Origin of the sequence: Citrobacter tructae (assembly GCF_004684345.1) — a bacterium.
Lineage (GTDB): Bacteria > Pseudomonadota > Gammaproteobacteria > Enterobacterales > Enterobacteriaceae > Citrobacter > Citrobacter tructae.
Genome location: NZ_CP038469.1, coordinates 3,100,913 through 3,216,255 on the forward strand (window position 1 = coordinate 3,100,913; position 115,343 = coordinate 3,216,255).

89 protein-coding genes, 7 tRNA genes, 6 rRNA genes, 2 pseudogenes and 2 riboswitches (1 of these 106 cut by a window edge) are annotated in these 115,343 nt (G+C 53.0%); of the genes and pseudogenes, 44 read left to right on the top strand and 60 right to left on the bottom strand.

Going from position 1 to position 115,343, the window contains the following annotated elements:
- Positions 1-219 carry the end of a ketopantoate/pantoate/pantothenate transporter PanS gene (gene panS, locus E4Z61_RS15540; RefSeq protein WP_135323560.1) on the top strand. Its footprint begins 723 nt before the window's first position, so 219 of the gene's 942 nt are visible here — the last part of the coding sequence; its start codon lies beyond the left edge, outside the window; it ends in the stop codon at positions 217-219.
- 95 nt (positions 220-314) lie between these two features.
- Positions 315-587, top strand: a complete 273-nt coding sequence (locus E4Z61_RS15545; protein ID WP_135323561.1) for a YjbD family protein — start codon at positions 315-317, stop codon at positions 585-587.
- Here E4Z61_RS15545 and rluF read toward each other — a convergent pair.
- Positions 584-1,465 (bottom strand): 23S rRNA pseudouridine(2604) synthase RluF, encoded by an 882-nt coding sequence (gene rluF, locus E4Z61_RS15550; RefSeq protein WP_135323562.1) that lies wholly within the window; start codon positions 1,463-1,465, stop codon positions 584-586. The genes E4Z61_RS15545 and rluF overlap by 4 nt on opposite strands.
- A gap of 469 nt (positions 1,466-1,934) precedes the next feature.
- Between rluF and E4Z61_RS15555 the strand changes: the two genes are divergently transcribed.
- From E4Z61_RS15555 to pepE, 9 genes and pseudogenes are all read left to right on the top strand, one after another.
- A complete protein-coding gene (locus E4Z61_RS15555) occupies positions 1,935-2,888 on the top strand; it encodes a sugar-binding transcriptional regulator (protein WP_135323563.1) in 954 nt (317 codons plus the stop codon).
- 70 nt (positions 2,889-2,958) lie between these two features.
- Positions 2,959-3,765 carry an SDR family oxidoreductase gene (locus E4Z61_RS15560; protein ID WP_135323564.1) on the top strand — a complete coding sequence of 269 codons (807 nt, stop codon included), beginning with the start codon at positions 2,959-2,961 and terminating at the stop codon, positions 3,763-3,765.
- Positions 3,766-3,774: 9 nt separating this feature from the next.
- Positions 3,775-4,182 carry a mannose/fructose/sorbose PTS transporter subunit IIA gene (locus tag E4Z61_RS15565; RefSeq protein WP_135323565.1) on the top strand — a complete coding sequence of 136 codons (408 nt, stop codon included), beginning with the start codon at positions 3,775-3,777 and terminating at the stop codon, positions 4,180-4,182.
- Positions 4,182-4,676, top strand: coding sequence for a PTS sugar transporter subunit IIB (locus E4Z61_RS15570; protein WP_135323566.1), 495 nt, complete (start codon positions 4,182-4,184; stop codon positions 4,674-4,676). Before E4Z61_RS15565 ends, E4Z61_RS15570 begins: the two co-directional genes overlap by 1 nt.
- A 65-nt stretch (positions 4,677-4,741) precedes the next feature.
- The gene (locus E4Z61_RS15575; protein ID WP_135323567.1) at positions 4,742-5,539 is read left to right on the top strand and encodes a PTS mannose/fructose/sorbose transporter subunit IIC; all 798 of its coding nucleotides are present in this window, start codon (positions 4,742-4,744) and stop codon (positions 5,537-5,539) included.
- 11 nt (positions 5,540-5,550) lie between these two features.
- Positions 5,551-6,375, top strand: coding sequence for a PTS system mannose/fructose/sorbose family transporter subunit IID (locus tag E4Z61_RS15580; protein WP_135323568.1), 825 nt, complete (start codon positions 5,551-5,553; stop codon positions 6,373-6,375).
- Positions 6,376-6,427: 52 nt separating this feature from the next.
- Positions 6,428-7,648: an L-sorbose 1-phosphate reductase gene (gene sorE / locus E4Z61_RS15585; RefSeq protein WP_135323569.1), complete on the top strand. Its 1,221-nt coding sequence runs from the start codon at positions 6,428-6,430 to the stop codon at positions 7,646-7,648.
- Between the two features lies 1 nt (position 7,649).
- A pseudogene (locus tag E4Z61_RS15590) lies at positions 7,650-7,829 on the top strand (shikimate 5-dehydrogenase); the annotation flags it as partial.
- Between the two features lie 139 nt (positions 7,830-7,968).
- Positions 7,969-8,658 carry a dipeptidase PepE gene (gene pepE / locus E4Z61_RS15595; protein WP_016155430.1) on the top strand — a complete coding sequence of 230 codons (690 nt, stop codon included), beginning with the start codon at positions 7,969-7,971 and terminating at the stop codon, positions 8,656-8,658.
- 52 nt (positions 8,659-8,710) lie between these two features.
- Here the strand turns inward: pepE and E4Z61_RS15600 are convergent, their stop codons facing one another.
- Both E4Z61_RS15600 and metH read right to left on the bottom strand, forming a co-directional pair.
- Positions 8,711-10,342 carry a Na/Pi cotransporter family protein gene (locus E4Z61_RS15600; RefSeq protein ID WP_135323570.1) on the bottom strand — a complete coding sequence of 544 codons (1,632 nt, stop codon included), beginning with the start codon at positions 10,340-10,342 and terminating at the stop codon, positions 8,711-8,713.
- A gap of 112 nt (positions 10,343-10,454) precedes the next feature.
- Positions 10,455-14,138, bottom strand: a complete 3,684-nt coding sequence (gene metH, locus E4Z61_RS15605) for a methionine synthase (RefSeq protein ID WP_135323571.1) — start codon at positions 14,136-14,138, stop codon at positions 10,455-10,457.
- A 195-nt stretch (positions 14,139-14,333) separates the two neighbouring features.
- Here metH and iclR point away from each other — a divergent pair, with 195 nt between their 5' ends.
- Positions 14,334-15,158, top strand: a complete 825-nt coding sequence (iclR, locus tag E4Z61_RS15610; protein WP_135323572.1) for a glyoxylate bypass operon transcriptional repressor IclR — start codon at positions 14,334-14,336, stop codon at positions 15,156-15,158.
- Between the two features lie 37 nt (positions 15,159-15,195).
- On the opposite strand, the gene aceK is transcribed toward iclR, so the two are convergent.
- The 8 genes from aceK to E4Z61_RS15650 form a co-directional block, all read right to left on the bottom strand.
- Positions 15,196-16,923, bottom strand: a complete 1,728-nt coding sequence (gene aceK, locus E4Z61_RS15615; protein ID WP_135323573.1) for a bifunctional isocitrate dehydrogenase kinase/phosphatase — start codon at positions 16,921-16,923, stop codon at positions 15,196-15,198.
- Positions 16,924-17,030: 107 nt separating this feature from the next.
- Positions 17,031-18,335, bottom strand: a complete 1,305-nt coding sequence (gene aceA / locus E4Z61_RS15620; protein WP_135323574.1) for an isocitrate lyase — start codon at positions 18,333-18,335, stop codon at positions 17,031-17,033.
- 31 nt (positions 18,336-18,366) lie between these two features.
- Positions 18,367-19,968: a malate synthase A gene (gene aceB, locus E4Z61_RS15625; RefSeq protein ID WP_135323575.1), complete on the bottom strand. Its 1,602-nt coding sequence runs from the start codon at positions 19,966-19,968 to the stop codon at positions 18,367-18,369.
- Positions 19,969-20,236: 268 nt separating this feature from the next.
- Positions 20,237-21,166, bottom strand: a complete 930-nt coding sequence (gene metA / locus E4Z61_RS15630; RefSeq protein ID WP_135323576.1) for a homoserine O-acetyltransferase MetA — start codon at positions 21,164-21,166, stop codon at positions 20,237-20,239.
- 263 nt (positions 21,167-21,429) lie between these two features.
- Positions 21,430-21,545, bottom strand: a 5S ribosomal RNA gene (gene rrf, locus E4Z61_RS15635).
- Between the two features lie 92 nt (positions 21,546-21,637).
- Positions 21,638-24,547 (bottom strand): 23S ribosomal RNA (locus tag E4Z61_RS15640).
- A gap of 217 nt (positions 24,548-24,764) precedes the next feature.
- Positions 24,765-24,840: transfer RNA gene (locus E4Z61_RS15645), tRNA-Glu, on the bottom strand.
- A gap of 85 nt (positions 24,841-24,925) precedes the next feature.
- Positions 24,926-26,465 (bottom strand): 16S ribosomal RNA (locus E4Z61_RS15650).
- The 16S, 23S and 5S rRNA genes sit together here with 1 tRNA gene alongside, the layout of an rRNA operon.
- 622 nt (positions 26,466-27,087) lie before the next feature.
- Between E4Z61_RS15650 and purH the strand changes: the two genes are divergently transcribed.
- Entirely contained in the window at positions 27,088-28,677 is a 1,590-nt protein-coding gene (purH, locus tag E4Z61_RS15655) for a bifunctional phosphoribosylaminoimidazolecarboxamide formyltransferase/IMP cyclohydrolase (RefSeq protein WP_135323577.1), read from the top strand.
- 15 nt (positions 28,678-28,692) lie between these two features.
- Complete coding sequence (gene purD, locus E4Z61_RS15660) at positions 28,693-29,982, top strand: phosphoribosylamine--glycine ligase (RefSeq protein ID WP_135323578.1); 1,290 nt, start codon at positions 28,693-28,695, stop codon at positions 29,980-29,982.
- Here purD and zraR read toward each other — a convergent pair.
- On the bottom strand, positions 29,979-31,304 hold the full coding sequence (gene zraR, locus E4Z61_RS15665; protein ID WP_135323579.1) for a sigma-54-dependent response regulator transcription factor ZraR: 1,326 nt from the start codon (positions 31,302-31,304) through the stop codon (positions 29,979-29,981). The genes purD and zraR overlap by 4 nt on opposite strands.
- Positions 31,305-31,309: 5 nt before the next feature.
- Complete coding sequence (gene zraS / locus E4Z61_RS15670; RefSeq protein ID WP_135323580.1) at positions 31,310-32,695, bottom strand: two-component system sensor histidine kinase ZraS; 1,386 nt, start codon at positions 32,693-32,695, stop codon at positions 31,310-31,312.
- A 56-nt stretch (positions 32,696-32,751) separates the two neighbouring features.
- Here zraS and E4Z61_RS23885 point away from each other — a divergent pair, with 56 nt between their 5' ends.
- On the top strand, positions 32,752-32,889 hold the full coding sequence (locus tag E4Z61_RS23885; RefSeq protein ID WP_167817559.1) for a hypothetical protein: 138 nt from the start codon (positions 32,752-32,754) through the stop codon (positions 32,887-32,889).
- A gap of 69 nt (positions 32,890-32,958) precedes the next feature.
- The gene (zraP, locus tag E4Z61_RS15675; protein ID WP_135323581.1) at positions 32,959-33,402 is read left to right on the top strand and encodes a zinc resistance sensor/chaperone ZraP; all 444 of its coding nucleotides are present in this window, start codon (positions 32,959-32,961) and stop codon (positions 33,400-33,402) included.
- A gap of 37 nt (positions 33,403-33,439) precedes the next feature.
- Here the strand turns inward: zraP and E4Z61_RS15680 are convergent, their stop codons facing one another.
- The 6 genes from E4Z61_RS15680 to nudC form a co-directional block, all read right to left on the bottom strand.
- Positions 33,440-34,135, bottom strand: coding sequence for a DUF1481 domain-containing protein (locus E4Z61_RS15680; RefSeq protein WP_135324951.1), 696 nt, complete (start codon positions 34,133-34,135; stop codon positions 33,440-33,442).
- A gap of 11 nt (positions 34,136-34,146) precedes the next feature.
- Positions 34,147-34,419 (bottom strand): nucleoid-associated protein HU-alpha, encoded by a 273-nt coding sequence (gene hupA, locus E4Z61_RS15685; RefSeq protein ID WP_001044509.1) that lies wholly within the window; start codon positions 34,417-34,419, stop codon positions 34,147-34,149.
- Between the two features lie 186 nt (positions 34,420-34,605).
- The gene (locus E4Z61_RS15690; RefSeq protein WP_135323582.1) at positions 34,606-35,196 is read right to left on the bottom strand and encodes a YjaG family protein; all 591 of its coding nucleotides are present in this window, start codon (positions 35,194-35,196) and stop codon (positions 34,606-34,608) included.
- Between the two features lie 33 nt (positions 35,197-35,229).
- Positions 35,230-35,910, bottom strand: coding sequence for a deoxyribonuclease V (gene nfi / locus E4Z61_RS15695; protein ID WP_135323583.1), 681 nt, complete (start codon positions 35,908-35,910; stop codon positions 35,230-35,232).
- A gap of 9 nt (positions 35,911-35,919) precedes the next feature.
- Positions 35,920-36,984: a uroporphyrinogen decarboxylase gene (gene hemE, locus E4Z61_RS15700; protein WP_135323584.1), complete on the bottom strand. Its 1,065-nt coding sequence runs from the start codon at positions 36,982-36,984 to the stop codon at positions 35,920-35,922.
- Between the two features lie 40 nt (positions 36,985-37,024).
- Positions 37,025-37,798 (bottom strand): NAD(+) diphosphatase, encoded by a 774-nt coding sequence (nudC, locus tag E4Z61_RS15705; protein ID WP_135323585.1) that lies wholly within the window; start codon positions 37,796-37,798, stop codon positions 37,025-37,027.
- 97 nt (positions 37,799-37,895) lie between these two features.
- On the opposite strand from nudC, the gene rsd reads away from it, so the two are divergent.
- The 7 genes from rsd to thiH all read left to right on the top strand — a co-directional run bounded on the left by rsd (position 37,896) and on the right by thiH (position 43,999).
- Entirely contained in the window at positions 37,896-38,384 is a 489-nt protein-coding gene (rsd, locus tag E4Z61_RS15710) for a sigma D regulator (RefSeq protein ID WP_135323586.1), read from the top strand.
- A 49-nt stretch (positions 38,385-38,433) separates the two neighbouring features.
- Positions 38,434-38,543: riboswitch (TPP riboswitch) on the top strand.
- 88 nt (positions 38,544-38,631) lie between these two features.
- The gene (gene thiC / locus E4Z61_RS15715) at positions 38,632-40,530 is read left to right on the top strand and encodes a phosphomethylpyrimidine synthase ThiC (protein ID WP_135323587.1); all 1,899 of its coding nucleotides are present in this window, start codon (positions 38,632-38,634) and stop codon (positions 40,528-40,530) included.
- Positions 40,530-41,165 carry a thiamine phosphate synthase gene (thiE, locus tag E4Z61_RS15720; protein ID WP_135323588.1) on the top strand — a complete coding sequence of 212 codons (636 nt, stop codon included), beginning with the start codon at positions 40,530-40,532 and terminating at the stop codon, positions 41,163-41,165. The genes thiC and thiE overlap by 1 nt, the downstream gene beginning before the upstream one ends.
- Entirely contained in the window at positions 41,158-41,916 is a 759-nt protein-coding gene (gene thiF / locus E4Z61_RS15725; protein WP_135323589.1) for a thiazole biosynthesis adenylyltransferase ThiF, read from the top strand. Before thiE ends, thiF begins: the two co-directional genes overlap by 8 nt.
- Positions 41,897-42,097: a sulfur carrier protein ThiS gene (thiS, locus tag E4Z61_RS15730; RefSeq protein WP_135323590.1), complete on the top strand. Its 201-nt coding sequence runs from the start codon at positions 41,897-41,899 to the stop codon at positions 42,095-42,097. Before thiF ends, thiS begins: the two co-directional genes overlap by 20 nt.
- 1 nt (position 42,098) lies before the next feature.
- Positions 42,099-42,869, top strand: coding sequence for a thiazole synthase (gene thiG / locus E4Z61_RS15735; protein WP_135323591.1), 771 nt, complete (start codon positions 42,099-42,101; stop codon positions 42,867-42,869).
- A complete protein-coding gene (gene thiH / locus E4Z61_RS15740; protein ID WP_135323592.1) occupies positions 42,866-43,999 on the top strand; it encodes a 2-iminoacetate synthase ThiH in 1,134 nt (377 codons plus the stop codon). Before thiG ends, thiH begins: the two co-directional genes overlap by 4 nt.
- Positions 44,000-44,117: 118 nt before the next feature.
- On the opposite strand, the gene cspE is transcribed toward thiH, so the two are convergent.
- The 14 genes from cspE to E4Z61_RS15810 form a co-directional block, all read right to left on the bottom strand.
- Positions 44,118-44,330, bottom strand: coding sequence for a transcription antiterminator/RNA stability regulator CspE (gene cspE, locus E4Z61_RS15745; RefSeq protein ID WP_096758779.1), 213 nt, complete (start codon positions 44,328-44,330; stop codon positions 44,118-44,120).
- Between the two features lie 958 nt (positions 44,331-45,288).
- Positions 45,289-49,512 (bottom strand): DNA-directed RNA polymerase subunit beta', encoded by a 4,224-nt coding sequence (gene rpoC, locus E4Z61_RS15750; RefSeq protein ID WP_135323593.1) that lies wholly within the window; start codon positions 49,510-49,512, stop codon positions 45,289-45,291.
- 76 nt (positions 49,513-49,588) lie between these two features.
- Entirely contained in the window at positions 49,589-53,617 is a 4,029-nt protein-coding gene (rpoB, locus tag E4Z61_RS15755; protein WP_135323594.1) for a DNA-directed RNA polymerase subunit beta, read from the bottom strand.
- 320 nt (positions 53,618-53,937) lie between these two features.
- A complete protein-coding gene (gene rplL / locus E4Z61_RS15760; RefSeq protein WP_049842133.1) occupies positions 53,938-54,303 on the bottom strand; it encodes a 50S ribosomal protein L7/L12 in 366 nt (121 codons plus the stop codon).
- A 66-nt stretch (positions 54,304-54,369) separates the two neighbouring features.
- A complete protein-coding gene (gene rplJ, locus E4Z61_RS15765; protein WP_007704673.1) occupies positions 54,370-54,867 on the bottom strand; it encodes a 50S ribosomal protein L10 in 498 nt (165 codons plus the stop codon).
- Between the two features lie 414 nt (positions 54,868-55,281).
- A complete protein-coding gene (gene rplA, locus E4Z61_RS15770) occupies positions 55,282-55,989 on the bottom strand; it encodes a 50S ribosomal protein L1 (RefSeq protein WP_135323595.1) in 708 nt (235 codons plus the stop codon).
- A gap of 3 nt (positions 55,990-55,992) precedes the next feature.
- Complete coding sequence (gene rplK, locus E4Z61_RS15775) at positions 55,993-56,421, bottom strand: 50S ribosomal protein L11 (protein ID WP_004097640.1); 429 nt, start codon at positions 56,419-56,421, stop codon at positions 55,993-55,995.
- A gap of 155 nt (positions 56,422-56,576) precedes the next feature.
- Positions 56,577-57,122, bottom strand: a complete 546-nt coding sequence (gene nusG, locus E4Z61_RS15780) for a transcription termination/antitermination protein NusG (RefSeq protein ID WP_003033125.1) — start codon at positions 57,120-57,122, stop codon at positions 56,577-56,579.
- Position 57,123: 1 nt separating this feature from the next.
- Complete coding sequence (gene secE, locus E4Z61_RS15785) at positions 57,124-57,507, bottom strand: preprotein translocase subunit SecE (protein WP_135323596.1); 384 nt, start codon at positions 57,505-57,507, stop codon at positions 57,124-57,126.
- 229 nt (positions 57,508-57,736) lie between these two features.
- Entirely contained in the window at positions 57,737-58,921 is a 1,185-nt protein-coding gene (tuf, locus tag E4Z61_RS15790) for an elongation factor Tu (RefSeq protein ID WP_135323597.1), read from the bottom strand.
- Between the two features lie 118 nt (positions 58,922-59,039).
- Positions 59,040-59,115: transfer RNA gene (locus E4Z61_RS15795), tRNA-Thr, on the bottom strand.
- A 5-nt stretch (positions 59,116-59,120) separates the two neighbouring features.
- A tRNA-Gly gene (locus E4Z61_RS15800) sits at positions 59,121-59,195 on the bottom strand.
- Between the two features lie 114 nt (positions 59,196-59,309).
- Positions 59,310-59,394, bottom strand: a tRNA-Tyr gene (locus E4Z61_RS15805).
- 8 nt (positions 59,395-59,402) lie between these two features.
- Positions 59,403-59,478 (bottom strand) — tRNA-Thr (locus E4Z61_RS15810).
- Positions 59,479-59,497: 19 nt separating this feature from the next.
- On the opposite strand from E4Z61_RS15810, the pseudogene E4Z61_RS24165 reads away from it, so the two are divergent.
- Positions 59,498-59,578 (top strand): annotated as a pseudogene (locus E4Z61_RS24165) (hypothetical protein); the annotation flags it as partial.
- A 289-nt stretch (positions 59,579-59,867) separates the two neighbouring features.
- On the top strand, positions 59,868-60,818 hold the full coding sequence (gene coaA, locus E4Z61_RS15820) for a type I pantothenate kinase (protein WP_135324952.1): 951 nt from the start codon (positions 59,868-59,870) through the stop codon (positions 60,816-60,818).
- 32 nt (positions 60,819-60,850) lie between these two features.
- Here the strand turns inward: coaA and birA are convergent, their stop codons facing one another.
- From birA to btuB, 9 genes are all read right to left on the bottom strand, one after another.
- Positions 60,851-61,813: a bifunctional biotin--[acetyl-CoA-carboxylase] ligase/biotin operon repressor BirA gene (gene birA, locus E4Z61_RS15825; protein WP_135323599.1), complete on the bottom strand. Its 963-nt coding sequence runs from the start codon at positions 61,811-61,813 to the stop codon at positions 60,851-60,853.
- Complete coding sequence (gene murB, locus E4Z61_RS15830; protein ID WP_135323600.1) at positions 61,810-62,838, bottom strand: UDP-N-acetylmuramate dehydrogenase; 1,029 nt, start codon at positions 62,836-62,838, stop codon at positions 61,810-61,812. The genes birA and murB overlap by 4 nt, the downstream gene beginning before the upstream one ends.
- A gap of 164 nt (positions 62,839-63,002) precedes the next feature.
- Positions 63,003-63,118 (bottom strand): 5S ribosomal RNA (rrf, locus tag E4Z61_RS15835).
- 92 nt (positions 63,119-63,210) lie between these two features.
- Positions 63,211-66,120 (bottom strand): 23S ribosomal RNA (locus E4Z61_RS15840).
- A 206-nt stretch (positions 66,121-66,326) separates the two neighbouring features.
- A tRNA-Ala gene (locus tag E4Z61_RS15845) sits at positions 66,327-66,402 on the bottom strand.
- Between the two features lie 46 nt (positions 66,403-66,448).
- Positions 66,449-66,525 (bottom strand) — tRNA-Ile (locus tag E4Z61_RS15850).
- Between the two features lie 70 nt (positions 66,526-66,595).
- Positions 66,596-68,135, bottom strand: a 16S ribosomal RNA gene (locus E4Z61_RS15855).
- Between the two features lie 377 nt (positions 68,136-68,512).
- Positions 68,513-69,364, bottom strand: coding sequence for a glutamate racemase (murI, locus tag E4Z61_RS15865; protein ID WP_135323602.1), 852 nt, complete (start codon positions 69,362-69,364; stop codon positions 68,513-68,515).
- Positions 69,309-71,147 (bottom strand): TonB-dependent vitamin B12 receptor BtuB, encoded by a 1,839-nt coding sequence (btuB, locus tag E4Z61_RS15870; RefSeq protein ID WP_135323603.1) that lies wholly within the window; start codon positions 71,145-71,147, stop codon positions 69,309-69,311. Before btuB ends, murI begins: the two co-directional genes overlap by 56 nt.
- Before the next feature lie 65 nt (positions 71,148-71,212).
- A riboswitch (cobalamin riboswitch) is annotated at positions 71,213-71,408 on the bottom strand.
- Positions 71,409-71,523: 115 nt separating this feature from the next.
- Here btuB and trmA point away from each other — a divergent pair.
- Entirely contained in the window at positions 71,524-72,624 is a 1,101-nt protein-coding gene (gene trmA / locus E4Z61_RS15875; protein WP_135323604.1) for a tRNA (uridine(54)-C5)-methyltransferase TrmA, read from the top strand.
- 50 nt (positions 72,625-72,674) lie between these two features.
- On the opposite strand, the gene E4Z61_RS15880 is transcribed toward trmA, so the two are convergent.
- Both E4Z61_RS15880 and fabR read right to left on the bottom strand, forming a co-directional pair.
- The gene (locus tag E4Z61_RS15880; protein ID WP_003825114.1) at positions 72,675-73,034 is read right to left on the bottom strand and encodes a YijD family membrane protein; all 360 of its coding nucleotides are present in this window, start codon (positions 73,032-73,034) and stop codon (positions 72,675-72,677) included.
- Positions 73,035-73,049: 15 nt separating this feature from the next.
- Positions 73,050-73,685, bottom strand: a complete 636-nt coding sequence (fabR, locus tag E4Z61_RS15885) for an HTH-type transcriptional repressor FabR (RefSeq protein ID WP_003028862.1) — start codon at positions 73,683-73,685, stop codon at positions 73,050-73,052.
- Positions 73,686-73,876: 191 nt separating this feature from the next.
- Here fabR and sthA point away from each other — a divergent pair, with 191 nt between their 5' ends.
- Entirely contained in the window at positions 73,877-75,277 is a 1,401-nt protein-coding gene (gene sthA, locus E4Z61_RS15890; RefSeq protein WP_135323605.1) for a Si-specific NAD(P)(+) transhydrogenase, read from the top strand.
- On the opposite strand, the gene oxyR is transcribed toward sthA, so the two are convergent.
- The 4 genes from oxyR to argC form a co-directional block, all read right to left on the bottom strand.
- Positions 75,260-76,177, bottom strand: coding sequence for a DNA-binding transcriptional regulator OxyR (oxyR, locus tag E4Z61_RS15895; protein WP_135323606.1), 918 nt, complete (start codon positions 76,175-76,177; stop codon positions 75,260-75,262). The two genes, sthA and oxyR, sit on opposite strands and share 18 nt — an antisense overlap.
- Before the next feature lie 252 nt (positions 76,178-76,429).
- A complete protein-coding gene (gene argH / locus E4Z61_RS15905; RefSeq protein ID WP_135323607.1) occupies positions 76,430-77,803 on the bottom strand; it encodes an argininosuccinate lyase in 1,374 nt (457 codons plus the stop codon).
- Between the two features lie 67 nt (positions 77,804-77,870).
- Positions 77,871-78,647, bottom strand: coding sequence for an acetylglutamate kinase (argB, locus tag E4Z61_RS15910; RefSeq protein WP_135323608.1), 777 nt, complete (start codon positions 78,645-78,647; stop codon positions 77,871-77,873).
- Positions 78,648-78,654: 7 nt separating this feature from the next.
- Positions 78,655-79,659, bottom strand: a complete 1,005-nt coding sequence (gene argC, locus E4Z61_RS15915; protein WP_135323609.1) for an N-acetyl-gamma-glutamyl-phosphate reductase — start codon at positions 79,657-79,659, stop codon at positions 78,655-78,657.
- Positions 79,660-79,814: 155 nt separating this feature from the next.
- On the opposite strand from argC, the gene argE reads away from it, so the two are divergent.
- From argE to E4Z61_RS15935, 4 genes are all read left to right on the top strand, one after another.
- Positions 79,815-80,966: an acetylornithine deacetylase gene (gene argE / locus E4Z61_RS15920; RefSeq protein ID WP_135323610.1), complete on the top strand. Its 1,152-nt coding sequence runs from the start codon at positions 79,815-79,817 to the stop codon at positions 80,964-80,966.
- Positions 80,967-81,210: 244 nt separating this feature from the next.
- The gene (gene ppc, locus E4Z61_RS15925; protein WP_135323611.1) at positions 81,211-83,862 is read left to right on the top strand and encodes a phosphoenolpyruvate carboxylase; all 2,652 of its coding nucleotides are present in this window, start codon (positions 81,211-81,213) and stop codon (positions 83,860-83,862) included.
- 209 nt (positions 83,863-84,071) lie between these two features.
- Positions 84,072-85,805 carry a phosphoethanolamine transferase CptA gene (locus tag E4Z61_RS15930; protein WP_135323612.1) on the top strand — a complete coding sequence of 578 codons (1,734 nt, stop codon included), beginning with the start codon at positions 84,072-84,074 and terminating at the stop codon, positions 85,803-85,805.
- 85 nt (positions 85,806-85,890) lie between these two features.
- Entirely contained in the window at positions 85,891-86,751 is an 861-nt protein-coding gene (locus E4Z61_RS15935; RefSeq protein ID WP_135323613.1) for a helix-turn-helix transcriptional regulator, read from the top strand.
- Here E4Z61_RS15935 and E4Z61_RS15940 read toward each other — a convergent pair.
- From E4Z61_RS15940 to E4Z61_RS15960, 5 genes are read right to left on the bottom strand one after another with little or no spacing between them, the layout of a single operon-like run.
- Complete coding sequence (locus E4Z61_RS15940; RefSeq protein ID WP_135323614.1) at positions 86,738-87,094, bottom strand: PTS fructose-like transporter subunit IIB; 357 nt, start codon at positions 87,092-87,094, stop codon at positions 86,738-86,740. The genes E4Z61_RS15935 and E4Z61_RS15940 overlap by 14 nt on opposite strands.
- A 1-nt stretch (position 87,095) precedes the next feature.
- Positions 87,096-87,974 (bottom strand): [formate-C-acetyltransferase]-activating enzyme, encoded by an 879-nt coding sequence (locus E4Z61_RS15945; protein WP_135323615.1) that lies wholly within the window; start codon positions 87,972-87,974, stop codon positions 87,096-87,098.
- Positions 87,940-90,237, bottom strand: coding sequence for a formate C-acetyltransferase (locus E4Z61_RS15950; protein WP_135323616.1), 2,298 nt, complete (start codon positions 90,235-90,237; stop codon positions 87,940-87,942). Before E4Z61_RS15950 ends, E4Z61_RS15945 begins: the two co-directional genes overlap by 35 nt.
- A gap of 25 nt (positions 90,238-90,262) precedes the next feature.
- Positions 90,263-90,583 (bottom strand): PTS fructose-like transporter subunit IIB, encoded by a 321-nt coding sequence (locus E4Z61_RS15955; protein WP_135323617.1) that lies wholly within the window; start codon positions 90,581-90,583, stop codon positions 90,263-90,265.
- Between the two features lie 14 nt (positions 90,584-90,597).
- Positions 90,598-91,677, bottom strand: a complete 1,080-nt coding sequence (locus E4Z61_RS15960) for a PTS fructose transporter subunit EIIC (RefSeq protein WP_135323618.1) — start codon at positions 91,675-91,677, stop codon at positions 90,598-90,600.
- Positions 91,678-91,985: 308 nt separating this feature from the next.
- Here E4Z61_RS15960 and ptsP point away from each other — a divergent pair, with 308 nt between their 5' ends.
- The 3 genes from ptsP to gldA are packed head-to-tail and all read left to right on the top strand — an operon-like array spanning position 91,986 to position 96,277.
- Positions 91,986-94,487, top strand: a complete 2,502-nt coding sequence (gene ptsP, locus E4Z61_RS15965) for a phosphoenolpyruvate--protein phosphotransferase (RefSeq protein ID WP_135323619.1) — start codon at positions 91,986-91,988, stop codon at positions 94,485-94,487.
- Positions 94,488-94,499: 12 nt separating this feature from the next.
- A complete protein-coding gene (gene fsa, locus E4Z61_RS15970) occupies positions 94,500-95,162 on the top strand; it encodes a fructose-6-phosphate aldolase (protein ID WP_135323620.1) in 663 nt (220 codons plus the stop codon).
- 11 nt (positions 95,163-95,173) lie between these two features.
- On the top strand, positions 95,174-96,277 hold the full coding sequence (gene gldA / locus E4Z61_RS15975) for a bifunctional L-1,2-propanediol dehydrogenase/glycerol dehydrogenase (RefSeq protein ID WP_135323621.1): 1,104 nt from the start codon (positions 95,174-95,176) through the stop codon (positions 96,275-96,277).
- Positions 96,278-96,360: 83 nt separating this feature from the next.
- On the opposite strand, the gene katG is transcribed toward gldA, so the two are convergent.
- The 3 genes from katG to E4Z61_RS15995 form a co-directional block, all read right to left on the bottom strand.
- Positions 96,361-98,541, bottom strand: coding sequence for a catalase/peroxidase HPI (katG, locus tag E4Z61_RS15980; RefSeq protein ID WP_135323622.1), 2,181 nt, complete (start codon positions 98,539-98,541; stop codon positions 96,361-96,363).
- Positions 98,542-98,709: 168 nt separating this feature from the next.
- Positions 98,710-99,597: a methylenetetrahydrofolate reductase gene (gene metF, locus E4Z61_RS15985; protein ID WP_135323623.1), complete on the bottom strand. Its 888-nt coding sequence runs from the start codon at positions 99,595-99,597 to the stop codon at positions 98,710-98,712.
- A gap of 157 nt (positions 99,598-99,754) precedes the next feature.
- Positions 99,755-100,663 (bottom strand): LysR family transcriptional regulator, encoded by a 909-nt coding sequence (locus E4Z61_RS15995; protein WP_135323625.1) that lies wholly within the window; start codon positions 100,661-100,663, stop codon positions 99,755-99,757.
- 89 nt (positions 100,664-100,752) lie between these two features.
- On the opposite strand from E4Z61_RS15995, the gene E4Z61_RS16000 reads away from it, so the two are divergent.
- Positions 100,753-101,124: a carboxymuconolactone decarboxylase family protein gene (locus E4Z61_RS16000; RefSeq protein WP_135324953.1), complete on the top strand. Its 372-nt coding sequence runs from the start codon at positions 100,753-100,755 to the stop codon at positions 101,122-101,124.
- Between the two features lie 38 nt (positions 101,125-101,162).
- Here E4Z61_RS16000 and metL read toward each other — a convergent pair whose 3' ends face one another.
- Both metL and metB read right to left on the bottom strand, forming a co-directional pair.
- Positions 101,163-103,595, bottom strand: a complete 2,433-nt coding sequence (gene metL, locus E4Z61_RS16005; protein WP_135323626.1) for a bifunctional aspartate kinase/homoserine dehydrogenase II — start codon at positions 103,593-103,595, stop codon at positions 101,163-101,165.
- A gap of 2 nt (positions 103,596-103,597) precedes the next feature.
- Positions 103,598-104,758 (bottom strand): cystathionine gamma-synthase, encoded by a 1,161-nt coding sequence (gene metB, locus E4Z61_RS16010; RefSeq protein WP_135323627.1) that lies wholly within the window; start codon positions 104,756-104,758, stop codon positions 103,598-103,600.
- Positions 104,759-105,023: 265 nt separating this feature from the next.
- Here metB and metJ point away from each other — a divergent pair, with 265 nt between their 5' ends.
- Entirely contained in the window at positions 105,024-105,341 is a 318-nt protein-coding gene (metJ, locus tag E4Z61_RS16015) for a met regulon transcriptional regulator MetJ (protein WP_003862042.1), read from the top strand.
- A gap of 53 nt (positions 105,342-105,394) precedes the next feature.
- Here the strand turns inward: metJ and rpmE are convergent, their stop codons facing one another.
- A complete protein-coding gene (gene rpmE / locus E4Z61_RS16020) occupies positions 105,395-105,610 on the bottom strand; it encodes a 50S ribosomal protein L31 (RefSeq protein WP_096758811.1) in 216 nt (71 codons plus the stop codon).
- A gap of 204 nt (positions 105,611-105,814) precedes the next feature.
- Between rpmE and priA the strand changes: the two genes are divergently transcribed.
- The 8 genes from priA to E4Z61_RS16065 all read left to right on the top strand — a co-directional run bounded on the left by priA (position 105,815) and on the right by E4Z61_RS16065 (position 114,736).
- A complete protein-coding gene (gene priA, locus E4Z61_RS16025) occupies positions 105,815-108,013 on the top strand; it encodes a primosomal protein N' (protein WP_135323628.1) in 2,199 nt (732 codons plus the stop codon).
- A 156-nt stretch (positions 108,014-108,169) separates the two neighbouring features.
- Positions 108,170-109,195 carry a DNA-binding transcriptional regulator CytR gene (gene cytR, locus E4Z61_RS16030; protein ID WP_135323629.1) on the top strand — a complete coding sequence of 342 codons (1,026 nt, stop codon included), beginning with the start codon at positions 108,170-108,172 and terminating at the stop codon, positions 109,193-109,195.
- 93 nt (positions 109,196-109,288) lie between these two features.
- Complete coding sequence (gene ftsN, locus E4Z61_RS16040; RefSeq protein ID WP_135323631.1) at positions 109,289-110,263, top strand: cell division protein FtsN; 975 nt, start codon at positions 109,289-109,291, stop codon at positions 110,261-110,263.
- A gap of 91 nt (positions 110,264-110,354) precedes the next feature.
- Positions 110,355-110,885 carry an ATP-dependent protease subunit HslV gene (gene hslV / locus E4Z61_RS16045; RefSeq protein WP_003028805.1) on the top strand — a complete coding sequence of 177 codons (531 nt, stop codon included), beginning with the start codon at positions 110,355-110,357 and terminating at the stop codon, positions 110,883-110,885.
- Positions 110,886-110,894: 9 nt separating this feature from the next.
- A complete protein-coding gene (hslU, locus tag E4Z61_RS16050) occupies positions 110,895-112,226 on the top strand; it encodes an HslU--HslV peptidase ATPase subunit (protein WP_135323632.1) in 1,332 nt (443 codons plus the stop codon).
- Positions 112,227-112,293: 67 nt separating this feature from the next.
- Positions 112,294-113,223 (top strand): 1,4-dihydroxy-2-naphthoate polyprenyltransferase, encoded by a 930-nt coding sequence (gene menA, locus E4Z61_RS16055; protein ID WP_135323633.1) that lies wholly within the window; start codon positions 112,294-112,296, stop codon positions 113,221-113,223.
- A gap of 92 nt (positions 113,224-113,315) precedes the next feature.
- Positions 113,316-113,801 carry a ribonuclease E activity regulator RraA gene (rraA, locus tag E4Z61_RS16060; RefSeq protein ID WP_003028798.1) on the top strand — a complete coding sequence of 162 codons (486 nt, stop codon included), beginning with the start codon at positions 113,316-113,318 and terminating at the stop codon, positions 113,799-113,801.
- Between the two features lie 191 nt (positions 113,802-113,992).
- On the top strand, positions 113,993-114,736 hold the full coding sequence (locus E4Z61_RS16065) for an SDR family NAD(P)-dependent oxidoreductase (RefSeq protein ID WP_046493430.1): 744 nt from the start codon (positions 113,993-113,995) through the stop codon (positions 114,734-114,736).
- A 205-nt stretch (positions 114,737-114,941) separates the two neighbouring features.
- Here the strand turns inward: E4Z61_RS16065 and zapB are convergent, their stop codons facing one another.
- Complete coding sequence (gene zapB, locus E4Z61_RS16070) at positions 114,942-115,187, bottom strand: septal ring assembly protein ZapB (RefSeq protein ID WP_006686209.1); 246 nt, start codon at positions 115,185-115,187, stop codon at positions 114,942-114,944.
- Positions 115,188-115,343 lie beyond the last annotated feature (156 nt).

A 115,343-nucleotide genomic window follows, 5' to 3' on the forward strand; every position in this document is an offset into this window, starting at 1 on the left:
GGCTTTGATGAATCCACGTGCCGCACACTGGCGATTGAAGTCGGTATGCAGAATTCAGGGCTTGCCGCTGCACTGGGCAAAATCTACTTCGGTCCACTCGCCGCCCTGCCCGGTGCGCTGTTCTCCGTCTGGCATAACCTTTCAGGTTCGCTGCTGGCGGGTTACTGGTCCGGTAAGACGATTGTTGAGAAACCGCATCAGACGGTGAAAGAAAACTAAAAAAGTGCCGGGTGGTGCAAGCTTACCCGGCCAGCCCTATCAGATTGCACCACATTACCGTACACTGGAACCTCTGGCTAACTGAGGGCAACCGTATGGCACTCCCCCGCATTACCCAAAAAGAGATGACCGAGCGCGAACAGCGCGAACTGAAAACGCTGCTCGACCGTGCCCGTATTGCGCACGGTCGCCTGCTGACCAACGCAGAGACCAACAGCATTAAGAAAGAGTACATTGATAAGCTGATGCTGCAGCGTGAAGCCGAAGCCAAAAAAGCCCGCCAGCTAAAGAAAAAGCAGGCTTATAAACCCGATGCTGAAGCCTCGTTTTCCTGGTCAGCAAACACACCGACGCGCGGTCGGCGTTAACGTCCTTTCTTCTTACGCCCCGGCTGAGCAAAACGTTTACCGTTAGACGCCGGGCGCGCTTTCTCTTTCTCAGCAGATTTTTCGATTTTCACCACCGGGCGCTTAATGCCAGCGGTCGCTGCTTTTGGCTTCGCTTTCGCCTTTGGTTTGGCTTCTGAAGATGAGTTCTCAATCAGCTTAAACAGATCGATCAGTTCGTCATCCGTCAGATCACGCCATTCACCCAGCGGCAATCCGGACAAACCGATATTCATGATCCGCGTACGTTCAAGCTTGGTAACTTCATAGCCAAAGTGTTCGCACATCCGACGGATCTGACGGTTCAGTCCCTGGACCAGGGTGATACGAAATACAAACGGCGCTTCTTTCCTGACCTTACATTTCTTGGTGACAGTACCGAGAATGGGCACCCCCGCCCCCAACCCACGAATAAAGTCGTCGGTTACGGGTTTATCGACCGTCACCAGATACTCTTTTTCATGATCGTTTCCGGCACGCAGGATCTTATTCACCAGGTCGCCGTGGTTGGTGAGAAAGATCAGCCCCTGGGAATCTTTGTCCAGACGACCAATCGGGAACACGCGCTTGCTGTGGTTAACGAAATCAACGATGTTATCGCGCTCACCGTCTTCAGTGGTGCTGACAATACCGACAGGTTTGTTCAGCGCGATAAAAACCAGATCTTCCGCTTCACGCGGCTCAATCAACCGACCATTCACTTTCACAACGTCGCCAGGCATCACCTGATCGCCAATGGTGGCACGTTTGCCATTCAGGAAGACATTCCCTTGTTCGATAAAGCGATCCGCTTCGCGGCGCGAGCAGATTCCGCTTTCACTGATGTATTTATTTAATCGGATGGATGAGTCGGGCAGCATAATTTCTCCTGTATACACTTCATCCTTCAAGCTGTCTCTGCGTTGGCTGCCTTCACTCACCCAGGTCACATAGCAATCTATGCTCCCAGGGATTCGCTCCCTTGCCGCCTTGATACAACTTGAATGATTTTGTGTATTAAAAGCGAAATATACCCTACCTTGCGGGTGATAAAAAATAATCGTGTTCGAATGCCTGAGCGCTATTTGTGATCTGCCACACCTTTCGACACAAAAGTGTCGTTCATCCACGCCTGCAATTTTGTCTGCCGAAAATAAACAGAATCAACGCATTAGAACAAAAAGCACATATGTGCCGACAGCGCACTATCAGCACATCAAATGTGCAACACAATTCGCCAGTTCAGTGGGCTGAAATAAGTGAAAATAGCTTTGAGCTGTGGAACAGATGAGGTTATATCAGATCAAGAAAGCAATTTCGTGATTTGCACAAATGTGCAGGAGTCCAAAAATGGCGACGGAAAACAGCGATGATATCCGCCTGATCGTAAAAATAGCGCAGCTTTATTACGAACAGGATATGACACAAGCGCAAATCGCCCGCGAGCTGGGGATTTATCGCACCACGATCAGCCGTTTGCTAAAACGTGGCCGTGAGCAGGGTATCGTCACCATCGCCATTAATTACGACTACAACGAGAACCTGTGGCTGGAACAGCAGCTAAAACAAAAATATGGCCTGAAAGAGGCGGTCGTGGTCTCCTGCGACAGCGAGCAGGAAGACGAACAACTCAGCCTGATGGGCATACACGGCGCACAGTTACTGGAACGCTTGCTGGAACCCGGCGATATTATCGGTTTCTCATGGGGGCGCGCGGTTCGGGGCCTGGTCGAAGGGTTATCCCCGGCTAGCCAGTCACGCCAGCTGATCTGCGTGCCTATCATTGGCGGACCGTCCGGCAAGCTTGAAAGTCGCTACCACGTCAATACGCTAACCTACGGTGCAGCGGCAAAGCTCAAAGGGGAATCGCACCTGGCTGATTTTCCGGCGCTTCTTGAAAACCCGCTGATTCGTAACGGAATTATGCAGTCCCGGCATTTCAAGTCGATTTCCGCCTACTGGGATAATCTGGATATCGCACTGGTTGGAATTGGCTCTCCTGCGATACGTGACGGCGCCAACTGGCATGCGTTCTACGGCAGTGAAGAGAGTGATGATCTGCATGCTCGCCAGGTTGCCGGTGATATTTGCTCACGCTTCTACGATATCAACGGCGTGACGGTAGAGACCAATATGAGCGAAAAGACACTTTCCATCGAAACCAATAAATTAAAGCAGGCACGTTACTCCATCGGCATCGCCATGGGGGAAGAAAAACTGAGCGGAATTCTCGGTGCTTTACGCGGAAATTACATTAACTGTTTAGTCACCAACAGCCATACCGCTGAATTATTGTTGAAGTAAATATATTCAAATTAGTCCTGACGTAATTAATTTTATGCGGGAACCCCTTATCTAAAATCGGGAGTTTATTATGCAAACGTGGTTAAATCTGCAGGGCAAAGTCATTATTGTTACCGGTGGAGCATCCGGAATTGGTCTGGCAATAGTTGAAGAGTTATTAGCGCAAGGCGCTAATGTGCAAATGGCGGATATTCATGGTGGAGACGGTAAGTATGAAGGCCATACCGGATATCATTTCTGTCCGACGGATATTTCCAGCGCCAAAGAGGTTAATTATACCATTGCCGAGATTACCCAGCGCTGCGGACGTATTGACGGACTGGTGAATAACGCAGGCGTTAATTTCCCACGCCTGCTGGTCGATGAAAAAGCGCCCGCTGGACAATATGAACTCAACGAAGCGGCGTTCGAAAAAATGGTCAATATCAACCAAAAAGGTGTGTTCTTAATGTCGCAAGCGGCGGCACGCCAAATGGTGAAACAGCATAGCGGCGTGATTGTGAATGTCTCTTCAGAAAGTGGACTGGAAGGCTCAGAGGGCCAAAGTTGCTATGCCGCCACCAAAGCCGCATTGAATAGCTTTACCCGTTCCTGGTCAAAAGAGCTGGGCAAACACGGCATTCGTGTGGTTGGTATTGCACCTGGCATTCTGGAAAAAACAGGTCTGCGCACGCCGGAGTACGAGGAAGCGCTGGCCTGGACCCGCAACATTACCGTCGAGCAACTGCGCAAGGGTTATACCAAGAACTCGATCCCGATTGGTCGCTCAGGACGATTAAGCGAAGTCGCTGATTTTGTTTGTTATCTCCTCTCAGAACGCGCCAGTTATATCACCGGAGTAACCACTAACATTGCGGGCGGAAAAACGCGCGGCTAAGGAGGTTTTATGGTCAATGCAATCTTCTGCGCTCACGGCAATCTGGCCTGCGCCATGCTGGAATCGGTACAAATGGTCTACGGTGAGGCCAGCGTTGAAGCAGTGGAATTTCTCCCCGGTGAAAACGCCCACGACATCGTGGCAAAGCTTGAAAAGTTAGTGAGCATTCACACCGGTGGTGAGTGGCTGATAGCCGTCGATATACAGTGTGGTAGCCCGTGGAATGCCGCCGCGACGCTGGCGATGCGTAACCCAGCCATACGGGTCATTAGTGGATTGTCATTGCCGTTGGCGCTGGAATTGGTAGACAGCCAAAGCAGTATGAATGTGGATGAACTGTGCGAACACCTGACGACCATTGCTCAACAAACGTGCGTCGTCTGGAAGGCACTGGAAACGACCGAAGAGGATTTCTGATGAACATCACCCTAGCTCGTATTGACGATCGCCTGATCCACGGTCAGGTCACTACCGTCTGGTCGAAGGTAGCGAATGCCCAACGGATTATTATCTGCAATGACGACGTTTATCACGATGAAGTGCGTAGGACATTGTTACGCCAAGCCGCGCCACCAGGGATGAAGGTTAACGTGGTGAATATCGAAAAAGCGGTCGCCGTCTATCATAATCCACAATATAAGGATGAAACCGTTTTTTATTTATTTACCCGCCCACAGGATGCGTTAGCCATGGTCAAACAAGGGGTAAATATCGCCAATTTAAATATTGGTGGCATGGCCTGGCGACCAGGTAAAAAACAATTAACCAAAGCTGTCTCTTTAGATGATGACGACATTCATGCATTTCGTGAGTTAGATAAATTAGGCGTCACGCTGGATTTACGCGTCGTCGCATCAGATCCATCAGTTAATATACTTGAAAAAATAAAAGAAAAATTGTTTACAGAATAAATAAAAGCGCCTGTGTACTTATGCTTTAGCAGGCAGGGATGATCACATTCACAAGGTGACATATTATGGAAATAAGTACCCTACAAATTATCGCCATATTTATATTTTCCTGTATTGCCGGAATGGGCAGCGTGCTGGATGAGTTCCAGACCCACCGCCCACTCATCGCTTGTACCGTTATCGGCCTGATCCTCGGTGATTTAAAAACCGGGATTATGCTCGGCGGCACGCTGGAACTGATCGCGCTCGGCTGGATGAACGTCGGTGCAGCGCAGTCTCCCGATTCGGCACTCGCCAGTATTATTTCCGCCATTCTGGTTATCGTCGGCCAGCAGAGTATTGCCACGGGCATCGCTATCGCCCTTCCGGTAGCGGCAGCAGGCCAGGTACTGACAGTCTTTGCCCGTACCATCACCGTGATATTCCAGCATGCGGCGGATAAAGCCGCCGAAGACGCCCGCTTTCGCACCATCGACATGCTGCACGTTTCTGCATTAGGCGTGCAGGCATTGCGCGTCGCCATTCCTGCATTAATCGTCTCGCTGTTTGTCAGCGCCGATATGGTCAGCAATATGTTGAATGCCATCCCGGAATTCGTCACTCGTGGGCTGCAAATTGCCGGTGGTTTTATCGTGGTGGTCGGTTACGCCATGGTGCTACGCATGATGGGTGTGAAGTACCTAATGCCCTTCTTCTTCCTCGGTTTTATCGCCGGAGGGTATCTCGATTTGAGTCTGCTGGCTTTCGGTGGCGTGGGCACGATTATCGCGCTGATCTACATCCAGTTGAACCCACAGTGGCGTAAAGCCGAACCGCAGGCGCAAGCCGCCTCTTCTCAAGCCCTCGACCAGCTTGACGACTAACGGAACCCATCATGGAACAGAAAAAACTGACCAAATCCGACCTGTTTAGCATGTTTATTCGCTCCAACCTGCAACAGGCGTCATTCAACTTTGAACGCATTCATGGGCTGGGTTTTTGCTACGACATGATCCCTGCCATCAAGCGCCTGTATCCACTGAAAGAGGATCAGGTTGCCGCACTTAAACGCCACCTGGTGTTCTTCAATACCACCCCTGCCGTTTGCGGTCCGGTGATTGGCGTCACCGCCGCGATGGAAGAAGCGCGTGCAAATGGTGCGGAAATTGACGATGGCGCAATCAACGGCATCAAAGTCGGGCTGATGGGCCCGCTGGCCGGCGTCGGTGACCCACTGGTATGGGGAACGCTGCGCCCGATTACCGCTGCACTCGGCGCATCTTTAGCGCTCTCCGGCAACATTCTCGGCCCGTTGTTGTTCTTCTTTATTTTCAATGCAGTACGTCTGGCGATGAAGTGGTACGGATTACAGATTGGTTTTCGTAAAGGAGTCAACATCGTCAGCGATATGGGCGGCAATCTGCTGCAAAAGCTGACCGAGGGAGCCTCGATTCTCGGCCTGTTTGTGATGGGAGTACTGGTCACCAAATGGACCAGTATCAACGTGCCATTGGTGGTATCGCAAACGCCTGGCGCAGACGGCACCACCGTCACAATGACCGTGCAAAACATTCTCGACCAGCTCTGCCCCGGCCTGCTGGCGCTGGGTTTGACGCTGCTGATGGTGCGGTTGCTCAACAAGAAAATTAATCCGGTATGGCTGATCTTCGCCCTGTTTGCTCTGGGGATTATCGGTAACGCGCTGGGCTTCCTGTCCTGATTTTTCCGCCCCGGCGATGCCGGGGCTACTGTGCTAAATATGAGGTGGAACAATGAAAACAACAGCTTTACGCCTTTATGGCAATCGTGATCTGCGCCTGGAAACCTTCGACCTTCCTGAAATGCAAGACGATGAAATTCTTGCTTCCGTCGTAACCGACAGCTTGTGCCTCTCTTCCTGGAAAGAGGCGAATCAGGGGGAGAACCACAAAAAGGTACCGGACGATGTGGCGACCAACCCGATTATCATCGGCCATGAGTTCTGCGGCGATATTATTGCCGTGGGGAAAAAATGGCAGCATAAGTTTCAGCCCGGCCAGCGCTATGTGATTCAGGCCAACCTGCAACTGCCGGATCGCCCGGACTGCCCGGGATACTCCTTCCCCTGGGTGGGCGGTGAAGCCACGCACGTCGTTATTCCCAATGAGGTGATGGAGCAGGACTGCCTGTTGGCCTACGAAGGCGAAACCTATTTTGAAGGTTCGTTGGTTGAGCCGCTGTCCTGCGTAATTGGCGCATTCAATGCCAACTATCACCTGCAGGAAGGGACCTACAACCACACGATGGGCATTCGCCCACAGGGACGTACGTTAATCCTCGGCGGCACCGGACCGATGGGGCTGCTGGCAATCGACTACGCGCTGCATGGTCCGGTTAACCCGGCACTATTGGTGGTGACCGACACCAACAACGATAAATTGAGCTACGCCCGCAAGCACTATCCGTCGGAACCACAAACGTTGATCCACTATCTCCACGCCCAGAATGCGGCTTATGACACATTGATGGCATTGAGCGGCGGGCATGGGTTTGACGACATCTTTGTATTTGTGCCCAACGAAGAACTGGTCACGCTGGCTTCTTCCCTGCTGGCTGCCGATGGCTGCATGAACTTCTTTGCGGGTCCGCAGGATAAGCAGTTTAGCGCACCGATTAACTTCTATGACGTGCACTATGCCTTTACCCATTACGTTGGGACGTCTGGCGGCAATACTGACGATATGCGCGCGGCGGTAAAACTGATTGAAGAAAAAAAGGTCCAGGCGGCAAAAGTGGTAACGCACATTCTGGGACTGAATGCGGCAGGTGAAACAACGCTGGAACTGCCAAAAGTCGGCGGTGGGAAAAAACTGGTCTACACCGGCAAAGCCTTCCCGGTAACTGCACTCACCCAGATTGACGATCCTGAACTGCGCGACATCCTGGAACGACATCAGGGGATTTGGTCGCAGGAAGCCGAACAGTATGTATTGTCTCACGCCGAGGGAATTTAACATGATTAACCGCGACACTCAGCTTTGCATGTCGCTTGCCGGTCGACCCGGCAACTTCGGCACGCGCTTTCACAACTATTTGTATGAAAAGCTAGGGTTAAATTTTATCTACAAAGCCTTTACTACGCAGGATATTGAGGCCGCAGTGAAAGGGGTGCGGGCATTAGGTATCCGTGGCTGCGGTGGGATGGGTAAAGAAGCAGCCTGCGAGGCGCTTTCCACAACCTCATCTCCAACATCGTGAGCCATATCAGTGAGGCGTTAGACTGATAGTGGTAGCATTACTGCGGTTTGTAATTTACTGATTATCTGGAGAAATGATGGAACTGCTTTTATTGAGTAACTCGACGCTGCCGGGCAAAGGCTGGATGGAACACGCGCTGCCGCTGATTGCTGAGCAACTGAATGGTCGCCGCACGGCGGTGTTTATTCCGTTTGCTGGCGTCACGCAAACCTGGGATGAGTACACGGCGAAAACGGCTGCCATCTTTGCGCCAATGGGCGTCAACGTTACCGGTATTCATACTGTTGCCGATCCGATTGCTGCGATTGAAAACGCAGAGCTGGTGATTGTCGGTGGGGGTAACACCTTCCAGTTACTGAAAGAGAGCCGCGAGCGCGGGTTGCTGGCCCCGATCGTGGATGTCGTCAAACGCGGTGCGCTGTACATCGGCTGGAGTGCCGGTTCCAACCTCGCCTGCCAGACTATCCGCACCACTAACGACATGCCGATTGTCGATCCAAAAGGCTTTGATGCCCTGGGTCTGTTCCCACTGCAGATTAACCCGCACTTCACCAACGCGCTGCCGGAAGGCCACAAAGGCGAAACGCGTGAACAGCGTATTCGCGAGCTGCTGGTGGTTGCGCCGGAACTGACGGTGATTGGTCTGCCGGAAGGCAACTGGATTAAAGTGAGTAACGGCCAGGCGGTTCTTGGCGGCCCGAACACCACATACGTGTTCAAGGCAGGTGAAGACGCCGTTGCTCTTGAAGCGGGTCACTGCTTCTAAGTAGCGTTCTGTACAGTGCCCGATGAGCTATGCCATCAGGCACTGTATCTAATTAGTAATCATCCCGCTCATCGTCTTCATCCGGCTGTTCCAGCACGCTATAGGCCACGGAACAAAACAGCGAGTTCAGACGCTGCATGTCGCCCAGTAGCGCGAGGTGCAGGGAACTGGTCTCAATGCTCTGCACGTTCTGCTGATGCAGACGGTCAACGTGCGCATGCGAATAACGTCGGTTAAGAATGCGAAAGCGGTGCTTACTACGACGCAGACGACGGGCGCTGGTCACGTCGCCGGAGAAGAAAACCGACATCGCCAGCTGCAGATTACTGAGCAGCAGATCGTAAAGCGCATCCAGCTCTTTCAGACCTTCCAGAGAAAATGCCCGACGCGCAGCCAGTGACTTATCCGCAATCTCGCTACCCATACGTTCGACAATATCAGAAGCCTGCTCAAGGTTGAGCGACATCTCGATAATCTCTGCCCAGCGGCGCGACTCCTCTTCCGCCAGCTCGTCTTTTGGCATTCGTGCCAGGTAGAGCTTGATCGCCGTGTACAGCACGTTGATGTCGTCCGCCATCCTGCGCAGCTCTTTCTCTTCGCGCGGTTCGCCGTGCATCACCTTCTTCAGCCCTTCCATCATCTGTTCCATGGCGTCGCCAATACGCAGGGCTTCACGGGCGGCATTCGCCAGCGCCAGCGTCGGTGTATCCAGCGCGCTGACGTCCAGATGCTTGGGCTTCAGATGAGCGTCCAGTTCCGGCTCATCGCGGATGATGCGTTTACAAAAACGCGCCATTGGCTCAGCGAACGGCACCATCGCCACACAGCGCACCAGGTTGTAGAACACGTGGAAGTAGATAACCAACTCGGATTTCGGCAGCGGCAGTTCATCCATCAGATTCGCCAGCGGATGCACGAACGGCAGAATGATTAGGCTGCCCACCAGCTTAAACAGCAGACTGCCGAGCGCCACACGGCGGGCGGCGGCGTTAGCTGCGCTGTTGTTGATCATCGCCAGCAAGCCGGAACCAAGGTTGGCACCAATCACCAGACATAGCGCCACCGGGAACGAGATAATGCCCGCAGCAGTCAAGGTGGCCGTCAGCAAGACCGCCGCCAGGCTGGAGTAGCTGATAATCGCAAACATTGCGCCAATCAGCGCATCAAGCATGATATCGCCAGTGAGCGAGGCGAAAATAACCTGTACACCGTTAGCCTGGGTAATCGGCGTTACCGCCTGCACGATCAGCTCGAGCGCCAGTAAAATCAACCCCAGCCCAATACCGACCCGCCCCAGTTGCCCAACGCGGGACTGCTTACGTCCGAGAAAGAAGATTACGCCGATAAAAATCAGCAGCGGCGACAGCCAGGAGAGATCAAAGGTCAGGATACGCGCCATCAGCGCGGTCCCCACGTCGGCACCGAGTACAATCACCAGTGCCGGGGTAAGTGCTACCAGATCCTGCGCGACAAACGAGGTGACCAGCATGGTGGTCGCGTTGCTGCTTTGTACCAGAGCAGTTACGCCGATACCGGCACAGAAGGCGAGTGGTTTCTTTTCAACACTACGGCTGAGCACGGTACGTAAGCGGGCACCAAAGACCCGCATCACACCGGTACGCACAATATGCGTACCCCAAACCAGCATAGCCACGGCAGAAAGCAGGTGTAACAACGTTAACACGGCTTCTCCTTATTATCGTTTTCCCTTCAGTATACGGGTTTACACGTAATAAAGAGACAGAGCACTCATTGAGTGCCCTGTTTGTTGTAAAGAAAGATGACAGTTTTGTGAATCAGTCGGCGTCGTACCCCAGATTAGGCGCTAACCAGCGTTCGACTTCCGCCACGCTCATCCCTTTACGGAAGGCGTAATCTTCAACCTGGTCGCGCTGGATTTGCGCCACCGCGTAATACTTGCTGTCCGGATGACTGAAGTACCAGCCGGAAACCGACGCGCCAGGCCACATGGCGAAAGATTCCGTGAGCTTCATGCCAGTATGCGTTTCTACATCCAGCAGTTCCCAGATAGTCGCCTTCTCGGTGTGCTCAGGGCACGCCGGGTAGCCCGGTGCCGGGCGAATCCCCTGGTAGTTTTCGCGGATCAGCTCCTCATTGCTGAGGTTTTCATTCGCCGCATAGCCCCAGTAGACTTTACGCACCCGCTCATGCAGATATTCAGCGAACGCTTCCGCCAGACGATCAGAAATCGCTTTCACCATGATTTTATTGTAATCATCGTGCTGCGCATCAAACGCGTCGGCCAGCGTATCTTCTTCCAGACCGCCGGTGACGGCGAAGGCACCAATGTAATCCGCTTTCCCGGAGGTTTTCGGTGCCACAAAATCGGACAGGCAGTAGTTAGCAAAACCGACCTTCTCCGTCTGCTGACGCAGGTGGTGGCTCACGGTCAGAACGTGCGTACGCGTTTCATCACGGTAGATCTCGATGTCATCGCCGACGCGGTTAGCTGGGAACAGACCCACGACACCACGTGGGTTCAGGGTTTTCTCGGCACTTAATTTATCCAGCATATCATTGGCATCTTTGAACAGGCGTTTAGCCTCTTCACCCACCACTTCATCTTCCAGAATGCGCGGATATTTGCCAGCCAGCGACCAGGTCATAAAGAATGGCGTCCAGTCGATGTAATTACGCAGTGTTTCGATACTGGCTTCAACTTCCTGCACGCCCAGACGATGCGCCACCGGCGGGGTATAGTTTTCCCAGTCGAAAGCCAGATCGTTATCACGCGCGGCCTCCAGCGTCACCGGCGGAGTGCGCGGTTTTTTACGCGCATGCTGGATACGCACGGTTTCGTACTCTTTACGCGTGCGGGCCACAAAATCATCGTGCTGGGTATCAGACAGCAGCGCGGCGACCACACCCACGGTGCGCGAGGCATTCTGCACGTAGACTGTCGGACCGCTGTAATTTTGCTCGATTTTCACCGCAGTGTGCGCTTTCGAGGTCGTCGCGCCGCCAATCAGCAGCGGAATGGTAAAGCCCTGGCGTTCCATCTCTTTCGCCACATTAACCATTTCGTCCAGCGACGGGGTAATCAACCCGGAGAGGCCAATCAGATCGGCATTCACTTCGCGCGCTGTGCGGAGGATTTTCTCCGCTGGCACCATCACGCCAAGATCGATAATTTCGTAGTTGTTACACTGCAGCACCACGCCAACGATGTTTTTGCCGATATCGTGAACGTCGCCCTTCACGGTGGCAATCACCATCTTGCCGTTGCTGGAACCTTTCTCTTTGCTGGCTTCAATATACGGCTCAAGATAGGCCACAGCCTGTTTCATCACGCGGGCGGATTTCACCACCTGCGGCAGGAACATTTTACCTTCACCGAACAGGTCGCCGACCACGTTCATGCCGTCCATCAGTGGGCCTTCAATCACCTGAATCGGGCGTTCGGCCTGCTGGCGGGCTTCTTCGGTATCCAGCTCAATAAATTCGGTAATGCCTTTTACCAGCGAATATTCGAGGCGCTTTTTCACCTCCCAGCTGCGCCATTCCGCCATCTGGGCGTTGGCGGTGTCGTCGGTTTTACTGCCTCGATATTTTTCTGCCAGATCCAGCAGGCGTTCCGTGCCATCATCACGGCGGTTAAGGATCACGTCTTCGACCGCATCGCGCAGCTCCGCTGGCAGGTCGTCGTAAATCGCCAGTTGCCCGGCGTTTACAATGCCCATGTCCATACCGTTGCGAATGGCGTAATAGAGGAATACCGCGTGAATGGCTTCACGCACCGGGTCGTTGCCACGAAATGAGAATGAGACGTTGGAGACGCCACCGGAGATCAGCGCATGCGGCAGCTCACGTTTGATGTCTTCACACGCGCCGATAAAATCCTGTGCGTAGTTGTTGTGCTCATCAATACCGGTCGCGACGGCAAAGATGTTCGGGTCGAAGATGATGTCTTCCGGTGGGAAGCCCACCTCTTCGGTGAGAATTTTGTACGCCCGACGGCAAATCTCAATTTTGCGCGCGCGGGTGTCGGCCTGGCCCTGTTCATCAAAGGCCATCACCACCACGGCAGCGCCGTAGCGGCGTACCAGTTTGGCATGGTGGATAAACGGCTCAACCCCCTCTTTCATCGAGATGGAGTTAACGATGCCTTTACCCTGAATGCACTTCAGCCCTTTTTCGATGACCTCCCATTTCGAGGAGTCGATCATGATCGGCACGCGGGCGATGTCCGGTTCACCCGCAATCAGGTTGAGGAAACGCACCATCGCCGCTTCGGCGTCAAGCATCCCCTCATCCATGTTGATATCGATAATCTGCGCGCCGCTTTCCACCTGCTGACGGGCAACATCCAGCGCCTCGCTGTATTTTTCTTCTTTAATCAGACGTTTGAACTTCGCTGAGCCGGTGACGTTGGTACGTTCACCGACGTTAACGAACAAGCTGTCGTCGCCGATATTCAGCGGTTCCAAACCAGAAAGACGGCAGGCCACCGGGAGTTCCGGCAGTTGACGTGGCGGCAGACCGTCCACCGCGCGGGTCATCGCGGCAATATGTTCCGGCGTGGTGCCACAGCAACCGCCGACGATATTCAGGAACCCCGCTTCGGCCCATTCACGGATTTGCTTCGCCATGGTGTCCGCGTCGAGATCGTATTCACCGAAGGCGTTTGGCAAACCGGCGTTCGGGTGCGCGGTGACATAGCAGTCGGCAATGCGTGACAGCTCTTGTACGTACTGACGCAACTCGTCCGGGCCTAACGCACAGTTGAGACCGAATGTCAGCGCGTCGGCATGGCGCAGTGCGTTATAGAAGGCTTCGGTAGTCTGGCCGGAAAGCGTACGTCCGGAAGCATCGGTGATGGTGCCGGAGATCATAATCGGCAGCTCAACGCCCAGTGCTTCAAATTCGGTTTTTACCGCAAAAATGGCGGCTTTGGCGTTCAGCGTGTCAAAAACGGTTTCGATCAGGATCAGATCGCTACCACCTTTCACCAGCGCCCTGGTGGATTCGCGGTACGCGGCCACCAACTGATCAAAGGTAATGTTACGGTAAGCAGGGTCGTTGACGTCCGGTGAGATAGACGCGGTGCGGTTAGTCGGGCCAAGAACACCTGCGACATAGCGCGGTTTGTTCGGCGTACGTGCCGTCCATTCGTCGGCGCAGGCGCGCGCCAGTTTTGCCGCTGCAAAGTTGATTTCCGCCGACAGGGATTCCATCTGGTAATCCGCCATAGCGATTGTCGTCGAGTTGAAGGTATTGGTTTCGATGATATCCGCGCCAGCTTCAAAGTAGGCGTTATGAATCGCGGTGATCACCTCCGGCTTGCTCAGCACCAACAGATCATTGTTGCCTTTCAGATCGCTTGGCCAGTCGGCAAAGCGTTGGCCGCGGAAATCTTCTTCACTCAGACGATAACCCTGGATCATGGTGCCCATACCGCCGTCCAGCACCAGAATACGTTCTTTTAACTGCTGACGTAATTGTTCAACTTTGCTGCTCACACTCACTCCCGACAACGCTCAACCAGACCGAAAAAAGGCCAACAAAGCATACTGGCACAAACCAGAGAGGCGGAAAAGCACACAACGACCAACATGAGACATGTTCAGCTTCACTCATCCGATCAGTACAGGAATTCTTGCATTATAATCGAATAAAACGAAAATGATTTCCACGATACAGAAAAGGAGTCTGCCATGGTTGCCACTGTCCCCGCGAAACGCGGTAGAAAACCCGCTGCCACTACTACGCCTGCAACCGGGCAGGTTCAGTCTTTGACCCGAGGCCTGAAACTACTGGAATGGATTGCGGAATCCAACGGCAGCGTGGCGCTAACCGAACTGGCACAACAGGCCGGTTTGCCCAACTCCACCACGCACCGTTTATTGACCACAATGCAGCAGCAGGGTTTTGTCCGTCAGGTGGGCGAATTAGGACACTGGGCCGTAGGCGCACATGCGTTTATCGTCGGCAGCAGCTTCTTGCAAAGTCGCAACCTGCTGGCGATCGTCCACCCGATTCTGCGCAAGCTGATGGAAGATTCCGGTGAAACGGTGAATCTGGCGGTGCTGGATCACAACGACCATCAGGCGATTATCATCGACCAGGTGCAGTGCACGCAGCTGATGCGTATGTCTGCCCCCATCGGTGGCAAACTGCCGATGCACGCCTCCGGTGCAGGGAAAGCCTTCCTGGCGCAATTAAGCGAAGAACAGGTTACGGGCCTGCTACATCGTAAAGGCCTACACGCTTATACCCACGCCACGCTGGTCTCGCCGGTGCACCTGAAAGAGGATTTAGCCCAGACGCGTAAGCGCGGCTATTCGTTTGATGATGAGGAGCATGCGCTGGGCCTGCGCTGCGTGGCGTCGTGCATTTATGACGAACATCGCGAGCCGTTTGCCGCCATTTCCATCTCCGGCCCGATTTCGCGCATTACCGATGACCGCGTCACCGAGTTCGGCGCCATGGCGATCAAAGCAGCGAAAGAGATCACACTGGCGTACGGTGGGATTAGGTAAATAGGGATTGCCCGGCAGCGCTTCGCTGGCACGGGCATTATACCGAATACCGCACGCTAAACCGCTGCTTTCGACGGTAGGCGTAGACATCTTCAACATGCCCTTCTCGAATGCGCGTTTGCAACGCCCGCCAGTAGTCGGCGCGAAACAGGTCCGCGTGCATCTCTTCAAATAACGGTCCGATTCGCGGATCGGCGCACAGCCAGTGGCGAAACTCTTCCGGGAAGACATCCCCCGGCGAGACGCTGTACCAAGGTTCGCCGGCCAGCTCATCTTCCGGGTAACGCGCGGGCGGGATATGGCGGAAATTCACTTCCGTCATGTAGCAAATTTCATCGTAGTCGTAGAACACCACGCGCCCGTGGCGGGTCACGCCAAAGTTCTTAAACAGCATATCACCGGGGAAAATATTAGCGGCAGCCAGTTGGCGAATGGCGTTGCCGTACTCTTCTATCGCATCCCGCAGTTGCTGGCCTTCGACCTGCTCCAACCAGATATTAAGCGGCACCATCCGCCGTTCTATATACAGGTGGCGAATCACAATCTGCTCGCCAAGATCGGTAATTTTTTCAGGCACTTCCTGCAGCAGCAACGCCATCAATGCCGGGGAAATTTGCCGTTTATCCAGCACAAAATTTTCGAATTCCTGGGTATCAGCCATGCGCCCAACGCGATCGTGCTCTTTGACCAGTTGATAACAGGCGCGGACGTGGGCCGCAGACATCTCTTTTTGTGGCGCAAATTTGTCTTTGATGATTTTGAATACGCGATCGAATCCAGGCAGGGTAAACACCAGCATCACCATGCCGCGTATCCCAGGCGCTTCAATAAACTGCTCATCGCAGTCGGCCAGATACAGCAGATATTCACGATAGCTTTCAGTTTTCGCATGCTTCTGACAGCCAATCGCCATATACAGCTCAGCGGTGGTTTTACCGGGCAGGAGCTCACGTAACCATTCGACCAGTGCCGCAGGCAGCGGCGCATAGACCATAAAATAAGAGCGGGCGAAACCAAACACAATGCTGGCTTCCGCCGTTGTCGTCAGGCAGGTATCGACAAACAGTTCACCTTCGTCGGTGCGGTGGATAGGCAATAAGAACGGCAGCGTACCGGAAGGTGTAATCAACTTACCCACCAGCCAGGCGGCCTTATTGCGATAAAACAACTCGTTCGCCACCTGCAAATGGCAGCGCGGCAGTACATTCTCACCAAAGGTTTCTGTCAGGTGTTCGATGATGTAGTGGATATCACGAATTTTGTTCTGCCACGGCAGGCGCAGAGGCAGATCGCTGAGTACGCGCGTGAGCAGCCCTTCCCAGCCCAAATCAGGGAAAAAGTCTTTCGCCAGCGGGCGCGGAATGGTACGAAAGCGACGTTCCGGCTGGGAGCTGAAAATAAACAACCGCTCGGGCGTCAGCGAGCGGTGGTCAAATAACCGACAGTAAACGGAGTTAAAAAAGCTCTCCGCAATCTCGAAGCGTGGGTAATCCGGTAATAACCGGGTGTAATGCTCTTTTACACGAAGTAAAAATGCGGCATCAGTACTTTTGCCGTCGGTAATGCAGCGCAACTGTTCCACCACCAGCCCGACATGGTGATCGTAGAGGTGGATGCGGCTTTTCATCGCCTGCTGTACAGCATGCCAGTCAGCTTGTTCAAAGCGTTGCTGCGCGCCGGACGTCACTTCCAGAAATCGACCATACTGCGCATCAAAGCCCTGCAGGATAGTTTGGGCAATTAACAATTCCAGGCCACGCGACATCTTTTGCCCTCATCCAGAACCGGGGATCGCCGGATGGCAGTACAAGTGCCTGAACCAGCCTACCGTTTAGGGTAGGCTGGATAGGCGTGAGCGCCATCCGGCATGGATTAGAACTGTGATTCTTCAGTGGACCCCGTCAGCGCGGTAACGGATGACGCGCCACCCTGAATGATGGTCGTCACTTTGTCGAAGTAACCGGTACCCACTTCCTGCTGATGGGACACAAAGGTGTAACCGTCTTTAGCTGCCGCAAATTCTGGCTGCTGAACTTTCTCGACGTAGTGACGCATGCCTTCACCCTGAGCATAGGAACGTGCAAGGTCGAACATGTTAAACCACATGCTGTGGATGCCTGCCAGAGTAATGAACTGATACTTATAGCCCATGTCCGACAGCTGTTGCTGGAAGCTGGCAATGGTTTTGTCATCCAGATTCTTCTGCCAGTTAAACGACGGAGAACAGTTGTAGGCCAGCAGTTTGCCCGGGTATTTAGCGTGGACCGCATCGGCAAAACGGCGTGCCAGCTCGAGATCCGGCGTGGAGGTTTCACACCACACCAGATCCGCGTATGGAGCATAAGCCAGACCACGACTTATCGCCTGTTCGATACCGGCGTGGGTACGGTAGAACCCTTCACTGGTGCGCTCGCCGGTAATGAACTCGCTGTCGTAAGGGTCGCAGTCAGAGGTGATCAAATCTGCCGCGTCGGCATCGGTACGGGCAATAACCAGCGTAGGGACGCCCATGACGTCTGCAGCCAGACGTGCTGCCACCAGTTTCTGGATAGCTTCCTGAGTCGGTACCAGCACTTTGCCGCCCATGTGACCACATTTTTTCACCGATGCGAGCTGATCTTCGAAGTGAACAGCCGCTGCACCGGCTTCAATCATTGATTTCATCAGTTCAAATGCGTTCAGTACACCGCCAAATCCAGCTTCTGCATCGGCAACGATCGGCAGGAAGTAATCCACATAGCGTGGATCGTTTGGCTCAATCCCAGTGGACCACTGGATCTGATCCGCACGACGGAAGGTGTTGTTGATCCGATCCACCACCGCCGGAACGGAGTTCGCCGGGTACAGCGATTGATCCGGGTACATACTGGAGGCCAGGTTCGCATCGGCCGCCACCTGCCAGCCAGACAGATAGACTGCTTCAATACCGGCTTTCGCCTGTTGCAGCGCCTGACCACCGGTCAGCGCACCGAGGCTGTTGATATAACCTTTCTTTGATTCGCCGTGCAACAAACGCCACATTTTCGCCGCGCCTAGCTGCGCCAGTGTACATTCCGGGTTGACCGAGCCACGCAATTTCACCACTTCCTCCGCGCTGTACGGGCGGGTAATGCCTTCCCAGCGTGGTTGTGTCCATTCTTTCTGTAAGTCTTCGATTTGTTGGGTACGGGTTTTCATGTGCAGATGCTCCATATTGGTATGTGGTGAATTAAGCCAGCAAGCGGTAGCCAGGTAAGGTCAGGAAGTCGATCAGTTCGTCGGAGGTAGTGATTTGCTCCATCAGGCGCGCGGCATCGTCAAAACGTCCGCTGCTGTAACGGTGTTCGCCCAGCTCGTCCTGAATCACCAGCATTTCTTCGGCCAGCATCTGACGGAACAGCGGTTTGGTGACCGGCTTGCCGTTGCTGAGGGTTTTCTGGTGGTGGATCCACTGCCAGATGGAGGTTCGGGAGATTTCGGCAGTTGCCGCATCTTCCATCAGACCATAAATCGGTACGCAGCCGTTGCCGGAAATCCACGCTTCGATGTACTGCACGGCAACGCGGATATTAGCGCGCATGCCTTCTTCAGTACGCTCCCCATCGCACGGGGCCAGCAGTTGTTCTGCAGTAATCGGTGCATCATCTTCACGAGTGACAAACAGCTGATTTTTGTTGTCGCCCAGCACGTCGTTGAAAATCGCCATTGCGGTATCCGCAAGCCCAGGATGAGCCACCCAGGTTCCGTCATGACCGTTATTGGCTTCCAGCGATTTATCCGCTTTGACTTTGGCCAGTACCTGATTGTTACGCTCAGCGTCTTTGCTGGGGATAAACGCCGCCATACCGCCCATCGCAAAAGCACCGCGTTTATGGCAGGTTTTAATCAACAGACGGGAATAGGCGCTAAGGAACGGCTTATCCATCGTCACGACCTGACGATCTGGCAGAACGCGATCCGGGTGATTCTTCAGAGTTTTGATGTAGCTGAAAATGTAATCCCAGCGCCCGCAATTGAGGCCGACAATATGGTCACGTAACGCGTGCAGGATTTCATCCATCTGGAAAACAGCTGGCAGCGTTTCAATCAGCAGCGTGGCTTTAATGGTGCCGCGTGGCAGGTTAAATCGGTCTTCTGCATAGCTAAAAACTTCACTCCACCAGGCTGCTTCTTGCCAGGCCTGCGTTTTCGGCAAATAGAAGTAGGGACCGCTACCTTTAGCCAGCAAGGTTTTATAGTTGTGGAAGAAATAGAGAGCAAAGTCGAACAGGCTGCCGGGAATCGCTTCCTCACGCCAGGTGACGTGTTTTTCTGGCAGATGCAGGCCGCGTACACGACAAACCAATAACGCTGGATCGGGCTTCAGTTGGTATATCTTTCCAGCTTCGTTGGTGTAGCTGATGGTGCCATTTACCGCATCGCGCAGGTTGATTTGTCCGTCGATCACTTTGCTCCACTCGGGAGCCAGTGAATCCTCAAAGTCAGCCATAAAGACTTTAACGTTGGCGTTCAGCGCGTTGATCACCATCTTGCGCTCTACGGGTCCGGTGATCTCTACACGGCGATCCAGTAAATCATCAGGAATACCGCGAATTTTCCAGTTACCCTCACGAATGGAAGCTGTTTCCGAAATAAAACCAGGCAACTTACCGTCATCAATATCCTGCTGCTGCTGAATTCGTGCGGCGAGAAGTTTATTGCGTTTTGGCGTAAATCGGGTCACCAGCTCGGTCAGGAATTCCACTGCTTCTGCAGTTAAAATCTGCTGTTCCTGCTCGCCATGCGGCCTGGTAAAAACCAGTTCATCGGTTGTTGTTGCCTGTTGATTCATTGCGTAGTTCCTCGTCATTGATCCAAATACATCCCCAATGCGAACGAAGGATCGTTGTGCGGTTTTCGTTCAGCACAACTAAGACTACTCAATTAAATTTCAAAATCAAAAACAATTTCCATTTTTAATTTAATTATCAATTAACTCATTGATAACAATAATAATAAAAATTAATTACATGATGAGGTGCGTTTCGGAAATAAAAAAGGCACCCGAAGGTGCCTGATTCAACATGCTGAAACGCTTAACGATCGTTGGTTACAGAAGATTAATCCAGCGTTGGATTCATGTGGCGCAGATCGTATGGCGTGATCTGGTAGACGTAATAGTTAAGCCAGTTGATAAACAGCAAATTACCATGACTACGCCAGCTTGCTCGCGGTTTGTTTTGTGGGTCGTCTTGCGGGAAATAGTTGTACGGAACATCCGGGGTCAAACCCGCTTCAGCATCACGAAAATATTCACCTGCCAGAGTATGGGCGTCATATTCCGGATGGCCCGTCACAAATGCAATACGTTTATCTTTGCTGGCAAACAGATAAGCATCGCCGTCTTCCGTCTCGGCAAAGATCTCGAGGTCGGTGTAATCCCTGATCAGTGCTGCTGGGAAATCGGCATAGCGAGAGTGAGGAGCCAGAAACACGTCATCAAATCCGCGTGTCAGCAAGGCATGAGGGTGCAGAATATGGTGCTCATAAACGCCTGAAAGTTTATCTGTACGGGTTTGCTTCGGGATGCCATACAGAATATTAAGCGCAGCCTGTACCGCCCAACAGACAAACAGCGTTGATGTGACGTGATCTTTGGCCCACTCCAGCACCTGTTTGATCTGCGGCCAGTAAGCCACATCGTTGAACTCAACCAGGCCTAACGGTGCCCCGGTCACGATCAATCCATCAAAGTTCTGATCGCAGATGTCTTCGAAATTACAGTAGAAGTTATTCAGATGCTCTGTCGGCGTGTTGCGTGACTCGCGGGCATCAATGCGTAACAGCTGAACATCCACCTGCAGCGGCGAGTTCGACAATAGCCGGAGAAATTGGTTTTCCGTTTCGATCTTCTTCGGCATTAGGTTGAGGATAAGCACCTTCAGTGGACGAATTTCCTGGCCGGAAGCGCGGGATGTCGTCATGACAAAGACATTTTCCTCACGCAAGAAATTGACGGCGGGTAGCTCGTCCAGCACGCGAATTGGCATAACCTGATAACCTCACTACATACGTTTAAACGTTTAGACATCCAGATAGCTGACAATAACCAGGAATCGGATGAATGTCGAGCCTGCATGCTCAAGGTGAGAAAGTTTCACGACTCTCTCGCTGTAGAATAGTGCAGTAAAAGCCAAAAGGAGAATGCTTTGTCGTTCACAGGCAGGATGAAGGGATACTCAGGCCGGACGGGACAAAAAATACAGACGCAAAAAAGCCCATCCGGCAGGATGGGCTTCTTCACTTGTTTGATGCCTGGCAGTTCCCTACTCTCGCATGGGGAGACCCCACACTACCATCGGCGCTACGGCGTTTCACTTCTGAGTTCGGCATGGGGTCAGGTGGGACCACCGCGCTACAGCCGCCAGGCAAATTCTGTTTATCAGACCGCTTTTGCGTTCTGATGTTATCTGTATCAAGCCGAATATTGTGTCTCTTCACCAAAACATCTTTGGCGTTGTAAGGTTAAGCCTCACGGTTCATTAGTATCGGTTAGCTCAATGTATCGCTACACTTACACACCCGACCTATCAACGTCGTAGTCTTCAACGTTCCTTCAGGACTCTCAAGGAGTCAGGGAGAACTCATCTCGGGGCAAGTTTCGTGCTTAGATGCTTTCAGCACTTATCTTTTCCGCATTTAGCTACCGGGCAATGCCATTGGCATGACAACCCGAACACCAGTGATGCGTCCACTCCGGTCCTCTCGTACTAGGAGCAGCCCCCCTCAATTCTCCAGCGCCCACGGCAGATAGGGACCGAACTGTCTCACGACGTTCTAAACCCAGCTCGCGTACCACTTTAAATGGCGAACAGCCATACCCTTGGGACCTACTTCAGCCCCAGGATGTGATGAGCCGACATCGAGGTGCCAAACACCGCCGTCGATATGAACTCTTGGGCGGTATCAGCCTGTTATCCCCGGAGTACCTTTTATCCGTTGAGCGATGGCCCTTCCATTCAGAACCACCGGATCACTAAGACCTGCTTTCGCACCTGCTCGAGCCGTCACTCTCGCAGTCAAGCTAGCTTATGCCTTTGCACTAACCTCCTGATGTCCGACCAGGATTAGCTAACCTTCGTGCTCCTCCGTTACTCTTTAGGAGGAGACCGCCCCAGTCAAACTACCCACCAGACACTGTCCGCAACCCGGATCACGGGTCTACGTTAGAACACCAGCCATTAAAGGGTGGTATTTCAAGGTTGGCTCCATGCAGACTGGCGTCCACACTTCAAAGCCTCCCACCTATCCTACACATCAAGGACCAGTGTTCAGTGTCAAGCTATAGTAAAGGTTCACGGGGTCTTTCCGTCTTGCCGCGGGTACACTGCATCTTCACAGCGAGTTCAATTTCACTGAGTCTCGGGTGGAGACAGCCTGGCCATCATTACGCCATTCGTGCAGGTCGGAACTTACCCGACAAGGAATTTCGCTACCTTAGGACCGTTATAGTTACGGCCGCCGTTTACCGGGGCTTCGATCAAGAGCTTCTCCTTACGGATAACCCCATCAATTAACCTTCCGGCACCGGGCAGGCGTCACACCGTATACGTCCACTTTCGTGTTTGCACAGTGCTGTGTTTTTAATAAACAGTTGCAGCCAGCTGGTATCTTCGACTGATTTCAGCTCCACGAGCAAGTCGCTTCACCTGGTATCAGCGTGCCTTCTCCCGAAGTTACGGCACCATTTTGCCTAGTTCCTTCACCCGAGTTCTCTCAAGCGCCTTGGTATTCTCTACCTGACCACCTGTGTCGGTTTGGGGTACGATTTTGTGTTACCTGATGCTTAGAGGCTTTTCCTGGAAGCAGGGCATTTGTTACTTCAGCACCGTAGTGCCTCGTCATCACACCTCAGCGTTTAATAAGAGTCCGGATTTACCTAAACTCTCCGCCTACATGCTTAAACCGGGACAACCGTCGCCCGGCTAACATAGCCTTCTCCGTCCCCCCTTCGCAGTAACACCAAGTACAGGAATATTAACCTGTTTCCCATCGACTACGCCTTTCGGCCTCGCCTTAGGGGTCGACTCACCCTGCCCCGATTAACGTTGGACAGGAACCCTTGGTCTTCCGGCGTGCGGGTTTTTCACCCGCATTATCGTTACTTATGTCAGCATTCGCACTTCTGATACCTCCAGCAACCCTCACAGGCCACCTTCAACGGCTTACAGAACGCTCCCCTACCCAACAACACATAGTGTCGCTGCCGCAGCTTCGGTGCACAGTTTAGCCCCGTTACATCTTCCGCGCAGGCCGACTCGACCAGTGAGCTATTACGCTTTCTTTAAATGATGGCTGCTTCTAAGCCAACATCCTGGCTGTCTGTGCCTTCCCACATCGTTTCCCACTTAACTGTGACTTTGGGACCTTAGCTGGCGGTCTGGGTTGTTTCCCTCTTCACGACGGACGTTAGCACCCGCCGTGTGTCTCCCGTGATAACATTCTTCGGTATTCGTAGTTTGCATCGGGTTGGTAAGTCGGGATGACCCCCTAGCCGAAACAGTGCTCTACCCCCGAAGATGAGTTCACGAGGCGCTACCTAAATAGCTTTCGGGGAGAACCAGCTATCTCCCGGTTTGATTGGCCTTTCACCCCCAGCCACAAGTCATCCGCTAATTTTTCAACATTAGTCGGTTCGGTCCTCCAGTTAGTGTTACCCAACCTTCAACCTGCCCATGGCTAGATCACCGGGTTTCGGGTCTATACCCTGCAACTTAACGCCCAGTTAAGACTCGGTTTCCCTTCGGCTCCCCTATACGGTTAACCTTGCTACAGAATATAAGTCGCTGACCCATTATACAAAAGGTACGCAGTCACCCTGATAAATCAAGGCTCCCACTGCTTGTACGTACACGGTTTCAGGTTCTTTTTCACTCCCCTCGCCGGGGTTCTTTTCGCCTTTCCCTCACGGTACTGGTTCACTATCGGTCAGTCAGGAGTATTTAGCCTTGGAGGATGGTCCCCCCATATTCAGACAGGATACCACGTGTCCCGCCCTACTCTTCGAGTTCACAGCATGTGTGATTTTGTGTACGGGACTATCACCCTGTACCGTCGGACTTTCCAGACCGTTCCACTACCACATATGCTGATTCAGACTCTGGGCTGCTCCCCGTTCGCTCGCCGCTACTGGGGGAATCTCGGTTGATTTCTTTTCCTCGGGGTACTTAGATGTTTCAGTTCCCCCGGTTCGCTTCATTACGCTATGTATTCACGTAATGATAGTGTGACGAATCACACTGGGTTTCCCCATTCGGAAATCGCCGGCTATAACGGTTCATATCACCTTACCGACGCTTATCGCAGATTAGCACGTCCTTCATCGCCTCTGACTGCCAGGGCATCCACCGTGTACGCTTAGTCGCTTAACCTCACAACCCGAAGATGTTTCGTAAAACATTTCGACTTGCGAAAATTTGAGAGACTCGAACACACCGCTTATCTGTTCTTATTACGGAGAACAGACACAGTGTGTCGTTTCAATTTTCAGCTTGATCCAGATTTTTAAAGAGCAAATATCTCAAACATAACTCAGGGAGTCAGTTTTGAGATATTGAGGTCGGCGACTTTCACTCACGAACCAGCAAGTGGCGTCCCCTAGGGGATTCGAACCCCTGTTACCGCCGTGAAAGGGCGGTGTCCTGGGCCTCTAGACGAAGGGGACACTGAAGTCTCAATCGCAAGACGCCTTGCTATTTACTTTTCATCAGACAATCTGTGTGAGCACTACAAAGAACGTTTCTTTAAGGTAAGGAGGTGATCCAACCGCAGGTTCCCCTACGGTTACCTTGTTACGACTTCACCCCAGTCATGAATCACAAAGTGGTAAGCGCCCTCCCGAAGGTTAAGCTACCTACTTCTTTTGCAACCCACTCCCATGGTGTGACGGGCGGTGTGTACAAGGCCCGGGAACGTATTCACCGTAGCATTCTGATCTACGATTACTAGCGATTCCGACTTCATGGAGTCGAGTTGCAGACTCCAATCCGGACTACGACATACTTTATGAGGTCCGCTTGCTCTCGCGAGGTCGCTTCTCTTTGTATATGCCATTGTAGCACGTGTGTAGCCCTACTCGTAAGGGCCATGATGACTTGACGTCATCCCCACCTTCCTCCAGTTTATCACTGGCAGTCTCCTTTGAGTTCCCGGCCGAACCGCTGGCAACAAAGGATAAGGGTTGCGCTCGTTGCGGGACTTAACCCAACATTTCACAACACGAGCTGACGACAGCCATGCAGCACCTGTCTCACGGTTCCCGAAGGCACCAATTCATCTCTGAAAAGTTCCGTGGATGTCAAGAGTAGGTAAGGTTCTTCGCGTTGCATCGAATTAAACCACATGCTCCACCGCTTGTGCGGGCCCCCGTCAATTCATTTGAGTTTTAACCTTGCGGCCGTACTCCCCAGGCGGTCGACTTAACGCGTTAGCTCCGGAAGCCACTCCTCAAGGGAACAACCTCCAAGTCGACATCGTTTACGGCGTGGACTACCAGGGTATCTAATCCTGTTTGCTCCCCACGCTTTCGCACCTGAGCGTCAGTCTTTGTCCAGGGGGCCGCCTTCGCCACCGGTATTCCTCCAGATCTCTACGCATTTCACCGCTACACCTGGAATTCTACCCCCCTCTACAAGACTCTAGCCTGCCAGTTTCGGATGCAGTTCCCAGGTTGAGCCCGGGGATTTCACATCCGACTTGACAGACCGCCTGCGTGCGCTTTACGCCCAGTAATTCCGATTAACGCTTGCACCCTCCGTATTACCGCGGCTGCTGGCACGGAGTTAGCCGGTGCTTCTTCTGCGAGTAACGTCAATTGCTGCGGTTATTAACCACAACACCTTCCTCCTCGCTGAAAGTACTTTACAACCCGAAGGCCTTCTTCATACACGCGGCATGGCTGCATCAGGCTTGCGCCCATTGTGCAATATTCCCCACTGCTGCCTCCCGTAGGAGTCTGGACCGTGTCTCAGTTCCAGTGTGGCTGGTCATCCTCTCAGACCAGCTAGGGATCGTCGCCTAGGTGAGCCGTTACCCCACCTACTAGCTAATCCCATCTGGGCACATCCGATGGCAAGAGGCCCGAAGGTCCCCCTCTTTGGTCTTGCGACGTTATGCGGTATTAGCTACCGTTTCCAGTAGTTATCCCCCTCCATCGGGCAGTTTCCCAGACATTACTCACCCGTCCGCCACTCGTCACCCGAGAGCAAGCTCTCTGTGCTACCGTTCGACTTGCATGTGTTAGGCCTGCCGCCAGCGTTCAATCTGAGCCATGATCAAACTCTTCAATTTAAGTTTGATGCTCGTGAATTAAACTTCGTAATGAATTACGTATGTTCACTCAGAGACTTGGTATTCATTTTTCGTCTTGCGACGTTAAGAATCCGTATCTTCGAGTGCCCACACAGATTGTCTGATAAATTGTTAAAGAGCAGTTGCGACGCGCTTTAGCGCTCTGTCGCGAGGTGGCGTATATTACGCTTTCCTCTTTCAGAGTCAACCTCTTATTTTCAGGTTTTTCTCTTCAACCGAACCGGCTGTTTGTGTGAAGTGATTCACATCCGCCGTGTCGATGGAGGCGCATTATAGGGAGTTTCCTGACGCCCGCAACCCTTAAATGACAGAAAAATGACTGACTGCTGCATTCCACAGCAAAACCCTGCCTTATACCTATTTACACACAGAGTTATCCACAAATGCCCCCATCGTTTCTACGATCCTTTCTGTATATGTACGATCTTCAGCGCTCGAAACGAGGGGCAAAATCGAAAAAGAAAAATTCGCGAGCGTTGCGCAAACGTTTTCGTTACAATGCTGCGGCAAAACAAGGATGCCCCGTAAGGGGCGTTAGCTGAGTTTTTACGCAAAAATTCAGCTAACGCTCTCTGTTATAGTCAAATCCAGGGGATTTACCATGCAACAACGTCGTCCAGTCCGCCGCGCTCTGCTCAGTGTTTCTGACAAAGCAGGTATTATCGAATTCGCTCAGGCACTTTCCGCACGCGGTGTGGAGCTGCTTTCTACAGGTGGCACTGCGCGCCTGTTAGCAGAGAAAGGTCTGCCAGTGACCGAAGTTTCCGATTACACCGGTTTCCCGGAAATGATGGATGGACGCGTGAAGACCCTGCATCCAAAAGTCCACGGCGGCATTCTGGGTCGTCGCGGCCAGGATGACGGAATAATGGAACAACATGGTATCGCGCCTATCGATATGGTGGTTGTTAACCTGTATCCGTTCGCCGAGACCGTTGCCCGCGTTGACTGCTCGCTGGAAGATGCAGTAGAGAATATTGATATCGGCGGCCCAACCATGGTGCGCTCTGCTGCCAAGAACCATAAAGATGTGGCTATCGTGGTAAAGAGCAACGACTACGACGCCATTATTAAAGAGATGGACGCTAACGAAGGTTCTCTGACCCTCACCACCCGTTTCGATCTCGCCATCAAAGCCTTCGAACACACCGCCGCTTACGACAGCATGATTGCCAACTACTTCGGCAGCATGGTTCCGGCGTATCACGGTGAAAGCAAAGAAGCCGCTGGTCGCTTCCCACGAACCCTGAACCTGAATTTCATTAAGAAGCAGGATATGCGCTACGGCGAGAACAGTCACCAGCAGGCGGCCTTCTATATAGAAGAGAATGTTAAAGAGGCTTCCGTTGCCACCGCAACGCAGGTACAAGGCAAAGCGCTCTCCTATAACAACATCGCCGATACCGACGCGGCGTTGGAGTGCGTGAAAGAGTTCAACGAACCAGCCTGCGTTATCGTTAAGCACGCCAACCCGTGCGGCGTGGCGGTAAGCACTTCTATTCTCGACGCCTACGACCGTGCGTATAAAACCGACCCAACCTCCGCGTTTGGCGGCATCATTGCGTTTAACCGCGAACTGGATGCCGAAACGGCACAAGCCATTATCTCCCGCCAGTTTGTTGAAGTGATCATCGCGCCGTCAGCCACAGAGGAAGCACTGAAGATTACTGCGGCTAAGCAGAACGTTCGTGTCCTGACCTGTGGTCAGTGGGCCGATCGTGTTCCGGGCCTGGACTTCAAACGCGTTAACGGCGGTCTGCTGGTTCAGGACCGTGACCTGGGTATGGTGACCGAGGGTGAACTGCGCGTAGTTTCCAAACGTCAGCCAACCGAGCAGGAACTGCGTGATGCGCTGTTCTGCTGGAAAGTCGCGAAGTTCGTGAAATCCAACGCGATTGTCTACGCCAAAGAGAACATGACCATCGGCATAGGAGCAGGCCAGATGAGCCGCGTCTATTCCGCGAAGATCGCTGGGATTAAAGCTGCCGACGAAGGTCTGGAAGTAAAAGGTTCTGCGATGGCGTCCGATGCCTTCTTCCCGTTCCGCGATGGGATTGATGCCGCAGCAGCCGTTGGCGTGAGTTGTGTTATCCAGCCAGGCGGTTCAATTCGTGATGACGAGGTTATTGCCGCCGCCGATGAACACGGCATCGCGATGATCTTTACCGACATGCGCCACTTCCGCCATTAATCCACGGAGCAGACGATGAAAGTATTAGTTATTGGCAACGGCGGCCGTGAGCACGCTCTGGCCTGGAAAGCAGCCCAGTCACCGCAGGTTTCTACCGTTTTTGTGGCGCCGGGCAACGCGGGTACCGCACTGGAACCCTCACTGCAGAACGTGGCTATCGCAGTGACCGACATTCCGGCGCTACTGAGTTTTGCCCAGAACGAAAGGATCGATCTGACCATTGTCGGTCCGGAAGCGCCGCTGGTGATTGGCGTAGTCGATGCCTTCCGCGCCGCCGGTCTGAAAATCTTCGGCCCAACCGAAGGTGCCGCACAGTTGGAAGGTTCCAAAGCCTTCACTAAAGATTTCCTTGCCCGTCATAACATCCCGACGGCGGAATACCAGAACTTCACTGAAGTGGAACCCGCGCTGACCTACCTGCGCGAGAAAGGCGCGCCGATTGTCATCAAAGCCGACGGTCTGGCTGCGGGTAAAGGCGTTATCGTGGCAATGACGCTTGATGAAGCCGAAGCCGCCGTGCACGACATGCTGGCAGGCAACGCTTTTGGCGATGCAGGTCACCGCATCGTTATCGAAGAGTTCCTCGACGGTGAAGAGGCGAGCTTTATCGTGATGGTCGACGGCGAGCACGTGCTGCCGATGGCCACCAGCCAGGATCACAAGCGTGTGGGCAATGGAGATACTGGCCCGAACACCGGTGGGATGGGCGCGTACTCACCGGCGCCGGTCGTTACGGATGAAGTGCACCAGCGCACCATGGAACGTATCATCTGGCCAACCGTAAAAGGCATGGCCGCAGAAGGTAACACCTACACGGGTTTCCTGTATGCCGGTCTGATGATCGACAAACAGGGCAATCCGAAGGTTATCGAGTTCAACTGCCGCTTCGGCGATCCGGAAACCCAACCGATCATGCTGCGCATGAAATCTGACCTCGTGGAGCTGTGTCTGGCCGCCTGCGACGGTAAACTGGACGAGAAAACTTCCGAGTGGGACGAGCGCGCCGCGCTGGGCGTGGTGATCGCTGCCGGCGGCTATCCGGGTGACTACCGTACCGGGGACGCAATCCACGGCCTGCCGATGGAAGATGGTGCAAATGGTAAAGTGTTCCACGCCGGGACTAAACTCGCCGATGATGGCACGGTGCTGACCAACGGGGGCCGCGTTCTGTGCGCGACCGCGCTGGGTCATACCGTTGCCGAAGCGCAGAAGAACGCTTACGCGTTAATGACCGATATCCGCTGGGACGGCAGCTTTAGCCGTAACGACATTGGCTGGCGTGCCATTGAACGCGAGCAGCGCTAACGCGAGATTTTCGCCAACAGCGTTTTACGCGTGATGCCTAACTGACGGGCGGCTTCGGTTTTGTTGCCGCCCGTTTTTTCCAGAGCCGCCAGAATCACCTCTTTTTCAACATCTACCAGCGGTTGAATCTCCAGACTGTTCTCTGCTTTTACCGGCGTCGCAGCAATCGCCAGCGGCAGCTCGCGTTCGGAAATGTATTCCCCCGTCAGCAGGACTACCGCGCGTTCAATCGCATTTTCCAGTTCACGAATATTTCCCGGCCAGTCATAGTGGATCAACTGATCCATCGCCTGCGGCGTAAAACCTTTCACCACTTTACGGTTACGCTCAGCAAAACGCTGGAGAAAATGCCCGGCCAGCAGCGGGATATCTTCCCGACGCTGACGTAATGCTGGCATTTCAATCGTCACAACGTTCAGGCGATAGTAGAGATCCTGGCGAAAACGCCCAGCGCTGACCTCTTGTGCTAAATCACGATGCGTTGCGGCGATCAACCGGACATCAACAGCAAGGGTCTGATTGCTGCCCACACGCTGGACTTCACGCTCCTGGATCGCCCGCAGTAAACGTACCTGCATCAGCGGTGAGATATCGCCAATCTCATCAAGAAATAGCGTGCCGCCATCGGCTTCCACAAAGCGCCCTTCCCGGCGTTTATCCGCCCCGGTAAACGCCCCTTTTTCATGGCCGAACAGTTCAGACTCCAGCAGCGATTCATTGAGCGCCGCGCAGTTGAGCGTCACTAACGGTTTATCGCGGCGGGCACTACAGGCGTGTAGCGCCCGGGCCACCAGTTCTTTGCCGGTTCCGGAGTCTCCGTGAATGAGCACTGTGGCATCCGACGGCGCAACCATGGCAATTTCGTTAAGCAGGTGCTGCATCGCCGGGCTGCTGCCAATCATGCCAAACTGCGCAGCCGACGCCGACGACTGCTCAACGCCCGTTTCCCGCGTATGCGCCAGCGCCTTTTCCAGCGTGTGTTGCAGGTTGTCAAAATCCAGCGGCTTGATTAAGTAGTCCAGTGCCCCGGTTTTGAGCGCTTCTACGGCGGTTTCCACGCTAGAGAAAGCGGTCATGATCAGCACCGGAATCGCCGGATTCAGGGCTTTGATCTCTTTCAGCGTTGCAATGCCGTCCATCTCCGCCATACGCACATCGCACAACACCAAATCAAAAACGTGTTCACGCACCTGATCCAGCGCCTCTCGCCCGCTATAGGCCAGCGCAACGTCGTAGCCCCAGCCGCGCAGCAGCGCCTGCAAAATAGTGCAATGGCTGACGTCATCGTCCACAACCAGAATATCGATTTTTCCGCGTGTCATCCTTGTCAATCCTGTGGTTTCGCTTTGGTCGGCAGCCAGAGAGTAAAGACAGTGCCTTTACCCTCAGCGCTTGCCACCTGAATGGTTCCACCGTGCTGCTCAATGATGTTTTGCACCACCGCCAGCCCCAGCCCGGTACCGTCTGCCTTCGTCGTAAAGTAAGGGGTAAAAATAGCGTCCAACTGATCGGGTGCAATCCCCTTCCCGCTATCGGCCACCACAATTTTAACCCGATCGACGCTACTTTCACTCGCTGAAACCGTAACCGTACCCTGATGCCCGATAGCATGAATGGCATTGAGATATAAATTCAGCAGAACCTGCGTGAGTCGGTCGGGATCGGCCTGAATAGAAGGCAGCGCAGCATTCGGCATAAATTGCAGCTGGATTTCCCGGCTCTGGGCATCCTGGCTGACCAGGTGCAGAGAGTGGGTGATGACCTCATTAAGATCGACCTGTTGTAACGCAAGGTGCGCGGGCTTTACCAGCTCCAGTAATTCACTCACGACTCGGTTTAAGCGGTCAGCCTCTTTCGCCATCACCTGTGCCAGTTCATGCGACTCGCCCCCCGCCGGGGTACGTTCGGCAAAATACTTCGCTAATCCTTTGATGGAAGACAGTGGATTACGAATTTCATGCGCGACCCCCGCCGCCAGATGACCAAGCGCCATCAGCTTTTCTTTGCGCTTCATCGCGTCCTGCAACTCTTTATAAGAACGCTGATAGCGCTGATACCAGAAAAACGTCAGCACGGTAGCCAGCAGCACCGCCGCCAGGGCAGACAGGACGATCAGTGTGTTTCGCCACTCTCTGGCCTGGGTTGCGGCCAGCTCACTGGCATCAAAAGCGATAAAAATGGTTTGTGCGGGCGTATTGGCGTGATCGTCATTACCGGAGCAGCGCGCCATACCGTTCCTTCCAGCCCCATACATCGGCTGGAACTGGCGATAAATCTCCAGAGCAGGCGTTTTCTCACCCTCCCCCATCGGAATCTCGATATACCGCCAGCGTTCTTGTTCTCCAGGATCTAACTGGCGCAGGACATCCGGTGAATAGAGCGTTTTACCAACCCTCGCGGAGTTGCTGTGGGTGATGATCGTGCCATGCTCGTCAACGACTGCAAACCAGAGCACGCCCGGTTGTACCGCCATTTGCTCCAGCAACGTCTGTTGCTGAGCATGATGCATACGCATTCCCATCCCCACGCGCGTACCGGACTCCAGGGCGCGGATCAGCACACTTCCCTTTTCCAGTAACGTTTGTCGGGCGGCATCACTTTCCCGACCATAGTCCCGAATGGTCATGATGGAAAACCATCCCACCAAAATCAGGATCGCCGCCGGTAATAACCGGCTCAGCCACTTTGCCGCCGTATCCTTATCAAGACGCATACGTTCTTCCTTTATTCACCGTTTCCTTTCTTCATTTCAGGTATACAGCAGAAATCATGCCATCTTTTCTCCCTGAGAACCCTGTCTTCAGGCACAAACCGCGGCAACTGGCGGGTAAAAATAACCCACTGGACCATTCTGGCGAGTCATTTTTACTCGCTTATAGCCTGATAGCCGCCACGCGCTTCCCGTAGCACAAGGGCGTCCAGGTTGGCACGGAAGATGCAAAAGAGAAAGTAAGCTAACCAACAGGAGAACGAACGATGAAACGGAATAACAAACTGGCACTAATGGTCCTCTCGCTGATAGCTCTGGGTTCCACCCCGGCGCTGGCGCAGCATCACTGGGGAAACGGTGAGGGAATGTGGCAGCAGGGCGGTACGCCAATGACCACCGAGCAGCAGGCTGCGGCCCAGAAAATCGCTGATGATTACTACGCGAAGACCAGCGCGTTACGTCAACAACTGACATCCAAACGGTACGAATACAATGCGTTGTTAACCGCCAGTTCGCCGGACACTGCAAAAATTAATGCAGTAGCAAAAGAGATGGAGTCTCTGAATCAGTCACTCGACGAGCAGCGTGTTAAGCGCGATGTCGCGATGGCGCAGGCTGGTGTGCCTCGCGGGGCGGGAATGGGTTACGGCGGATGCGGCGGTGGCGGTAACCATCGCGGCGGTGGTCATATGGGAATGGGTCACTGGTAAGCGTAGTCTGCCGAATGACAGCTTACGGTCCAGGTTTTCAGAAGGTCTTGGCTGTAGGCTGCCAGCGACAAAAATCCTCATTGGCGACCAGCAGTAACTGAGATCCTTCGGGCGCTTCCAGCCACGCCACGCTTACGTCGACCGACGAGTGGCTCTGGCGGCGCTCAATATGGTTTAACGCCCATGAATCTAAATCGGGTTTAATCGTCTCGCCTTCACAGGTGGTGACCATGCGTTCTGCAGCATGCCAACGCCCCTGACGTAATACCACACGTCCCTGACGCAGCGCATCGCTGGTCTGGCGGATTTGATCAGCACGATAGCGGTAGAGTGCAATTTGATCGCTGGAAAGCTGCTGCTTTTGCCCATCGACTTCACGCTGCATAAAACTCAGTTCACCCCGATCGTCGAAACGGATGCGAACGTGCTCCGGCGGTTGGCTGTAAACGTTAAGTTCGATCAGAGAAAGGGAATCCCCCTGCCAGCGGTATTCACTGGTGGTGGTACTGCCGCTACGCCACGGACTAAAAACGGAGAGCAGATGAACATCATCGCTGGAATCTTTACGCCAAACGCGTACCGCCCCCTGATCGCCAACATAACCGCTGGCCGTAAACGGAGGAAGCTCAGAGTGGCGACTGCAGGCTGACAGTAACAGAACACCTGAAAGCCAAAGCGTATGACGCCAGATGGACAAAAGGGGCGAAACCGCCCCTTCGTTAAAACTGTTCACTGCCACGTGGATTACTTAACCGCGTCTTTCAGTGCTTTACCAGAAACAAATGCCGGTACGTTAGCTGCGGCGATTTTGATTTCTTTACCGGTTTGCGGGTTGCGGCCAGTGCGCTCAGCGCGGTGGTTCACTTTGAAGGTACCGAAACCAACCAGTTGTACAGCATCGCCTTCTTTCAGAGACTCAGTAATAGCAGCCAGAGTGGATTCCAGAGCAGCTTTAGCCTGTGTTTTGGACAGTTCTGCTTTGTCTGCAATTACATCAATCAGTTGAGTCTTGTTCATAAGTTATCCTTACAATGTGTTTATCGCTTGCTAAGCATCGAGTGCGACGGAAATGCCAGAAAAGCACTCTCCTGCATACACGCACCGATAGCCACTTTTCTTCGCCCCCCAAATGTAGACCAGACGGGGGGCGGATGGGAAGCCTTCAGGCACGACAAATCAGGCGTTAAATCACGTTTTGTGGTGTCATTGCTGAAAAATTATACCAATATTACTCTCACCAGCCTCGCGCAGGTCTGCACGCAGACCTTTTATCAGCTCAAGATCGCGTTCTTCGCAATCGGCTAAAAGTCGGAATATTTCCCACTGAATATCCCATTCTTGCTCAACGGCAGGGTTATCTTTCAGCTCTTCATCGGTCATTTCGCGACCAGCTTGCGTCATTTCCAGCATCGCGACGGTGGTAATAGAAGCCTTACTGACTTCAATCGCGTGTTCCAGTGTTTCACCACTCAGACGTGAATGCATTAATTCGCTCAGGGCGACGCAGGCATCAATTGCCGGATACACGCCGTACAGATCGTAATCGTCTGCGGACGGAATGGCCTCTTCAAACTTTTCCAGCTGGCTGTCGAAATTGATTTTCGCATCCTTGACCGTCAGGACTTCCCAGATTAAATCCAGAATTCGGCGGTAAATCTGCCCATCACCAAACTCCGTTTGCTTGCAAAACATGGCGTAGTTTGGGTACATGCGCTCACACAGACAGGCCATAAAGGTGACGTGCTGCCAACTTTCCAGCTTCTCCAGACGCAGATGAATCGGGTTTTGTAACATGATGAGTTCTCGAATACGGAAATTAGTCGCAGTTTACCCGATATGGGGCGTTTTTGCTGCAAGCCGCGTAAAAGCCGGGCGTTCTGATGCCACCGCATCCGCCCAGCGTGTCGGTTCCGGCAGACGATAGCCGTTCATACAACGCTGCACCCACGCCAGTGCGCTGTCCATGCCCACGCGATGGCCGGTAGAGATAAACAGCGGGTTACAACGTGCTTTGCTGCGCCAGACCCACGCCAGTTGCTCACCGTTATCCAGCAGCGGAGCCAACGCCCCAGGTTCAGCAGAGAGAGGATCAAACTTGCCGCAAAGCCGTTTTTTCGCCACGCCAATCGTCGGGACATCCACCAGCAAACCAAAATGGCTGGCGACACCAAGACGGCGCGGATGGGAAATGCCGTGACCATCAACGAACACTAAGTCAGGTTTCTGCGAAAGCTGCTCCCATGCTGCCAGCAGCGCAGGATATTCGCGAAAAGAGAGAAAACCGGGGATATACGGCATGGTGGTGGCGATGCGCGCCACCTTGTATTCAACCAGCTCAAGTGAAGGATACTTCAGTAGAACGATAGCGGCTCGCGTCACGTCTCCGCCCTGCTCAAAACCAACATCCGCTCCGGCGATCAGATCCGGTGGATCGTTCTCAAGACGATCCTCCCGGATCACCGAAGAAGCCAGTTCAAGCTGTTTTGCGCGCAGCGACGCGAGATCCATGATGATTCCTTAGCGGTGGTACTGTTCGGACAACCGATGTACCGCCTCCACAAAGACGCCCGCATGTTCTGGCGGCACGTCCTGGTGGATGCCATGCCCAAGGTTAAAGACATGGCCTTCGCCCTCGCCAAAGCCAGCAAGTATCGTTGCGACTTCTTCTTCGATACGGGCTGGCGGTGCGTAGAGCATGGACGGGTCCATGTTGCCCTGCAGCGCAACCTTGTGACCTACGCGACGACGCGCATCGGCAATGTCTGTTGTCCAGTCGAGGCCCAGCGCATCACAACCGGTTTCTGCCATCGCTTCCAGCCACTGACCGCCACCTTTGGTGAACAGGGTTACCGGCACGCGGCGGCCATCGTTTTCACGCAGCAGGCCGTCGACAATTTTGTGCATGTAATAGAGAGAGAACTGCTGATAGTCGCGACCGGTCAGCACGCCGCCCCAGGTGTCGAATATCATCACCGACTGCGCGCCTGCTTTGATCTGTGCGTTCAGGTAAAGCGTGACGCTTTTCGCCAGCTTATCAAGCAGCAGATGCAGCGCTGTTGGATCGGCATACATCATCTTTTTAATCACGGTGAAGGCTTTGCTACTGCCGCCTTCCACCATGTAAGTCGCCAGCGTCCATGGACTACCGGAGAAACCGATCAGCGGCACGTCGCCCTTCAGTTCGCGACGAATAGTACGTACTGCATTCATCACGTAACCCAGTTCACCTTCCGGATCCGGGATCGGCAGTTTATCGACATCGGCCTTACAGGTGATGGGAGAGGTAAAGCGTGGGCCTTCGCCGGCTTCAAAATACAGCCCGAGCCCCATCGCATCCGGGATGGTCAAAATGTCCGAAAAGAGGATCGCAGCATCAAGCTTATAGCGACGCAGCGGCTGCAGCGTGACTTCGCAGGCCAGCTCGGCATTTTTGCACAGCGCCATAAAATCGCCCGCCTCGGCGCGCGTGGCTTTATATTCCGGTAGATAGCGGCCTGCCTGGCGCATCATCCATACCGGAGTGACATCAACTGGCTGGCGCAGCAGCGCACGCAGATAACGATCGTTCTTCAGTTCGGTCATTTTCACATTCCTTTAGCGTTGATGCGCCTATTGTAACATGTCAGTCGTATTCGGCCCGACACAATGCCACAGTATCTTCGATCAGTCGACGCGCGACGGTCCCTGGCGGGGGAAGCAGCGGTAAATCATCGTAGCGATACCAGTTCGCTTCCAGCAGTTCTTTCGGGTCGATAACAATCTCCCCGCTATCATACTCTGCCATAAACGCGGTCATCAAAGACTGCGGGAACGGCCAGGGTTGGGAGGTGACGTAGCGCAGATTTTTAACCTTAATACCGCTCTCTTCCATCACTTCTCGCGCGACCGCTTGTTCTAACGTCTCCCCCACTTCCACAAAACCAGCCAGCACAGTATGCACGCCGTTGCGATGGCGAACATGTTGAGCCAGCAGAATGGAATCATCACGGCGAATAGCAACAATAATGCAGGGGGCAATTTGCGGGTAATAACGTTCACGGCAGTGGCTGCACAACATTGCCCATTCGGTTTTACTCGGGTGCATAGGATGGCCACAGTAGCCGCAGAATTTATGTGAGCTGTAAAACTCAGCCAGCTGCACGCCGCGCCCGGCCAGTTGAAACAGACCGACATCCTGATCGATAACCTGACGTACCGAGCCCATATCATGACGGCGCTGCTGCTGTACCAGCCAGACGGTTTCTCCCTCCCACTCGCCTATCGCAAGTGCGCGCTGGCCTACTAAATCAAAACTTGCCGCTTCACCGTAGGGCAGTTCGCCACGAGGCAACCATAATTTTTGCTCATGACTGACGATCCACCAGCCGCTGTCTAAATTTTCAATTATACGATCCATATCTCTTGCGCAACCTTTGCTTCACAGGCATGTTGTTTACATTATTTTTACATTTATCGGTGAGCAGTTTTTTAAACACCATCTTGCGGAGTCAATCATGCTAAACCAGCTGGAAAACCTGACGGAGCACGTCGGAGGAAGTAATAAACTGGTTGATCGCTGGCTACATGTACGTAAGCACCTGCTCGTGGCTTACTACAATCTGGTTGGCATTAAGCCTGGCAAAGAATCGTACATGCGGCTCAATGAAAAGGCGCTGGATGATTTTTGTCAGAGCCTGGTCGACTACCTCTCCACCGGACACTTCAGTATTTATGAACGTATTCTGCATAAATTGGAAGGGAACGGGCAGCTTTTAAAAGCCACAAAAATTTGGCCATTACTGGAAGCCAATACGCAGTTGATCATGGACTACTATGATTCCAGTCTGGAAAACGCGATTGATCACGATAATTTCCTGGAATTTCAACAGGCATTGTCAGATCTCGGTGAGGTACTAGAGGCCCGGTTTGTCCTGGAAGACAAGCTGATTATGCTGGTGTTTGATGCGATGCACGACAATGCAATGATCAAACGCCCTGCTTGAGATTTATCGCATTAACGCGTAGTTTACATTCATTACCTCTTTTTGAGGTTACTTCTTGTCGGAGTGCCTTACGTGAAAGCGTAGGCTGAGACCGTTTATTCGGGATCCGCGGAACCTGATCAGGCTAATACCTGCGAAGGGAACAAGAGTAATTCAGTTTTATGCTGCTGCCTTTACAGGCGGCGTGCATCCATTACTCAATCCGTCGTCTGACAAGCCATATCCTTACTTTATTTTGGAATGAGCTATGTCTGCCACAATTAAACCATCCCGCCGCGAACAACGCGCCCAGGCCCAACACTTTATCGACACGTTGGAAGGGACCGCCTTTCCTAACTCAAAACGTATCTACATCACCGGTTCGCAGTCGGATATCCGCATTCCGATGCGTGAAATCCAGCTCAGCCCAACGCTGATTGGCGGTTCAAAAGACAATCCGCAGTTCGAAGAGAACGAAGCTATCCCGGTTTACGACACCTCCGGTCCGTATGGCGATCCGGATGTGGCGATTAACGTCCAGCAGGGCCTGGCAAAACTGCGCCAGTCATGGATTGCGGCGCGTAACGACAGCGAAGAGTTAGACGATCGCAGCTCCGCTTACACCAAAGAACGTCTGGCCGATGACGGCCTTGATGCGCTGCGCTTTAGCGGGTTACTGACACCCAAACGCGCGAAATCCGGTAAATGCGTGACCCAGTTGCACTACGCGCGTCAGGGAATTGTCACCCCAGAGATGGAGTTTATCGCCATCCGCGAAAACATGGGGCGCGAGCGCATTCGCAGCGAAGTGTTGCACCACCAGCATCCGGGCATGAACTTTGGCGCGCGTCTGCCGGAAAACATCACGCCGGAATTCGTGCGTGATGAAGTGGCTGCCGGGCGCGCCATCATCCCTGCCAACATCAACCATCCAGAATCAGAGCCGATGATCATCGGTCGTAACTTCCTGGTGAAGGTCAACGCCAATATCGGTAACTCAGCGGTGACCTCCTCCATCGAAGAAGAAGTTGAGAAACTGGTATGGTCGACCCGCTGGGGTGCGGATACGGTGATGGATCTCTCAACCGGGCGCTATATTCACGAAACACGCGAGTGGATCCTGCGTAACAGCCCGGTACCGATCGGCACCGTACCGATCTACCAGGCGCTGGAGAAGGTGAACGGGATCGCCGAAGATCTGACCTGGGAAGCCTTCCGCGACACGCTACTGGAGCAAGCTGAACAGGGTGTTGACTACTTCACCATCCACGCGGGCGTACTGTTGCGTTACGTGCCGATGACTGCCAAACGCCTGACCGGTATTGTCTCGCGTGGGGGATCAATCATGGCGAAATGGTGCCTCTCCCACCATCAGGAAAACTTCCTCTACGAGCACTTCCGCGAAATCTGTGAAATCTGCGCCGCCTATGACGTTTCTCTGTCGCTGGGCGATGGCTTGCGTCCTGGCTCGATTCAGGATGCCAACGACGAAGCGCAGTTCTCCGAGCTGCATACGCTGGGCGAACTGACCAAAATCGCCTGGGAGTACGACGTGCAGGTGATGATTGAAGGCCCAGGCCACGTGCCGATGCAAATGATCCAGCGCAACATGACCGAAGAGCTGGATCACTGTCATGAAGCGCCGTTCTACACCTTAGGGCCGTTAACTACCGACATTGCGCCGGGCTACGACCACTTCACCTCCGGGATTGGTGCAGCGATGATTGGTTGGTTTGGCTGCGCAATGCTGTGCTACGTAACGCCAAAAGAGCATCTCGGTTTGCCGAACAAAGAAGACGTGAAGCAAGGGCTGATTACCTACAAAATTGCCGCCCACGCCGCTGATTTAGCGAAAGGGCATCCGGGCGCGCAGATCCGCGATAACGCCATGTCAAAAGCACGCTTCGAATTCCGCTGGGAAGACCAGTTTAATCTGGCGCTCGACCCGTTCACCGCCCGCGCCTATCATGATGAAACCCTGCCGCAGGAGTCCGGCAAGGTCGCCCACTTCTGCTCCATGTGCGGGCCGAAATTCTGCTCAATGAAAATCAGCCAGGAAGTGCGCGACTACGCCGCCGCGCAAACCATCGAAGTGGGGATGGCGGATATGTCGGAGAACTTCCGCGCCAAAGGCGGCGAAATCTACCTCAAAAAAGAGGAGGCGTGATGTACCAGCCTGATTTTCAAACGGTCCCTTTTCGCCTCGGGCTGTACCCGGTGGTCGATAGCGTTGAGTGGATTGAACGACTACTGGCAGCGGGTGTGCGTACAATTCAGCTGCGCATTAAAGACAAACGTGACGAAGAGGTCGAAGCCGACGTGATCGCCGCCATTAAACTGGGGCGTCGCTATGACGCCCGCCTGTTTATCAACGACTACTGGCGGCTGGCAATCAAACATAACGCCTACGGCGTGCATCTGGGGCAGGAAGACCTCGAAACCACTGACCTGAAGGCGATTCAGGTCGCGGGGCTACGCCTTGGCGTGTCAACCCACGATGATATGGAGATAGACGTGGCGCTGGCCGTTCGCCCGTCTTACATCGCGCTGGGGCACGTCTTCCCGACGCAAACCAAACAGATGCCGTCCGCCCCGCAGGGGTTGGTACAACTCGCCAGCCACATTGCACGACTGGCCGACTGCCCTACCGTCGCCATCGGCGGGATCAGCCTTGAACGTGCCCCCACGGTACTGGAGACCGGCGTCGGCAGCATTGCCGTGGTCAGCGCCATCACCCTGGCAGCTGACTGGCAGACTGCCACGGCGCAGCTACTGGATATTGCGGGAGTCGGCGATGAATGACCGCGATTTTATGCGCTACAGTCGACAAATCTTGCTCGGCGATATCGCTATAGAGGGTCAGCAAAAACTGCTCGATAGCCACGTGCTGATTGTCGGTTTGGGTGGCCTTGGTTCCCCTGCCGCACTGTATCTGGCGGGGGCGGGAGTAGGTAAATTGACGTTGGTGGATGATGACGATGTGCATCTGAGTAATCTGCAGCGGCAAATTTTATATACCACCGATGACGTTGCGCGCCCGAAATCGCAGGTCACTCAGCAACGCCTGTCACGGCTCAACCCGGATATCGTACTGGTGGCGCTCAAACAACGGCTGCAAGGCGATGCGTTGCGGCATGCGGTAGCGGGTGTCGACGTGGTGCTCGACTGTACCGACAACATGGCGACGCGTCAGGCGATCAACGCCGCCTGCGTGGGGCTGAATACACCGCTTATCACCGCCAGCGCAGTAGGCTTCGGCGGCCAGCTAATGGTTCTCACGCCACCGTGGGAACAGGGCTGCTACCGCTGCCTGTGGCCAGACGACATCGAGCCCGAGCGCAACTGTCGTACCGCAGGTATTATCGGCCCGGTGGTGGGCATCATGGGCACAATGCAGGCACTGGAAGCCATCAAACTCCTCATCGGCATTGAAACTCCGAGCGGCGAGTTACGCCTGTTTGACGGTAAAACCAGCCAGTGGCGCGGCCTGGCGTTACGCCGCGCTAGCGGTTGTCCGGTATGCGGGGGGCAACATGCAGATTCAGTTCAATGATGAGCTAATGCAGTGTGGCGAAGGGCAAACGGTCAGCGCACTGCTCACCGAGCTTAATCAGCTCAAATCGGGAACGGCGCTGGCGCTCAATCAGCAGATCCTGCCGCGCGAGCAGTGGGAACAGCAAATCGTGCAGGAAGGCGACCAAATCCTGCTTTTTCAGGTTATTGCAGGGGGTTGATATGTTACGTATTGCCGACAAAACGTTTGATTCACATCTGTTCACTGGCACCGGGAAATTTGCCTCATCACAGCTGATGGTGGAGGCTGTTCGCGCTTCTGGCAGCCAACTGGTGACATTGGCGATGAAGCGCGTGGATTTACGTCAGCATAACGATGCCATTCTGGCACCACTGGTCGAAGCGGGCGTGACGTTGCTGCCCAATACTTCAGGAGCGAAAACGGCGGAAGAAGCCATCTTTGCCGCGCAGCTGGCGCGCGAAGCGCTGGGCACCAACTGGCTGAAGTTAGAAATTCACCCGGATGCCCGCTGGTTGCTGCCGGACCCGATCGAAACGCTGAAGGCCGCCGAAGCGCTGGTGAAGCAGGGTTTCGTGGTGCTGCCTTATTGCGGCGCAGATCCAGTGCTGTGCAAACGGCTGGAAGAAGCAGGCTGCGCGGCGATAATGCCGCTTGGCGCGCCCATCGGCTCCAATCAGGGACTAGAAACCAAAGCGATGCTGGAGATCATTATTCAGCAGGCAACCGTCCCGGTGGTGGTGGATGCAGGCATCGGCGTACCCAGCCACGCCGCACAGGCGCTGGAGATGGGTGCCGACGCGGTACTGGTCAACACGGCGATTGCCGTAGCGGATAACCCAGTGATGATGGCGACGGCGTTCCGGCTGGCGGTTGAGGCGGGCCTTCTGGCGCGTCAGGCTGTACCGGGAAGCAAAAGTTCGCATGCGAACGCCACCAGCCCGTTAACCGGATTCCTGGAGGCTTTCGCATGAAAACGTTCAGCGACCGTTGGCGACAGCTGGAGTGGGATGACATCCGCCTGCGTATCAACGGTAAAACCGCCACTGATGTGGAGCACGCCCTCAACACTTCACAACTGAGCCGCGACGACTTGATGGCCCTGCTCTCACCTGCAGCTGCTGATTATCTGGAGCCGCTGGCGCAGCGGGCGCAAAAGCTGACCCGCCAGCGCTTTGGCAACACCGTCAGTTTTTACGTTCCGCTGTATCTCTCAAATTTGTGCGCTAACGACTGCACCTACTGCGGCTTCTCCATGAGCAACCGCATCAAACGTAAGACACTGAACGAGGCTGAAATCAGCCGCGAATGTGACGCTATTCGGGCGCTGGGTTTTGAGCACCTGCTGCTGGTCACTGGTGAACATCAGGCGAAAGTTGGAATGGATTACTTTCGTCGCCATTTGCCCGCCATTCGTCAGCAATTTTCATCTTTACAGATGGAGGTGCAACCCCTGTCTGCGGCTGAATATGCTGAGCTGAAGGTGCTTGGTCTGGATGGCGTGATGGTTTATCAGGAGAGCTACCACGAGGCAACTTACGCCCGGCATCATCTGAAAGGTAAAAAACAGGACTTCTTCTGGCGGCTGGAAACACCAGACCGATTAGGCCACGCCGGTATCGACAAAATTGGCCTGGGGGCACTCATTGGCTTATCCGACAGCTGGCGAGTGGATTGTTATATGGTGGCCGAGCATTTGTTGTGGATGCAGCAGCACTACTGGCAAAGCCGCTACTCTATCTCGTTCCCTCGCCTGCGCCCGTGTACCGGGGGGATTGAACCGGCATCGCTAATGGACGAACGCCAACTGGTGCAAACCATTTGTGCGTTTCGCTTACTGGCACCGGAAATAGAGTTGTCGCTATCCACCCGAGAATCACCGTGGTTTCGCGATCATATGATCCCGCTGGCGATTAACAACGTCAGCGCTTTCTCGAAAACGCAGCCCGGTGGCTATGCCGACAATCACCCTGAGCTGGAACAATTTTCTCCACATGATGACCGCCGCCCTGAAGACGTTGCTGAAGCGCTAATGGCGCAGGGATTACAGCCCGTGTGGAAAGACTGGGACAGCTATCTGGGACGGGCTTCTCAGGTATCGTAAGTCTTGAGCGATCGCATAAAACAAAAAACCCGCTTTCGCGGGTTTTTCTTCACTGACACTTATCTGCTCAGGCTCTGGCCTTCATCGCTATCGTAAGCGTTGGTGAGATTATCGGCGATTACAGCGCGATAACGTTAACAGCAGACGGGCCTTTAGCACCGTTCTCAACAGAGAACTCTACTTTTTGACCTTCGTCTAAGGTTTTATAATCATTGCTCTGGATAGCTGAAAAATGCACGAACACATCCTTGCTACCGTCCTGAGGGGTAATAAAGCCGAAGCCTTTCTCAGAGTTAAACCATTTTACTAAACCAGTCATTTTGTTAGACATAGATACTTCCTTTCATATTTTGAGCCGCTTATGCAGCGAAGATGGCCTGTTTTGCAGAAATTAACTTATGGGGCACTTAGGAGGAGGCTCATGAAGAAGGGGTATCTGAGGATAACGCTTGAACTGAGAACTGCTTTACTAAAACTGCTTTCATAAGGTCTGTGTTCCAAACCGATGTCGCTATAGTAGACTTACTTCTAATCATTAAGCAAGCATTAATTTTTTTAATGCACTTCATCAGGTGAAATGTTGAGCTGTTGCGCTTGAAAGTCTACGGTATTGCCTTGATTTATATATAATAAAAGCCCTGACCGTTGCAGCCAGGGCTTTAAGTTACTACAAACTTCAGATTTAACATTAATTAACTTACAATTTAATACTGCTGATGGTACTACTTTTTAAATGTACACGTTTACCACAGATAATATTGGAGAATAATACTAACTAAACCTTCCTCTATTTACCGTTAAACATATTCAGCCAGCTTGATATACAAACTCAAGAATGGCGACCTAAACAAGTACACTTCCCCTCGCGACATATACTATTTGATGCGTGGCCTTACTTCCCTTGCGATCGTTCAATAATAAAAATCGCAAATATTAACTATTAAATCATGGCCTTACATCGTCGCGCTTGCTTAACTTTTTGCGATTAGATATATCAACTACGTAGCCTTAAAGCATTGTCGATGTGAAAAATAATAACTTCAACGTCGACTATCCCATACAAAAAATACTTCGTGGCCTTTATCGCAATCCCCCTATCGAACTCTACTAACACTTACTGCTTTAACAGCAAACTACCATTTCTCTGCTGTTAAGTATTAACATACGGATTTAAAAAACAGTGTCAATACTGTTTTTAATGACATGTCTTTATTGACAGTATTCATAAGATTTTACTTCAGGCAAAAAAAAACCCGCCGAGGCGGGTTTTTCATTACGGTCAGCAACGATTAATCGTTGTTAGAGCCGCCCAGACCTGCGTTCAGCAGTTCTGCCAGGCTGGCAGATGCATCTTCCGCAGTAACCTGAGGTGCAGCCGGCTGTTCGCCCGCGGCACGACGGCGCATACGATCCTGGTGGTACGCATAACCGGTGCCGGCAGGGATCAGACGACCCACGATCACGTTCTCTTTCAGGCCACGCAGTTCGTCGCGTTTACCCGCAACGGCTGCTTCGGTCAGGACACGTGTGGTCTCCTGGAACGATGCGGCAGAGATGAACGATTCGGTTGCCAGAGACGCTTTGGTGATACCCAGCAGGTCGCGGGAATACGTTGCCGCCACTTTGCCATTCGCTTCCAGATCGCGGTTAGCAATCTTGACGCGGGAGTATTCAACCTGCTCGCCTTCCAGGAAGTCGGAGCTACCGGCACTGTCGATGGTCGCTTTACGCAGCATCTGACGAACGATAACTTCAATGTGTTTATCGTTAATCTTAACGCCTTGCAGACGGTATACGTCCTGTACTTCGTTGGTGATGTAACGCGTTACCGCGTGTACGCCACGAAGACGCAGGATGTCGTGCGGCGCTTCCGGACCATCAGAAACCACGTCACCACGTTCTACACGTTCACCTTCGAACACGTTGAGCTGACGCCATTTTGGAATCATCTCTTCGTACGGTTCGCTGCCATCTAACGGCGTGATCACCAGGCGACGCTTCCCTTTGGTTTCTTTACCGAAGGAAATGATACCGCTGATTTCCGCAAGGATTGCTGGCTCTTTCGGACGACGTGCTTCGAACAGATCCGCTACGCGCGGCAGACCACCGGTGATGTCCTTGGTACCGCCGGATTCCTGCGGAATACGCGCCAGGGTGTCACCCGCACTGATCTGAACACCATCTTCCAGCTGAACAATCGCTTTACCCGGCAGGAAGTACTGAGCAGACATATCAGTGCCTGGGATCAGAACGTCGTTACCGTTAGCATCAACAATTTTCAGTGCCGGACGCAGGTCTTTACCACCTGCAGTACGCTCTGCGGAATCCAGAACAACCAGAGAAGACAGACCGGTCAGTTCGTCGGTCTGACGAGTAATGGTCTGGCCGTCGATCATATCAGTAAAGCGGATGAAACCACTTACTTCAGTGATAACTGGCATGGTGTGCGGATCCCAGTTTGCTACGGTCTCGCCGCCAGCAACCTGCTCGCCATCACCTTTCGCCATAACAGCACCGTAAGGCACTTTATAGCTCTCTTTGGTACGACCGAATTCGTCGATCAGTTTCAGCTCGGTGTTACGCGAGGTCACTACCAGCTTACCAGCAGAGTTCACAACCGACTTCGCATTGCTCAGACGGATGCTACCTTTGTTTTTCACCTGGATGCTGGATTCAGCAGCCGCACGAGATGCCGCACCACCGATGTGGAACGTACGCATCGTCAGCTGTGTACCCGGTTCACCGATGGACTGTGCCGCGATAACGCCGATTGCTTCACCTTTGTTGATGATGTGGCCACGCGCCAGGTCACGACCGTAGCAGTGCGCACATACACCAAAGTCGGTGTCACAAGATACAACAGAACGTACTTTGACGGAGTCAACGGAGTTCTCTTCCAGCAGGTCACACCAATGCTCGTGCAGCAGCGTGTTGCGTGGAACCAGAATATCTGCGGTGCCCGGCTTCAGAACGTCTTCAGCAGTCACACGACCCAGAACGCGATCGCGCAGTGGCTCTTTAACGTCACCACCCTCGATAACCGGGGTCATGGTGATGCCTTCCAACGTGCCACAGTCATCTTCAGTAACAACCAGATCCTGTGCGACGTCAACCAGACGACGAGTCAGATAACCGGAGTTTGCTGTTTTCAGTGCGGTATCCGCCAGACCTTTACGCGCACCGTGCGTGGAGATGAAGTACTGGAGTACGTTCAGACCTTCACGGAAGTTCGCTGTGATTGGCGTTTCGATGATGGAGCCATCCGGCTTCGCCATCAGACCACGCATACCTGCCAGCTGGCGAATCTGTGCTGCAGAACCACGCGCACCGGAGTCGGCCATCATGTAGATGCTGTTGAAGGAAACCTGCTGCTCTTCGACGCCGTCACGGTTAATAACGGTTTCGGTTTGCAGGTTATCCATCATCGCTTTGGATACACGATCGTTCGCCGCAGCCCAGATATCGATAACTTTGTTGTAACGTTCGCCTGCGGTTACCAGACCAGACTGGAACTGTTCCTGGATCTCAGCAACTTCAGCTTCCGCTTCAGAGATGATCTCGTGTTTCTTCTCTGGGATGACCATGTCATCAATACCAACAGATGCACCTGAACGCGCTGCATAAGCAAAGCCGGTGTACATTGTCTGGTCAGCGAAGATAACGGTCGGCTTCAGACCCAAAATGCGGTAACAGGTGTTCAGCATTTTGGAGATCGCTTTCTTACCCAGCGCCTGGTTGACGATAGAGAAAGGCAGACCTTTCGGTACGATCATCCACAGAATGGCGCGACCAACGGTCGTGTCTTTCAGGCTGGTGTGCGCAACGAATTCGCCGTTTTCATCTTTTTCGTATTCAGTGATACGCACTTTAACGCGCGCATGCAGAGAGGCCAGACCTGCGCGATAAATACGCTCAGCTTCTTTCGGGCCAGTCAGCACCATGCCTTCGCCTTTGGCGTTAACACAGTCACGGGTCATGTAGTACAGACCCAATACAACGTCCTGAGACGGAACGATGATAGGTTCACCGTTCGCTGGAGACAGGATGTTGTTGGTAGACATCATCAGTGCACGCGCTTCGAGCTGGGCTTCCAGCGTCAGCGGTACGTGAACTGCCATCTGGTCACCATCGAAGTCGGCGTTATATGCCGCACAAACCAGCGGGTGCAGCTGGATAGCTTTACCTTCGATCAGTACCGGTTCAAATGCCTGGATACCCAAACGGTGCAGTGTTGGTGCACGGTTCAGCAGTACCGGGTGTTCGCGGATAACTTCGTCCAGGATATCCCAAACGACAGCTTCTTCACGCTCAACCATTTTCTTAGCGGCTTTGATGGTGGTGGCGAGGCCACGCAGTTCCAGCTTGCCGTAGATGAACGGTTTGAACAGCTCCAGTGCCATTTTCTTCGGCAGACCGCACTGATGCAGACGCAGGTATGGACCTACGGTGATTACAGAACGACCGGAGTAGTCAACACGCTTACCGAGCAGGTTCTGACGGAAACGACCCTGCTTACCTTTGATCATATCGGCCAAAGATTTCAGAGGACGTTTGTTCGAACCAGTAATCGCACGACCGCGACGACCGTTATCCAGCAGGGCGTCGACCGCTTCCTGCAGCATACGTTTTTCGTTACGTACGATGATATCCGGCGCAGCCAGATCCAGCAGACGTTTCAGACGGTTGTTACGGTTAATGACGCGACGATACAGATCGTTCAGGTCAGAAGTCGCAAAACGACCACCATCCAGCGGAACCAGTGGACGCAGATCTGGCGGCAGAACCGGCAGAACGGTCAGGATCATCCACTCTGGCTTGTTGCCAGACTGTACGAACGCTTCCAGCAGTTTGATACGCTTGGTCAGCTTTTTACGCTTAGTTTCGGAGTTGGTTTCGTTCAGCTCTTCGCGCAGAGTTTCACACTCTTGCTCCAGATCCATGCTCTTCAGCAGGGCCTGGATAGCTTCCGCACCCATCTTCGCGTCGAATTCGTCACCGAACTCTTCCAGCGCGTCCAGATACTGCTCTTCAGTCAGGATCTGTTGACGTTCCAGGTTGGTCATACCGCCTTCGATAACAACATATGATTCGAAGTACAGTACGCGTTCGATATCACGCAGCGGCATATCGAGCAGCAGACCGATACGGGACGGCAGCGATTTCAGGAACCAGATGTGAGCAGTCGGAGACGCCAGCTCGATGTGGCCCATACGCTCACGGCGTACTTTAGTCTGGGTCACTTCAACGCCGCACTTCTCACAGATCACACCACGGTGTTTCAGGCGCTTGTACTTACCGCACAGGCACTCGTAATCTTTCACTGGCCCAAAGATACGGGCGCAGAAAAGGCCGTCACGCTCAGGTTTGAACGTACGGTAGTTAATGGTTTCCGGCTTCTTAACTTCACCGAAAGACCATGAACGGATCATGTCTGGCGAGGCCAGAGCAATTTTGATCGCATCAAACTCTTCGGTTTTAGTCTGCGCTTTCAGAAACTTTAATAAATCTTTCACGGATTTGCTCCCGTCGGAGTTAGCACAATCTGGCGCCGGGTCTTACCCCGGCACCAGTGACCTGTTTGAGCGAGAGTTACTCGTCTTCCAGCTCGATGTTGATACCCAGCGAACGAATCTCTTTCAACAGTACGTTGAAGGATTCTGGCATGCCTGGTTCCATCTGATGGTTGCCGTCCACGATGTTTTTATACATCTTGGTACGACCATTTACGTCATCAGACTTAACGGTGAGCATTTCCTGCAGGGTGTATGCCGCGCCATATGCTTCCAGCGCCCATACTTCCATCTCCCCGAAGCGCTGACCACCGAACTGAGCCTTACCACCCAGCGGCTGCTGAGTAACCAGGCTGTAAGAACCGGTAGAACGCGCGTGCATCTTGTCATCAACCAAGTGGTTCAGTTTCAGCATGTACATGTAGCCAACGGTTACCTGGCGCTCGAATTGCTCACCGGTACGACCGTCGAACAGCGTGATCTGACCGGAAGTCGGCAGGCCACCCAGCTGTAACAGTTCCTTGATTTCAGACTCTTTCGCACCGTCGAAGACCGGCGTTGCGATCGGCATACCTTTTTTCAGGTTTTCGGCCAGACGCAGAACTTCTTCATCACTGAAGGTATTCAGGTCAACTTTCTGACGAACGTCGGTACCCAGATCGTATGCACGCTGGATGAACTCGCGCAGTTTGGCGACTTCTTCTTGCTGCTTCAGCATGGCGTTGATTTTCTCGCCAATACCTTTCGCAGCCATACCCAGGTGAGTTTCAAGGATCTGACCGATGTTCATACGCGATGGTACGCCCAGCGGGTTCAGTACGATATCTACCGGCGTACCGTTAGCATCGTGTGGCATATCTTCGATCGGGTTGATCTTAGAGATAACACCCTTGTTACCGTGACGACCTGCCATCTTATCACCAGGCTGGATCCGACGTTTGACCGCCAGATAAACCTTAACAATCTTCAGCACGCCCGGTGCCAGATCGTCGCCCTGAGTGATTTTACGGCGTTTCGCTTCGAGTTTTTTCTCGAATTCGTGTTTCAGTTCGTCGTACTGCTCAGCCAGCTGTTCCAGCTGATTTTGTTTCTCTTCGTCGGTCAGGCCGAGTTCCAGCCAGCGATCGCGTGGCAGTTTGTCGAGCTTCTCAGCTTCAACGCCACCGGCAACCAGCACAGCATAGATACGGCTAAACAGGCCAGCTTCGAGGATCTGCAGTTCTTCAGACAGGTCTTTCTTAGCCTGCTTGAGCTGCATCTCTTCGATTTCCAGCGCACGTTTGTCTTTTTCTACGCCATCGCGAGTAAAGACCTGAACGTCGATGATCGTACCGGAAACACCGTTTGGTACGCGCAGAGAAGAGTCTTTAACGTCAGACGCTTTCTCACCGAAGATCGCACGCAGCAGCTTCTCTTCTGGGGTCAGCTGGGTTTCACCTTTCGGCGTTACCTTACCTACCAGAATATCGCCACCAGTCACTTCCGCACCGATATAAACGATACCGGATTCATCCAGTTTGGAGAGCGCAGCTTCACCCACGTTCGGGATGTCAGCGGTGATCTCTTCCGGCCCCAGCTTGGTGTCACGGGACACACATGCCAGTTCCTGAATATGGATGGTGGTGAAACGGTCTTCCTGAACAACACGCTCGGATACGAGGATGGAGTCTTCGAAGTTGTAACCATTCCATGGCATGAATGCCACGCGCATGTTCTGACCCAGAGCCAGTTCACCGAGGTCGGTGGACGGACCGTCTGCCAGCACATCACCACGTTCAACCGGCTCGCCCAGAGACACACACGGCATCTGGTTGATACAGGTGTTCTGGTTAGAACGGGTGTATTTGGTCAGGTTATAGATGTCGATACCCGCTTCGCCCGGATACATCTCGTCTTCGTTAACTTTGATAACGATACGGGAAGCATCAACGTACTGGACGGTACCGCCACGCTTAGCAACTGCAGTAACACCGGAGTCAACAGCAACAGCACGTTCCATACCGGTACCAACCAGCGGCTTATCAGCGCGCAGAGTCGGAACCGCCTGACGTTGCATGTTCGCACCCATCAATGCACGGTTGGCGTCATCGTGTTCCAGGAACGGGATCAGGGACGCACCGACGGATACCACCTGCTGGGTGGATACGTCCATGTAGTCAACCTGGTCGCGGCTGAACAAGCTGGATTCGCCTTTGCTACGGCAGGTAACCAGATCTTCTACAAAGTGGCCTTCGTCATCCAGGTTGGAGTTCGCCTGGGCGATAACGTAGTTGCCTTCTTCGATAGCAGAAAGGTAATGAATTTCGTCAGTTACAACACCGTCGGTCACTTTACGATACGGAGTCTCAAGGAAGCCGTATTCGTTAGTCTGTGCGTACACGGACAGGGAGTTAATCAGACCGATGTTCGGACCTTCAGGGGTTTCGATTGGACATACACGACCGTAGTGAGTCGGGTGTACGTCTCGAACTTCGAAGCCTGCGCGTTCACGGGTCAGACCGCCTGGACCGAGTGCAGAGATACGACGTTTGTGCGTAATCTCAGACAGCGGGTTGTTCTGGTCCATAAACTGAGACAGCTGGCTGGAACCGAAGAACTCTTTCACTGCGGCAGAAATCGGCTTGGCGTTGATCATATCCTGAGGCATCAGGGTATCCAGATCGCCCAGAGACAGACGCTCTTTCACCGCACGCTCAACACGTACCAGGCCAACGCGGAACTGGTTCTCCGCCATTTCGCCCACGGAACGGATACGACGGTTGCCGAGGTGGTCGATGTCATCGACTTCGCCTTTACCGTTACGAATATCGATGAGCTTCTTCATCACTTCGATGATGTCGTCTTTGCTCAGAATACCGGAACCTTCGATCTCGTCACGCAGCAGAGAACGGTTGAACTTCATACGACCAACCGCAGACAGATCATAGCGGTCTTCGGAGAAGAACAGGTTCTCAAACAGGCTTTCAGCCGCTTCGCGAGTCGGCGGCTCACCCGGGCGCATCATGCGGTAGATTTCTACCAGTGCACTCAGACGATCGTTGGTTGGATCGACGCGAATCGTTTCAGAAATATACGCACCGTGATCCAGATCATTGGTGAACAGCGTTTCGATACGCTTGTGACCAGACTGGCTCAGTTTAGCCAGCAGATCCAGGCTCAGCTCCATGTTAGCTGCGCAAATCAGCTCACCGGTGGATTCGTCAACGTAGTCTTTAGCGGCAACTTTACCCGCGATGTACTCAACCGGAACTTCGATAAGCTTGATATCGTCTTTTTCCAGCTGACGAATATGACGCGCAGTGATGCGACGACCTTTTTCGACATAGATCTTGCCGTTAGCTTCGATATCAAAAGAGGCGGTTTCACCACGCAGGCGTTCCGGCACCAGTTCCATCTGCAGCTTGTTGTCACGAATTTCGAAGACAACTTTCTCAAAGAACAGGTCAAGGATCTGCTCAGTGGTGTACTGCAGCGCACGCAGAATAATGGTCGCAGGCAGTTTGCGGCGACGGTCAATACGTACGAACAGGTTGTCCTTCGGATCGAATTCGAAATCCAGCCAGGAACCACGGTAAGGAATGATACGCGCGTTATACAGTACTTTACCCGAAGAGTGGGTTTTACCTTTGTCGGAGTCAAAGAAGACGCCAGGACTACGGTGTAACTGGGAAACGATAACACGCTCAGTACCGTTGATAACAAAGGTACCGTTGTCCGTCATGAGCGGGATTTCACCCATGTAGACTTCTTGTTCTTTAATGTCTTTTACGGTGCCTTCCGGCGCTTCGCGCTCGTAGATCACCAGACGCAGTTTTACGCGCAGCGGTGCGGAATAGGTCACGCCACGGATCTGACATTCCTGAACGTCAAACACCGGTTCGCCAAGGCGGTAGCTGACGTACTGCAGCTCAGAATTACCGCTATAGCTCTTAATAGGGAAAACGGAACGGAAAGCTGCTTCCAGACCATACTGCCCTTCAGGATCTTGCTCGATGAACTTCTGAAACGAGTCAAGCTGGATAGAAAGGAGATAAGGTATGTCCAACACTTGCGGACGTTTACCAAAATCCTTACGAATACGTTTTTTCTCGGTATAGGAGTAAACCATTAGGGTTCCTCAGCTCGCTGACAAGTCGACCCATCTGTCCGACGAAGGGACAGTTTGTGCAACACTATTTTGTTGACCGGAAAATCGAATACTTTCCGCAATGCCTGTTGCTATCACGCTTAAACCATTTCGTTGCGATTTACACAGAACGTATGCTCTGTCGCAATATATTAAGGCGTCGATAGAAACAAACATTGAAAGGCACAGCAGTAGTCAAACAGTGTGAAATGCTACTGGCGCCTTACAGCGCAAAAAGGCTGGTGACTAAAAAGTCACCAGCCATCAGCCTAATTTCTCAGGCTGCAACCAGAAAAGTTGGCTTATTTAACTTCAACTTCAGCGCCAGCTTCTTCCAGAGATTTTTTCAGTGCTTCAGCGTCATCTTTGCTCACGCCTTCTTTCAGAGCGGCCGGAGCAGATTCTACCAGGTCTTTAGCTTCTTTCAGGCCCAGACCAGTTGCGCCACGTACTGCTTTGATTACTGCAACTTTGTTCGCGCCGATACCTTTCAGAATCACGTCGAATTCAGTTTTTTCTTCAGCAGCTTCAGCCGGGCCCGCAGCTACAGCTACAGCAGCAGCAGCAGAAACACCGAATTTTTCTTCCATTGCAGAAATCAGTTCTACAACGTCCATTACGGACATAGCGGATACTGCTTCAATGATTTGATCTTTAGTGATAGACATTTAAATTGTTCCTGAAAATCAGAATAAGTTTATACGTAAGCAGATGCTTGATAAAGATAACTGCGATTAAGCAGCTTCTTTCGCATCGCGAACAGCAGCCAGAGTGCGAACCAGTTTGCCAGCCGAAGCTTCTTTCATGGTTGCCATCAGGCGTGCAATTGCTTCTTCGTAGGTCGGCAGAGTTGCCAGGCGATCGATTTGCGATGCCGGGATCAATTCACCTTCAAAGGCTGCGGCTTTGACCTCAAATTTTGCATTCGCTTTCGCGAAATCTTTGAACAGACGAGCAGCTGCGCCCGGGTGTTCCATAGAATATGCAATCAGGGTCGGACCAACGAACGCGTCTTTCAGGCACTCAAACTGAGTACCTTCAACAACACGGCGCAGCAGGGTGTTACGAACAACACGCATGTATACGCCGGCTTCGCGACCTGCTTTACGCAGTTCAGTCATTTTGTCTACAGTAACGCCACGGGAATCCGCAACTACTGCAGACAGCGCGCCTTTGGCTACTTCGCTGACTTCAGCAACAATCGCTTGTTTGTCTTGAAGATTTAAAGCCATTAGCTTTGCTCCTGGATGTTTGCCGGAACTCATGTTCCGGAACTCACTTCACTCTTCCCAACGGACAGAGCGTCTTAATACGGTGAGCAGAAACAAGCCAGAGTATCAGAAATAATCTTAGCGTTCTGTCACCGTCTACGCAGGGCATTAAGCTTCTTACGAAACACCTGCGGTCTTCGACGGAGGCCTGGATAGGCCAGGCTCCAACGAACAAATCTTGTCTATCCGTCGTTATTCAATCTGTAAAGGCGTTGACTGCCTTCGCTCACACCAGTCACATAGTAAACTATGCTCCCGGCGATTCACTCAGTTGTCACCTTGCTACAGCCTGAATATCTCGGATATACGTCTGCTATTAGCAGAAACGTGGGGGTAGAATTGTAGACAAATCCACCGCCCACGTAAAGGCGAATATTAGTTCGCCACAGTCGCAGTCAGACCGGACTGATCAACGGCAACGCCAGCACCCATGGTGGTGGAGAGGCTAACTTTCTTGATGTACACGCCTTTTGCCTGAGTCGGTTTTGCTTTTTTCAGCGCAACCAGCAGAGATTCCAGGTTTTCTTTCAGTTTGTCAGCGTCAAAATCCACTTTACCGATGGTAGTGTGGATGATGCCGTTTTTGTCGTTACGGTAACGAACCTGACCCGCTTTAGCGTTCTTAACTGCTTCAGCAACGTTAGGAGTTACAGTACCAACTTTCGGGTTTGGCATCAGGCCACGCGGACCCAGAACCTGGCCCAGCTGGCCAACAACGCGCATTGCATCCGGGGAAGCAATAACAACGTCAAAGTTCATTTCGCCTTTTTTGATCTGCTCAGCCAGATCTTCCATACCTACCAGTTCAGCGCCAGCAGCTTTAGCAGCTTCTGCGTTTGCACCCTGGGTAAATACGGCAACGCGAACGGAACGGCCAGTACCGTGCGGCAGTACAGTTGCACCACGTACGTTCTGGTCAGATTTACGAGCGTCGATACCGAGGTTAACGGCAACGTCCACGCTTTCTACGAATTTAGCAGTGGCCAGCTCTTTCAGCAGAGCAATAGCTTCGTTGATGTCGTACTGTTTAGTTGCATCAACTTTGTCACGGATCACGCGCATACGCTTGGTCAGTTTAGCCATTTCTTAATCCTCCACTACCAGGCCCATGGAACGTGCAGTACCTTCAATGGAGCGAGTCATCGCTTCAATGTCGGAACCAGTCATGTCGGCAGCTTTGGTCTGCGCGATTTCCTGCAACTGAGCGCGGGAAATTTTACCCACTTTGTCTTTGTTCGGCTTACCGGAACCAGACTTGATACCAGCCGCTTTCTTCAGCAGAACTGCTGCCGGAGGCGTTTTGGTAACGAAAGTGAATGAACGGTCAGCGTAAACGGTGATAACAACCGGGATCGGCAGACCTTTTTCCAGGGATTCAGTTTTTGCGTTGAACGCTTTGCAGAATTCCATGATGTTCACGCCTTGTTGACCCAGTGCTGGACCTACCGGCGGGCTCGGGTTAGCCATACCAGCTGCAACCTGCAGCTTGACATAGGCTTGGACTTTCTTAGCCATTCTAAATTCCTCTAGTTGGGTTATAGCGCCTCAAGGAGGCTCCCCGTGATAAAATTCGTTTTACGGATGCTGTCCATAAAAACAAAAGGCGCGAAATTGTATTCCAATCTCGCGCCTTGTGCAACGATTAAATCGTCGCTTTTTTGATCGACGTGTTAGGCTTTCTCAACCTGAGCAAAATCTAGCTCAACCGGCGTCGCACGACCGAAGATAGATACGGAAACCTTCAGACGAGACTTCTCGTAATCCACTTCTTCAACCACACCGTTAAAGTCAGCAAACGGACCGTCACTAACACGGACCATTTCACCTGGCTCAAACATTGTTTTCGGACGCGGCTTATCACCAACCTGCTGCAGACGGTTCATGATCGCATCAACTTCTTTATCGCTGATTGGTGCCGGACGGTCAGAAGTACCACCGATGAAGCCCATCACGCGCGGTACACTGCGCACCAGGTGCCAGCTTGCATCATTCATGACCATCTGGACCAGTACGTAGCCTGGGAAGAATTTACGTTCGCTTTTGCGACGCTGGCCACCACGGATTTCGACCACTTCTTCGGTCGGCACCATGACTTCGCCAAACAGCTCTTCCATATTTTGTAACTTGATATACTCACGCAGCGATGTGGCTACGCGGCCTTCAAAACCGGAAAACGCCTGAACGACGTACCAGCGCTTTTTAGGGGCTTCAGACATCTTAGAACCTCAGGCCAGTGATAAAGGATACCAGGCGAACCAGAATACCATCCAGTCCCCACAGGATCAGTGACATAACTGCGGTAACCGCAGCCACAATCAACGTGGTGTGCAATGTTTCCTGGCGAGTCGGCCAAATGACCTTACGGACTTCGGTTCTCGCTTCACGGGCAAAAGCAACAGTCGCTTTACCTTTTGTTGTCAACAGCGCGACACCACCCGCTGCAGCAATCAGAATCACTACAGCCAACGCACGCAATGGCAGCATCATGTCACGATAAAGGTAGTTGCCCACGATAGCTACAAGCAGCAATACAGCGACAATAACCCACTTCATCGCTTCCAGGCCACGCCCGCTTCCTTGAGCTTCGGTATTCGCACTCATAAACCAACCTGTCAGAAGTATTCTACAAACATTTTCACCCCGAGTAAGCGAGGCGATCCAAACCGAAATGCTCTGGTGCGTTTCGGACTAAACGCCCTCTTCAGAGCCTGTCTCAGCAATGATTATGGCAAAAAAAATCACTGATGAGCCAGGTTCTGGTTCGACAGCGTATAAAAAGGGCATCAAATGATGCCCTTTTATTGCGCATTGCGTCAAATAATATCAGCAATTAGCTCATTACTTTGGCAACAACGCCCGCGCCAACGGTACGACCGCCTTCACGGATTGCGAAACGCAGACCGTCGTCCATCGCGATTGGGTGGATCAGGGTAACAACCATTTTGATGTTGTCGCCCGGCATTACCATCTCTACGCCTTCTGGCAGTTCGATGGTACCAGTCACGTCAGTAGTACGGAAGTAGAACTGAGGACGGTAGCCTTTGAAGAACGGAGTATGACGGCCGCCTTCGTCTTTGGACAGAATGTAAACTTCAGATTCGAACTTGGTGTGCGGCTTGATAGAGCCCGGCTTAGCCAGTACCTGACCACGTTCGATTTCTTCACGTTTGATACCACGCAGCAGAACACCAACGTTCTCACCAGCACGGCCTTCGTCCAGCAGTTTGCGGAACATTTCAACGCCAGTACAGGTAGACTTAGCAGTCTCTTTGATACCAACGATTTCAACTTCTTCGCCAACTTTAACGATACCGCGCTCTACACGACCGGTAACAACGGTACCACGGCCGGAGATGGAGAATACGTCTTCGATAGGCAGCAGGAACGGCTTGTCAATCGCACGCTCTGGTTCCGGGATATAAGAATCCAGGAAGCCAGCCAGTTCGATGATTTTCGCTTCCCACTCTGCGTCGCCTTCCAGCGCTTTCAGAGCAGAACCACGAACGATCGGAGTGTCGTCACCCGGGAAATCGTACTGAGACAGAAGTTCACGAACTTCCATTTCTACCAGTTCCAGCAGCTCTTCGTCATCAACCATGTCGCATTTGTTCAGGAACACGATGATGTACGGAACGCCAACCTGACGACCCAGCAGGATGTGCTCACGAGTCTGCGGCATCGGGCCGTCAGTCGCAGCAACAACCAGGATCGCGCCGTCCATCTGCGCAGCACCGGTGATCATGTTTTTAACATAGTCGGCGTGGCCCGGGCAGTCTACGTGTGCGTAGTGGCGAGTCGGGGTGTCATATTCAACGTGAGAAGTGTTGATGGTGATACCACGTGCTTTTTCTTCCGGCGCGTTATCGATCTGATCGAATGCGCGAGCAGCACCGCCGTAGGTTTTAGCCAGAACGGTAGTGATTGCAGCAGTCAGCGTTGTTTTACCATGGTCAACGTGGCCGATAGTACCGACGTTAACGTGCGGTTTAGTACGTTCAAATTTTTCTTTAGACATCGATTGTCCCTCTAAGACACGGATAAATCGGTGATATCACCACATCAACCAGGCAATATACCTGAACTGTTGAATGCTTTTAAAAGTAAACAGAGAGAAACGGGAAGGAGAAGTGAAGTGGTGCTGATACCCAGAGTCGAACTGGGGACCTCACCCTTACCAAGGGTGCGCTCTACCAACTGAGCCATATCAGCACGTCTGGAGCGGGCAGCGGGAATCGAACCCGCATCATCAGCTTGGAAGGCTGAGGTAATAGCCATTATACGATGCCCGCATCCTGAAACTCGGCTACCCAGTTCTTTCTGTAACAAAAAAGAGATTTCTCTCTTTTCTGTTTGAGTCGGCTAATTTTCTAACCAACCCAGGCGGCGATAACGCTGCCAGAAAGTGGTGGTGGGGGAAGGATTCGAACCTTCGAAGTCTGTGACGGCAGATTTACAGTCTGCTCCCTTTGGCCGCTCGGGAACCCCACCGGACTTGATGGTGCCGACTACCGGAATCGAACTGGTGACCTACTGATTACAAGTCAGTTGCTCTACCTACTGAGCTAAGTCGGCATCAAGTAGCGCGCATTTTATGGAGACCTGCGCCCTCATGCAACTAAAAAATTGCATAAAATGTTCTATCGCTCACAATTTGCGCTATAAGGCCGATAAATAATCTATTTCCGCATCAAACTGTACAAACTTACAACGCCTCACGCCCTCTCTGGAGGCGTTTTGCACCATCATATGTATACCGACTGACGCAAAGCACCTCTTTTTACATATGGAATACCCGTCACATTGCTTTTCAGGGGATGATTTTTTCTTATTATTCCCTCCCATCTGGTGTTACCCTCCTGCCCATTGTCCAAATTAACTGAAATGTGACGTGCCATTGCGTGCCGGGGATGATTTCGTTTTTATGACTGACCTGATATAGCAATGACAGCCACACCATGCGTATGAGTATAAAAGAGCAAGCGTTAATGACGCCTTACCTACAGTTTGATCGCAACCAGTGGGCTGCGCTTCGTGATTCCGTGCCGATGACCCTGACCGAGGAAGAAATTGCTCGTCTGAAAGGCATTAATGAAGATTTATCGCTGGAAGAAGTTGCCGAGATTTATTTGCCCTTATCGCGTTTGCTAAATTTTTACATCAGTTCAAACCTGCGTCGTCAGGCTGTTCTGGAGCAATTTTTAGGCACTAACGGCGAGCGTATCCCTTATATCATCAGTATTGCTGGCAGCGTCGCGGTAGGAAAAAGTACCACTGCACGCGTCCTACAGGCATTGTTGAGCCGCTGGCCTGAGCATCGCAAGGTTGAGTTAATTACTACCGATGGTTTTCTTCATCCTAACCAGGTGTTGAAAGATCGTGGACTCATGAAGAAAAAAGGCTTTCCTCAGTCCTATGATATGCACCGTCTGGTCAAATTCGTTTCCGACCTCAAGTCAGGCGTTCCTAACGTCACAGCGCCGGTCTATTCACATCTTATCTATGATGTGATCCCTGATGGGGACAAAACCGTCGCCCAGCCAGATATATTAATTCTCGAAGGATTGAATGTATTACAAAGCGGGATGGATTACCCTCACGATCCACATCATGTATTTGTTTCTGACTTCGTTGACTTCTCTATTTACGTTGATGCGCCAGAAGAATTACTCCAGACATGGTATATCAATCGGTTCCTGAAATTCCGGGAAGGGGCATTTACCAACCCCGACTCTTATTTCCATAATTACGCAAAACTGTCCGAAGATGAGGCGATCAATACTGCCACATCACTTTGGAAAGAAATTAACTGGCTGAATTTAAAACAAAATATTTTACCAACGCGTGAGCGAGCCAGCTTAATCATGACCAAAAGTGCCAACCATGCCGTTGAACAAGTCAGATTACGGAAATAAACAAAAAAGGGGGAGCAACACTCCCCCTTCTATTATTCTGCACTTCGGAGTGATATTTCTCCACCCATCCACGGTTTTATCACACCATCCTGTTCAAGTAATAGCGCACCTTGCGCATCTATTCCCCGGGATACACCGAATATTTCTTTATCGCCAATAATCAATTTAACAGGACGATTGATAAAGTTATCCAGTTTCTTCCAGCGGGACAGATAAGGGGCTAGACCTTCTTGTTCAAACAGCACCAGTGCTGCACGCAACTCGCGGATCAGTCGGGCTGCAAGCGCATTGCGATCAATGTTAATTCCTGCCTCTTGCAGGTTAATCCACCCCTGATTGACCACATTTTCTTCTACACGTCGCATGGACATATTAATGCCTGCGCCAATGACAATTTGCGCGGCATCGCCTGTTCTACCGGTAAGTTCAACCAGGATGCCCGCCAATTTACGATCAAGCAGATAGAGATCGTTGGGCCATTTCACACGCACCTTATCGGCACCCAGATCACGTAATACTTCTGCCATTACAATTCCAATGACCAGGCTCAGGCCAATCGCGGCTGCCGGTCCCTGCTCCAGACGCCAGAACATTGAGAGATAAAGGTTAGCACCAAACGGAGAGAACCATTTTCGCCCGCGACGGCCACGTCCGGCCTGCTGATATTCAGCGATACAGGCATCACCTGATTCCAGTTGACCAATACGATCCAAAAGATATTGATTGGTCGAATCGATCACCGGTAGGACAGTAATATTTCCGCCATCCAGCTGAGAATGAATAACTGATGAATCCAGGAGCTGGATGGGTTCCGGTAAACTGTATCCTTTACCGGGAACCGTAAATACATCAATACCCCAGTCACGTAGCGTCTGGATGTGTTTGTTGATAGCAGCGCGGCTCATTCCCAGCTTTTCACCGAGCTGTTCGCCTGAATGAAATTCACCATCGGCCAGTAATGAAATAAGCGTCAAGGGTACGGTATTATCCTTCATGCAATGATCTCCACGGCATTCACCTCCCCCTGTTGGCCAATAAATCTCACTTCTGGCTCGAGCCAGACGTTAAATTTCTCACCCACTTTTTGCCGTACATGATGCGCAAGTTGTACCACATCCTGACTTGTCGCATTGTCGGCATTAATGAGTACCAACGCCTGCTGTTGATGTACCGCAGCACCACCAATACTCGCCCCCTTTAGCTGACATTGATCGATAAGCCAACCAGCTGCCAGTTTCACCGAACCCTCTTTCTGAGGGTAATGAGGCGCGGTCGGGAATTTATCCAGAAGTTCCTGCGCAATATGTGCAGTAACAACCGGATTTTTAAAGAAGCTTCCCGCGTTGCCCTGTACTTTTGGATCGGGGAGTTTTGTTGTTCGCATATGGCAAACGGCATCAAAAACCTGCTGTGGTGTCACCGTCGAAGGATCCAGGCGCGTTAAGTCACCGTAAGTCAGCACCGGCTGCCATTGCTTTGGTAGACGTAGCCCAACCGCGACAATTGCAAAGCGATCCTGATACTCATGTTTGAAGATGCTATCGCGATAACCGAAACGGCAATCTGCGGCAGTGACGCGTAAATGCTTACCCGTAGTCAGTTCAACACAGTCTACATATTCACAGACACGTTGCAGCTCTACACCGTAAGCACCAATATTTTGGATAGGCGATGAGCCGACACAACCTGGGATTAGCGCCAGGTTTTCCAGCCCTGGCATACCCAACTGTAGCGTGTACTGCACCAGGTGATGCCAGTTTTCACCCGCGCCTACGTGCAAATGCCACGCATCAGGTTGTTCTGTAATCTCAATGCCCTTAATACGGTTAGCGATCACCGTTCCATGGAAGGCATCAAGAAACAGGACGTTACTCCCCTCGCCCAGAATCAAAACTGGATGATTTACTGCTTTAGCTGATTGCCAGGCATTCAGTAGTTGTTGCTCATTTTCGGCGTAGACAAGTTCATTAGCATACTGATCGATACCGAAGGTGTTCCAGGCTTTAAGGGAGTGATTCATAGACGCTTTCCTGATGCAAAATCGCGCTTAGTTTACCGCATATGCCGCAGGATGGCTTGTGTTATGGAAGAGTGGGATCGCATTGTGCCTGATGGCGCTGCATGCCCTAGAATACAGACGCAAAAAAGCCCATCCGTCAGGATGGGCTTCTTCACTCGTTTGATGCCTGGCAGTTCCCTACTCTCGCATGGGGAGACCCCACACTACCATCGGCGCTACGGCGTTTCACTTCTGAGTTCGGCATGGGGTCAGGTGGGACCACCGCGCTACAGCCGCCAGGCAAATTCTGTTTATCAGACCGCTTTTGCGTTCTGATGTTATCTGTATCAAGCCGAATATTGTGTCTCTTCACCAAAACACCTTTGGCGTTGTAAGGTTAAGCCTCACGGTTCATTAGTATCGGTTAGCTCAATGTATCGCTACACTTACACACCCGACCTATCAACGTCGTAGTCTTCAACGTTCCTTCAGGACTCTCAAGGAGTCAGGGAGAACTCATCTCGGGGCAAGTTTCGTGCTTAGATGCTTTCAGCACTTATCTTTTCCGCATTTAGCTACCGGGCAATGCCATTGGCATGACAACCCGAACACCAGTGATGCGTCCACTCCGGTCCTCTCGTACTAGGAGCAGCCCCCCTCAATTCTCCAGCGCCCACGGCAGATAGGGACCGAACTGTCTCACGACGTTCTAAACCCAGCTCGCGTACCACTTTAAATGGCGAACAGCCATACCCTTGGGACCTACTTCAGCCCCAGGATGTGATGAGCCGACATCGAGGTGCCAAACACCGCCGTCGATATGAACTCTTGGGCGGTATCAGCCTGTTATCCCCGGAGTACCTTTTATCCGTTGAGCGATGGCCCTTCCATTCAGAACCACCGGATCACTAAGACCTGCTTTCGCACCTGCTCGAGCCGTCACTCTCGCAGTCAAGCTAGCTTATGCCTTTGCACTAACCTCCTGATGTCCGACCAGGATTAGCTAACCTTCGTGCTCCTCCGTTACTCTTTAGGAGGAGACCGCCCCAGTCAAACTACCCACCAGACACTGTCCGCAACCCGGATCACGGGTCTACGTTAGAACACCAGCCATTAAAGGGTGGTATTTCAAGGTTGGCTCCATGCAGACTGGCGTCCACACTTCAAAGCCTCCCACCTATCCTACACATCAAGGACCAGTGTTCAGTGTCAAGCTATAGTAAAGGTTCACGGGGTCTTTCCGTCTTGCCGCGGGTACACTGCATCTTCACAGCGAGTTCAATTTCACTGAGTCTCGGGTGGAGACAGCCTGGCCATCATTACGCCATTCGTGCAGGTCGGAACTTACCCGACAAGGAATTTCGCTACCTTAGGACCGTTATAGTTACGGCCGCCGTTTACCGGGGCTTCGATCAAGAGCTTCTCCTTACGGATAACCCCATCAATTAACCTTCCGGCACCGGGCAGGCGTCACACCGTATACGTCCACTTTCGTGTTTGCACAGTGCTGTGTTTTTAATAAACAGTTGCAGCCAGCTGGTATCTTCGACTGATTTCAGCTCCACGAGCAAGTCGCTTCACCTGGTATCAGCGTGCCTTCTCCCGAAGTTACGGCACCATTTTGCCTAGTTCCTTCACCCGAGTTCTCTCAAGCGCCTTGGTATTCTCTACCTGACCACCTGTGTCGGTTTGGGGTACGATTTTGTGTTACCTGATGCTTAGAGGCTTTTCCTGGAAGCAGGGCATTTGTTACTTCAGCACCGTAGTGCCTCGTCATCACACCTCAGCGTTTAATAAGAGTCCGGATTTACCTAAACTCTCCGCCTACATGCTTAAACCGGGACAACCGTCGCCCGGCTAACATAGCCTTCTCCGTCCCCCCTTCGCAGTAACACCAAGTACAGGAATATTAACCTGTTTCCCATCGACTACGCCTTTCGGCCTCGCCTTAGGGGTCGACTCACCCTGCCCCGATTAACGTTGGACAGGAACCCTTGGTCTTCCGGCGTGCGGGTTTTTCACCCGCATTATCGTTACTTATGTCAGCATTCGCACTTCTGATACCTCCAGCAACCCTCACAGGCCACCTTCAACGGCTTACAGAACGCTCCCCTACCCAACAACACATAGTGTCGCTGCCGCAGCTTCGGTGCACAGTTTAGCCCCGTTACATCTTCCGCGCAGGCCGACTCGACCAGTGAGCTATTACGCTTTCTTTAAATGATGGCTGCTTCTAAGCCAACATCCTGGCTGTCTGTGCCTTCCCACATCGTTTCCCACTTAACTGTGACTTTGGGACCTTAGCTGGCGGTCTGGGTTGTTTCCCTCTTCACGACGGACGTTAGCACCCGCCGTGTGTCTCCCGTGATAACATTCTTCGGTATTCGTAGTTTGCATCGGGTTGGTAAGTCGGGATGACCCCCTAGCCGAAACAGTGCTCTACCCCCGAAGATGAGTTCACGAGGCGCTACCTAAATAGCTTTCGGGGAGAACCAGCTATCTCCCGGTTTGATTGGCCTTTCACCCCCAGCCACAAGTCATCCGCTAATTTTTCAACATTAGTCGGTTCGGTCCTCCAGTTAGTGTTACCCAACCTTCAACCTGCCCATGGCTAGATCACCGGGTTTCGGGTCTATACCCTGCAACTTAACGCCCAGTTAAGACTCGGTTTCCCTTCGGCTCCCCTATACGGTTAACCTTGCTACAGAATATAAGTCGCTGACCCATTATACAAAAGGTACGCAGTCACCCTGATAAATCAAGGCTCCCACTGCTTGTACGTACACGGTTTCAGGTTCTTTTTCACTCCCCTCGCCGGGGTTCTTTTCGCCTTTCCCTCACGGTACTGGTTCACTATCGGTCAGTCAGGAGTATTTAGCCTTGGAGGATGGTCCCCCCATATTCAGACAGGATACCACGTGTCCCGCCCTACTCTTCGAGTTCACAGCATGTGTGATTTTGTGTACGGGACTATCACCCTGTACCGTCGGACTTTCCAGACCGTTCCACTACCACATATGCTGATTCAGACTCTGGGCTGCTCCCCGTTCGCTCGCCGCTACTGGGGGAATCTCGGTTGATTTCTTTTCCTCGGGGTACTTAGATGTTTCAGTTCCCCCGGTTCGCTTCGTTAAGCTATGTATTTACTTAACGATAGTGCAACGAATTGCACTGGGTTTCCCCATTCGGAAATCGCCGGCTATAACGGTTCATATCACCTTACCGACGCTTATCGCAGATTAGCACGTCCTTCATCGCCTCTGACTGCCAGGGCATCCACCGTGTACGCTTAGTCGCTTAACCTCACAACCCGAAGATGTTTCGTAAAACATTTCGACTTGCGAAAATTTGAGAGACTCGAACACACCGCTTATCTGTTCTTATTACGGAGAACAGACACAGTGTATCGTTTCAATTTTCAGCTTGATCCAGATTTTTAAAGAGCAAAACTTCGCAGTGAACCTTTTCAGGTACACTCTGAAGTTTTCTTGTGTTTTTGCAGTAAAGGATGGTGGAGCTATGCGGGATCGAACCGCAGACCTCCTGCGTGCAAGGCAGGCGCTCTCCCAGCTGAGCTATAACCCCATCGTAAAACTGTTCTCTGTACCGCTCATCCTTTATGAAAGGATTTTGGTAGGCCTGAGTGGACTTGAACCACCGACCTCACCCTTATCAGGGGTGCGCTCTAACCACCTGAGCTACAAGCCTGCAGAGATTTTTACTGCTAATTTTTCATCAGACAATCTGTGTGAGCACTACAAAGAACGTTTCTTTAAGGTAAGGAGGTGATCCAACCGCAGGTTCCCCTACGGTTACCTTGTTACGACTTCACCCCAGTCATGAATCACAAAGTGGTAAGCGCCCTCCCGAAGGTTAAGCTACCTACTTCTTTTGCAACCCACTCCCATGGTGTGACGGGCGGTGTGTACAAGGCCCGGGAACGTATTCACCGTAGCATTCTGATCTACGATTACTAGCGATTCCGACTTCATGGAGTCGAGTTGCAGACTCCAATCCGGACTACGACATACTTTATGAGGTCCGCTTGCTCTCGCGAGGTCGCTTCTCTTTGTATATGCCATTGTAGCACGTGTGTAGCCCTACTCGTAAGGGCCATGATGACTTGACGTCATCCCCACCTTCCTCCAGTTTATCACTGGCAGTCTCCTTTGAGTTCCCGGCCGAACCGCTGGCAACAAAGGATAAGGGTTGCGCTCGTTGCGGGACTTAACCCAACATTTCACAACACGAGCTGACGACAGCCATGCAGCACCTGTCTCACGGTTCCCGAAGGCACCAATTCATCTCTGAAAAGTTCCGTGGATGTCAAGAGTAGGTAAGGTTCTTCGCGTTGCATCGAATTAAACCACATGCTCCACCGCTTGTGCGGGCCCCCGTCAATTCATTTGAGTTTTAACCTTGCGGCCGTACTCCCCAGGCGGTCGACTTAACGCGTTAGCTCCGGAAGCCACTCCTCAAGGGAACAACCTCCAAGTCGACATCGTTTACGGCGTGGACTACCAGGGTATCTAATCCTGTTTGCTCCCCACGCTTTCGCACCTGAGCGTCAGTCTTTGTCCAGGGGGCCGCCTTCGCCACCGGTATTCCTCCAGATCTCTACGCATTTCACCGCTACACCTGGAATTCTACCCCCCTCTACAAGACTCTAGCCTGCCAGTTTCGGATGCAGTTCCCAGGTTGAGCCCGGGGATTTCACATCCGACTTGACAGACCGCCTGCGTGCGCTTTACGCCCAGTAATTCCGATTAACGCTTGCACCCTCCGTATTACCGCGGCTGCTGGCACGGAGTTAGCCGGTGCTTCTTCTGCGAGTAACGTCAATTGCTGCGGTTATTAACCACAACACCTTCCTCCTCGCTGAAAGTACTTTACAACCCGAAGGCCTTCTTCATACACGCGGCATGGCTGCATCAGGCTTGCGCCCATTGTGCAATATTCCCCACTGCTGCCTCCCGTAGGAGTCTGGACCGTGTCTCAGTTCCAGTGTGGCTGGTCATCCTCTCAGACCAGCTAGGGATCGTCGCCTAGGTGAGCCGTTACCCCACCTACTAGCTAATCCCATCTGGGCACATCCGATGGCAAGAGGCCCGAAGGTCCCCCTCTTTGGTCTTGCGACGTTATGCGGTATTAGCTACCGTTTCCAGTAGTTATCCCCCTCCATCGGGCAGTTTCCCAGACATTACTCACCCGTCCGCCACTCGTCACCCGAGAGCAAGCTCTCTGTGCTACCGTTCGACTTGCATGTGTTAGGCCTGCCGCCAGCGTTCAATCTGAGCCATGATCAAACTCTTCAATTTAAGTTTGATGCTCGTGAATTAAACTTCGTAATGAATTACGTATGTTCACTCAGAGACTTGGTATTCATTTTTCGTCTTGCGACGTTAAGAATCCGTATCTTCGAGTGCCCACACAGATTGTCTGATAAATTGTTAAAGAGCAGTGCAACGCGGCTTTCGCTCACCGTTGCGAGGTCCCGTATAATACGTTTTCCTCATTCAGAGTCAAGCAATTATTTCTGCTTTTCTCTGCAAGGTTCTCAGTGGAACCCCGCTGACCCGGCGGCGTGTAATCCGTTGTTCCGTGTCAGTGGAGGCGCATTATAGGGAGTTATTTCAGGCTGACAAGCGGAAATTTAAAATAACTTTCCAAGTGCGTATTTTTCCAGCAAAACTGATTAAACTGCCAGTTTTTCGAGCGTTTTGAAGCCATAACGCTGTAGAACGGGCAATAACTGTTCAGCTTCAGTGGTCATTGCCATACAGAAGGCGATGTTCTCGTCAGGTGATTTCGCATCAGGCGCTTCATGTTCTAACAACCAGGCCGTACGACGCGCAATCGCGGCACCGGAATCCACCAGTCGCGTCCCTTCAGGCAGAACCTGTAAAAGCTCTTCCTGCAATAGAGGAAAATGAGTGCACCCAAGCACCACCGTGTCAGGTGGTTCCGACATCCGCAACCACGGGCGCAGAATACGGCGCAGCTCTTCCAGAGAAACTGTTTCGCCATGCAGCTTCGCTTCCGCCAGTTCCACCAGCTCGGCGGAACCCAACAGCGCTATCTGACATTCGTTTGCAAACCGCGCGATCAGCTCATGAGTATATGAACGCTTCACCGTTGCACGCGTAGCCAGCAGCCCCACAACACCATTCGCCGTGAGTCGCGCCGCTGGTTTAATAGCAGGCACCACGCCTACCACCGGAAAGGCAAATTTCTCCCGTAACGCAGGGAGCGACACCGTGCTTGCCGTATTACACGCGATAACCGCAAGAGAGAGGGGATAGCGCTGCTGGACCGCAGTCACAATCTCAACAACACGCCCGACAATAAATTCCTCGCTTTTCTCTCCATAAGGAAAGGCGACGTTATCGAAAGCGTATATATAGTGGAGATCCGGCAAGAGATTCCGGATCTCGTTGTAGACCGACAACCCACCGACGCCGGAATCAAACACCAGCACGGTGGGACGTGGATCAGAAGGTGTAGCTGCCAGACAAGGTGTATTCCCGTCCTGCAGTTTCGTAGCCATAAACTGTCTCGTAATCTTTATCGAACAGGTTGGCGATTTTACCACGAACTGTCAGCTGTGAGGTGATTGGATATGATACTGCCAGATCCCACAAACTAACCCCTCCCATTTTTACCGGCTGGTAGGTAACGTAGTCCGTGTCATAACGCGTTCCCAGATAGTGATACGTCAGGCCCCAGTCAAAATCATAAACCTGCCAGTCGAGCTGATACTTCACCTGCTGTTTGGAACGACGCGCCAGCGGCTTGTCCGTAATCGCATTGCGCGAATCGACATAATCGTAGCTCAGCGTGTGCGCCAGCGGACCGGTATCGAAATTCGCCGTCGCTTCAACGCCTTTAATACGGACTTTGCCTTCGTTAAAGTATTTCTCGGTATGCGGGTCGTAATCGATCATGTCATCGATATCATTACGATACCCTGACACGCGCCAGTTCACGCCCGCCGTTAAACCTTCAAATGCCCCTTCCCATTGCTTGCTCTCTTCGGGATCCAGGTTCGAATTGCCATAATAGCCATGGAGTTGCCCGAGATTAGGCGCTTTGTAAGATGTGCCGTAAGACGCAATAAAGCGATAACCGTCAATAAACGCCCATCCGGCGCTGGTTTGCCATGTTCCATGACGACCAAACTCGGAGTTGTCGTCGCTACGCGCCGCACCTTCAAAGGTGAAGTCGCCAAGCTGTTGCAATCCGGTCAGATAGAGGCCCGTGTTACGCTGATCGTAACCGTCCGTGACATACCCGGTGCCAGGCTCTGTGGTTTGCTTTTGCCAGTCAACGCCTGCGCCAACGTTACCGTGGCCCACCACCATGCTGTTTGACCACTGAACATTATATTGCTTCATCTCATCCAGGGTTGCTGAGGAGTCGTAGCGGCCATAATCCGGATCATAGTTGTAGTCTTTGCTGTGGCTGTAGCTGGAAACCAGCTGCGACTGGATTTGCTCGCCATTAAAACGCAGCCCTGCATCCCAACTCTGGCTGTAGAGCTTGCGGGTATCGAGAAGCGCCGAGCCGGGGGAATAGTAGGAGTCATAATTGGTGCGGTTATCATAGCCATAGCCACGAACAAACCCGCTCCATGTGTCGGAGAAGTTGTGTTCCAGTGCGCCATACAGTGTCTTACTTAAGAAACCATCTTTGTCGGGCTGCGCCTGAGAACCGGTGCTGCCGTAGGCGACAACATCAAAACCTTTGGTATAGGCATAATCCCCCATCAGCGTAACGCGCGTATTCTCGCCTAACTGTTGTTGGGTTGAGACATCGTAATTCTGATAACCATTACTGCCCATACCGGCGGTCAATTCCGTCCCCGGCTTTTCTCGCGTGGTAATGATATTCACCACACCGCCAATCGCATCAGAACCATAAACAGCGGAACGCGGCCCGCGAATGTATTCTATACGTTGCACCAGTGATACCGGGAACTGGCTGAGATCGGCTGAGCCGCTCACCCCCGCTAAGTTCAGGCGCACGCCGTCAATCAGCACCAGCACATGGCTGGCATTGGTCCCACGAATAAAAATAGACGAGTTCTGTCCCATACCGCCGCTTTGCGCGATATCGACACCCGGCAGCCGACGCAGAACGTCATTCACAGAGGTGGATTGCCAGCGATCGATATCCTGGCGCGTAACAACAGTAATGGGGGCAAGAACGGCACTAAGGGGCTGCTGAAAACGGTTCGCAGTGACGACGAGTGTATCCAGGCTAGCGTCCTGCGCCCAACTAGAAAATGCCGCGACGGAAAGTGCCGTCAGCAGCAATGATTTTTTAATCATTGTAAAGCATCCACAATATAAGAAGGATGCCGCAGGTCCCACCGATAGTACGCGATGATGAAAACCAGATGCGACGTTAGCCGGCAGGTCTTCGGGCTTGGAAGGTTATTCAGGATATAGAATAAAAAGAAATGAAGACTTCCCACCCACAGGCAGTGTCTGCTTACGCTCTCATCTCACCTTTCCTTACCGCTGCGCGTCAGCTCCAGATTTACACTGGATTCCCTTTTAACTCACAGGACCGGAACGCGGATGCTACCGTCTGTTACAACCTACTGTCCAGACCGCACATCACAATATCGGAAATCATCAATAACTGGACATCTACTGAGCAATCCCTACAATCCCCGCGTACTTTTATTTTTCAGGATGCATCATGACCCCCGAACACCTTCCGACAGAACAGTATGACGCGCAGCTAGACGAAAAAGTGGCACGTTTGCAGAGCTTAATGACGCCATTTACTGATCGGGCTCCGGAAGTGTTTCGCTCGCCGGTCAGCCATTACCGTATGCGCGCCGAGTTCCGTTTGTGGCACGACGGTGATGACCTGTACCACATCATGTTCGAAAGCCAGACCAAAAGTCGTATTCGCGTCGACAGTTTTCCGGCAGCCAGCGAACTCATCAACACGCTGATGACGGCGATGATCGAAGGCGTTCGCAATAACCACGTCCTGCGCCACAAACTGTTCCAGATTGATTACCTCACTACCCTGAGTGGTCAGGCGGTAATATCAATGCTGTACCATAAAAGGCTGGATGACGAATGGCGTCAGGAAGCCGAGGCGCTGCGGGATGCACTGCGTGCGAAGAATCTGAACGTGCATCTGATTGGTCGGGCGACCAAAACCAAAATCGAATTGGATCAGGATTATATCGACGAACGATTGCCGGTCGCGGGTAAAGAGATTATCTACCGCCAGGTTGAGAACAGCTTCACGCAGCCGAATGCCGCCATGAATATTCAGATGCTGGAATGGGCGATTGATGTCACCAAAGGTTCACAAGGCGATCTGCTTGAGCTGTACTGCGGTAACGGCAACTTCTCGCTAGCGCTGGCGCAGAACTTCAACCGCGTATTGGCTACCGAAATCGCCAAGCCATCCGTTGCTGCAGCACAGTACAACATTGCGGCTAACAATATTGATAATGTACAAATTATTCGCATGGCGGCCGAAGAGTTCACTCAAGCGATGAACGGCGTACGTGAGTTCAACCGTTTGCAGGGCATCGATCTGAAGAGTTACCAGTGTGAAACCATTTTCGTTGACCCACCGCGCAGCGGCCTGGACAGCGAAACGGAGAAAATGGTGCAGGCGTATCCGCATATTCTGTACATCTCCTGCAACCCGGAGACGCTGTGTAAGAATCTGGAAACGTTGAGCCAGACGCACAATGTGTCACGTCTGGCGCTGTTCGATCAGTTCCCGTATACGCACCATATGGAGTGCGGGGTGTTACTGACCGCGAAGTGATTTTTTATAGGCCGGATCCTGCGTTTACGACGCCATCCGGCTACTTCACGTTATTCCGCAATTTCCTGCTTACGGTTACGCACCTTAAAGCCGATCCAGAACACCAGAATTACCGACAGTACAGCCGGGAAGAAGTTAGAGCCGATATCCGGGTATTCCGCGCGCACCACTGTGCTGTATAACAGAACGCCGAGGATAAAACAGGCGGCAGCCAGGCCCGGTAATCCCACAGGCATGGTGCGATTCTGGTAACGTTGATGCAGACAGTAAACTGTCAGCACCAGCGAAATAATCGGGAATACGGAGAATGGCACAATGGAGCTAAACAGCGCCGCAAATGTGCCATTGATCGATAAGCCAGCAACTAGCGCCAGCAGCAGCGTACCTTTATCTTGACCTGACTGTTTCATTGCTCGTCCTTCTCGTTACTCGGAGTGATGCGTCATCTTCTCTTGTTCGCGGCGATACCAGTAAAATGCGCCTTTGGCGATCATGCGCAATTGCAATACCAGCCGCTCTTCCAGTTGTCGACGCTGTTCGGCGCCAACATCCAGCGCTTCTGCCCCCGCACTGAAAACAATCGTCACCATGGCTTCGGCTTGTGCTTCAGTAAACGCACGAGGCATATGGTTTTCGAGTTCCAGATAGTCCGCAAGTTCCGCAATAAAATGCTGAATTTCGCGAGCCACTGCGGCACGAAACGCCGCGGAGGTTCCAGACCGCTCGCGCAATAATAAACGGAAGGCGTTAGGATTGTTGCCGATGAACTCCATAAATGTTGAGACCGAGGTGCGGATCACACTGCCGCCCTTGGCGATGCGTTGACGCGCCTGGCGCATCAACTGGCGTAGCATCAGGCCACTCTCATCCACCATCGTCAGGCCGAGTTCATCCACATCGCGAAAATGGCGATAAAATGAGGTTGGCGCAATGCCCGCTTCACGAGCAACTTCTCGTAAACTGAGGCTGGCAAAACTTCGCTCTGCGCTCAATTGACTAAATGCAGCTTCGACCAGCGAACGCCGGGTTTTTTCTTTTTGTTGCGCTCTAACGCCCATCACGATGTCTGAATCCTTCCTTATACCTTGCTGGCACTATACCAGAGATTAGGTGGTTGGCATGGCTTTGTGAATGATTGTTTACGCGCAGTTTGTGCTTCGACTTCGCAAAAAAGCACAACGATAATTGGGTTATCCCAACAACGATGTTACTATTCTGTTGCTTTTATGTATAAGAACAGGTAAGCCTGACCATGTCACATTCCTACGATTACGATGCAATAGTAATAGGTTCCGGCCCCGGCGGCGAAGGCGCTGCAATGGGTCTGGTTAAGCAAGGAGCGCGCGTCGCCGTTATTGAGCGCTATCATAACGTCGGCGGAGGCTGTACCCACTGGGGCACAATCCCGTCTAAAGCGCTCCGCCACGCAGTCAGCCGTATCATTGAATTCAATCAGAACCCACTCTACAGCGATCATTCCCGACTCCTGCGCTCTTCTTTTGCCGATATTCTTAACCATGCCGATAACGTCATTAATCAGCAAACGCGCATGCGGCAAGGGTTTTATGAGCGTAATCATTGCGAAATTTTGCAGGGCAATGCCCGTTTTGTTGACGAACACACCATTGCTCTGGAGTGCCACGACGGTACCGTGGAAACGCTCACGGCAGATAAATTTGTCATTGCCTGCGGCTCGCGCCCCTACCACCCGACTGATGTCGATTTTTCACACCCGCGCGTTTACGACAGCGATTCCATTCTCAGTCTGCATCATGAACCCCGCCACGTTCTGATCTATGGTGCGGGCGTAATTGGCTGTGAATATGCATCGATCTTCCGTGGAATGGACGTTAAAGTTGATTTAATCAACACCCGCGACCGTCTGTTGGCTTTCCTCGATCAGGAGATGTCCGACTCGCTCTCTTATCACTTCTGGAACAGTGGCGTGGTTATTCGCCATAACGAAGAGTATGAGAAGATTGAAGGCTGCGATGATGGCGTCATCATGCACCTGAAATCCGGGAAAAAACTGAAAGCCGATTGCCTGCTGTATGCCAACGGTCGTACCGGTAACACCGATTCGTTAGCGCTGGAGAATATTGGCCTGAAGACGGACAGCCGCGGCCAGCTAAAAGTGAACAGCATGTACCAGACGGCGCTGCCGCATGTGTATGCCGTAGGGGATGTGATCGGTTATCCGAGCCTTGCCTCCGCAGCTTACGATCAGGGCCGTATCGCTGCTCAGGCACTGGTTAAAGGTGAAGCCACCGCGCACCTGATCGAAGATATTCCGACCGGAATTTACACCATTCCTGAAATCAGCTCCGTCGGTAAAACTGAACAGCAACTGACGTCAATGAAAGTCCCTTACGAAGTCGGCCGCGCTCAGTTTAAACATCTGGCTCGCGCACAAATCGTCGGGATGAGTGTCGGAACGCTGAAGATCCTGTTCCATCGGGAGACCAAAGAGATTTTAGGGATCCACTGCTTTGGCGAACGCGCAGCCGAAATTATTCATATCGGTCAGGCGATAATGGAGCAAAAAGGTGGTGGTAACACCATAGAGTACTTCGTTAACACCACCTTTAACTACCCAACCATGGCGGAAGCCTATCGGGTAGCTGCGCTGAACGGCTTAAACCGCCTGTTTTAACGCGCTGTCGAAATGGCCATCCATTGCACCACGGATGGCCTCTGCCAGCTGTTCATAACGGCTGCGCAGCGGCGAACCCGGACGGTACACCAGACCAATGGTTCGACGCGGTTCAGGCTTAATGCACGGCACATAGACCACACCGTCACGATTACGCTCCGGTGGTACAGCCAGCGCGGGCAGTAAAGTAATCCCACTGCCTGCAGCCACCATGTTGCGCAGCGTTTCCAGACTGGTTGCCCGGAAATGGGTATCTTCATCAGCACCGGCTTCAAAACAGAATCCCATCGCCTGGTCACGCAAACAGTGACCATCTTCCAGCATTAACAGTTTTTCACCTGCAAGATCGGACATCGGTACACGGTCGCGGTTTGCCCATGGGTGATCTTCATAGATCGCCAACATCATCGGCTCATCAAACAACGGTACTTCGATAAACGCTTCACTCTCTTTCACCAGCGCCAGAATCACGCAGTCGAGTTTGCCGCTGTCCAGTTGCGCCAGCAGCTGATGCGTTTGGGCTTCATGCAAGTACATTTCCAGTTTCGGGAAGGTCTGGTGCAACATGGGAATAATATGCGGCAGCAGGTAAGGTCCTACTGTTGGGATCAAACCAATATGCAGCGGGCCAGACATTGCCTCACCCTGTTGGCTTGCCATCTCCTTGAGCACTTTGACCTCGCGCAGCACAGTACGCGCCTGATCCACCAGCAGCAAACCTGCCTGAGTGAACAGCACTTTACGACTCGTACGCTCCAGCAGCATAACGCCAAGCTCATCTTCGAGTTTGCGGATTTGCCCACTCAGCGTTGGCTGGCTGACGTGACAGGAGTCTGCCGCTCGTCGGAAGTGACGATGTTCGGCCAGTGCTACCAGGTATTCAAGATCACGAATATTCATTATTCATCCTCCATTGCCACGATAGTTCGCAGCGATAGGTAGCATAGCAACGAACGATTATCCCTATCAAGCATTCTGTTTAATAATGCACCACAGAAACGGAACGGTACCCCTTTAACCCTTGAAGCTACTGTCCGTTCTAATACTCGAAATAACTAAAGCCAACGTGAACTTTTGCGGACCCTGTGGTCCGCTTTTTTTTTGCATAAAAAAGCCTGGCGTGATGCCAGGCTCGAATCATTACCACTCAATTTATGCCAGACGAGCCTTCGCGTAATCGATCGCCTGCGCGACCTGCTGCGGTGAAACGCCACCTTTTGCCGCACGCTTATCAAGGCACGACTGCAATGAGAGGATCGGGTAGACGTCATCGCCAATCACCGCGCTGAATTTTTGCAAATCAGTCAGTGAAAGTGCTTCCAGCGGTTTGCCCTGACGAATGGCCTCGACCACCGCTTCGCCCACGATATGGTGCGCTTCACGGAAAGGAACCCCTTTGGCCACCAGATAATCTGCCAACTCAGTGGCGTTGGCATAGCCCTGCTGCGCAGCTTCCTGACAACGTGGACGTTTCACCTGAATACCATCCAGCACCAGTGCCGCCATATGCAGGCAGTCCAGCCAGGTATCAAGCGCGTCGAATACCCCTTCTTTGTCTTCCTGCATATCTTTGTTATACGCCAGCGGCAGCCCTTTCAGCGTCATCATCATGCCGGTCAGCGCGCCTTGTACGCGGCCACATTTGCCACGGATCAGCTCCAGCGCATCCGGATTTTTCTTCTGCGGCATTAATGATGAACCGGACGTTACGCGATCGGACAACTCCACAAAACCGGCTTCACCGGTATTGAAGAAAATCAGATCTTCAGCGAAGCGCGACAGGTGCACCATACCGATAGAGGCGTCAGAGAGTAACTCCAGCACGTGGTCACGATCGGACACGCTGTCCAGACTGTTGCGGGTTGCCGAGGCAAAGCCCAGCCAACCGGCCAGTTGCTCACGATCGATTTCATACGCCGTACCGGCCAGCGCACCGCAGCCTAACGGGCTAACATCCAGGCGCTTAAGCGCATCCTGCAGGCGGCTCTCATCACGTGCCAACATTTCGACATAAGCCAGACACCAGTGTGCAAATGTCACCGGCTGCGCACGCTGCAGGTGAGTGTAGCCCGGCATGACGGCGTCCTGGTTATTTTGCGCGGTATCGACCAGCGCACTTTGCAACTGACGGTTAGCAGACAGCAACTCAAGCACCGTGTCTTTGCACCACAGTTTAAGGTCGGTTGCCACCTGATCATTGCGGCTACGTCCGGTATGCAGTTTTTTACCCAGCTGACCGACTTTTTCGATGAGCTTACCTTCTACCCAACTGTGAATATCTTCCGCATCGCTCTGCAGGATCTGCTGTGGGTCGAGGCGCACCTCTTCCAGCAGATTGTTCAGCGCCTCTTCCAGCTGTAGCTGTTCATCGGCTGTCAGTACACCAACCGTTACCAACGCTTTGGACCAGGCCACAGAGCCGACAATATCCTGTTCTGCCAGGCGGTAGTCAAAACGCAACGAGTCGTTGAACTGTTTGAACCGCTGATCTGCTGCCTGTGTAAAACGCCCACCCCAAAGTGCCATAACGAATTTCCTTAATTTCTTGAATTTCATCGCCGAATTGCATGCTGCGATCCGGCCTACAATATCATTACGCCAAAATACGTGTACCAATCGGCGTGCCGTTAAACAGTGCCGGAAGTTGTTCGGCATGACGCCAGGAGGCGATATCCACCGGACGTCCCAGTGTACGAGCTGCATCCAGCGCCGCGTTCACCTTCACAATCATGCCATCGGTAATAATGCCCTGTTCAATCAGCTGTTCCGCTTTGGCGGCGGTCATTTCGGCAATCCGCTGACCTTTACCATCCAGAATTCCGCTAACGTCAGACAACAGGATAAGATCCGCGCCCAGCGTTGCCGCCAGCGCCGTCGCCGCCTGATCGGCATTGACGTTCATTAATTGCCCTTCTTCCGTTACGCCAATCGAGCTGACAACCGGCAGAAAACCGTTTTCCAGCAGCGTGTTAATCAGCTTAGGCGAACCCGGCTGTGCCAGTCCAACGTGACCTAATGCTTCATCGAGCTGGGTCACTTTTACACTGTCACCATCGCCAAGATACAGGCCAACGGAGGCAATATGGTGTTTTTTCGCCCACGCCAGCAGCGTTTTATTTGCCGTCCCTGCGAGAGCACCGGTGATGATGTCGATCTGGTCGGCAGGCGTCACGCGCAGACCATTTTTCTTTTTCACCGGCAGGTTGAGTCCTTTCATCAGCTCATCAACCACGCAGCCGCCGCCGTGCACAATGACCAACGGACGCTGGTGCAACTCGCGATAATTGACCAGTGCGGTAAACAGACGCTCCAGCGCCTCTTCGCTATCCAGTAAAACGCCGCCCAGCTTGATAATTAATGGATTCATCATTGCATCCTTAAATAAGAGACTGCGTTTCAGCAAAGCCGAAACGGATATTTGCGCACTGCATGGCCTGTGCCGCCGCACCCTTTAATAAATTATCTTCGGTCGCGACCACAATCAGGTGCTCACCCTGCACGGCAAAACCGATATCACAGAACGGCAGGCCGACCACGTTTTTCAACGCCGGAACACCCTTCTCATATAAACGCACCAGCGGTTTATCACCGTAGGCTTGCTGCAAAGCTTCCGCCACCCGCACATGGGTCACACCCGGTTTCAGGCGACAGGTGATGGTTTCCAGGATCCCACGCGGAAAGTTGCCCAGATGCGGGGTGAAAATCACTTCAGCCCCCAAATGCGTGGCAATTTCCGGTTGATGGCGATGGGTAAACACGCCATACGGTTGCAGGCTCACTTCACAGAAGCTGTTCGAGATGGCGGCCTTACGTCCTGCACCGCTCACACCGCTGGTGGCGTTAATCACCGGCCACTGGCTGAGATCAAGCAGATCAGCATCAATCAGCGGTTTCAGCGACAACTGCGCCGCCGTTGGATAGCAACCTGGGACGGCAATCAGATTCGCGTCTTTTAGTTTGCTAGCACTCCACTCCGCCAGACCGTACACCGCCAGCTCCAGCAGATCGGGATGCTGATGAGTAAAGCCATAATATTTTTCATAGAAGGCACCGTCGTTTACACGAAACGCCCCTGAGAGGTCGAACACCACGCAGCCCGCTTTCAGAAACTGTGGTGCCAGGTCATGACTCACCTCATGGGCCGTCGCGAGGAACACAACGTCCACTCCTGCGCTAAACTCGCTGATATCTGACATGGGCTGCAACGGCAAATCGACAATGCCCTTTAACTGCGGATGTAAATCAGAGATTAATTTTCCTGCATCATTGCTTTGCGCTGAGACAGTCAAAGCGGTTATGGTCATATCAGGATGGCGATTTACATAGGTCACAAGCTCTGCACCAGCATAGCCACTGGCGCCCACAATCAGCGTATTCAACATCGGGGCTGTTCACCTTCTTATATTCGGTTGCCAGGTTTAAGCCTTTATCACCTCACCTTACACTTGGTGGGTTTTATTACGCTCAACGTTAATGTATTTTTATTCACAATTACTGCATGAATATTGATACTATCATGACCCGAGGTGTGTCAACAATGAAAAACAATTTACCGCCATTTATCGAGATTTACCGCGCTCTGATTGCCACACCGTCGATTAGCGCCACCGAAGAAGCCCTCGATCAAAGCAATGCAGGTTTAATCACTCTGCTCGCGGACTGGTTCAAAGATTTAGGCTTCAGCGTTGAGGTACAACCGGTCCCCGGCACCCGCAATAAATTCAACATGCTGGCAAGCACTGGCACCGGCGCGGGTGGCTTGCTGCTCGCCGGTCATACCGACACCGTGCCGTTTGACGACGGACGCTGGACGCGGGATCCGTTCACCCTAACCGAGCATGACAATAAGCTCTACGGGTTGGGCACGGCGGATATGAAAGGTTTTTTCGCGTTTATTCTCGATGCGCTACGTGATGTCGATGTGAAACAGCTGAAAAAGCCGCTCTACATTCTGGCCACCGCCGATGAAGAGACCAGCATGGCGGGCGCACGCTACTTCTCTGAAAATACGGCAATTCGCCCGGATTGCGCCATCATCGGTGAGCCAACGTCCCTGCAGCCAATTCGCGCGCACAAAGGTCATATCTCCACGGCGGTACGCGTGCTGGGTCAGTCTGGCCATTCCAGCGATCCGGCGCGTGGCGTGAACGCCATTGAGCTGATGCACGACGCCATCGGTCACATAATGCAGCTTCGCGACTCGCTGAAAGCGCGCTATCACCACGATTCATTCACCGTACCTTACCCAACGCTAAACCTCGGCAGTCTGCACGGTGGCGATGCCTCTAACCGCATCTGCGCCTGCTGCGAACTGCACATGGATATCCGTCCGCTGCCGGGTATGACGTTAAGCGATCTGAATGGTTTACTGGCCGAAGCGCTGGCACCGGTGAGCGAACGCTGGCCTGGCCGCCTGACGGTTTCCGAGCTGCATCCGCCGATCCCAGGCTACGAATGCCCACCGAATCACCAACTGGTTGAGGTGGTGGAAAAACTGCTCGGCGAGAAAACCGACGTGGTGAACTACTGCACCGAAGCGCCGTTTATCCAAACGCTTTGCCCGACGCTGGTGCTTGGACCGGGGTCCATTAATCAGGCACATCAGCCGGATGAGTATCTGGAAACGCGTTTTATTAAGCCAACCCGCGAATTAATTACCCAGGTTGTGCATCATTTCTGCTGGCATTAACCCGCTGTCGCCTCGCTAATCCTTTAGTGGTAAGCGGGGCGTTTTTTTTAACATTCACATAAGCAACGCTTATTTAGTTCGATGTGAATTAAATAACGTAAATTCCCACCATTTTTTCGTTTGCTGAACCGATTTCGCCGCAATTGACGCCACGAGTTTTACGTGGCTTTATAAAAGACGGCCAAAAAAGTTAAGCCCGAAAGAGACAGGGCTAATAAATTTAAGATGGGGTGTCTGGGTTAATATGAACGAACAATATTCCGCGTTGCGTAGTAATGTCAGTATGCTCGGCAAAGTGCTGGGAGAGACCATCAAGGATGCGCTGGGAGAGAACATTCTTGATCGCGTAGAAACAATCCGTAAGCTGTCTAAATCATCCCGCGCTGGCAATGAAGCGAACCGCCAGGAGCTGCTCACTACGCTGCAGAACCTGTCCAACGACGAGTTGCTGCCAGTTGCTCGCGCATTTAGTCAGTTCCTGAACCTGGCCAATACCGCCGAGCAATACCACAGCATTTCGCCAAAAGGCGAGGCTGCCAGCAACCCGGAAGTGATTGCTCGTACCCTGCGCAAACTGAAAGACCAACCCAACCTCGATGAAGCGACGATCAAAAAAGCCGTGGAATCGCTCTCTCTGGAGCTGGTACTGACCGCCCACCCGACCGAAATTACCCGTCGTACGTTGATCCATAAAATGGGCGAGGTCAACGCGTGTCTCAAACAACTGGATAACAAAGACATCGTCGATTACGAACGCCACCAGCTGATGCGCCGCCTACGCCAGTTAATCGCCCAGTCCTGGCATACAGATGAAATCCGTAAAATACGTCCCAGCCCGGTTGATGAAGCCAAATGGGGCTTCGCCGTGGTTGAAAACAGCCTGTGGGAAGGTGTGCCGAACTATCTGCGTGAACTGAACGAACAGTTGGAAGAGCATCTGAACTATAAGCTGCCCGTCGATTTTGTCCCGGTCCGATTCACCTCCTGGATGGGGGGTGACCGTGACGGCAACCCGAACGTGACGGCGGATATCACCCGTCATGTGCTGCTGCTCAGCCGCTGGAAAGCAACCGACCTGTTCCTGAAAGACATCCAGTTTCTGGTTTCTGAGCTATCGATGGTCGATGCCACGCCAGAGCTCTTAGCGCTGGTGGGTGAAGAAGGTGCGGCAGAACCTTACCGCCACCTGATGAAAATGCTGCGCTCACGCCTGATGACGACCCAGGCCTGGCTGGAAGCGCGTTTGAAAGGCGAAAAATTGCCAAAACCTGCAGGCCTGTTGACGCAAAACGAGCAGCTATGGGAACCGTTGTACGCGTGTTACCAGTCTCTGCAAGCTTGCGGTATGGGTATCATCGCCAATGGCGAACTGCTCGATACCCTCCGTCGGGTGAAATGTTTTGGCGTACCGCTGGTGCGTATCGATATTCGTCAGGAAAGCACCCGTCATACCGAAGCGCTGGGCGAACTGACCCGCTATCTGGGAATTGGCGACTACGAAAGCTGGTCAGAAGCAGACAAACAGGCCTTCCTGATCCGCGAACTGAATTCCAAACGTCCACTGCTGCCACGCAGCTGGGAACCGAGTAACGAAACCCGTGAAGTGCTCGACACTTGTCGGGTGATTGCCGAAGCACCTTATGGCTCTATTGCCGCCTACGTTATCTCGATGGCGAAAACACCGTCGGATGTGCTGGCCGTTCACCTGCTGCTGAAAGAAGCTGGCATTGGTTTTACCATGCCGGTAGCACCGCTGTTTGAAACGCTGGACGACCTGAACAATGCTGACGATGTTATGACTCAGCTGTTAAATATAGACTGGTATCGCGGTCTGATTCAGGGCAAACAAATGGTCATGATTGGCTACTCTGACTCTGCAAAAGACGCAGGCGTCATGGCGGCTTCTTGGGCGCAATATCAGGCACAGGATGCGCTGATCAAAACCTGCGAAAAAGCCGGCATTGAGCTGACGTTGTTCCACGGCCGCGGTGGTTCCATTGGCCGCGGTGGCGCGCCAGCGCATGCGGCGCTGCTCTCACAACCGCCAGGCAGCCTGAAAGGTGGACTGCGCGTTACTGAGCAGGGTGAGATGATCCGCTTCAAATACGGCCTGCCGGAAGTCACCATCAGCAGCCTGTCGCTGTACACCGCCGCGATCCTGGAAGCCAACCTGTTACCACCGCCGGAGCCTAAGGACAGCTGGTGTCATATCATGGATGAGCTGTCTGATATCTCCTGCGAGCTGTACCGGGGCTACGTACGTGAGAATAAAGACTTTGTTCCCTACTTCCGCTCTGCAACCCCCGAGCAGGAACTGGGCAAATTACCTCTCGGCTCACGGCCGGCAAAACGCCGCCCGACCGGTGGAGTAGAGTCTCTACGCGCTATTCCGTGGATCTTTGCCTGGACGCAGAACCGCCTGATGCTCCCGGCCTGGCTGGGTGCAGGTACCGCACTGCAAAAAGTGGTTGAAGACGGTAAACAAAGCGAACTTGAAGCGATGTGCCGCGACTGGCCATTCTTCTCCACGCGTCTTGGCATGCTGGAAATGGTGTTCTCGAAAGCGGACCTGTGGCTGGCGGAATACTACGATCAGCGTCTGGTCAAAAAAGAGCTGTGGCCGTTGGGCGAAGAACTGCGTCAACGCCTGGAAGCAGATATCGATGTCGTGCTGGCGATTGCCAACGACTCACATTTGATGGCCGACCTGCCGTGGATTGCCGAGTCGATTCAGTTAAGGAATATTTATACCGATCCACTGAACGTCCTGCAGGCTGAACTTTTACACCGTTCGCGTCTGGCGGAAGAGAAAGGCGAAGCGCCCGATCCGCGCGTCGAGCAAGCACTGATGGTCACCATTGCAGGTGTCGCAGCCGGTATGCGTAATACAGGTTAAGTGAGTCCCCTGTCACCCTCGTGCTATTGCGCGAGGGTGATCTCAAAAACGCTTGTCATAACCACTTCATTTCAAATATATTTCCACCTTGATTCATTTATTTCATGAATGAATCATCAACAAAACGCGATATTAACGTCGCAAAACTTCAGTTCCTCTTAATATTTAGCCGCTACTCTTGGCGACACGATTAATGACAGGCTCACACTATGCAATCCTTATCCCTCCAGACTAAACCCCTGTTTAGCTGGAAAGCCCTGGGTTGGGCGCTTCTCTATTTTTGGTTTTTTTCTTCATTATTGCAGGCCATTATCTATTTTAGCGGTTACAGCGGATCGACTGGATTACGCGACTCATTATTGTTTAGTTCTCTGTGGCTGATCCCGGTATTCTTATTCCCTAATCGTATCCGTATTATTGCCGCCGTCATTGGCATCGTGCTGTGGGCAGCCTCGCTCGCCGCGCTGAGCTATTATGTCATTTACGGGCAGGAGTTCTCGCAGAGCGTTCTGTACGTGATGTTTGAGACCAATGCGAACGAAGCCAGTGAATATTTAAGCCAGTATTTCAGCCTCAAGATTGTTTTTATCGCGCTGGCCTATACCGCCGTGGCTATTCTGCTGTGGACACGTCTGCGCCCTGTCCATATTCCTTCCCCCTGGCGTTATCTGGTGTCGTTTGCACTGCTATACGGTTTGATTCTGCACCCAATGACCGTCAATACGTTTATTAAGCATAAACCTTTCGAGCAAACGCTGAATGGTCTTGCCGCACGCATGGAGCCCGCTGCGCCGTGGCAGTTTATCTCTGGCTATTATCAGTATCGTCAGCAGCTGACCTCATTGAACAGTCTGCTGAATGAGAACAACGCACTGCCGCCGCTGGCACACTTTAAAGACAACTCTGGCGATGCACCACGCACGCTGGTTCTGGTGATTGGAGAGTCGACTCAGCGTGGGCGCATGAGCCTGTACGGTTATCCACGTGAAACCACGCCGGAACTGGACGCGTTGCACAAATCCGATCCTAACTTGACCGTATTCAATAATGTAGTGACCTCACGTCCATACACCATTGAAATCCTGCAACAAGCGCTGACCTTCGCCAACGAGAAGAACCCGGATTTATATCTGACGCAGCCGTCGCTGATGAATATGATGAAACAGGCGGGTTATAAGACCTTCTGGATCACTAACCAGCAAACAATGACTGCCCGCAATACCATGCTGACCGTGTTTTCCAAGCAGACGGATAAGCAGTTTTATATGAACCAACAGCGGACCCAAAGTGCGCGTGAGTACGACAGCAACGTGCTGGCACCGTTTAAAGAGGTGTTGGCCGATCCGGCGCCGAAAAAATTCATCATCGTTCATCTGTTGGGTACGCATATTAAGTACAAATTCCGCTATCCAGATGGTCAGGGGAAATTCGACAACAATATCGACAATGTTCCCGCTGGCCTGGGTAATGATGAGCTGGAAGCCTACAACGATTACGACAGCGCGAATGTCTACAATGACCACATCATTGCCAGTCTGATTAACGACTACAAAGCCACCGATCCGAACGGCTTCCTGCTCTACTTCTCCGATCATGGAGAAGAGGTGTATGACACGCCGCCGCATAAAACGCAGGGTCGTAATGAAGACAACCCAACGCGTCATATGTATACGGTGCCGTTCCTGCTGTGGACCTCTGAAAAATGGCAGGCCACGCACCCGCGTGATTTCTCACAGGATGTGAATCGTAAATACAGCAGTTCTGAGCTTATCCACACCTGGTCTGATTTAGCGGGCTTCACCTACGACGGTTTCGATCCAACTCGTGCCATTACCAACCCGCAGTTCAAAGAGACGACCCGCTGGATTGGGAATCCGTACAAGAAAAACGCCCTGATTGATTACGATACTCTGCCTTACGGTGATCAAATCGGTAATCAGTAATAATCGCACCGGCCACTCTTAAAGAGTGGCCTTTTTTTACGATGACGGTTACTGTTTCCCTGTCTGCTGCCTGCAAGGGATTAACATGTATCACGACATCAGCCATATTCTCTCCCGCCTGATTAACGGCCCCACACAACTGCGGCAGATTTATTTTGCCAGCACCAGCCCCTCAACGCCTGAGCTGGCGTATCAGGTTGATTTTCCTCGGCTGGAGATTGTGCTGGAAGGTGAATTCACCGATAACGGGGTCGCTGGGGCACCCACCACGTTAACGCCTTATGATGTTCTGTACGTCCCGGCAGGTGGCTGGAACTTCCCGCAATGGAAAACACCAGTCACCACACTCAGCATTCTATTCGGTAAACAGCAATTAGGTTTCAGCATCGTTCAGTGGGATGGCAAGCAGTATCAAAACCTCACGAAGCAACACGTCGCACGACGCGGACCGCGTATCGGCTCATTCCTGCTGCAAACACTCAATGAAATGCAGATGCAGCCTCAGGAGCAGCAAACGGCCAGACTAATCGTTGCCAGCCTGCTCAGCCATTGCCGCGACCTACTGGGAAGTCAGATTCAGACGGCGTCACGCAGCCAGGCACTTTTTGAAGCCATTCGTGACTATATTGACGAACGTTACGCCTCGCCGCTCACACGGGAATCCGTGGCCCAGGCGTTCTACATCTCTCCGAATTACCTTTCGCACCTGTTTCAAAAAACAGGGACCATCGGCTTTAATGAATATCTGAATCATACGCGACTGGAACACGCAAAGGCACTGCTGAAGGGCTACGACCTGAAGGTTAAAGAAGTGGCGCACACCTGTGGGTTTGTCGACAGCAATTATTTCTGCCGCCTGTTTCGTAAAAATACCGAGCGTTCACCCTCAGAGTATCGTCGGCAATATCACAGCCAGTTGACGGAAAAAAGTATCATTCCAGAATAAGATGGGTATGTTGCGGTGCCGAAAGCAGTTTACGCACAGCACTCATCACCCGCTGGGGTTCCCGAAGAAAAGCGCTAATGCCCGACTGAACGTAGCGGCTCTGGGTAAAACGCTCTACTCCTGCCAGTTCGATATCAGTAATCAGCAACACAACATCCGCTCGCCGAATATCCTCTTCGGTTAAGCGATTCTCCGTTCCCAGCGCGCCCTGGGTCTCGATCTTAATGCTCCACTTTTCCTGCTGGCAGAGCTTCTCCAGCCTTTCGGCAGCCATATAGGTATGCGCGACGCCGCTGACGCAAGCGGTCACTGCAACCAGATATCGAACAGATGCGACTGCCATATCAACCTCCCACGGTTACCTGAAATCCGGCGTTTTCTGCCATCTTACGTAACGTCGCCACCTCTTGTGCTGACGGGGCGGACACATCCTTCATCGACCACTGTTGCCCAAGCAGGCGGTATTTCGGCTCGCCATACTGATGAAACGGTAGCAGATGTACTTGTTTTATATCTAATGATGACAATAAAGTCAGCGCACGCTGCATGTTCTCCACGCTGAGCGTAAAGCCTGGAATCATCGGTAGACGGGGGATCACATTGACTCCCTCACGGACTAATAGCTGTAAATTCGCCAGCACGCGAGACAGATTCATATTTACCACCTCGCGAGCCTGGCGCTCATCCAAAATTTTGAGATCGAAAAGCACCTCATCGCATAACTTTGCCAGCGGCAGCAGGCGACTGGCGGGAGCATCACCCGCCGTTTCAATCGCGCACTGCACACCGTTACGCCGCAGGCGCTGTAAAAATCGGATGGCAAAAGGTGCCTGCATCAGCACTTCACCGCCCGAAAGCGTCACTCCACCGCCAGAGGTGCGAAAGAAAACATCATCTTTCATCACCTCGCGCTCCAGCTCATCCAGCGTAATGTCACGGCCAATACGCTCAAACGCACCAGAAGGGCACTCGTCGGCGTCGCGTAGACACGGCGCACAATGGAGGCATTTATTCTCCCGCCGTACCGTTTCAATTCGCGGAGAAATAGATTCAGGATTGGCGCACCACGGGCAGGTATGCGGGCAACCTTTAAAAAAGACAACAGTGCGAATACCTTGCCCGTCATTCAATGAATAACGCTGAATATTGAATATACGCGCGACCTCCTCGCCACTCGGCTCAATCACTTCACAGTTGATGCGCGGTGCGACGAATGATGTCATCCTGGATCTCCTTCGACAGCTCGACAAAGAAGGCGCTGTAGCCCGCCACGCGAACCACCAGCCCCGCAAAGTCCTGCGGACGCTGCTGCGCTTCCTTCAACGTCTCGGCGTTCACCACATTGAACTGGATATGCTGGAGCTTGAGCTGGGTAAATGCGCGCAGGAAATCAGCCAGCTTGCGTAAACCCGCCTCCCCTTCCAGCGTGGCTGGCGTAAATTTTACGTTCAACAGCGTTCCGTTCGACAACAGCGTATTGTCCAGCTTGCTCACCGATTTCAGCACCGCCGTCGGTCCCTGCATATCTTGCCCCAGCATTGGCGACAGGCCGCCATCTGCCAGTTGCTCACCGGCAAAACGACCATCCGGCGTCGCCCCCACCACGGAACCCAGCGGTACATGAGCGGAAACGGTATATGAACCTGGCGTAAATTGCCCCCCGCGCGGGTTCTGGTATTTCTCCACCTCTTTGCAGTAATGACGCAGCAGTTCGGCGCTGATGTTATCCACATCATCAATATCATTGCCGTATTTTTCGAAGCGGTTAATCAACCTGGCGCGAATTTTCTCACCTTCCGGCGAGGCAAAGTTGCCCTTTAATACTGACAGCAGTTCATCAAAACTTAAGCGTCGCTGTTCGAACACCAGCCCGTTTAGCGCATGCAGAGAATCACTCAGGTTGGCAATGCCAATCCCCTGTACACCGGAGAAGTTGTAGCGCGCACCGCCATCGGTAATGTCGCAGCCTTTCTCCAGACAGTCGCTGATAAACGAAGAGAGCAGCGGCACCGGTGCCCAGTCGCGGTGGCCGATATCGCAAATATTACTGCCTTCCACCATCAGCGTGATGTAGTGGCTAATTTTGGCGCGAATATGTGCGAGCAAACTTTCATACGTCAGCTCACCGTTGTTTTCGTTCTCATACAGGCAAATCTCCATCACTTTCAGCAGATTAAACATAGCGATATCGTGCAGCCCATACGTTCTGCCCGGAATCGACAGCTCCACGCAGCCCACCACGGCGTAATCTCGCGCATCCTCCAGCGAAACGCCGCGGTTCAGGAACGCAGGCACCACCACTTCATCATTAAAGATTTGCGGAATACCGGTGCCGAGACGAATAGTCTCCGCCGTTTTCATCAGGAACGGTGTATCAATCAGCGCGTTTGTGCGCACGCCTAGGTTCGGCTGCGGCAATTGCACGCTCTGATAGGCATCCAAACAAAGGAAAGAGAGCACGTTCACCGCGCTGCGTCCGTTCTCCGTCAGGCCGCCGAGCAGCGCGGTATAGCCCGTTGGGAATCCAGCGAAATAGCGGGCGCTGCTGGTGGATCGCAGCAGGACGATGTCATTGCATTTCACCCATAGCGATTCGAGCAGCTCTTTTAAGAAAGCGGGATCTTCGCCCTGGGTCAGAGAAGCCTGGTAAAACGGCAGCATATACTGGTCAAAACGACCCAGAGAGAGTGAGCTGGCATTGGATTCATACTGCAGAATGATATTCATGTACCAGAACAGCTGGCACGCCTGCCAAAAGGTTTGCGGCTTATGCTGCATGTTATGACGAGAGTTTGCAGCGATAGCGAGCAGCTCCTGGCGACGCTGCGAATCCGGACCGTTTTCCGCCATTTTTTCTGCCAGCAGAGCATAGCGCAGGATGTGGTTTTGCGAAGCCTCAAGCAGCAACAGCGCCGCCTGATAAAAGTGGTTTTCCGGCTCCTGCTGACAGTGCTGTTGCATCTGTGCCACCAGTTCGCCCAACCCGTGATTGAGCAAGTGCGGGTAATCAATAATGATATGCCCCTGCCCTTTATCCGTCTGGTTAACGCTGAAAATCTGCGTGCTGACGGCGGCCTTCACCTCATCGGTCATCTGACGGTTGATGAAGTCTTTCATCGACCGTTTTTCCCAGTACGGGAACAGCTCGTCGCGGTAGAGGCGCTTATCCTCTTCGCTAATCTCAAAGCGATCCTGCGGGCGGGTCGGGAACTGATCCAGCTCTTTGAGCAGCCAGTACGGATCCATTTCCGGCGAGATAATACCCGCACGCGGCTTGACGGTACGGTTCCCGGCAATTAATTCCTCATCACGAATCGAAATCTCAACATGTTCAAGGATATATGCGGTCGCTTTGGCCCGGCGCAGAATAACCGATTCCCCCTCCGTCTGCTGATGGCTGGCGGTATACAGCTGTGCACGCTCAAGTGAGATTTCACGCGAATGTTGAAACAGCGCTGTTTTGAGTCGTTGGATACGATTCGTCATGAGGCAGGCTCCCTGGTATATAACGTTACGCAGTTTGCGTCAGATGTGCGTCAATCTTGTTCATGATGGCATCAGCGCGTTTTACCGCATCGCTAATGTTGACACGAACGATAGTTTTTCCCGCAAAACGCTCCTCAAACTTAATGCCAATATCTTTGGTCAGTATCACCACATCGGCATCCGCCACATCCGTTGCGGTCAGTTCATTCTCCAGGCCAATCGAGCCTTGCGTCTCTACCTTCACGTCCCAACCCTTCGCTTTCGCGGCGCTTTCCAGCGCTTCTGCCGCCATATAGGTGTGCGCAACGCCTGATGGACATGCTGTTACTGCGATAATTTTAGTCATGGCTCATTCCTCACTTAATTCATTTCAAAATCTAAATCCAGGTCGTCTTCTTTCTCGTCAACCTGAGAGACGTTCTTACGCGCCAGACTTTTCAGCACGTTAACGCACAGAGCGGTCACGACGGCTCCGACTGCGACGGCCGCGATATAACCCAGCTTGCCTTCCACCACCGGCAGAACAATCAACCCACCCCAACCGGCATAACACTGTGCACCGAACAGAGCGGCCGTTACCGCGCCACAGGCGGAACCAATCATGATGGAGGGGATCACGCGCAGCGGGTCAGCGGCGGCAAATGGAATCGCTCCTTCTGTTACGCCGACGCAGCCCATCACCAGTGCGGCCTTCCCGGCTTCACGCTCTTCAGAAGAGAAGTTTTTGCGGCCAATCAGCGTCGCTAGCCCCAATCCCAACGGCGGTACGCAGATGGCAACGGCGGCAATCGCGACTACGGTATAAACACCCTGCGCCACGCAAATCAGCATGAACGCGTAGGCAACTTTGTTGATCGGCCCACCCATATCGAAGGCCAGCATCAGCCCCATGACGACCGCAAGCAGTACGATGCTTCCCTGCTGCATGCCCTGTAACCACTGCGTCAGGCTGGCCGTTAACGCGCCAACCGGCTCACCTAATCCCCACATCATGATGCCTGCGGTAATAAAGGTACCGACGATGGGGATAACGAAAATGGGCATCACCGAGCGCAGCACCTTATGCACCGGGATTTTCTTTAGATAATGGACAACGATACCGCCAATAATCCCAGCGATCAGCGCGCCAAAGAAACCGGCTCCGAAGCTGTTACCCACCCAGGCCGCGATGGCACAGGGAGCTAGCGCGGAGCGCTCGGCGATGGAATAGCCGATATAGGCGGCGAGGAAAGGCACCATCAGAGTCAGTCCAGCAACACCAATATCAAAAAGCTTCTTGAGATTGGGGTCGGTCGCAGCATCCGGCACGGCACCTTTGCCATACAGCATGACGGAAACCGCCAGTAAAATTCCGCCCGCCACTACAAAGGGGATCATATGCGAAACGCCGGTCATTAAATGCTGACGGGTGTTTTTCAGGATCTGCACCAACTCTTTCATAAGTCGCTCCCGGGCTGTTAAAAGCCCATGTCCATAACATTGTTGTGGCAAACAATAGGCAATCTGGGACGATGCAGACAGTGGATAAAAAGGCCATTTACTGGACTTTTGTAATGTCACTGCAAAAATGCGATCCGCCTCATAACTTATGAACCTTCCCAAGATTTCCACGTTAAGCTGACTTGTGAAGCGTCTCTCACTTTGAAACTTACATTACATTTGTCCAGCTTTTGGCAGATTTGTCACATGGCACGCGCGGGCATTGCCCTTTTATCCTGTAAACAAGAAACCTTTATGGGAGAGAGGCCATGGCCCTGATTGTGGAATTTACCTGTGAGCTACCGAATGGCGTACATGCACGCCCGGCAAGCCACGTTGAAACACTGTGCAATACGTTTACCTCGCATATTGAGTGGCATAACCTGCGCTCTGACCGTAAGGGCAACGCCAAAAGCGCGCTGGCGCTGATTGGCACCGACACGCTGACAGGCGACAACTGCCAGTTGCTGATTTCCGGCGCGGATGAGCAGGTTGCGCATCAGCGTCTGAGCCAGTGGCTGCGAGAGGAGTTTCCGCTGTGCGACGCCCCGCTGGCGGAGGTCAAAAACAACGAAATGGAGCCGCTTCCGGCTTCGCTCACCAACCTGAATCCGCAGTTATTTCGCGCCCGTGCTGTTTGCAACGGCTGCGCTGGCGGCGTGCTGACGCTGCTCTCTTCTCTCGATCTCAATGCGCTCGGAGTACTTCCCGCCGCCAAAGGTCCGGAAGCAGAGCAGTCTGCACTGGATAACGGCTTAATGCTGTTGATGAAAAGCATCGAGTTTCGTTTACTGGACAGCGACGGCGCCACCAGCGCAATTCTGGAAGCACACCGCTCACTGGCGGGCGATACATCCTTACGCCAACACCTGCTGGCGGGTGTCTCGCGGGGGTTGAGCTGCGCTGAGGCTGTTGTTGAAAGCGCCAATCACTTCTGCGAAGAATTTGCCCGATCCAGCAGCAGCTATCTGCAGGAACGCGCGCTGGACGTGCGCGACGTCTGCTTCCAATTGCTTCAACTGATTTACGGCGAGCAGCGCTTCCCGGCCCCCGGCAAACTGACGCAGCCAACGGTCTGTATGGTTGACGAACTCACACCAAGCCAGTTTCTTGAGCTGGATAAAACGCTCCTCAAAGGCTTGCTGTTAAAAAGCGGCGGCAACACATCTCATACCGTTATTCTCGCCCGTTCATTTAACATCCCGACTCTGGTTGGCGTGGAGGTTGAGGCGTTAACCCCATGGTTAAGCCAGACCGTTTATATCGATGGAAATGCAGGCGCGGTGGTGGTGGCACCAGATGAGGCGGTGGCGCGTTATTATCAGCAGGAAGCCCGCGTACAAGACGCGCTGCGCGAACAGCAGCGGATCTGGCTGACGCAAGAAGCGCGCACCGCAGATGGAATTCGCATGGAAGTCGCCGCCAACATCGCTCATTCGGTGGAAGCGCAGGCGGCTTTTGGCAACGGCGCGGAAGCGGTCGGCCTGTTTCGCACAGAAATGCTGTATATGGACAGAACCAGCGCCCCCGGCGAGAGCGAACTGTACAATATTTTTTGTCAGGCGCTGGAATCCGCAGCGGGTCGCAGCATTATTGTGCGCACCATGGATATCGGCGGTGATAAACCCGTTGATTATCTGAATATTCCTGCCGAAGCCAACCCATTCCTTGGCTATCGCGCCGTGCGTATTTATGAAGAATACGTCGCCCTGTTTACCACGCAACTGCGGGCGATCCTCCGCGCTTCAGCGCACGGTAGCCTGAAAATCATGATCCCGATGATCTCGTCGATGGAAGAGATCCTGTGGGTGAAAGAGAAACTGGCAGAAGCTAAACAGCAGTTGCGTAACGAGCATGTCCCGTTTGATGAGAAAATCCCGTTCGGCATCATGCTGGAAGTCCCTTCGGTGATGTTCATCATCGACCAGTGCTGTGAGGAGATTGATTTCTTTAGTATTGGTAGCAATGACCTGACCCAGTATCTGCTGGCGGTCGATCGCGACAACGCGAAAGTCACCCGTCACTACAACAGCCTAAATCCAGCCTTCCTGCGCGCACTGGATTACGCGGTACAGGCGGTACATCGTCAAGGTAAATGGATTGGCCTGTGCGGTGAGCTTGGTGCTAAAGGATCGGTACTACCACTGCTGGTCGGCCTGGGATTAGATGAAATCAGCATGAGCGCGCCATCCATTCCCGCCGCCAAAGCGAGGATGGCGCAACTCGACAGCCGCGCCTGCCGCCAGTTACTGAATCAGGCGATGGCCTGTCGCACTTCGCTGGAAGTGGAGCATCTGCTGGCCCAGTTCCGGATGGCTCAACAAGATGCTCCGCTGGTTACCGCACAATGCATCGCTCTGGATAGCGACTGGCGCAGCAAAGAAGAAGTCATCAAAGGGATGACCGACAACCTGTTGCTGGCAGGTCGCTGCCGCTACCCGCGTAAGCTAGAGGCCGATCTGTGGGCACGCGAGGCAGTTTTCTCTACCGGATTAGGTTTTAGCTTCGCCATTCCGCACAGCAAATCTGAACATATTGAGCAGTCGACCATCAGCGTAGCGCGCCTGAAAGCGCCGGTACGCTGGGGCGATGATGATGCACAATTCATCATCATGCTGACGCTCAACAAACACGCCGCGGGCGACCAGCATATGCGTATTTTCTCGCGTCTGGCGCGCCGCATTATGCACGAAGAATTCCGTAACGCGCTGGTTAACGCTGAATCTGCCGATGCTATCGCCAGCCTGCTGCAACACGAGCTTGAACTTTAAGAGGGTATTTATATGGAACTGTATCTGGATACCGCCAACGTAACTGAAGTCAAACGTCTGGCACGCATCTTTCCTATTGCTGGCGTCACCACCAACCCGAGCATCGTGGCGGCAAGTAAAGAGTCCATCTGGGATGTGCTGCCGCGTCTGCAAGACGCTATCGGCAAAGAGGGCATCCTGTTCGCTCAGACCATGAGTCGCGATGCGCAGGGCATGGTGGAAGAGGCTAAGCGCCTGAGCCACGCTGTGCCGGGTATCGTGGTGAAAATCCCAGTCACCGTCGAAGGCCTGGCAGCTATCAAACTATTGAAAAAAGAAGGGATTACAACTTTAGGCACTGCCGTGTACAGCGCGGCGCAAGGGCTACTGGCCGCGCTGGCAGGGGCAAAATATGTCGCGCCTTATGTGAACCGCATTGACGCCCAGGGCGGTGACGGTATCCGTACGGTACAGGAGTTGCAAACATTGCTGGAACTGCATGCACCAAACAGTATGGTGCTGGCAGCCAGCTTTAAAACACCACGCCAGGCGCTGGATTGCTTACTGGCTGGATGTGAAGCAATCACTCTGCCATTAGATGTAGCGCAACAAATGCTCAATACCCCTGCGGTAGAGTCAGCTATAGAGAAGTTTGAGCAGGACTGGAACAACGCATTTGGTCGTATCACTCTTTAAGGAGATAACGTATGGATCACATTATTCAATCACCGGGTAAATACATCCAGGGTGCCGATGTTATTACTCGTCTTGGCTGCTATCTCAAACCGCTGGCTGAACGCTGGCTGGTCGTTGGAGACAAATTTGTTTTAGGTTTTGCGCAACCCGCCTTGGAAAAAAGCTTCCAGGATGCAGGGTTGTCACTGGAAATCGCTCCGTTTGGGGGCGAATGTTCACAGAATGAAATTGACCGTCTGCGCGGCATGGCAGAAAAAGCGCAGTGCGGCGCGGTACTCGGTATTGGCGGCGGTAAAACGCTGGATACCGCCAAAGCGCTGGCTCACTTTATGGGTGTACCGGTCGCCATTGCGCCAACAATTGCCTCTACCGATGCCCCATGCAGTGCGCTGTCGGTAATTTACACCGATGCGGGCGAATTTGACCGCTATCTGCTGCTACCTAACAACCCGGACAGGGTCATTGTCGATACTAAAATCGTGGCAGGTGCACCTGCGCGTCTGTTAGCGGCAGGCATCGGCGACGCGCTGGCGACCTGGTTTGAAGCCCGCGCCTGTTCACGTAGCGGTGCAACCACCATGGCGGGTGGTCAATGTACTCAGGCTGCACTGGCATTGGCTGAGCTGTGCTACAACACGCTGCTTGAAGAGGGTGAGAAAGCCATGCTGGCCGCAGAGCAACATGTGGTCACTCCGGCGCTGGAGCGTGTCATTGAAGCCAACACCTATCTGAGTGGCGTCGGTTTTGAAAGCGGTGGTCTGGCAGCCGCGCACGCTATCCATAACGGCCTGACGGCAATTCCGGACGCACATCACTACTATCACGGTGAAAAAGTGGCGTTCGGTACGTTAACGCAGTTAGTACTGGAAAACGCGCCAGTCGAAGAAATTGAAACCGCCGCAGCTCTGTGCCATTCCGTTGGTCTGCCGATCACCCTTGCTCAACTGGACATCAAGCAGGACATTCCAGCCAAAATGCGCATTGTGGCCGAAGCGGCCTGTGCCGAAGGCGAAACTATTCATAACATGCCCGGTGGCGCCACGCCGGACCAGGTTTATGCCGCGCTGCTGGTCGCGGATCAGTACGGTCAGCGATTCCTGCAAGAGTGGGAATAAGCAACCAATAAAAATCCCCGCGATAGCGGGGATTTTTTTGTATGCCGGGCCGGAGAAGCGTGAGCACCATCCGGCCTTTTTCTTTACAGCAGATCGAAACGATCCAGATTCATCACTTTCACCCATGCCGCGACAAAGTCCTTCACGAACTTCTCGTGAGCATCGCTGCTGGCATAAACTTCAGCCACTGCACGCAGTACCGAGTTAGAACCAAACACCAAGTCGGCGCGGGTTGCCGTGTATTTCACTTCGCCGCTCAGACGGTCGCGGCCTTCAAACAGCTCCTGTGACTCATCAACCGCTTTCCATTCGTGACGCATATCCAGCAGATTGACAAAGAAGTCGGTGCTGAGCACGCCCGGACGATCGGTAAAGACGCCATGCTGGCTGCCATCGAAGTTGGTTCCCAGCACGCGCATGCCGCCCACCAGCACGGTCATTTCCGGCGGGGTTAACGTCAGCTGTTGGGCTTTATCGATCAGCAGCGACTCAGTGGTCGACACGTCTGGGCGGGAACGGTAATTACGGAAACCATCAGCAATCGGCTTGAGCAGTTCAAACATCTCAATATCGGTTTGATCCTGACGCGCATCCACACGACCTGGCGCAAAAGGTACATTGATGCTGACACCCGCCGCGCTTGCCGCCTTCTCCACACCTACGACGCCGGCCAGCACGATAATATCGGCCAACGAAGCGGTATGCGCAGATTTATAAATACCTTCCAGCACTGGCAGAACGCGGGCTGCAGTAGCATTCACATCCCAGCCGCGTTGCGGGTCCAGCGCCAGACGCGCACCGTTCGCACCGCCGCGTTTGTCGCCACCACGGAACGTTGATGCAGAAGCCCATGCCACCGACACCAGTTCACCGACAGAAAGCCCGGAAGCCGCAATGGTCGCTTTCAGGTTAAGAATATCTTCCTCGCTCGGGTTGAAGAACGGATGCGGCAGCGGATCTTGCCAAATCAGATCTTCCTGTGGGACTTCTGGGCCAATGTAACGTGATTTTGGCCCCATATCCCTGTGCGTCAGTTTAAACCACGCGCGAGCGAAGGCTTCATTGAAGGCCTGCGGGTCGTTGAGGAAGCGACGGGAGATCTTCTCGAACTCAGGATCAAAGCGCAACGTCAGGTCAGTGACCAGCATCGTCGGCTTACGTTTTTTCGACGGATCGAACGGATCCGGAATAATTTCAGGGGCATCGACCGCTTCAAACTGGATAGCTCCGGCCGGGCTGCGGGTCTGTACCCATTCAAATTTGAACAGGTTCTCGAAGAAATAGTTGCTCCATTGGGTCGGTGTCTGTGTCCAGACCACTTCCAGACCGGAGGTAATGTTGTCTGCGCCAACACCGCTACCGTAGCTGCTGGCCCAACCTAAGCCTTGTGCTTCAATCGGTGCCGATTCTGGATCGGGACCGACGTGTGATGCAGGACCTGCGCCATGGGTTTTGCCCAACGTATGCCCGCCGCCAATCAGCGCCACGGTTTCTTCGTCGTTCATTCCCATGTTGCCGAAGGTGGCACGAATCGCTGCCGCCGCAGAAAGGGGTTCGCCGCTATGGTCCGGCCCTTCCGGGTTCACATAGATAAGCCCCATCTCAGTCGCACCCAGCGGGGCTTTCGCCAGCTCTTCAGGGTGGCGGTGCGTTAACCAGGCTTTTTCGTCACCCCAGTTTACGTCGAGATCCGGTTCCCATACGTCTTCACGACCAGCACCAAAACCGAAGGTACGGAAACCGGAGTTTTCCAGCGCCACGTTACCCGCGAGGATAAACAGGTCGGCCCAGGAAATTTTCTGACCATATTTTTGCTTAACAGGCCACAACAGACGGCGCGCTTTATCAAGGCTCACGTTGTCCGGCCAGGAGTTCAGTGGTGCAAAACGCTGCTGTCCGCGACCTGCGCCACCGCGCCCATCAATAGAGCGATAGGTCCCTGCGCCGTGCCATGCCATACGGATAAATAAACCGGCATACGTGCCCCAGTCAGCGGGCCACCACGGTTGAGATTCGGACAGAAGGGCTCTGAGATCCCCTTTCAGGGCAGAATAATCGAGTTTGCTAAATTCTTTGCGGTAGTCGAAGTCCTCACCCAATGGGTTCGAACGGTTCGAATGTTGGTTCAGAAGATCTACACGGAGTTGATTCGGCCACCAGTCGCGGTTATTTCTTCCTGCTCCCGCGCTATGATCGGGCCCGCCCTGATGGAAAGGACACTTACCGGCAGTTGATGCGTTTTGGCTATCGTCGGACATGCTCATCTATATGCTCCCTTTACAGTGTTCTGACTACGATATACACCACCAGAGATAAGATATAGTCGAAATAACCCACAGATTCGATAGCTAATTCCTTTTATATTTTACGTTACAGAGATGTAGATCAAAATGATCAATAAAAAGCCCTCCGTAGAGGGCTGGGGCATCTGTTTAGTTAGGTCTTACACCCAGTGTGTGACAAATAGCGTAGCTCATTTCGGCGCGGTTAAGGGTATAGAAGTGGAAATCTTTCACCCCTTCACGACTTAAAATCTTCACCATATCCATAGCGATATTCGCGCCCACCAGCTTGCGGGTTTCCGCATCATCGTCCAGGCCATCAAACATTGTCGACATCCATGCCGGAATGCGAACGTTAGTCATGTCGGCAAATTTTTTCGCCTGCTTAAAGTTTGAAACTGGCAGGATGCCTGGAATGATTTCCACATCAATTCCCGCAGACACACAGCGATCGCGAAAACGCAGGTAACTTTCCACATCAAAAAAGAACTGGGTGATTGCACGGTTCGCACCAGCATCGACTTTACGCTTCAGGTTGAGCAGATCGGCCTGGGCACTTTTGGCTTCTGGATGCACTTCTGGGTATGCCGCGACCGAAATATCAAAATCAGCAACATCTTTCAGCAAGGCCACCAGATCGGCGGCGTACATATCCGGCTTACCGCCGCCTGGCGGCAGGTCACCACGCAGGGCAACAATATGGCGAATACCGTTATTCCAGTAATCCTGAGCAATAGTACGCAGTTCATCGCGAGTGGCATCAATACAGGTCAGGTGCGGGGCCGCTTCAAGGCCGGTACGATCCTTAATGCCTTTAATGATGCTGTGCGTGCGGTCGCGCTCACCCGAATTTGCACCGTAAGTTACTGAAACAAACTTCGGTTTCAGACTGCTCAGGCGATCGATGGAGTTCCACAGGGTTTGCTCCATTTCACTGGTGCGCGGCGGGAAAAACTCAAACGAAACGTTAATCTGACCGGCAACTTCAGCCAGGCTCTGATTCAGGGCTTCCCGCTGGTTGGCGTGAAAAAAGCTCATACCTTACCTCATCAATCTTTTGTCGTTATATGTTGTGTTGTGAACTGCTATACGTTTAGACGTCTAGATGTAAAAATGACGGAAAAGCATGCTGGCGTCAACACAAAAATCATCGTTAAAGGTGAGGAATACTCAGTCAACGTGAAAAAAATTCACATCAGCCTAAAATGATGAGGGATTGCATCACGACCGTCTGCAACCACTCTAGTTTTGTTACGTTCTCAGGCAGCATCAGCAACCCCGTGCTAATACACAATTCAGTATCGGTAAGCGGAAGGAAAATCACCCCCTGACGTTGGATAGCGGAAAAGGAGGCAGGAAGCAGGCTCAGACCGTCACCCTGCGCGATCCGTGCCAACAGCACGTCATGTTCCAGCGGCTCTTCAATACAAGCAGGAGAGTAACCAGCACGACAAAAAATGTGTCGGGTGTAATCAAAAAAAGCGGGGTTACGTTCGCGTTTGAACCAGAACAGTAGTCGGTGGTTCAACGCCGTTAACGAGAGTGACGACAGCGCCGCCTCTGGCCAGATTGCGGGTAAGGCGGCGATCATCGATTCTTGCCAACCGACAGACATGACGCTAAGCCCCGTGGTCTCAAGCGGTAGCGCCACCAGCGCTGCATCAAGCTTTCCCCGACGCACCTGGCGCGCCAGTTCAGGCGAACTATGGCGGACAATATGTGGCTTCTGTACACGCGTATTAAGCTGTGACTCAAGCGCAGCAAAAACCCCCTGCTCAAACGCAGTAGTCAGCCCAAAGCGCAGCGACTGTGTACCGGTTTGCCCAAGCTTGCTCAATGCCGCATAGGTTTCATCCTGCTGTGCCAGCAGCGGGCGGATAATCTCCAGTACGCGCGCCCCTTCATCCGTGAGCGTCAGCCCTTTGGTATGACGGACAAAAAGTATCACCCCCAGGCGATCTTCAAGCTGGCGAATGTGGCGACTCAGCGGTGGCTGCGACATAAACAAACGCTGCGCCGCTCGACTCATATTGTTCTCTTCCGCCACTACGGCAAAGTAACGCAGCAGACGAATATCCAGAGAGTGTAATGGCGATGTTGTCATACCGAAAAGGTATCACGGAAACGGTATTATCCCAATCATTCCGCGCGCTCTATCCTCACGCCACAGACCACACACATGAGGAAGAAATGATGCCTTCAGAACGCTTTATTATGGGTCAGGAGATGTTGCAAAAAGTGGATGGTAAAGGGGGCAAGGCCGTCGTCGAGAGCCTGAAAGATATTGCACCTGACTTCGCCCGCTACCTGCTGGAATTTCCTTTTGGCGACATCTATTCAAGACCGGGGCTGGATTTACGTAGTAGAGAAATAGCTACCGTCGCGGCATTAACTGCGCTGGGCAACGCCACACCACAGTTAAAAGTGCATATTGGCGCGGCATTACACGTGGGTTTAACGCAGGATGAGATCGTTGAAGTGATTATGCAAATGGCAGTATATGCAGGTTTTCCCGCTGCACTGAACGGGTTGTTCGCCGCAAAAGAGGTGTTTGCGAAACAGTAAAGATGCCGGATAGCGAAGGAGCCACCCGGCAACAAAGATTACAACAACTGAGCCAGACGGTTGATATCGGACTGAATAGCCCCGGCTGTGACGTCACGACCAGCGCCTGGCCCACGGATCACCAGCGGGTTGTCGCGGTACCAGCGGCTTTCAATGGCGAACACGTTATCGCACGGCAGCAGCGCCGCCAGCGGGTGCTCCGGACGTACCGCTTCAACCCCAACACGTGCTTTACCATTAGCGTCAAAACGCGCCACGTAGCGTAGCACCAGCCCCATTTCACGGGCGGCCTCCAGGCGCTGAACCATCTGCTCATTCAGCTCATCGCCATTTTCAAAGAAATGGTCAATGGAGCCTTCTTCACAGTGCGCAGGCACCAGTGACTCCACGCGTACCTGATCTGGTTCGATATCGTATCCCGCCTCACGCGCCAGAATCACCAGCTTGCGCATCACATCTTTACCAGAAAGATCCACGCGCGGGTCAGGTTCAGTCAGACCCTGCTGCCACGCCTGATCCACCAGATCGGTGAACGGGACAGAACCATCAAATTGCAGGAACAACCACGACAACGTGCCGGAGAAGATCCCGCTGATCGATAAAATGGTGTCTCCACTGTCAATCAGATCGCGCACGGTATGGTTGATCGGCAATCCGGCACCCACGGTGGCGTTATACAACCAGTGGCGACCCGTTTTCTCGAAGGCATCGTGAATTTGGCGATATTTATTACTGGTGCTAGCTCCCGCCAGTTTATTGGCACTAATTACGTGAAAACCGTGGCTGGCGAAATCCAGGTACTGATCCGCCAGTTGCTCGCTGGCGGTTACGTCCAGCACGACTAAATCATCATACGGGTGGGCGCGCATCCACAAAAACAGGGATTCTTCATCCTGCTCCACTGCTTCGTCATCAAAGAAGGCCAGCGCGCGGCTGGCATCCAGCCCTTCGTAGTTCAACAGGCTACGGCGGCTATCCACCACGCCTGCCAGCACAAATTCAAAACCGGTGCGCGCAGAAAGCGTACTCTGCTCACGGGCAAACAGCTCCAGCCAACGCGAACCGATATTCCCCTTGCCAAACAGCACCAGACCGATGCGTTTTTCAGCGCGGAAGATTGACTGGTGCAGACCCTGGATCAAGCTTTCGGTCGGGCCAGTACGCAGCACGGCGACCAGGCTAATGCCCTCTTCCGACTGCCAGGTAAACTCAACCGGCTGGCCCTTCAGTTGTTGCCAGAAACGGTGGCAGTGCAGCGGGTTACGCGTCACGCCAGCACCGACCATCGCCACCAGCGCCAGGCCCTGACGCAAACGCAACTCGCCCGGCAAGCCTGCTTCATCAAGAATTTTCAGCGCGCCGTCGGCAACTTCGGAGGTGTAGCAAAATTGCAGTAACTGGCGGTCAGGATGCACGCCCACCGCCAGTGGACGCACCTGTGCACGCTTCAGGATCTGGTCGATATCCTTATGTGCCAGCTTAAAGTCCTGGCTGGCAGGAACCTGAAACTCAATCAGGCAGACGTCGTCGTGGCTGGTTACAATACGCGCCCCGGTACCGGAAGCCAGTACGCGTTCAATGCGCGTCGACCCCTGATCCGGCGTGTAGCTGCAGCGTAACTGGAGGTCGATATCACTACCGGAAACCGGCTGTAAGGTGCGAGCGTGGAGAACCGGTGCCGCCAGACGCGCCAACTCACTGGCTTCATCAAGGCGCAGCAGCGGCAGCAGACACGCATCTTTCACTTTACGCGGGTCAGCGCTGTATACCCCGGCAACGTCGCTCCAGATGGTTACGCGGGAAACACCTGCCAGCGCGCCAACCTGGGTCGCCGAGTAGTCAGAGCCGTTGCGCCCCAGTAGTACCGTTTCGCCTGCGTTGCTGCGGCTAATAAATCCGGTCACCACCAGACGTTTACCCGGATGCTGCGCCAGCAACTGTTGCAGTAAGGGATATGAAAGGCCTTCATCCACCTGCGGTTGAGCACCGCGTTCCGCACGCAAAAACTCACGCGCATCCAGCCAGGTGGATTCCAGTCCCTGCTGGTTAAGGACGGCAGACATCAGACGCGCCGACCACACTTCGCCATGCCCCACCACTTCGGCGTAGACCGCATCGTTGACGCCGCTGTCGAGTAAACCGGCCAGGCGCTCCAGATCGTTGATAAACGCGCCTACCAGCCCATCAGCTACCTCTGGCGGTAACAGACCACTAATAAGCTCGCTCTGATAGCGACGCAACGCCTGCTGAACCTGATGCGCAGAGAGACGATCGGTCTGGCTTAATTTCAACCAACTAATCAACTGGTTAGTGGTACTGCCTGCAGCGGAAACAACCATCATGTCGTCAGGCTGCGAGTACTCCGCCATAATACCTGCGACACGCAAATAGCATTTCACGTCTGCCAGACTGCTACCACCAAATTTGTGCAGTTGACGACCCTTCGCCCCTGCCTGCGCAATCACACTCATGTTTACCCCTTGTTTGCAGCCCGGAAGCCATTTTCCAGGTCGGCAATTAAATCTTCGCCATCTTCAATACCGGTGGAGATACGCAGCAGCGTCTCAGAAATGCCGGCAGCAGCACGCGCTTCTGGCGCCATCCCCGCGTGTGTCATGGTTGCGGCGTGGGAGATCAGACTTTCAACGCCCCCTAACGATTCCGCCAGCGTAAACAATGATAACCCGCCAAGGAAGTTGCGCAGCGTTTGCTCATCGCCATCCAGTTCAAAACTTAACATCGCGCCGAAGCCTTTTTGCTGGCGCGCGGCAATCTCATGCCCTTGATTATCCGGCAGTGACGGGTGATACAGTTTTTTCACCAGCGGCTGGGTTTGCAAAAAGTCGACAATCGCCTGAGCATTACGTTGTGCCACTTCCATACGGGGTGACAGAGTACGCAGACCACGCAACAGCAGATAACTATCAAATGCGCCGCCGGTAACGCCAATATTATTCGCCCACCATGCCAGCTCAGTGACCATTTCCGGATCTTTTGCAATCACCACGCCAGCCACAACGTCTGAGTGACCATTTAAATATTTCGTGCATGAATGCAACACCAGATCGGCGCCCAATGCCAGTGGATTTTGCAGTGCCGGGCTTAAAAAAGTGTTGTCGACGACGCTGACCGCGCCAGCCTCACGCGTCAGCTGGCAGATTTTCGCAATATCGACCACGCGTAACAGCGGATTGCTTGGGCTTTCCACCAGCACCAGCTTCGGTTTTTCCGCCAATGCGGCTTTCAGCGCCTCTTCATTGCCCTGATCGACAAACAGCACGCGATAACACCCACGCTTCGCCAGACTGTCAAACAGGCGATAGCTGCCGCCGTAACAATCGTGCGGTGCCACCAGCAAATCGCCCGGCTTCAGAAACACCGTGGTCACCAGATGAATCGCAGACATGCCAGTATTGGTTAGCACCGCGCCCGCTCCGCCTTCCAGCTCCGCCAGCGCGCGCTGGACAACATCACGCGTCGGGTTACCGCGGCGTGAATAGTCATGGGCACGAGGCTCGTTGAAACCGGTGAAATTATAGGTACTGGAAAGGTGAATCGGCGGGACAACACAACCGTACTGCTCGTCGTCATTTAATCCGCTACGCACTGCGATGGTGGCCTGTTTACGCGTCATATTGAGGAGATCCTGGCTGATCTGGTGAATAGTCAGACCCCAGAGTAATCATTGTTACAATAGCCGTCAATACATCTGGACATCTAAACTTCTTTGCGTATAGATTGAGCAAACTCGAAATAGCCGTTAAAATTATATGCATTAGCGTACATCTGCGTCGGCTAACTTCGTGTCAGGGCCACGCCACTACGATAAACTACGCACAATTATGGTCCGGGCTCAGGTTCTGGCCTCAATTTTAATGACAAAGAGGATTATGTATCTCATGGCTGAATGGAGCGGCGAATATATCAGCCCATACGCTGAGCACGGTAAGAAGAGTGAGCAAGTCAAAAAAATTACGGTTTCCATTCCTCTGAAGGTGTTAAAGATCCTTACCGATGAACGCACGCGTCGTCAGGTGAACAACCTGCGCCACGCCACCAACAGCGAGCTGCTGTGTGAAGCGTTTCTGCATGCCTTTACTGGGCAACCGTTACCCAACGATGACGATCTGCGTAAAGAGCGCAGTGATGAAATCCCGGAAGAGGCCAAGGTAATTATGCGTGAGCTGGGGATCGACCCGGAGACGTGGGAGTACTAAACGCCAGACACAAAAAAAGCGCCGTAAGGCGCTTTTTTCTGACAGCAAAAAACTTATTTGCTGGTACCCGGTACGCTGAAACGCTTGTTGAAGCGGTCAACACGGCCACCGGTAGCAACATCACGCTGTTTGCCAGTATAGAACGGGTGGCATTTACCGCACACGTCGAGGTTCAGATCGTGACCAACGGTAGAGCGGATTTTCATGACGTTACCGCAAGAGCAGTTTGCAGTAATTTCTTCGTATTTCGGATGAATATCTTTTTTCATGGGAGAACCTCAGTTAAGGCCGCGTCGCTCTTCCAGCCCTAACGCCAGACACCACGCGATGTTAATAGTATAGTTTTGACGCAATCAATTTGCATCAAAGGCGGCGAATCATACAGAAATTAGCCTGCTCATGCAAACTGATCCGCATTCCGCTCCCCACTAATGTGTATACTAACCCGCCAGAATTCAAGTCAGGATGATTCAATGCCCGTTGCTCACGTTGCCTTACCCGTCCCGCTACCCCGCACCTTTGACTACCTCTTGCCGGAAGGTATGAGCGCCAAAGCCGGGTGTCGCGTACGTGTACCCTTTGGCAAACAGCAGGAACGCGTCGGTATTGTCCTGTCGATCAGCGAGCACAGCGAACTGCCGATCAACGAATTAAAGGCAGTCATCGAGGTACTGGACAGCGAGCCGGTCTATTCGACCTCCGTCTGGCGCTTGCTGCTGTGGGCTGCTGATTATTACCACCACCCCATTGGTGACGTGCTGTTTCACGCCCTGCCAATTCTGCTGCGTCAGGGCAGACCCGCCACCAATGCGCCAATGTGGTACTGGTTTGCTACCGAAGACGGCCAGGCCACTGACCTCAACAGCCTGAAACGATCGCCAAAACAGCAGCAAGCCCTGGCAGCGCTGCGACAGGGAAAAATCTGGCGTGATCGGGTGGCAGACCTTGAATTTAACGACGCCGCATTGCAGGCGCTACGTAAAAAAGGTCTGTGCGATCTGGCGAGCGAAACACCAGGTTTCAGCGACTGGCGTACGCATTATGCCGTTTCTGGCGAACGCCTGCGGCTCAATACCGAACAGGCCACTGCGGTGGGCGCGATTCATAGCGCATCAGACTGTTTTAGCGCTTGGTTGCTCGCCGGTGTGACCGGCTCCGGTAAAACGGAAGTCTATTTAAGCGTGCTGGAAAATGTTCTCTCTCAGGGCAAGCAGGCTCTGGTGATGGTGCCGGAGATTGGCCTGACACCGCAAACCATCGCCCGCTTTCGCGAACGCTTCAATGCCCCGGTCGAAGTTCTGCACTCCGGTTTAAATGACAGCGAGCGTCTTTCCGCATGGCTGAAAGCGAAAAATGGTGAGGCGGCAATTGTCATCGGTACACGCTCATCGCTGTTTACGCCGTTTAAAAATCTCGGCGTGATTGTCATCGATGAGGAGCACGACAGCTCCTATAAACAACAGGAAGGCTGGCGCTATCACGCCCGCGACCTGGCGGTTTATCGCGCGCACAGCGAGCAGATCCCGATAATTCTGGGTTCGGCAACACCAGCACTGGAAACGTTGTGCAACGTAAGGCAAAAAAAATACCGCATGCTGCGCCTGACACGCCGTGCCGGAAACGCACGCCCCGCGACACAGCACGTACTGGATTTAAAAGGTCAGCAGATACAGGCAGGACTAGCCCCGGCGCTGATCGCCCGCATGCGCCAGCATTTGCAGGCCGATAACCAGGTGATCCTGTTTCTTAATCGCCGGGGTTTTGCCCCAGCATTGCTGTGCCACGACTGCGGCTGGATTGCCGAATGTCCGCGCTGCGATCACTACTACACCCTGCATCAGGCGCAGCATCATCTGCGCTGCCACCACTGCGACAGCCAGCGCCCGATACCGCGTCAATGCCCGTCCTGCGGCTCTACACACATGGTGCCAGTGGGGCTCGGTACCGAGCAGCTCGAACAGGCCTTAGCGCCGTTCTTCCCCGGCGTGCCGATTTCACGAATCGATCGCGATACCACCAGCCGCAAAGGGGCGCTGGAACAGCATCTGGCGGAAGTCCATCGCGGCGGCGCACGCATCCTGATCGGCACGCAAATGCTGGCGAAAGGTCACCACTTTCCGGACGTCACGCTGGTGGCGCTGCTGGATGTGGACGGGGCATTATTCTCCGCCGACTTCCGTTCCGCAGAACGCTTCGCCCAGCTCTACACCCAAGTATCCGGGCGCGCAGGACGTGCCGGGAAACAGGGCGAAGTGGTACTGCAGACGCATCACCCTGAACATCCTTTGCTGCAAACCTTATTGCATAAAGGCTACGACGCCTTTGCCGAGCAGGCGCTTGCCGAACGGCAAACGTTGCAGCTTCCGCCGTGGACCAGCCACGTCATCGTGCGGGCAGAAGATCACAACAATCAGCAGGCGCCGCTGTTTTTACAGCAGCTACGCAATCTGATCCAGGCCAGCCCGCTGGCTGACGAGAAGCTGTGGGTATTAGGTCCGGTTCCGGCTCTGGCCCCTAAACGTGGTGGCCGCTATCGTTGGCAAATATTATTGCAACATCCGTCGCGTATTCGCCTGCAGCATATCGTCAGCGGTACGCTGACGTTGATTAATACGCTACCCGATGCACGCAAGGTCAAATGGGTGCTGGATGTCGATCCCATAGAGGGATAACCCCTCATGATGCGAGGCGGATCGTAAAATTAAATATCCATCACACTTTTTATGAAAATTCTGTAACTGCTTCTATTCACGATCTGATAAAAATATTTCAGATGAAGGTTACCCAGGGACAAGTCTGCACCAGCAGCGCCCTGGCGAGGAGAAAGAGTGAAACCGAACAAGCAGGTCACTGCCGCGACGATGAAAGATGTTGCCCTGAAGGCGAAAGTCTCCACGGCAACCGTCTCCCGTGCATTAATGAATCCAGACAAAGTCTCTCAGTCCACCCGTAGCCGGGTTGAGCAAGCCGCCCTTGAAGTGGGATATTTACCGCAATCGATGGGTCGCAACGTTAAGCGTAATGAATCACGCACTATCCTGGTCATCGTCCCGGATATTTGCGATCCCTTTTTTAGCGAAGTTATTCGCGGTATAGAAGTCACCGCCGCCGAGCAGGGTTATCTGGTGCTGATCGGCGATTGCGCGCACCAGAACCAGCAGGAAAAGACCTTTCTTAACCTCATTATTACCAAGCAGATCGACGGCATGGTGCTACTCAGCTCACGTTTGCCGTTTGATGCCAGCGTAGAAGAGCAGCGCAATTTACCGCCGATGGTGATGTCCAACGAATTCGCGCCAGAACTGGAACTGCCCACCGTTCACATTGATAACCTCACCGCCGCCTTTAACGCGATGAACTATCTGCTGGAGCTGGGGCATAAACGCATCGGTTGTATCGCCGGGCCAGAGGATATGCCGCTGTGCCACTACCGTCTGCAAGGGTACGTTCAGGCGTTACGCCGCAGCGGGATTACGGTCGACCCGCATTTTATCGCACGCGGTGATTTTACCTATGAAGCGGGGGCTAACGCGCTAAAACAGCTGCTTGAGCTACCGCACCCGCCGACCGCCGTCTTTTGTCACAGCGATGTCATGGCACTGGGCGCACTCTCCTGGGCCAAACGCCAGGGCTTAAAAGTGCCTGATGACCTGTCGATTATTGGCTTTGATAACATTTCACTGACGGAATTTTGTGATCCACCCCTGACAACCGTCGCACAGCCGCGTTTCGATATCGGGCGCGAAGCTATGCTGTTACTGCTCGATCAATTACAGGGGCAGAGCGTCAGCAGTGGTTCACGTTTACTGGACTGTGAGCTCATTATTCGGGGCACGACCCGGGCGCTGACGTAAAGTAAAGCGCTTTCGGACTCCCCTGTCTGGTCAAAGGCCCGCCGCTTAAGTAACATGGCGGGCTGACGAACGAATAAATACAGCGAAACGATAGTGGCACAACGAGATTATGTACGTCGCGGCCAACCGGCACCTTCGCGGCGCAAAAAGAGCACTTCACGGAATAAGCAACGCAGTACATCCGCGGTTTCACCCGCGATGGTCGCTATTGCAGCAGCCGTACTCGTGACCTTTATCGGTGGTCTGTACTTCATTACGCATCACAAGAAAGAAGAGTCCGAGACGCTGCAAAACCAGAAAGTGACCGGCAATGGCATCCCACCGAAGCCGGAAGAGCGCTGGCGATACATCAAAGAGCTGGAAAGCCGCCAGCCAGGCGTGCGTGCGCCAACCGAACCCTCTGCTGGCGGCGAAGTGCTGAATGCCGATCAGCTGACTAATGAGCAGCGCCAGTTGCTGGCGCAGATGCAGGCTGATATGCGTCAGCAGCCCACACAGCTCAACGAAGTTCCGTGGAATGAACAAACGCCTGAGCAACGCCAGCAAACGCTGCAGCGTCAGCGTCAGGTGCAGCAACAGCAGTGGACCAACGCACAGCAGCAGGCCCAGCAACCACGCCCTCGGGCAACGGAACAACCTTACCAGCAGCAGCAACAGCAAACACGTACCGTGCAAGCCGCACCGGTACAGCAGCCTCGTCAAACGCAGCCCAAACCGGCGGCCCAGCAGCCGTACCAGGATCTGCTGCAGACGCCTGCGCATACCGCTGCCACTCAGCCGAAAACGCAGCCGGCCGCACCGATTACCGAAGTGCCGAAGCAGACTGCTGAGAAAAAAGATGAGCGCCGCTGGATGGTTCAGTGCGGGTCGTTTAAAGGGGCTGAACAGGCAGAAACCGTGCGTGCGCAGTTGGCCTTTGAGGGATTCAACTCCCGTATCACGACCAACAACGGCTGGAATCGCGTGGTCATTGGCCCGGTTAAAGGCAAGGAAAACGCCGACAACACCATCAGTCGTTTGAAAGTCGCGGGACACACAAACTGCATTCGACTGTCTACCGGGGGTTGAAACCCCCAAAATCCCCCCCATCTATACTTGCATTACGCCCCGCACACTGTGTGGGGCCTGTACATTGCATTTGTAACCAAGGGGTCTGCTCGTGACAACAATAGTAAGCGTACGCCGTAACGGCCATGTGGTAATCGCCGGTGATGGTCAGGCCACACTGGGTAACACCGTAATGAAAGGCAACGTGAAAAAAGTCCGCCGTCTGTACAACGACAAAGTCATCGCGGGCTTTGCGGGCGGCACTGCGGATGCATTCACGCTGTTTGAATTGTTTGAACGCAAACTTGAAATGCATCAGGGTCACCTGGTGAAAGCTGCCGTTGAGCTGGCGAAGGACTGGCGTACTGACCGTATGCTGCGCAAACTCGAAGCGCTGCTGGCCGTTGCCGATGAGACTGCATCACTCATCATCACCGGTAATGGCGATGTCATTCAGCCAGAAAACGATCTGATTGCCATCGGCTCCGGCGGTCCCTACGCCCAGGCTGCAGCACGTGCTCTGCTTGAAAATACCGAGCTTGGCGCCCGCGAGATTGCTGAGAAAGCGTTGGATATTGCAGGGGATATCTGCATTTATACCAACCACTTCCATACCATCGAAGAATTGAACTCCAAAGCGTAAGGATCCCCCATGTCTGAAATGACCCCACGCGAAATTGTCAGCGAACTGAACAAACACATCATCGGCCAGGATAACGCCAAGCGTTCCGTGGCGATTGCCCTGCGTAACCGCTGGCGCCGCATGCAACTCGACGAAGAGCTGCGCCATGAAGTCACGCCAAAAAACATTCTGATGATTGGCCCAACCGGCGTCGGTAAAACCGAAATCGCCCGTCGTCTGGCAAAACTGGCCAACGCACCGTTCATCAAAGTTGAAGCCACGAAATTCACCGAAGTCGGCTATGTAGGTAAAGAAGTTGACTCTATCATCCGCGATCTGACCGATTCTGCCATCAAAATGGTCCGCGTTCAGGCGATCGAGAAAAACCGCTTCCGCGCCGAAGAGATGGCGGAAGAGCGCATTCTCGACGTGCTGATCCCACCGGCAAAAAATAACTGGGGGCAGTCTGAACAGCCTCAGGAACCTTCCGCTGCGCGTCAGGCATTCCGTAAAAAACTGCGTGAAGGCCAACTGGATGATAAAGAGATCGAAATTGATCTCGCTGCCGCGCCGATGGGCGTAGAAATCATGGCACCTCCGGGCATGGAAGAGATGACCAGCCAACTGCAGTCCATGTTCCAGAACCTGGGCGGTCAGAAGCAAAAACCGCGTAAGCTGAAAATCAAAGAAGCCATGAAGCTGTTGATTGAAGAAGAAGCGGCTAAGCTGGTAAACCCGGAAGAGCTGAAACAAGACGCCATCGACGCCGTTGAACAGCACGGGATCGTGTTTATCGACGAAATCGACAAAATCTGTAAGCGCGGCGAATCCTCCGGCCCCGACGTTTCCCGTGAAGGCGTACAGCGCGACCTGCTGCCGCTGGTTGAAGGTTGCACCGTCTCCACCAAGCACGGCATGGTGAAAACCGATCACATCCTGTTTATCGCCTCTGGCGCGTTCCAGGTGGCGAAACCGTCCGACCTGATCCCGGAGCTGCAGGGTCGTTTGCCGATTCGCGTCGAGCTTCAGGCGCTGACCACCAGCGATTTTGAGCGTATCCTGACTGAACCAAACGCCTCCATCACCGTCCAGTACAAAGCGCTGATGGCGACTGAGGGCGTGAATATTGAGTTCACGGAAGATGGCATCAAGCGCATAGCTCAGGCCGCCTGGCAGGTCAACGAAACCACCGAAAACATCGGTGCCCGTCGTCTGCACACTGTACTTGAGCGTCTGATGGAAGATATTTCCTACGATGCGAGCGATTTGAACGGCCAAAGCATCACAATTGATGCCGAATATGTGAGCAAACATCTGGATGCGCTGGTCGCAGATGAAGATCTGAGCCGTTTTATCCTATAATCGCGTTCAATGCATTTTCATCACTGTTGATGGGGCTGATAAAGCCCCATTTTTATTGGCGCTAAATATGACTGAACAACAACAAATTAGCCGCTCACAAGCCTGGCTGGAAAGTTTACGACCTAAGACCTTACCGCTCGCCTTCGCGGCGATCATCGTCGGTACGGCATTAGCATGGTGGCAAGGGTATTTCGATCCGTTGGTGGCTCTGCTGGCATTGATCACCGCAGGACTGCTGCAAATCCTGTCCAATCTCGCGAACGACTATGGTGACGCCGTCAAAGGCAGCGACAAGCCTGACCGCATTGGACCGCTGCGCGGTATGCAAAAAGGGGTCATCACCCAACAGCAGATGAAGCGCGCACTGATTGTTACCGTGGCCCTAATCTGTCTGTCTGGCCTGGCGCTGGTGGCGGTGGCCTGCCACACGATGGCTGATTTTGTCGGCTTCCTGGTGCTCGGTGGCCTGTCGATTATCGCCGCGATCACCTATACCGTCGGCAATCGCCCTTATGGCTACATTGGCCTCGGTGATATTTCCGTACTGGTCTTCTTCGGCTGGCTGAGCGTTATGGGCAGTTGGTATCTGCAGGCGCATACGTTAATTCCCGCACTGATCCTACCAGCTACCGCCTGCGGCCTGCTGGCTACCGCCGTGCTTAACGTTAACAACCTGCGCGATATCAATAGCGACAAAGAGAACGGCAAAAACACGCTGGTAGTGCGTCTGGGCGCCGTTAATGCGCGTCGTTACCATGCTTGTCTGCTGATGGGTACTCTGGTCTGCCTGGCGCTGTTTAACCTGTTTTCGCTGCAAAGCTTGTGGGGATGGCTGTTTATCCTCGCCGCTCCGCTACTGATTAAGCAGGCGCGATACGTGATGCGTGAAATGGATCCTGCGGCCATGCGTCCGATGCTGGAACGCACCGTGAAAGCGGCACTGTTAACTAACCTGCTGTTTGTTGTTGGGATTTTCCTCAGCCAGTGGTCCGTTTAACTGACAAATATCAATTAACAATTGATGATTTTGCCAACAGTACACATAGCGCGATATACTAAAAATTCTCGCAGCAACTGAATGTTGAGCCTATGAAATACGATACATCCGAGCTTTGTGACATCTACCAGGAAGATGTCAACGTCGTGGAACCACTGTTCTCTAACTTTGGGGGACGGTCGTCGTTTGGCGGACAAATCATCACGGTAAAATGTTTCGAGGACAACGGGTTGCTGTATGATCTGCTCGAACAAAATGGCCGTGGTCGCATTCTGCTGGTCGATGGCGGCGGTTCTGTCCGTCGTGCGCTGGTCGATGCCGAACTGGCGCGTCTGGCGGTACAGAATGAATGGGAAGGTTTGGTCATCTACGGCTCAGTACGCCAGGTAGACGATCTGGAAGAACTGGACATCGGTATTCAGGCGATTGCCGCTATTCCGGTGGGTGCCGCAGGTGAAGGCATTGGGGAAAGCGATGTGCGCGTCAACTTCGGTGGCGTGACGTTTTTCTCCGGCGACCATCTGTACGCCGACAACACTGGCATCATCCTCTCCGAAGACCCGCTTGATATCGAGTAAAGAAAATACCGCAATTCGGTGTGATGCCAGTCGGTTAAACAACTGACTGGCAATTTTCTTCGATTCTGGAAATCTCCAGATCCTCTTTTTTGCCACTTCACCCTTTCGATTCCCCCATTCAGCGCATTGACGAAGAAAAAACTCTCTCTATACCTAATGATGAATCTCATCACTCTCGTCACGGGGTCATCATGCATATCGATCTGACAGGTAAAAAAGCGCTGGTCACCGGAGCCAGTCGTGGATTAGGGCGCGCTATTGCACTGTCGCTGGCGAAAGCCGGTGCTGATGTTGTTATAACCTATGAAAAATCTGCGGAGAAAGCCCAGGCCGTTGCCAATGAAATTACAGCACTCGGCCGCCATGGCGAGGCTATTCAGGCAAACAGTGCAAACGCTCAGGCTATTCAGAATGCCGTAAATCACACGATACAGTCACTAGGAGGATTAGATATTCTGGTCAACAACGCAGGGATCGCACGCGGCGGCCCGCTGGAGTCTCTGTCACTGGAAGACATCGATGCGTTGATTAACGTGAATATCCGTGGCGTGGTGGTTGCCATACAGGCCGCGTTGCCGCATCTCCCTGAAGGTGGGCGAATTATCAATATTGGCAGTTGCCTTGCCAACCGTGTCGCCCAGCCGGGGATTGCTGTCTACGCGATGACTAAATCAGCGCTCAACTCGCTAACCCGTGGCCTGGCTCGTGATCTCGGCCCACGGGGTATTACCGTCAACCTTGTCCATCCCGGCCCAACGGACAGTGATATGAACCCAGCAGATGGCGAACAGGCAGACTCCCAACGACAGCTTATTGCGACAGGGCATTACGGTACACCGGAGGATGTTGCAGCGGCAGTGACGTTTCTAGCAAGCCCAGCGGCTGGGCAGATTTCCGGCACTGGTCTGGACGTAGACGGGGGTTTGAATGCCTGAAACTAACGTTGTATCGCGATAAAGCTACGATATTGCCGGATGACGGCTTGCGCCTTATCCGGCCTACATGCTGGTACTCAATTCCTCTATAGATTTCGCGTCAGGGCAAGGCGGCAAGAAAATGAATCCCCAGGGACATAGGAAACTATGTGACTGGGGTGAATGCACGCAGCCAACGCCGCCATAACGTGAAATATGACGAGGATTAGACTTCTTCCATACGGCCCAAGAGCGCATGCAGACGATCCTGCCAGCCGCTCTGCTGTTCTTTCAGGTTGTTGTTCTCACGCTCCAGCTCTTCACGCTGCTGCTGTGCAGACTGAACTTCCTGCGACAGTGAGTTGTTCTTTTCTTTCAGCTCTTCGATTTCCATCTGCAACAGCGTGATGGTATCAATCGCCTGCTGTACTTTTGCTTCCAGTTTCTCAAACACTTCTAATGACATCGTCATACCTCTCCTGAATTGCAAGGCGTTGATGGATAAAAATCCTCGTCCCGATAACCGGTGACGCCTTAATAAAAACGCGCGTTCTCTACTTAGCTCCGATTGTATGAAGCCGCGCCATCGCTGTCCAGCAGCATCCCGCGTAGATTGCGGTTTGCAACA

Bases quoted from the DNA above. Each gene is read 5' to 3' on its own strand.
- hupA (WP_001044509.1), bottom strand. From the start codon at position 34,419: ATGAACAAGACTCAACTGATTGATGTAATTGCAGACAAAGCAGAACTG.
- E4Z61_RS15575 (WP_135323567.1), top strand. From the start codon at position 4,742: ATGGAAATAAGTACCCTACAAATTATCGCCATATTTATATTTTCCTGT.
- aceB (WP_135323575.1), bottom strand. From the start codon at position 19,968: ATGAATCAACAGGCAACAACAACCGATGAACTGGTTTTTACCAGGCCG.
- ppc (WP_135323611.1), top strand. From the start codon at position 81,211: ATGAACGAACAATATTCCGCGTTGCGTAGTAATGTCAGTATGCTCGGC.
- E4Z61_RS15880 (WP_003825114.1), bottom strand. From the start codon at position 73,034: ATGAAACAGTCAGGTCAAGATAAAGGTACGCTGCTGCTGGCGCTAGTT.
- E4Z61_RS15570 (WP_135323566.1), top strand. From the start codon at position 4,182: ATGAACATCACCCTAGCTCGTATTGACGATCGCCTGATCCACGGTCAG.
- E4Z61_RS16065 (WP_046493430.1), top strand. From the start codon at position 113,993: ATGCATATCGATCTGACAGGTAAAAAAGCGCTGGTCACCGGAGCCAGT.
- zraR (WP_135323579.1), bottom strand. From the start codon at position 31,304: ATGACACGCGGAAAAATCGATATTCTGGTTGTGGACGATGACGTCAGC.
- menA (WP_135323633.1), top strand. From the start codon at position 112,294: ATGACTGAACAACAACAAATTAGCCGCTCACAAGCCTGGCTGGAAAGT.
- sorE (WP_135323569.1), top strand. From the start codon at position 6,428: ATGAAAACAACAGCTTTACGCCTTTATGGCAATCGTGATCTGCGCCTG.
- E4Z61_RS15950 (WP_135323616.1), bottom strand. From the start codon at position 90,237: ATGACGAATCGTATCCAACGACTCAAAACAGCGCTGTTTCAACATTCG.
- hslU (WP_135323632.1), top strand. From the start codon at position 110,895: ATGTCTGAAATGACCCCACGCGAAATTGTCAGCGAACTGAACAAACAC.
- E4Z61_RS15960 (WP_135323618.1), bottom strand. From the start codon at position 91,677: ATGAAAGAGTTGGTGCAGATCCTGAAAAACACCCGTCAGCATTTAATG.
- tuf (WP_135323597.1), bottom strand. From the start codon at position 58,921: ATGTCTAAAGAAAAATTTGAACGTACTAAACCGCACGTTAACGTCGGT.
- sthA (WP_135323605.1), top strand. From the start codon at position 73,877: ATGTCACATTCCTACGATTACGATGCAATAGTAATAGGTTCCGGCCCC.
- gldA (WP_135323621.1), top strand. From the start codon at position 95,174: ATGGATCACATTATTCAATCACCGGGTAAATACATCCAGGGTGCCGAT.
- metA (WP_135323576.1), bottom strand. From the start codon at position 21,166: ATGCCAATTCGCGTGCTGGACGAGCTACCCGCCGTCAATTTCTTGCGT.
- thiH (WP_135323592.1), top strand. From the start codon at position 42,866: ATGAAAACGTTCAGCGACCGTTGGCGACAGCTGGAGTGGGATGACATC.
- thiF (WP_135323589.1), top strand. From the start codon at position 41,158: ATGAATGACCGCGATTTTATGCGCTACAGTCGACAAATCTTGCTCGGC.
- nusG (WP_003033125.1), bottom strand. From the start codon at position 57,122: ATGTCTGAAGCCCCTAAAAAGCGCTGGTACGTCGTTCAGGCGTTTTCC.
- E4Z61_RS23885 (WP_167817559.1), top strand. From the start codon at position 32,752: ATGCCATCTTTTCTCCCTGAGAACCCTGTCTTCAGGCACAAACCGCGG.
- zraP (WP_135323581.1), top strand. From the start codon at position 32,959: ATGAAACGGAATAACAAACTGGCACTAATGGTCCTCTCGCTGATAGCT.
- zraS (WP_135323580.1), bottom strand. From the start codon at position 32,695: ATGCGTCTTGATAAGGATACGGCGGCAAAGTGGCTGAGCCGGTTATTA.
- E4Z61_RS15930 (WP_135323612.1), top strand. From the start codon at position 84,072: ATGCAATCCTTATCCCTCCAGACTAAACCCCTGTTTAGCTGGAAAGCC.
- purD (WP_135323578.1), top strand. From the start codon at position 28,693: ATGAAAGTATTAGTTATTGGCAACGGCGGCCGTGAGCACGCTCTGGCC.
- pepE (WP_016155430.1), top strand. From the start codon at position 7,969: ATGGAACTGCTTTTATTGAGTAACTCGACGCTGCCGGGCAAAGGCTGG.
- thiS (WP_135323590.1), top strand. From the start codon at position 41,897: ATGCAGATTCAGTTCAATGATGAGCTAATGCAGTGTGGCGAAGGGCAA.
- argH (WP_135323607.1), bottom strand. From the start codon at position 77,803: ATGGCACTTTGGGGTGGGCGTTTTACACAGGCAGCAGATCAGCGGTTC.
- E4Z61_RS15935 (WP_135323613.1), top strand. From the start codon at position 85,891: ATGTATCACGACATCAGCCATATTCTCTCCCGCCTGATTAACGGCCCC.
- thiC (WP_135323587.1), top strand. From the start codon at position 38,632: ATGTCTGCCACAATTAAACCATCCCGCCGCGAACAACGCGCCCAGGCC.
- E4Z61_RS15545 (WP_135323561.1), top strand. From the start codon at position 315: ATGGCACTCCCCCGCATTACCCAAAAAGAGATGACCGAGCGCGAACAG.
- argC (WP_135323609.1), bottom strand. From the start codon at position 79,659: ATGTTGAATACGCTGATTGTGGGCGCCAGTGGCTATGCTGGTGCAGAG.
- hemE (WP_135323584.1), bottom strand. From the start codon at position 36,984: ATGACCGAACTGAAGAACGATCGTTATCTGCGTGCGCTGCTGCGCCAG.
- E4Z61_RS15580 (WP_135323568.1), top strand. From the start codon at position 5,551: ATGGAACAGAAAAAACTGACCAAATCCGACCTGTTTAGCATGTTTATT.
- rpmE (WP_096758811.1), bottom strand. From the start codon at position 105,610: ATGAAAAAAGATATTCATCCGAAATACGAAGAAATTACTGCAAACTGC.
- argE (WP_135323610.1), top strand. From the start codon at position 79,815: ATGAAAAACAATTTACCGCCATTTATCGAGATTTACCGCGCTCTGATT.
- rplK (WP_004097640.1), bottom strand. From the start codon at position 56,421: ATGGCTAAGAAAGTCCAAGCCTATGTCAAGCTGCAGGTTGCAGCTGGT.
- E4Z61_RS15555 (WP_135323563.1), top strand. From the start codon at position 1,935: ATGGCGACGGAAAACAGCGATGATATCCGCCTGATCGTAAAAATAGCG.
- E4Z61_RS15565 (WP_135323565.1), top strand. From the start codon at position 3,775: ATGGTCAATGCAATCTTCTGCGCTCACGGCAATCTGGCCTGCGCCATG.
- E4Z61_RS16000 (WP_135324953.1), top strand. From the start codon at position 100,753: ATGCCTTCAGAACGCTTTATTATGGGTCAGGAGATGTTGCAAAAAGTG.
- btuB (WP_135323603.1), bottom strand. From the start codon at position 71,147: ATGATTAAAAAATCATTGCTGCTGACGGCACTTTCCGTCGCGGCATTT.
- aceA (WP_135323574.1), bottom strand. From the start codon at position 18,335: ATGAAAACCCGTACCCAACAAATCGAAGACTTACAGAAAGAATGGACA.
- rplJ (WP_007704673.1), bottom strand. From the start codon at position 54,867: ATGGCTTTAAATCTTCAAGACAAACAAGCGATTGTTGCTGAAGTCAGC.
- nudC (WP_135323585.1), bottom strand. From the start codon at position 37,798: ATGGATCGTATAATTGAAAATTTAGACAGCGGCTGGTGGATCGTCAGT.
- rplA (WP_135323595.1), bottom strand. From the start codon at position 55,989: ATGGCTAAACTGACCAAGCGTATGCGCGTGATCCGTGACAAAGTTGAT.
- argB (WP_135323608.1), bottom strand. From the start codon at position 78,647: ATGATGAATCCATTAATTATCAAGCTGGGCGGCGTTTTACTGGATAGC.
- E4Z61_RS15940 (WP_135323614.1), bottom strand. From the start codon at position 87,094: ATGGCAGTCGCATCTGTTCGATATCTGGTTGCAGTGACCGCTTGCGTC.
- E4Z61_RS15955 (WP_135323617.1), bottom strand. From the start codon at position 90,583: ATGACTAAAATTATCGCAGTAACAGCATGTCCATCAGGCGTTGCGCAC.
- thiE (WP_135323588.1), top strand. From the start codon at position 40,530: ATGTACCAGCCTGATTTTCAAACGGTCCCTTTTCGCCTCGGGCTGTAC.
- rpoB (WP_135323594.1), bottom strand. From the start codon at position 53,617: ATGGTTTACTCCTATACCGAGAAAAAACGTATTCGTAAGGATTTTGGT.
- katG (WP_135323622.1), bottom strand. From the start codon at position 98,541: ATGAGCATGTCCGACGATAGCCAAAACGCATCAACTGCCGGTAAGTGT.
- oxyR (WP_135323606.1), bottom strand. From the start codon at position 76,177: ATGAATATTCGTGATCTTGAATACCTGGTAGCACTGGCCGAACATCGT.
- E4Z61_RS15995 (WP_135323625.1), bottom strand. From the start codon at position 100,663: ATGACAACATCGCCATTACACTCTCTGGATATTCGTCTGCTGCGTTAC.
- metL (WP_135323626.1), bottom strand. From the start codon at position 103,595: ATGAGTGTGATTGCGCAGGCAGGGGCGAAGGGTCGTCAACTGCACAAA.
- rraA (WP_003028798.1), top strand. From the start codon at position 113,316: ATGAAATACGATACATCCGAGCTTTGTGACATCTACCAGGAAGATGTC.
- birA (WP_135323599.1), bottom strand. From the start codon at position 61,813: ATGAAGGATAATACCGTACCCTTGACGCTTATTTCATTACTGGCCGAT.
- trmA (WP_135323604.1), top strand. From the start codon at position 71,524: ATGACCCCCGAACACCTTCCGACAGAACAGTATGACGCGCAGCTAGAC.
- ptsP (WP_135323619.1), top strand. From the start codon at position 91,986: ATGGCCCTGATTGTGGAATTTACCTGTGAGCTACCGAATGGCGTACAT.
- E4Z61_RS15690 (WP_135323582.1), bottom strand. From the start codon at position 35,196: ATGTTACAAAACCCGATTCATCTGCGTCTGGAGAAGCTGGAAAGTTGG.
- nfi (WP_135323583.1), bottom strand. From the start codon at position 35,910: ATGGATCTCGCGTCGCTGCGCGCAAAACAGCTTGAACTGGCTTCTTCG.
- E4Z61_RS15945 (WP_135323615.1), bottom strand. From the start codon at position 87,974: ATGACATCATTCGTCGCACCGCGCATCAACTGTGAAGTGATTGAGCCG.
- rplL (WP_049842133.1), bottom strand. From the start codon at position 54,303: ATGTCTATCACTAAAGATCAAATCATTGAAGCAGTATCCGCTATGTCC.
- priA (WP_135323628.1), top strand. From the start codon at position 105,815: ATGCCCGTTGCTCACGTTGCCTTACCCGTCCCGCTACCCCGCACCTTT.
- metF (WP_135323623.1), bottom strand. From the start codon at position 99,597: ATGAGCTTTTTTCACGCCAACCAGCGGGAAGCCCTGAATCAGAGCCTG.
- E4Z61_RS15560 (WP_135323564.1), top strand. From the start codon at position 2,959: ATGCAAACGTGGTTAAATCTGCAGGGCAAAGTCATTATTGTTACCGGT.
- rluF (WP_135323562.1), bottom strand. From the start codon at position 1,465: ATGCTGCCCGACTCATCCATCCGATTAAATAAATACATCAGTGAAAGC.
- murB (WP_135323600.1), bottom strand. From the start codon at position 62,838: ATGAATCACTCCCTTAAAGCCTGGAACACCTTCGGTATCGATCAGTAT.
- coaA (WP_135324952.1), top strand. From the start codon at position 59,868: ATGAGTATAAAAGAGCAAGCGTTAATGACGCCTTACCTACAGTTTGAT.
- purH (WP_135323577.1), top strand. From the start codon at position 27,088: ATGCAACAACGTCGTCCAGTCCGCCGCGCTCTGCTCAGTGTTTCTGAC.
- iclR (WP_135323572.1), top strand. From the start codon at position 14,334: ATGGTTGCCACTGTCCCCGCGAAACGCGGTAGAAAACCCGCTGCCACT.
- aceK (WP_135323573.1), bottom strand. From the start codon at position 16,923: ATGTCGCGTGGCCTGGAATTGTTAATTGCCCAAACTATCCTGCAGGGC.
- metJ (WP_003862042.1), top strand. From the start codon at position 105,024: ATGGCTGAATGGAGCGGCGAATATATCAGCCCATACGCTGAGCACGGT.
- fsa (WP_135323620.1), top strand. From the start codon at position 94,500: ATGGAACTGTATCTGGATACCGCCAACGTAACTGAAGTCAAACGTCTG.
- secE (WP_135323596.1), bottom strand. From the start codon at position 57,507: ATGAGTGCGAATACCGAAGCTCAAGGAAGCGGGCGTGGCCTGGAAGCG.
- thiG (WP_135323591.1), top strand. From the start codon at position 42,099: ATGTTACGTATTGCCGACAAAACGTTTGATTCACATCTGTTCACTGGC.
- cspE (WP_096758779.1), bottom strand. From the start codon at position 44,330: ATGTCTAACAAAATGACTGGTTTAGTAAAATGGTTTAACTCTGAGAAA.
- zapB (WP_006686209.1), bottom strand. From the start codon at position 115,187: ATGACGATGTCATTAGAAGTGTTTGAGAAACTGGAAGCAAAAGTACAG.
- metB (WP_135323627.1), bottom strand. From the start codon at position 104,758: ATGACGCGTAAACAGGCCACCATCGCAGTGCGTAGCGGATTAAATGAC.
- murI (WP_135323602.1), bottom strand. From the start codon at position 69,364: ATGGCTACGAAACTGCAGGACGGGAATACACCTTGTCTGGCAGCTACA.
- rsd (WP_135323586.1), top strand. From the start codon at position 37,896: ATGCTAAACCAGCTGGAAAACCTGACGGAGCACGTCGGAGGAAGTAAT.